Genomic DNA, 115,343 nt, shown 5'->3' with positions numbered 1-115,343 from the left:
CTTTGCCGACTCCCTCACTGGCGTTCAATAGTCCATAGTTGGCTGACTGTTGACTATTGACTCATAACTAATGACTATCTATATTGGTCTTTTTTACTGTAAATAAGGCGATCTTGAACATGAATAGTATCAATTATCGCCACCACTGCTGCATCCAAAGGGCGTTGTTCATTACCAAGGATTTGACGAGCGGCACTGCCACGACTGACCAGTACCCACTCATCTACTCCGGCTCCCACAGTATCTGCTGCTACCTCGTATTGTGGTAAGGTATTTCCTTCTTCATCCACTAATTGCAACATAAGTAGTTTCACACCTCTAAGACTTGGCTCTTTTTGGGTGCTAACTACTGTGCCACGTACTTTGGCAATTTGCATTATATGTTATGGTCTTCTGCCGCCGAAAGGTCGAATTGCATTCACATTTTCCCGGAATTGTTCTACGTCTTCTGTATAACGAATTGGCAGGACGTATTCTAAGTTTTCATGGGGACGCGCAATAATGTGTGTAGACAGCACTTGTCCACCATTGACTCGCTTCACTGATTCCACACCTGCTGCTACAGAAGCTTGCACTTCGGAAACATCACCTCGAACGATTACTGTCACCCGACCACTACCGATTTTTTCGTAACCTACTAAAGTTACACGCGCAGCTTTTACCATCGCGTCAGCAGCTTCTACTACTGCTGGAAAGCCAAGCGTTTCTACCATTCCCACTGCAATTGACATTAGCTCTAATCCCTAATTAAAGTTTCTTAAACAAACAAAAGCGTAGCCCAAGCAAGCAACCCCGTCAGTTACTTTGTATTATCAGCTTTTAAGTGCGAAACTGTTCCACAGCTTCTGTGTAACGAATCGGCAATACGTATTCCAGGTTTTCATGGGGACGCGCAATGATGTGAGTGGAGACCACTTCGCCACCATTTACTCTTCTGGCCGCTTCAATTCCAGCTGCGACTGAGGCTTGCACTTCGGAAACATCACCCCGCACAATTACGGTGACACGAGCGCTACCAATTTTTTCATATCCTACCAAAGTTACACGGGCGGCTTTCACCATCGCATCAGCAGCTTCTACTACTGCTGGAAAGCCCTTAGTCTCAATCATTCCAACTGCAATTGGCATCGCAGAAACTCCTAAAAATTTAATCCAATCAGTACTGTGGTTTGAAAATTTTGACGGGGAAGCTCATCTTGAGCAAAAAGACACTTCCAAAATAAGCATAGGAAAGCTTGGCTCCCCTGGCAATATAAATTAGTATAATAGTTTATAATAAAAAAGTTTTAAAAAACTTAATTCTTCGTTATACCAAGTTTCTGCTCTCTTTAAGTCCACTGATTCCAAGAGCAGGCGCTTATGCTTTATAATTTTTTTATTAGATATACAAAACGCTATTCATAGCCAAGACTAATTCTGTCTGGTGAGGAAGGGAAACCACTGCATCTTTTGCTGTTACTATCTTTCCTCTAATTTGTAGTATGGCAACAAGAATACCTAAAGAGTATATAATTTTTTCAAATATATCTTATAAACTTATCTGCTAAAAAGTAGAAATACAAATTTACAAATGAGCATGATTTAAGAGGAGGATGGCAAATTTGAATATGTAAATTACAGTTTATTGGTTGAACTCTATCAACAGCATTTAACTCACAAATACTAATTGCAAATCCTGTAAAATAATAATTTAACAAAGATTTGAGTTTTTTAAAAAATTTTTAGTCAACAATTGTTTTGCAAAGGGTTAAAAAATCAAGACTGAGTCGTAAGGGTAAATAAATTAAATGAATCAGTTTCTATTTTCAACAAGTTGGTGTGTGCCTTTATATAGCTTGATAGGCGCACTTTTAACTTTGCCCTGGGGGATGGGGATAATTAGAAGAACAGGCCCCAGACCAGCGGCTTATTTAAACTTGTTGACTACTGTTTTGGGCTTTGCTCATAGCTTATTTGTATTTAAAGATGTTTGGGACAGAGAACCAGAAAATATACTGGTTAACTGGTTTCAAGCTGCGGATTTAAATTTATCCTTTGCATTAGAACTTTCGCCTGTGAGCATTGGGGCAACAGTTTTAATCACAGGGTTAAGTTTGTTGGCGCAAATTTACGCCCTAGGTTATCTGGAGAAGGATTGGTCGCTGGCACGTTTTTTTGCGCTACTTGGTTTTTTTGAAGCGGCACTGAGTGGTTTAGCAATTAGTGACTCTTTATTTCTCAGCTATGCCTTGTTAGAAGTCCTAACCCTTTCAACCTACTTGTTAGTAGGCTTCTGGTACGCGCAACCTTTAGTAGTGACGGCGGCGCGGGATGCTTTCTTAACCAAGCGTGTAGGAGACTTGTTATTGCTGATGTCTGTCGTCACGCTGTCTAGTTGGGCAGGCAGTTTGAATTTCTCAGATTTGTATGAGTGGGCGCAAACAGCTAATTTAAGCCCAGTTGCATCAACTTTACTAGGTTTGGGATTAATTGCTGGGCCTGCGGGTAAGTGCGCTCAGTTTCCCTTGCACTTGTGGCTAGATGAAGCAATGGAAGGGCCAAACCCCGCTTCAGTAATGCGAAATTCGCTGGTAGTGGCGGGTGGTGCATATATCTTATACAAACTGCAACCAATTTTGGCTTTATCACCAGTAGCGCTGAATGCGTTAATAGTGATGGGTTCGGTGACAGCGGTGGGTGCAACATTAGTATCGCTGGCACAAATTGATATTAAGCGGGCGCTTTCTCATTCCACTAGTGCATACATGGGACTAGTGTTTTTGGCGGTAGGGATGCAACAAGGGGGTGTAGCCCTGATGTTGCTGTTGACTCATGCGATCGCTAAAGCATTATTATTTATGAGTTCTGGTTCGATTATCTACACTACCAGTACTCAAGATTTAACAGAAATGGGCGGTTTATGGTCGCGGATGCCAGCTACCACCACCGCCTTTGTTGTGGGTGCGGCTGGGATGATTACTTTGCTACCACTGGGCAGTTTTTGGGCAATGCTGTCATGGGCTGATGGTTTGGTAGCAATTAGCCCTTGGGTGATTGGCATTTTAGTCGTAGTTAATGGCTTAACAGCCTTAAACTTGACACGGGTATTCCGATTAATCTTTTGGGGTACACCGCAACAAAAAACTCGCCGTGCGCCCGAAGTTAGCTGGCAGATGGCATTTCCAATGGTGACGCTGACCATACTGACGTTACTATTGCCCCTAATGCTTCAGCAATGGTACTTACTGCCAGGTGGAGAAAGTATTAATTGGTACGTAGTTGGGATATTACTAACTTCTACTGTAGTCGGAGTAGCTATAGGGTCTACCATGTACCTACATAAAGCTTGGTCAAGATCCAGAATTTTGGTGTGGCGATTTTTACAAGACTTGTTGGGCTACGATTTTTACATAGACCGCATCTATCGAGTGACAGTAGTTGGGGCAGTAGCATTGCTGTCTAAGATATCTGCTTGGAGCGATCGCTATCTAGTGGATGGCTTAGTAAACTTAGTTGGTATTTTCACCATTCTCGGTGGACAAAGTTTAAGGTACAGCATTTCCGGCCAATCTCAAGGATATATGTTGACCATCCTCGCAGTCGTCAGCATCTTCGGTTTCTTTATTAGTTGGTCATTAGGACTCCTTAACAATTTGCATTTTTAAAAGTGCTGAGTGCTGAGTGCTGAGTGCTGAGTAAAAAATCTACTCCCCATTTCCTACTCCCTAATTCCCTCCAAACTATGCTGAGTGCATTACTTTTGCTGCTTTTGTTAGGCGCAACTATTATCGGTTTTTGGCCTGGTGTTCTTGATGGAAAACTTGCCCGTGGCATAGCTTTTGTTTGTGCTGGCCTTACCTTCTTGTGGTCAGTTTTTCTAGCAATTCAATTCAACCCAAAAGAGATTAGTCAACAGTTTAGTGAATTTATTCCTTGGGTAGATGCCATAGGTTTAAGTTACAACCTTGGAGTCGATGGTTTATCTTTACCGCTCCTAATATTAAATGGACTATTGACTTGTATTGCCATCTGTAGCAGTGATAGTTCCGTACAACGTCCACGACTTTATTACTCACTTATACTTCTGTTAAGCACTGGCGTAACTGGAGCTTTTCTGGCACAGGATTTACTTTTATTCTTCCTGTTCTACGAACTAGAACTAATTCCCCTCTACCTGTTAATTGCCATTTGGGGTGGTGCGAGAAGAGGTTACGCAGCGACAAAGTTTTTGATTTACACAGCCATATCAGGCATTTTGCTTTTAGCAAGTTTCCTCGGTATGGTTTGGCTGAGTGGTGGTTCTAACTTTGCCTTAGCCAACTTGAATTCTGCATCTTTACCACTAGCTACTCAACTCTTATTGCTGGTAGGAATTTTGGTTGGTTTTGGCATTAAGATACCTCTGGTTCCCTTCCACACTTGGTTGCCTGATGCCCACGTTGAAGCCTCTACACCAATTTCTGTGCTGTTAGCTGGGGTGCTGTTGAAATTAGGGACTTATGGTTTATTGCGGTTTGGCATGAACTTATTACCCGATGCTTGGAGTTATGCAGCACCTTGGTTAGCAACTTGGTCAGTAGTCAGTGTGCTTTATGGTGCATCCTGCGCGATCGCCCAAACAGACATGAAAAAAATGGTAGCCTATAGTTCAATTGGACACATGGGCTATGTACTGTTAGCAGCAGCTGCGTCTACCCCACTCAGTGTATTGGGTGCTGTAATGCAAATGATTAGTCACGGCTTGATTTCTGCCTTGCTGTTTTTGTTGGTCGGGGTAGTATACAAAAAAGCTGGTAGCCGTGATTTAGAAGTTATTCGCGGACTATTAAACCCAGAACGAGGAATGCCAGTTATTGGTAGCTTGATGGTTTTGGGTGTAATGGCCAGCGCAGGTATACCAGGAATGGTAGGGTTTATTTCGGAATTTATCGTTTTCCGGGGTAGTTTTACAGTTTACCCTGTACAAACCTTGCTATCGATGATTGGCACTGGTTTAACTGCGGTTTACTTCTTAATTCTGATGAATCGGGCTTTCTTTGGACGCTTGTCTGCACAAGTAGTTAATTTACCACGAGTGTATTGGAGCGATCGCCTGCCATCTATAGTGTTAGCCTTACTGATTGTGATTTTCGGCATTCAACCTGCTTGGTTATCTCGTTGGACTGAACCAACAGTCACCGCCATGATAAGTGTAGATAAGGTAGTGGCAACAGTCTCTGTAGATAAGGCAAGCAAAAATAATTAAAGTAAAAAGGCAAAAGTAAAAGGTAAAAATCTTGTTACTTTTGCCTTTTTACTTTTGCCCTTTTACCTTTTATTTCCTCATTCCCAATTTTGGAGAACTGGCAATGGTGACTATTAAAAATAAACCTGTCTCACATCCTTTAGCTGAGTATGTAGCAAGATTACAAACAGGTAGTGCATTGCTACCTGATAGCCCAGAAAATGTTTTAGAAGTAGTTGGCATTCTCAAAAGCTATGGTGTGGTTTTAGATGCCTACTCAGACAATCTAATCTACATTGCTGATCATCAATTTTTAGTATTTTTTCCCTTTTTTAAATACTTTAACGACGAATTTTCTTTTGCAAAATTACTGCGTCACTGGTGGCATGATCGCATCAATTATGAATATGCAGAATATTGCATGAAAGCCATGATGTGGCATGGTGGCGGTGGCTTAGATGCTTACTTAGATACACCAGAATTTCAAGAACGAGCAAAAGCAGTTATCACCGCCAAATTTAAAAATAATCCCTTTATTTTAGGTCTAAACCAATTGTTCCCTGATTTTTTAATTGAACAGTTGCGTGTTTCGGCTTACTACAGTGGTTTAGGCCAATTCTGGCGAGTCATGGCTGATATTTTCTTGAGCTTATCAGACCGCTATGACAAAGGCGAAATTCAATCCATTCCTCAAGTTGTAGACCATATTAAAGCAGGCTTGGTAGCAGATGCCTTAAGACCAATTACATATTCGGTCAAAATTCAAGATAAAGTCTATGACATTATCCCAAAAAAGAATGGTTTAACGTTCTTAGCAGATACAGCAGTGCCTTATGTCGAGGCAGTTTTCTTCCGGGGAACTCCGTTTCATGGCACAGTTTCTTACAATGCCCAAGCTTATCAAATTCCCCCAGATCAAGCCCGATTCCAGTATGGTGCATTGTATGCTGATCCTTTACCCATTGGTGGTGCTGGTATTCCGCCTACCTTGCTTATGCAGGATATGCGGCATTATTTACCAGAATATTTGCACGCTGTTTATCGTCGCCGCCTTCGTGGTGAAGATGACTTGCGGGTACAAATCTGTATCAGTTTCCAAAAGTCGATGTTTTGCGTCACCACAGCCGCAATTTTAGGATTGATGCCTCATCCTGTGGATACCCAAGATCCATCTGAGCAAAATGCTAATCGAGTTTATTTAGAAAAGTGGATGGATAGGTTTACAACTTCACGCTTAAATGATGTGAACACTTAAGTTAAAAGTAAACTCATTTCATACTTCACACTTCATACTTCAACCAATACATCTAGTAGTCTCGATTTCCATTGCATCAGAAATAAAACAAACGCCGCCAAACTTATTTAAAGTTTGTCGGACATTTGACTCTACCAAAGGCAATTTTTCGGGGGAAAAAAAGGCAATGATATAAACGTTGTCTAGCATTGTCATGGCTAAATCGTTGGTGATTTTGCCTCTTGTTCCTTTACCTGCTACATCCTTGACTACTGAGTGTCCAGTTACGCCTGCCTTTTCTAAAGACTCTAAAATCTTACCGAGTTCGACATAATTGGCAAAGATTTCTATCCGTTTTACAGGCTGCATTATCTTATCTCCAAAACAGGTTTATGCCGTATAGATATAGGGGTATACCTACAATGATATTGAAAGGAAAGGTCACAGCTAAAGCAGTCGAAACATAGAGACTGGGATTAGCTTCTGGAACAGTTAAGCGCATGGCGGCTGGTACAGCAATGTAGGAAGCACTGGCGCATAGGACTGAGAACAATAGGCTATCTCCTTGTGACATTCCAATTGCTTTGGCAATTAATAAAGCTATGCCAGCGTTGAAAATTGGTACTAGTATCGCAAACAGAATCAAGAAAACCCCTGTTTTTTGCAAATCTTTTATTCTTCTGGCAGCTAACAGTCCCATATCTAATAAAAAGAATGTCAGTATGCCGTAAAACATATCTTGGGTAAAGGGTTTTAAAGTTTGCCAACCATGTTCTCCGGTGAGGACACCCATCAACAGGCTACCGACTAGCAAAAATACAGAACTATTTAAGAAGGCTTCTTGTAATACTTCTGACCAATTGAATTCACGATCGCTTTCGTTTACTGTAAAAACGTTAACTAATATTAAACCCACTACAATTGCTGGTGATTCCATCAGGGCAAGGGCTGCAACCATAAACCCATCAAAACTCATTCCCAGTTGGGTGAGGAAGGAACTTGCAGTGATAAAAGTAACAGCACTAATAGAACCATAAGTAGCTGCGATCGCAGCTGCATTGTAAGTATCTAGCTTGATTCGTAGAATAAAAAATGTGTAAACTGGAACAATACATGCCATTAACATTGCTGCTAAAAGGGTGAGAATAACTGCTTGATTAATCCCACTTTTGACCAGTTCCACCCCACCTTTAAACCCAATCGCAAATAGTAAATATAAAGACAATAATTTAGGTATAGGTGCAGGTATTTCTAAATCTGTTTTAACTAATACCGCTAAAATACCTAAAAAGAAAGCTAACACAGGTGGATTCAAGATGTTAGATACAATCAAGCTGACATCCATATTCCACCGCCCCTCCAAAAATTAGCTAAATACTCATCAATAAGTTTAGGGTAATATCGTACACATCTAAAATTCTTTTAATGATACTCAGCACTTTCCTTGATTAGCGGCGATCGCGTTGCAGTTGCCAAATGGCTTTATCTATGCACCAATCAATAGTGCGGTCTGGGTTTCTTCTACGTTCACAATCAATGAGTCGGTTGGCTGTAGCCACATCACCATGAACTAATTTGAGTAATTTTTGCCATTGCTGGGGATGAATGTTTCTATCGCCAGAAGGACGCGGAATTTGGTATATTCCTGTATTTTTGTGCTTATGTTTATTTATTGAGGTTTTTCTTTGGTGATAGTATCTGGAAGTTTTTTGATGGGTTTGTAGAACCAAGTAAGCTAACCGCAGAATAAACAACATTAGCATGAGCCAAAAAGACACAATTACAAGTTCCATCAAAGTTCCCAGGTAGATGCCTTATCCCACCATGCGAGTATTAGTTTGGTAAAAGCATCCGAAATTCCCGCATTTGTTTTTGAAGCTTTTTTTGTCAACATTTTGCAGAGAAGTTGTTTATTTCCTGTTCCCGCTTCCTAGCAGCTTACTGAAATAATAGTTTTTATTTATATGAGTAATTAATAATTATGAGGCTTTTACCTAAAGTATAAATAAACAAAACTTATTATTTTCCTCATAAATTTAGGGGTTAAAGGCAAAAAAGCAGATGTTTGTGTGATGGCTAATGCCTGACTCAGTTTATACACTTTTTGGACTCACACATATATAATGCAAGCAAGTACTTGCATGAATAATAATTTATTGTCAAAAACAAACCGAATCGTGCAAAGTTGATCAAAGCGGCAACTGAGGTATTTGCAAATGCAAATTTAACTAAAGCTACCATCTATGAATTTACTCATGTTACTGGGGTGAGTGAGGTAACTTTGTTTCGCCCTTTCCAGCGTTTAATCAAATAGGCGCTTGACAGGCAGAAACCTTGGCTGACAAAAATTCCTACACAAACAAGTATTAACAATTCTGTTTATTAGTATCTAACCCCAGCACTCCTATTTTCCAGCCAAGTTGCCAAAGTTTAAGTCTACTAATGAGAAAACGAAAATGTCCCAATCTGAGTTCCCTGATTCACAAGTTCCGGTTGAAACAGAAAAGCCTGTTGTTACCGACTTTAATCAGATTACACAAACAGATTCTTCACCAGAGGCAAAATCGATATCAATACTAAGTAAAAAGCGGCCTTGGCCTGTGATATTGGGCATTGTGCTGTTAATTGCAGGTTTTGGTGTGGGTTGGCGCTGGTGGCAAACTAGCCAAGCCAGTAATCCACCTGCGGCGGGAGCGGCGGCTGGTAAACCGATGGGAATTCCGGTGAAATTAGCCACGGTTGAGAATGCAACTATCCAGGAAAGTTCTGAATTTGTGGGAACTTTAGACGCACCACGTTCAGTCACACTCAAACCAGAAATTGACGGACGAATCACTCAGATTTTATTTCAAGAAGGCGATCGCATTTCCCAAGGGCAAGTAGTAATTCGCCTGCAAAGTGATGATGCCGAAGCACAACTACTCCAAGCCAAAGCTTCACTAGAACAAGCTCAGGCACGTTTAGCAGAACTCAAAGCAGGTACACGTACCGAAGAAATTGCCCAAGCCAGAGCGCAGTTAGCCCAAGCGCAAGCGCGTTTGCGAGATGCTCAAACAGGTGCTAGACCCGAAGAAATGGCTCAAGCCGAAGCCCAAATTGAGGCGGCTAAATCGGATTTAGCGCTGGCAAAATCACGCGCCGAACGCTACGCCAAGCTACAAAAAGAAGGCGCAATTTCCGAAGATCTCATGGAAGGATACCTGAGAGAAGAACGTAGCGCCGCAGCCGCCTTAGTGGTATCCCAAAAACGCCTAGAGCAACTCACTAAAGGTAGACGTTCAGATATTAATGAATTACAAGCAGCAGTTGAACAACAAAGACAAAACTTAAGGCAATTAGAAAACGGCCCCCGTCAAGAAGAAATCGCCCAAGCGCGATCGCAAGTTACGCAAGCAGCAGCTCAAGTCAAAGCCGCTCAAGTGCAATTGCAATATACTAATGTCCGCGCTCCTTTCACAGGTATTGTTGGGGATATTCCTGTCAGAGTCGGAGAATTTGTCAGCAAAGCAGACAACCTCACCACTCTCACCAGAAATGACTCCTTGGAATTGAACATATCTGTACCACTGACTCAAGCCAAACAATTACGTCTTGGCTTACCTGTGCAAATGCTGGATGCCCAAGGTCAATCCACCGCTACAGGTAAAATCAGTTTCATTTCCCCCAATGCCAATTCTAATTCTCAAACAGTTTTGGCTAAAGCCAGCTTTAGTAATGGCAGCAGGCAATTACTGAATCGCCAGTTAGTCCAAACTAAAATCATTTGGGATGAACGCCCCGGAATTTTAGTTCCAGTGACAGCTGTGTCGCGCTTAGGTGGAGAAACATTTGTGTTTGTGGCACAAGCACCAGAAAATCCTAAACCAGGAGCGCCATCCTTAGTCGCTCTGCAAAAACCAGTGAAGTTAGGAGCCATTGAAGGTAGTAATTACCAAGTACTGGAAGGACTGAAAGCCGGAGACAAAATCGTAGTTTCTGGCATTCTCAACCTCACCAACGGCGCACCCATAACTCCCACTCCCTAGAAAAGTCTGAATGATGAAGTCTGAAGTCTGAAATTTCACACTTTATACTTCACACTCCCCACTTCCTCAAAAAGCATGAAGAATGAAAAACAAAATTCCCCACTTCATACTTCATACTTCATACTTCACACTTCCTAATACCTATGTTTGTTGATTTCTTCATCAAGCGGCCAGTCTTTTCTACGGTCTGCGCGATTATTATCCTGCTGGTGGGATTAATTAGTATTCCCACACTACCTGTCGCTCGTTTTCCAGATATTAGTCCTACACAAATCAACGTTACAGCCAACTACAGTGGAGCCAGTGCCGAAGTTGTAGAAAGCGGCATCACTAATATCTTAGAAAGACAAATTAACGGAGTTGAAGGTCTGAGATATATGACCTCCAGCAGCAGCAACGATGGTACAAGCACTATTACAGTTACCTTCGATGCCACACGAGATAAAGATTTGGCTGCTGTTGATGTACAGAATCGTGTTTCCATTGCTGAAGCACAATTACCAGATGTAGTGCAGCGTACAGGAGTTAGGGTAACTAAGCAATCTAGCAATATTCTCTTAGGAATTGGTTTATATACCGAGAATAACGAGTATGACAACACATTCTTGAGTAACTATGCTGATTTGTACATAGCGGATGCGCTCAAAAGAGTCAAAGGCGTAGGTGATGTGCGAATTTTTGGTGAACGCCGCTATGCTATGCGCCTGTGGTTAGATCCAAATCGGTTAGCGACTCGCGGATTAACAACAGAAGATGTAACTACAGCATTGGCACAACAAAACTTACAAGTTGGTGCGGGAAGAATTGGACAAGAACCTGCCCCCAAAGGACAACAGTATCAAATTGATGTGCGTGCTGCCAGCCGACTCACAGAACCAGCAGAATTTGAAGAAATCGTCATTAAAACCGAAGATGATGGGACTTTAGTCAAACTCAAAGATGTTGGTCGAGCGGAATTAGGTGCAGAAAATTACAACACATTTCTAAGGTATCGGGGTAAGGATGCTGTAGGTTTGGGTATCAATCAGGTTCCTGGGAGTAATGCCTTAGATGTGGCTAAGGGAGTTAAAGCCGCAATGGCAGAACTGGCTCCGAGTTTTCCACCTGGAGTAAAATATGAAGTTGCTTTTGACACAACTATGTTTGTGGAAGAGTCTTTAGCAGAAGTTATTAAGACTCTATTTGAAGCAGTAGTGCTGGTTGTGATCGTCATTTTCTTGTTCTTGCAAGACTGGCGAACTACATTGATTCCCGCACTGACGATTCCCCTAGCGTTGGTGGGGACTTTTGCCTTCGTCAAAGCATTTAACTTTTCGATTAATAGTTTGACCTTGTTTGGTTTGACCTTAGCATCAGGGATGGTGGTAGATGATGCGATCGTTGTAGTTGAGCAAATCAGCCGTTTTATTCAAGATAAAGGTATAAATCCAAAACGCGCCGCCAGTGAATCAATGGCGGAATTATTTGGTGCTGTCATTGCTACTTCGCTGGTGTTGATGGCGGTGTTTGTTCCAGTGGCGTTTTTTCCGGGAACCACAGGTGCATTGTATCGGCAATTTGCACTGACGATCGCCTTTTCGATTGCCATTTCCACTTTTTTGGCACTGACTCTCACACCTTCATTATGTGCTTTAATGCTGCGGCAAGGTCAAAAGCCTGGGGGTTGGATTGGTTGGATTTTTGACCAGATTAACAGATTTTTAGAGTGGGTAACGCGGGGATATCAGCGATCGCTTGGGTTCCTCACACGCATTAAAAGCGTAATTATTGGATTATTTATCGTTGCCTTGGGAATGACAGCTTGGTTGTACACAAGTGTACCGACAGCCTTTCTCCCCGACGAAGACCAAGGTTATTTCATCACAATTATCCAAGGGCCACAAGGAGTTTCGCTACAATACACCAGCGATGTCATGGGTAAAGTCGAAAAAGAAATTCTGCAACTTCCCGAAGTGGTGGGAACTTTTGCAGTTGGCGGCTTTGGTTTCAGTGGTAGCACTGCCAACAGTGGGATTATCTTTACCACATTAAAACCTTGGGATGAGCGTGGAAGACCTGATCAGACAGTACAGGCACTCATTGGTAAATTGCAGGGTAAGTTCTTTGCCATTCCCGAAGCGAGAATATTTGCTGTGAATCCTCCGGCGATTCAAGGATTAGGTAACTTTGGTGGTTTTACCTTTCAACTCCAAGACCGCAGAGGTAGTGGAGGTTTAGAAAACCTAGTCCAAACAATGGGTCAATTACTAGGTCGTGCTAATCAAACACCAGGATTACAAGCTGTATTTACCACCTTTGCAGCTAACACACCCCAATTACTTGTAGAAGTAGACCGAAACAAAACCAATGCACTGCAAGTTAATGTAGACGATATCTTCTCCACCCTCCAAACTGCTTTAGGGTCACAATATGTCAACGACTTCAACCTCCAGCAGCGTAACTATCGGGTGTATGTCCAAGCCGATGAACAGTTTCGCTCTAACCCCAAAGATATCGGGCAACTATACGTCCGTTCCCGCAAAAATGAAATGATTCCTTTGAGTAACTTGGTGAAAATTACGCCCACCACAGGAGCGCAAACAATTAACCACTACAATCTCTTTCGCGCCATTGAAATCAATGGTGCAGCAGCACCTGGTTTTAGTTCTGGGGATGCTATCCAGAAAATGGAACAGGTAGCTCAACAAGTGTTACCTCCTGGTTATGGTTATGAATGGTCAGGAACAGCACTAGAAGAATTAGAATCTGGCGGTTTAGCACCAATTATTTTTGGTTTAGGACTGACTTTTGTATTCTTGGTATTAGCTGCTCAATATGAAAATTACATCGACCCTTTAATTATCATGCTGTCAGTGCCTTTAGCAATTTTTGGCGCACTGTTAGCACAATCAATGCGGGGTTTTCCTAACGATGTTTACTGTCAAATTGGTTTGGTAATGTTGATTGGTTTGGCAAGTAAAAATGCGATTTTGATTGTAGAATTTGCCAACCAATTGCGAGAACAAGGACTATCAATTACTAAAGCCGTAATTGAAGCTTCTAAAGAACGATTACGCCCAATTTTGATGACTGCTTTTTCTACTCTGTTGGGGATTTTTCCCTTAGCTGTGGCTACAGGTGCAGGTGCAGGCAGCCGTCAATCTTTGGGGACAGCAGTATTTGGTGGAATGTTAATTGCCACATTCTTGAGTTTGTTTGTTGTACCCGTTTTGTACATTGTGATTAAGTCTTTAACAGAACGGTTGCTCAAGCCACGCCAAGAAGAAACAATGTATTAAATAATTACATTCCCTTTGAACGCACTTATACTATCAGCCTCGGAATTAATTCCGAGGCTGAATGTGGGGTTAATGCAAGATATCAGAAGACAAAAATTGGCAAAACTTAGCTCATAAAATCTACTGTTTCTAAAGATTTTTTCTCTTCTGATGATTGTTTAAATGCGAAGCGTAATAAAGGTGGTGCTAAGAAAGTTGTCAAAATCACCATAATCACGATCGCAGCTTGCAATGGTTTATCAAGGGTACCACTAGCTGCACCGATTCCTGCAAAGACTAACCCAACTTCACCACGAGGAATCATCCCTACACCAACGGCTAACCGATTAATTCCCGCTTGACCAAAAACTGACCAACCTGTCACCACTTTCCCGATAATTGCTACCACAATTAAGAAAGCCGCAATAATTAATCCTTCTCGATTTCCAGGAACTACAGGGTTAAGTACACCTAAATCAACCTTCGCACCAACTGTCACAAAGAAAACTGGCACTAAAATATCAGCAATAGGTTTTACTTGCTCATCCAACTCTTTGCGTTTATCAGTTTCATCCAAAACTAAACCAGCTGCAAATGCACCTAATATCGCTTCTAAATGAATAGCATTGCCTAAAAATGCCATGAAGAAAGCAAAAATGAATGCTGGAATAATTAAGTTGCCTCGTGTTTGTAATTTATTTGCAATGGCAACAAAACTTTGATTGAAATATTTGCCCAGTAGAATGGAACCAATCAGAAATACAGTTGCGCTGACAATCAGATAAATGACATTGAAAACATCAACCTCACCAGTTTTGGCAAGACTTGCAACCACTGCCAACACAATGATTCCTAAAATGTCATCAATGACAGCTGCACCGACAATAATCTGTCCTTCACGAGATTTTAACTGCCCAATTTCTGACAAAACTTTAGAGGTAATTCCAATGCTAGTTGCTGTCAAAGCTGCACCTGCAAAAATTGCTGGAATTACCGGAGCATGAAATAACAAAATCAATCCTGTAGTGCCAGCAGCAAAAGGAACAGCAACCCCAACACAAGCTACAATTGTCGCTTGATAACCAACTTTCTGCAATTCTTTTAAGTCTGATTCCAAACCAATTTCAAACAACAGAATGATTACACCAAGTTCAGCCAGCACAGAAATAACTTCACTCTGGCTTTGAAATATTGATGTGACCGCTTCCGGAGTGAGGTTGTTAATAAATTGCAGAATAGTCATGATGATGGAGTCAGTAGCAACTGCACCGCTATCAGGAAACACCACCAAATGGAGAGCAGAAGCACCAACAACTACGCCACCAACTAATTCTCCTAATACAGGAGGTAAGTCCATCATCCGAGATAATTCTCCACCAATTTTACTAGCCAGATAAATGACTACTAAACTTAGTAATACTCCAGTCAGGACAATAGGAGCATATTCGGCTTCATTGGTTGTGGCTAATAAAGGAGGGAAATTGAACTGGGCAAATGAATTAACTATTGGTTCTGAAAACATCATGTTTTTGTGTGTGTTGCTGATCCATTCTAAAAGAATTCACAATTCGTAATTATTAATGCAATTACGAATTATGAATTAACAAATTAGGAATTACTAATAGGTACTAAGACCAGGAGTATTTGCAGTACTTGCATTAGAGCTAACTAAAGCAATGGCTTGTTGCAGCGCCTCTACACGATCTACAAACATATAATGTTGGGGAACAAATCTGCTAATGCCAAACTTCTCTAAACGTCGTTTAACTTTGCCAGTTGCACCGACAATTAACACCTGACGACCTTGTTCACTAGCATCTTTGATGGCGTTTTCAATGGCTAAAGAAGCCGTTACACCCAACATTGGGACATCGCTCAAATCCATAATCAACACATCAGAGTCAGCCATTGCGGAATGTTCACGAGCGATCGCCTTCGATACACCAAAAATCATCGGCCCACTCAGGTAGAATAACAGAACGCGTCCATTAGCCTGATCAAGCAATCTTTTCTCTTCATCGTTTAAAACAATTGCATCGTCAGTATCAGTAATTGTTTTCACTTCCTGAGCTTGTAATTCCGACAGGCGATCGATAGTTAAAATATTGGCAATGAAAACTCCCACGCCCACAGCGACAATCAAATCAACAAATACGGTTAAGAACAACACACCGTACATGATGAGTGTGCCTTTCAAAGATACCTTATGAGCGCGTTTCAAGAAGCTCCAGTCTAGAATGTCAATCCCTACCTTTAAGGCAATACCAGCCAACACAGCCATCGGGATAGTTTCGGTTAAACCAGCAGCCCACAAAACTACAACTAATAAAATTACCGCACGAGTTAAACCAGATAAAGCTGTACTAGCACCAGTTTGGATATTTACGACAGTTCCCATCGTGGCACCTGCACCAGGTAGCCCACCACACAAACCAGATACTAAGTTACCAATACCTTGACCTATCAATTCTTTATCAGATTTGTGTTCGGTACGAGTCAAACTATCAGCAATTACCGCTGTTAATAGAGTATCAATACAACCCAACATCCCCAACATTGCCCCATCAATAATCATTCTGGTGATTTCGGATGGAGTAAAAGTAGGTAATTGCAATGTTGGCAGTCCGACGGGAATTTCACCAATTCGTCTGATATCAGCATCACCGAAAATAGTCAGAGAAACTATAGTGCCGATAATTAATGCTACAAGTTGTGGAGGAGCAAAGCGCTTGAGTTTGCGTGGCATGAAGAAAATAATTGCCAGCGTCAGCAAGCCTAAAGCGGTTTCAGCAGGATTAATCTTGGTTAGTAACGCAGGCAGGTTTTGTACCATCCCCAGTACGCCACCTTTCGGGCTGGGCTGACCGACAAAAGGAGCAATCTGCAAAATAATCAGAATCACCCCAATCCCAGACATAAAGCCAGAAATCACACTGTAGGGCATGAGGGTAATATATTTACCCAACTTAAATATCCCAAAGAAAATTTGGAATATGCCTGCAAGCATGACTACGGTAAATGCCATTGCCAAACCGTTGTCGGGGTTAGTTGCAGTCATGGAACTGACAATTGCAGTCATAACTACAGTCATTGGCCCGGTTGGCTCAGAAATTAACGTTGGTGTACCACCAAATAAGGCTGCAAAAAAGCCGACACAAACGGCCCCATAAAGTCCAGCTACAGGCCCAGCACCAGAGGCAACACCGAATGCTAATGCTAACGGTAAAGAAACGATCGCAGCAGTTAAACCTCCAAATAAATCGCCTCGTAAGTTCCTAAAATGAATAGTATTAGTGAATGACATCTTGGGTTTTGGTTACAAAAATGCAAAATTTGGGTTGCTGAAAATGTCAGCTACTTGAGATAAATTTCATGTTTTATGAGCATGAAAAATCTGGCAAAGAAAATATTAATTCTTTGCAAAGCAGCAGACTTATAAAGCCTTTCTACATAGATATGCTTTGAGTAAGCGTTATCAATAGACAAGGCTGCGGTCAAAAACAGCTCAAAAAATTGATTAGAAAAACTTACGAAAATAGCAAGTTTTACTGATAAACATTGTTTATGCGGTTAAAAATAGCTTACAGCTTTATTGGTCAATGTTATTCATTGAAAAACTCTATTATTAAATAAATATTAAATTAACTGCATAGATAAACGACTATACCTACTGCATCACTTTGTTTTCAATAATTAATAAGATAGATAAAGTTTATATTAAGAATTATTTTGTATTTTGTCAGCTTAATTTATGAGAACTGACGCACAAAGGTGAGTGGTTGAGATTGAGTGTGAGGGTGTAAGGTTTTGAACATCTACACCCATACACCCTGGCCCAAACCCTTGATTTTTCATCTCACTGTGTAAATCCTGAATATATCTACTGCAACATCAATGCCAGATCGTTCAGATTGGCTGCATTTAACTTATCAATTGTCAAGACTGCTCCACTTAAGATTTTCATAGCCTTTCGTTAACATGTCGTCCATAAATTGAAAATCAAGAATCAATCATCTCAGTCAATTTACGGCATTGTGCTTACGGAGGACAAGTGAGCAACTATTTAAAATTCTATGGAATAAATCAAGCATTTCAATGGCTATGGCAAACTTTGAGACATAAGTTATTCCTACGCCTATCTGTTGTGGTGCTGGTGACTTTTCTCCTCAGTTTAACGGTGCATTCAATAGCTGCTCAACCAATATCAAGTACACCACGTCCTAAAGTGATTTTGATTTCCCTAGATGGCGCAACACCAGATTTTGTTGAAGAATATCTCAAAGAAGGTGTACTAAGTCGAAAACAGGGATTAGGACTGCTGAGGAAACAAGGAGTTTATGCAGAGCGGAACATCACTTGTAGCGCATCTCTAACTGCTGCTTGCCATGTAGCAATTGGTACAGGTTCAACTGCTGCTCGCAATGACATTAACGCTAATACATTCCACTTGGTTGCTAGTCCTTTTACTTCTAATATCAGTGGTTTTGGCGCTCCTATTGGTGGTTATTCGACTATTGGCCTGGCTGCAAGTGTGCAACCGACTGCTGAACCAGTGTGGATTGGACTTCAGCGAAATAGTAAGAAAGTGGTAGCGGCCACCTTCCCCGGCGCAGATGGAGTTGATGTCCGAGTACCTGGTTTAGCAAATAGCCCAATTATTGATCCTGCAAATAGAAGAACTGTATCTTACACAGTTCCTTTTGGAGCTTTTGCTGGGGTAGGTGCAAGCGGTTTTAGTTTAACCGCAGCCAACTTTAGTCCGGCTTCTAACCAAATTGTTAGTCAAATCAACAGTGCAGGCAGAGTGTCTTACAGCCCTGTTCAACAGGCTGCTTTAGACGATCGCTTTACTGTTGGTGGTGTTAGTTATGATATCCAAGTTGCAGCATTAGATACAACCAATGATCGCCGGATCAACTACGACACTTTAGTCTTTTTTGATGCTCAGATTGGCATTCCAACCGGGCCTTTTAGTTTACCAGCAACTGGCCCTGCTTATGTCAGAGCAAGCGATCGCCGCTCTAGCTTATTTTACCTGGAAGGTAGTTCTAATCAAGCAGGCACAGCATTTTACGTCAGCAATCTTGCTCCAGACCTCAGTACCGTAAGAATTGCCCGTTATTCTGCCAATGCAATTCCGCGAAACCCAGCAGTACAAACTAGCATTGATGATATCCTCACCAACGTTGGCTTTTGGTCTCCCCAGGCTGATTTTCGGATTCCAGAACGCCTCAGCCCCGGATTTACAACTTTCCCCGACAGTGAACTAGAAGCTATTTACGAAGACCAAGTTCAACTATTTGTAGACTATCAAACTCGACTGGCATTGAGAGCGATCGACCAAAATCCCGATGCCGATTTAGTCATGGTTTATATTGAACAACCAGATGGCTCAGAACACCAGTTTCTTTTAACTGACCGCCGTCAACCTAGTGACCCAACAAATCCCTCCTCAATTGGCCCAGGACAAGATAGAGCCAAAGTTGCTCGATACAGAACCTACGTACAAAATGGTTATCAGGCTGCTAATAATGCTGTACAGCGCATTATTAACGCAGTGGGTACAAATCGCCAAGGTAGACCCAATAGTAACATCCTAGTTGTTTCAGATCACGGCTTTTCACCCTTCCACACAGCAGTTAACCTGAATAACTACTTAATTAGTAGAGGTTTTGACTTAACGAAAGTCCGCGCTGTAACATCAGGGCCAGCCGCCAATATCTATATCAATCTTCAAGGACGTGAACCCAACGGCGTTGTTAGTCGTGCTGAATATATGACTCTACAACGGCAAATCATCATTGCTTTGCGGGAATTGGTAGACACAAATCCCATATATGTTCGGGGAAGACGACAAAGTATTTTTGAGCGGATATACCCTCGTCCATTACCAGCCGATTTAAATGATCCAAAATTTGGCTTGGGTACAAGCGAATTTGTTGGTCAGGATACTGGTGATGTCTTTGCCATCATGCGTGAGGGATATAACTTTGACGGTACACAAAATCCCGTTGTGACTCGTTTAGGAGATACCGATAACTCCGTTTTTTCTGTGCCTAATTTTTATGGGGCGCATGGCTACGATCCCAACATCCCTAATCTCAGTGCCATTTTTTATGCCGCAGGCCCTGACATCAAGCGTCGTGGTAATATTGGTACAATTCGCAATATCGATATAGCCCCAACTATCAACCGCTTATTAGGTGTTCCTTCTGCACGAACAGTTCAAGGACAAGCTCTCAACATCATAAATTAACCTACTTAAACACTGAGATACTGTTGAGTGTCAACAGTATCTCATGAGTGCTTCAAGGTAGCAGTATTTTGGCAAATTTGGAATGCGGACTGGGAACACTAACTCCAGGTAAGTAGGAGATAGAGGCGATGGTCAGCATATTTGAGGTTCAACTCCCTGGTTATAGTATCAACGACAAAATTTACTCAGGTACGCGGACGCTAGTTTACCGAGGAATCCGGGAGCAAGACCAAAAACCTGTAGTGATTAAGCTGATGCGTTTAGAATACCCTAGCTTTCACGAACTTCTACAATTTCGGAACCAGTATGTTATTGCCAAAAATCTCGACCTACCTGGCGTAATTCAACCCTACAGCCTAGAAACCTACCATAACGGTTACGCTTTAGTTATGGAAGATTTTGGGGGGATATCCCTAAAAGAATGGGGAATACAGCAGAGAAATACCCAATCCATTACAAATTTCTTGCAGGTAGCAATCCTTATTGCAGATATCTTGAGCCAACTACACAGCAATGTCTGCGGCGGACTACGCGTTATTCATAAAGATATTAAACCCGCGAATATTTTAATTAATCCAGAGACAAAACAAGTAAAATTAATCGATTTTAGTATTGCCTCTCTTTTACCGCGAGAAGTTCAAGAAATTCAAAGTTTTAATGTTTTAGAAGGAACTCTTGCTTATTTATCTCCTGAACAAACTGGACGCATGAATCGGGGGGTTGACTATCGCGCAGATTTTTACTCGCTAGGTGTGACTTTTTACGAAATATTGACTGGACAATTACCATTTCAATCAGATGATCCAATGGAATTAGTTCATGCACACCTGGCAAAAAAACTCACACCACCTCATCATCTCAATCCTCATATACCCTTGGTAATTTCGCAAATTATTACCAAACTAATGGCGAAAAATGCAGAAGAACGTTATCAAAGTGCTTTGGGCTTAAAATATGATTTAGAAACTTGTTTGCACAGCTTAAAAAAAATAGGAGAAATCCCAGTTTTTGACATTGCAAAAAGAGATGTACAAGACCATTTTATGGTTCCAGAAAAGCTTTATGGTCGAGAGCAAGAAGTGCAAACTCTAATAGATGCTTTTGAGCGGGTTGCTAATGGGGCATCAGAATTAATGCTAGTAGCAGGATTTTCAGGGATTGGCAAAACCGCAGTTGTGAATGAAGTGCATAAACCAATAGTTAAACAACGTGGTTACTTTATCAAAGGAAAATTTGACCAATTCAATCGCAATATTCCCTTCTCGGCATTTGTGCAAGCTTTTCGCAATTTGATGGGGCAATTGTTAACAGAAACAGATGCAGTCATTCAACAATGGAAAACTAAAATAATCGAAGCATTAGGAGAAAATGCACAGGTAATTATTGAAGTTATTCCTGAATTAGAGTTAATTATTGCTCAGCAACCACCAGTACCAGATTTATCGGGTAGTGCGGCGCAAAATCGCTTTAATTTATTACTACAAAAGTTCATTCAAGTATTTAGTACTAAAGAACACCCACTCGTAATATTTTTAGATGATTTGCAATGGGCTGATTCGGCTTCATTGAAACTCATGGAGTTACTAATCAGTAATGGCAACAATAGTCATTTACTATTAATTGTAGCTTATAGAGATAATGAAGTAACAGCAACCCATCCCTTGATGTTAACTCTAGAGAAAGTTGCTCAAACAACAGCAAATATTAATACCATTACATTACAAAATCTCAGTTATTTACAACTAAATAAGTTAGTGGCTGATACATTGAGTTGCGTTGAAGAGTTGGCATGTTCTCTTTCACAATTAATCTATCAGAAAACCCAAGGGAACCCATTTTTTGCTACACAGTTTTTGAAATCGTTATACCAAGATGGGTTAATTGAGTTTAATTTTTCCGAGGAATGTTGGCAATGTGACATTACCCAAATTAATCAGCAAGCCCTGACTGATGATGTAGTTGAATTTATGGCATTTCAATTGCGCAAGCTGCCGCAATCAACTCAACAAGTTCTCAAACTGGCAGCTTGTATAGGTAATCAATTTGACTTAAAAATCTTGGCAATAGTTTTTGAGCAATCAGAGATAGAAACGGCTGCTTATTTGTGGAATGCTTTGCAAGAAGGATTAATTTTACCTCGAAATGATATTTATAAGTTTTATATTGGTGAGGTAAATCAAGCAGTTAGCCACGAAAATTCTGAGATTGTTGCTTATAAATTCTTGCATGACCGTGTTCAACAAGCTGCCTATTCTTTGATTCCTGAATCTCAAAAAAAATATACGCATTTAAAAATTGGTCAACTACTTTTACAAAACACATCTTCTGAAGCATTGGAAAGCTGTATTTTTGAGATTGTTGGGCAGTTAAATCAAGGAATTGATATTATCACGCAACAATCAGAAAAATACAATTTAGCGCAATTGAATTTGTTGGCTGGGAGAAAAGCTAAAGCTTCTACAGCCTATAAAGCAGCCGTTAAATACTTGACATCAGGTATAGAATTGCTGCCAGAAAGTAGTTGGGATACTCACTACACACTTACATTTGGTTTATATCGAGAGCTTGCCGAGTGTGAATATTTAACTGGCAATTTAAATCAAGCTGAAAAACTGTTTGATTTAGCTTTAGATTATGCTCAGGATAAATTTGCTCAAGCAGATATTTATGCTATTCAGATGTATCTGAAAATGACTCAAGGTGAAAATATCCAAGCTGCTTGTGAAGCTGGATTACAAGGGTTGAGTATTATGGGGATGCAACTACCACTTGCCGTTGAAGAACAACAAGCGGCAATCAAAAGAGAATTAGAAGAGTTAAATACTAAACTGGCAACGGTTCATCCAGCAGATTTATTCAATCTACCTGAGATGACAGACCCTGTTAATAAGTTGTGTATGAGTCTTTTAGCTGACCTTTGGGCAGCTACTTATATGGCAGGACTTCAACACCTTGCTGTGCTGAGTCCTTTACTCATGATTAATTTATCTTTGCAATATGGCAATGCTCAAGCTTCTGGTTTTGCTTACTGTCTTTATGGCATGAATTTAGCAAATCAAGGAAATTATCAAACAGCTTATGAGTTCGGCACATTAGCACTAAAACTCGATCGCCATTTTAACAGCACCAAGTTTATATATAAGACTAACAATATCTTTGCCCACACGATTAATCCTTACAATCGGCATTTGAAAACGAATTTAGTAGTGTCGCAGCAATCGTTCCAAGTCAGTCGCGAAGCCGGAGATGTAGTATTTGGTGTCTGGGCGGTTTCGTTTTTGATTTGGGCAATGTTAGTCAAAGGCGATCGCCTTGCTGATGTGTATGCAGAAACGGAAAAATACCTCAGTTATGTACAGCAAGTAAATGATGTAAATATGCTGTATGCCTTTACATTACAGCGACAGTTCCTCCTGCACTTGCAAGACTCAGCGCAAAAAACAGATTTATTGGGCGATCGCCACAACCAAGAAGTACCATACATCGATGTTTGGCGACAAAAGCAGAATTTTGAACACGGAATTAATTGGTACTGTTTTCTCAAACTCCAACTTGCTTACATTTATGGACATTATGCAGACGGCGTTGCAGCCGCCACAGAAGCCCAGAAAACCTTACCTGCTAACGCTGGGTTTTTCCCAATTATTCAGTACCATTTCTATTATCCCTTGTGTTTAGCAGCACTTTATCCCACTGCCACACCAGAAGAACAACAACAGTATTGGATTCTGCTGCAACAACATCAGCAAATTAACAAACAATGGGCAGATAATTGCCCAGAAAACTTTCAACATCGATATTTGTTGCTATCAGCAGAAATGCTAAAAATTTCTGGTAAGGGTATCGAAGCAATAGATTTATATGATCGCGCCATTGCTTTTGCCAAAGCTAACGAATATCTTCACGAAGAAGCGATCGCTAATGAACTTGCGGCCAAGTTTTACCTAGAATGGAGTAAGGAGAAAGTGGCCGCAGGCTATATGCAGGAAGCTTACTACTGCTATGCCCGATGGGGAGCATTAACTAAAATTAATGATTTAGAAAAAAGTTATCCCCAACTGTTGCAACCAATTCTGCAACAGCGACAACTCAGCCTGAACCCTCTGGAAACGATTGCCAATGTTGGTTTTACGCGGAGTGGTTCATCCAGTGGCACTTCTAGCAGTAGCAGTAACAGTATTTCTGATGCTCTTGATTTTACTTGTATCCTCAAGGCGGCTCAAGCTATCTCCAGTTCTATCGAATTAGAGCAACTGATTGTTACTCTCACCCGCATTATTTTAGAAAACTCTGGAGCCAAAAAAACTGTACTGATTCTGCCGCAAGAAGATACTTGGCAAGTACGAGTAATTACTTATATCAATCACGAAGCTAATTCTGGGTGTGAAATCAAAACTATCTTGGACACACAACTAGTAGACACTTGTGCTGAAATACCCAGACAACTGATTTATTACGTCAAAAATACTCAAGAAACAGTAGTCATTGATAACCTGCAAACTGAGATTTCTGGCTTGATTGGGGAATATATGCACTTTGTCCAACCCAAGAGTGCATTATGTATGCCAATTCTTAATCAAGGACATTTGGCGGGTATTCTTTATCTCGAAAATAAACTGACTCAAGGGGTATTTACTAGCGATCGCTTAGTTATTTTAAATTTACTTTGTACCCAAGCGGCAATTTCTCTAGAAAATGCGCGACTCCACGCCCTGGAACAAGAGAAATCTTATCATCTAGAGCAATCTCAAAAAAAATTGCAACTGATCATTCAAAAAACATCTGTAGTTGTAGTAGAGTGGAATACTTCTTTTGAATTTCAGGCTTGGAATCCAGCAGCAGAAAAAGTGTTTGGCTATCGAGAAGAGGAAATTATAGGTAGACATTTCCGTTGCATTATTCCCGAAGAGTATCATATCTATGTGGATGATGTGGCTGCCCAACTTTTAGCTGAAAGCGGAGGCTCTCATGCAATTAATGAAAACTTGACTAAGGATGGCAGACGGATTATTTGTGAGTGGTTTAATGCTCCGATGTTTAACTCGAATGGTGAGGTTTGTGGCGGAGTTTCGATGGCTTTAGATATTACTGAACGCAAACAAGCAGAAACCGCTTTACAACAAAAATCTCAGGAATTAGAACAAGCACTACAAAACTTACAACAAGCACAGTTAAAAATTGTCCAAAGCGAAAAAATGTCTGCTTTGGGTAATCTGATTGCAGGTGTCGCTCACGAAATTAATAACCCTGTTGGCTTTATTAACGGCAATATTCAACCAGCATACGAAGGTGTTCAAGATTTATTTTATTTGCTTGACCTTTATCAAGCAAAATTTCCCAATCCAGGCGAAGATATTGAACTGGAAATGGAGAATATTGATTTAGAATATCTCCGAGAAGATTTACCAAAATTAATTGCTTCCATGAAACAAGGAGTGCAACGCATTCACGAAATTAGTAATAGCTTGCGGACATTCTCTCGCGCTGATTCGGAAAATAAAGTTCCTTTTAACATTCACGATGGCTTAGATAGCACTATCTTAATTCTCAAACACCGTCTCAAAGCAAATGAAAACCATCCAGCAATTGAAATTATTAAAAATTACGCTGATTTACCACAAATTGAGTGTTTCCCTGGACAGTTAAATCAGGTGTTTATGAATTTACTCGCCAACGCCATTGACGCATTAGAAGATTCTAATATTGGACGTAGCTTTGTAGATATTCAAGCTAAGCCAAATCTCATCACCATTACTACTAAGCTAAGTGATGCTAACAAGCAAGTGAATATTAGTATCAAAGATAATGGTGTAGGAATAACTCCCGAAGTCAAAGATAAAGTTTTTGACCATCTTTATACTACGAAAATGGTGGGTAAAGGTACAGGTTTAGGATTAGCGATCGCCCGTCAAATTATTGTCGAAAAACACGATGGAAATCTCGAAGTTAATTCTGCACCAAACCAAGGCGCAGAGTTTGTAATTACACTTCCAATGTGAACACAAATAGATACAGCAGAATTATTGTATGATGAAACTTTTTTTCGTCGCTTTGTTGCCACCGCCAGACATTCAGGCTTATGCTAACCAAATCAAACAATTCTTTGCTGAAAACTACAACAGTCGCCGCGCCCAAAAATCGCCGCCACACATTACACTGCAACCACCTTTTAGATGGGTAGATGATAATTTGCCATCTTTAGAAATATCTTTGCGGGAGTTTGCTAACCACCAGCAGCCACTACTAGTGACACTCGATGGTTTTAATGCTTTTGCTCCCCGCGTTATCTATATTGATGTGGTGAGAAGTCAAGAACTGTTAACTTTACAAGCAGATTTAATGACGCACATGGAAACCAACTTAGGAATTGTGGATAAAGTTGGTAAAAAGCGTTTGTTTGCGCCGCATATGACAGTGGCATTTCGAGATTTAACAAAGCAGAATTTTAAAGCTGCTTGGCCGGAATTTGCCAATCGTCAGCTGCATTTTGAATTTACCACCGACAAGTTAACGCTATTGCTTCATGATGGTAAGCAATGGAATATTAAATCGGAGTTTATGTTTTTGAGGAGTGATTCATGACTTCTCAACGGCTTGATGAATATAGCAGTCCGTGTGAGAGTTATAGCGAAGTGCTGAGTGCTGAGTGCTGAGTAGGAACTCAGTATTACCAGAGGTTTCAGCGATCAATATAGTCCTAACCTATGCTTCGACTGCTATACAAATAAATCTACTCCTTACTTCCTACTCCTTATCTAATTGAACTCCATAGTTTCCACAAAGGACAAAATATTATCCTTGATGTACTCAGCTTCTTCGGCGATCGCATTTGGTTTTTCGCCATTGAAAAAGCTGCGTTGATTGCTAACTATATATAAAAACTCACCATTAATAAAGGCAAGTAGTCCTCGGTACGCATCCAATCGGGTGGCAGTGCCGTTATTTTCTTGTTGAGACATTGTTGAACCTTTTGGCATATCAACTAACGCGTAGTATGCTCCTGCAAAGGTATCTTCTAAATACTCGCTAAACTTCACTTGCGCATCTGCAACATTAGTAAAAATTGCTTGTGGTACATACTTTTCTACTAATATTTGCTGTAAATATTCTTCTTGTCCTTGAGATTCTAATTCTTCCAACTGTTCTGGCGGGATGGGATAATAATCAATCCGTAGCAAAGTCCCAAAGTCATCAGAAAAACCGACTACTCCTTCTTGTGTTTGAATTCTACCGCCTTGTTCTGGGTCAACGGGAATGGGGACTGTAAAATTTCCTAGGGGTGATTCATAGACATCTTCGGTGTATTCTTCGACAACAGTAATTGTGTCTTCTTCATCGAAGTATTCTTGATTTTCTGCTGCTTGAAAGGCAGCAATTATTTCTTTTTTGATTTCTTCGGCTTCTTCATCTTCCAGTTCTAAGGCTTCTTGTAACTGTTTGAGGAAAGGTTCTTTATTTTTGGGAATAATCAATTCTTCTTCATCTAAAAGTGCGACTACCCCAGCTGCAAAACCATCTAATACGACATCTTCGGTAAGAGATTCATTAGCAGTGTTAAACAACGGACTCAGCCCTTCTGATTCTGCTATACCAATGAGTTTATCGACGATTTCGACAATTTCATCTTCTGAGTATTCTTCAAAAACTTCAAATTGCCACAATATTCCTGCTAAACCTTCAGGATCTACTTCCTCAACGGAAGAATCTGCGATCGCAGTCACCACAGCAATTGCTGCTACAGCTTCCTCAGGATTCAGAGATTCTGCTAATGTCTTTTGTGAGTTAAAAACCTTGTCATAATTAGCCATAATTGTTACACCTTTTGATTGTTACTAGTTTTGTTAAAGGTGGCGATCGCCTAAAATTTCAATTCAATTTCTTCATGTTGAAATTTATTTGTATTCAATACACTTAACTTTCTTCATCCTCCATATGAGACATCCATACAGTAATTTGCTCTTTTCTCTCAAAACTTAGTTTCAAACAGAAATCAGCAAAAATTTGGCGCAAATGTAGAACAGTTCCCTATCAATTATCTTAATTCGTCTTGAGAATACTTGTTTTCCTGAAAATTCCTGGGTTTTAATAGATGAATTTAATAATTCATCTACTGCTAATGATTACCATAAAAAGGCAATTTAGATTTTTTTTTAACAGTTCTATAAATTCTCTCATAATCCTTAAAAAGCCTGTAGAGCAATCAGCATTTGCCGTCCTGATATCGGATGCGGCATCTAGGTTTTATTCCAGAAGTTAAATATTAATAAATACTTAATTTTTTGGCTGCTTTGTATCAACGAATCTTGACAATGTTTTCAATATATATTCTGAAAAATCTCCATAGCCGAACTGCTACAAGCAGAAGTTTTTATCCTCTAGCAAGAGGACTATATCTAACGATAGAAATATAAACTAGCTCTCGATAGATTTTCTTTACCAAGAGCAGGATGGCATAATACCGAAGTGAAAAGAAACACATAGTTAATATTTAGAAATTTTAAAATTTATGGTGCAAACACCTCCGTCTCAATTCTCACCAGAGCAATACAAGGTAGATTCGGCAACGGCAGAAGTAGAAGCTCTTATTCAAACACCACCATCAGATACAGAGATTGACCTAGAATTTCTCTACACCAGAGATATTGAATTTCGCCAAGAAACAATTTACTTTATCGTTGTTGATCGCTTTTATGACGGCGACCCCGAAAATAGTCAAGGTAGTAACTCAGAACTCTACGATCCCACCGGACAAGACTGGGGTAAATACTGGGGTGGCGATTTACAAGGTGTAATCGACAAATTAGACTATCTCAAAAATATGGGAGTTACCGCTATTTGGTTAACTCCCCTGTTTGAGCAAGTAGAAGAATTATTTGTTGGTAATGCAGCCATACATGGTTATTGGACAAAAGACTTTAAACGCATCAATCCCCGCTTTATTGCTAAAGACGAAAACCCTTCTTTAAATGAAACTCAAGAAGCAAAAAATACGACATTTGACCGCTTAATTGCAGAGTTGCACAAGCGGAATATGAAACTGGTACTGGATATTGTTTGTAACCACAGCACCCCTGATACTAGCGGTAGTAAAGGTGAATTGTATGATGATGGCGTAAAAATTGCTGACTTTAATAACGATGTCAATCACTGGTATCACCATTATGGTGAAGTGCAAGACTGGGAAGATGATTGGCAAGTGCAAAACTGTGAATTAGCAGGTTTAGCAACCTTTAATGAAAATAACAGTGAATATCGGGAGTACATCAAAGGTGCTATTAAACAATGGCTAGACCGAGGTGTAGATGCACTGCGGGTAGACACTGTAAAGCATATGCCTATCTGGTTTTGGCAAGAATTCACAGGCGATATGTATAACCATAGACCAGATGTATTCATTTTTGGCGAATGGATTTACAGCCATCCTGGTGACGATCGCTCTGTGGAATTTGCCAACAATTCTGGCATGACTATACTAGACTTTGGGTTGTGCGTGGCAATTCGCGCTGCACTAGCCCAAGGTTCAGAAAATGGATTTCACACCATTCAATACATTTTTGATGAAGACTATCGCTACAACGGTGCGACTGAGTTAATCACCTTCATCGATAACCACGATATGCCGCGCTTTCAATCGCTGAATCCTGATCCGGCGATGTTGAAAGTTGCGATCGCTTTGATTATGACATCTCGTGGTATTCCCTGTATTTATTACGGTACAGAACAGTATCTTCATAACGACACCGATGGCGGTAATGACCCATACAACCGCCCCATGATGGAAAAATGGGACAACGATACAGAAATTTATCGTTACATTCGGTTATTGTCTGGCTTACGACGGCTGAACCCGGCTGTGTCAATGGGTAGTCATTGGCAAAAATATCTCACCCCCGATGTTTACTGCTACGTGCGCCGTTATCGTGATTCTCTGTGCTTTGTTGCCCTCAACCGAGGTGGGGAAGTAACATTGCCAGAAATTGAGACAGAACTACCCGATGGCGAACATACTTGTGTTCTCACACGAAATAAATATGAAGTCAAAGATGGCAAAATTGTCAACCTGCAACTAGAAGAACGGGGAGTAATTGTTATCAGCCACGTTGGCGAAAGAATTAAAGGTCAGACTATTATTCGGGTGCAACTCAATGGCGTACAAACTCAACCAGGTGAAACAATTGTCGTCACAGGAGACTGCCCAGAGTTAGGTAATTGGGATATTAGTAAAGCTTATCCTTTGGAATACATCAATACTAATACTTGGTTTGCCGAGATTCCCTTTAACGAAAGTGCTGGCAAGTTGATTAGTTATAAATATGCCATGTGGCGTGAAGGGCGATCGCCATTACGCGAAAATACTACACCTCGCCGTTGGGTAGTAGCCAAAGAAGGCACAGTCAAATGGCGTGACACTTGGGCCACAGGAAGAGAGTCTTAGAAGAAGCAGAGGAGCAGGGGGCAGGGTGCAAGGGGAGAAATTTATCCTTTCCTTGTCCTGCTAATTTCCTTGGCGAAAAAGACCTACTTCTCACTACTGATTTGGGCAGGAAACAGGTAGCGTTATACATTAATAATGTATCTCTCACACCTGACCAACTCAGGCTTGGTCTTTCACCGCGAAGGGTTTGGAAATGTTTGCTTCCTCAGAGACTCCTATAATTGCAGCAATTGTATTAGTAGCTTTCGGAATTTTGGGTTGGGGCTTTTATCGCGCCAGACCTTTTGGGAAACTGGGAATCTTAGCCTGGTTGCAGTCAGTGGTGTTAATGGCTCCCTGGCTGTTATTCTTTGGTTTGTTTGCTGCCGGCATTTACCTTAACATAGTTGGTATATTATTGCTGGTAGTAGCTTCTGCTGGTTTGTACATCTACCTTGGCAGACAACTGCGGGCGGCTGGGCAAGATGCCATTCTCAAGCAACGAGCAACAGAACGACTTGCAGCTAATTCTACTGCGGAGGAGAATGCTGCACAACCACGAGTCATTGCCGAACTGAAAATTGAAGTAGTATCAATTCCCGAAGCCGACTTAAATGTTATTAAAGGCATTTTTGGCATTGATACATTTTTCGCCACAGAAACGATCGCCTACCAAGAAGGCGCTATCTTTAAAGGTAATCTCCGCGGCGAACCTCAAGAAGTTCATAACCGCCTCAGTGCTACTTTGCGAGAACGTCTTGGTGAGCAATATCGCTTATTCTTGGTAGAAAATACAGACGGTAAACCTGTAGTAATAGTACTTCCAAGCCGCAACGATCCCCGTCCCACAACAGCAGCGCAAAAAGCCTTTGCCGGTATTTTGTTCATCGCTACTCTTGCTACCTGTTTAGAAACTGCGGGATTATTGCTGAATTTTGATTTATTTGCCAACGCAGCACGGTTAACAGAAGCTTTACCCATAGGTCTGGGCATATTGGCAATTTTAATAGCACACGAAATTGGTCATTGGATACTTGCCCGTCGTTATCAAGTCCGTCTTAGCTGGCCTTTCTTTTTACCTGCTGTACAAATCGGTTCCTTTGGTTCAATTACACGTTTTGAGTCTCTTTTACCCAACCGTACTGCATTATTTGATATTAGTTTGGCAGGGCCAGCAGCTGGCGGTCTTGTGTCTTTGATGATGTTGATTGTGGGATTATTACTTTCTCACCCAGGTAGTTTATTCCAATTGCCTAATCAATTCTTCCAAGGCTCGATTTTGGTGGGTAGCTTGGCACGGGTTGTCCTCGGTTCAGCATTACAATCACCTTTAGTTAACGTCCATCCTTTAGTTATTATTGGTTGGTTGGGGTTGGTAATCACCGCCTTAAACTTAATGCCAGCCGGTTCTCTAGATGGTGGACGCATTGTCCAAGCTATTTATGGTCGTAAAACTGCGGGAAGGGCAACAATAGCAACTTTAATTTTGCTGGCGTTAGTTTCTCTCGGTAATACTTTGGCAATGTACTGGGCAATTGTGATTCTGTTTTTACAACGAGATTTAGAACGCCCCAGCTTAAATGAAATCAGCGAACCCGATGATGCTAGAGCTGCTTTAGGTCTTTTGGCTTTGTTCTTAATGATTGCCACTCTTTTACCCTTGACTCCCGGCTTGGCTGGGCGTTTGGGCATTGGGTGATAAGTATGAAGTCTGAAGTCTGAAGAATCTTCAAAAAATTGTAGTGGCGTAACTCAACTAAATGAAATAGTCTACGTCACTACTACCAAAAAAGCTCCGCGTAATTTTGCGTTTACCTCTTCATTCCTCCGCGTTTAAAAACACTTAGCAACCTAAGAAATGTTCTAAAACCTCTCAATTCAAAAACTAAAATTAACACAATAATTATTTTATTTCTGAAAATATTCTCTAAAGTTATTATGATTTGATGTTGGGTTACGGCGTAAATGTAGATTTACCATTTTGCTTTCAATATTTTTCATACACCTTCACCCAACCTACTAATAGTATGAGCTTTCTGAACAGATGACTTAATAATCACTGTCAGCTACACAAATACCTTTACATTTAATACCGTTCGTAGCAGTGCGCTGACAATGAGGACAGAGAATTTTTTCGTCTTCTGTTTCTTGATTTATCTCTATACTATTGCTTACTTGTAATTTATCGTTTTCGATCTGAAGTTTTGTATTCATAAGAATTGAGAATATTTTGCAATTTACAGTAATGCTGACAATATCTCAATTTTATCTTACTAGAACTTACACAAAAACTATCTCAAAATTTCATTCTTCTATGTCTTGCACGTCCTACCGGATACTCCTTTTTAAGAACTCGTAAGAGTAGCAGCTAATGAGTCTATGGAGAGTTATCCTGTTGGCTGCATTGACATCAACTTATTCAAAGCGGGAATTAGAAGGCGTGTCAAGTAAATCATTAGATTTAGAGAGAATGAATAAACTACCATCACCTCCACGTCCAATTCTTAAACTTTCATCTAAATAAGTAATGTCAAGGGTGGCAATTCTGCCAGCAGGATTTTTAGCAGGAATAACCTTAAATGGGTTGAGTTGGGGTGTATTAATGCCGACAATCTTTTTAATTGATAGGTAGCGTTTGTCAAAATAGACATTGATGCGTTTGTTTGGGACAGGTGATAAATCTGCTGTTGCAGGTTCAAAGTTAGCTGTTACTCTCACATATCCCGATAGTAGCCCAAGAGAATGTTTGACTTTAGCTAAGTTAAAAAATCGTTTATTGGTAACATCAATTACTTGGTAGACTTTACCTAGCTTTAAACCCAATGGCAGGGAAGTTAAAGAAAGGATTTCTCTGGCTGTTGAGTATTGCAGTTGCCAAGCTCCTTCTAGTAGAGAAGTGGCATATAAAAGAGGGTTAGGATTCGGATTGAAGCTTTCAAGTTCCGCCGTTAATTGTTCAATTTCTGCGGCGGTATTTTTATCTAGCTGCAAATTGGTAACAGGAGAGCCATCGCTTTTGGTTTGGAGATGATCAAGCAAGGCTTGTAATTTTTCCTTTAATAAAATTCGGTTATTCAAGGGTTATCTTCCTTCACATAGCCTATATTTTTTATTAAGTCCTATATTGCTGCTTTCTGTAAATTAAATTTTTTAAAAGGTTGGCGGAATAAGAGCGATCGCAAGAATGTATGGGTGTATAGGTATAGGTGTACAAGTCTTCAAAACCCTTACACCCTATACCCCTTCGGCGCTGGCTGCTCTTGACAACCTGAGCTACCTTATCTACGGTTTCCAGCCTGCAAGTAAATTTGGGTAATTTACTGGGGTGGGGAACATCTTCTGTAAGCCGGCTTGACGCACTGAAGATGCTTCTTGGCTCAAGTTCCACAGCGTTTCATAGAAAAAGAAAGAGACACCAGCAAAGTTGCGATCGCGTACTTTCTGCACCTGGGTTTGAATTTGGGCGATGGGTACGTTTTTATTTTTCAATCCAGTTATAATTCCTATACTCACAGGAATATGACTGCGTGCAGCTTTCACTTCTGGATACTCTAATTCTTTGATAAATACATTTAAGTCATCTCGATATATCTGCAATACTAATTCTTCCACAAGTCCCATCCGTTCCCATTTTTGCCAGTCGGCTAAAAAGTACTCGTAAGAAAAACGCTGAGGATTAGGTGCAACAGAAACTAAACAGTTCTTTTTCGTGGTTTTAATAGCTGTGAACACCTGCTTCATAAAGTTGGTGATTTTATTCGCCCGCCAACGTACCCATTCTGGATCTTTGGGATTGTTTGAGGGCGCTTTTCCCCGGTGTTCTTTTTTGTAAAGTGCCACTGTATAAGCATCGTAGCCTAATTCGGAAGGCAACCCAAAATGGTCATCAAATTGAATCCCATCAACATCGTAGTTGCGGACAATTTCAACAATTAAATCTTGAATGAATTTCTGTACGTCTGGGTGGAAGGGATTTAACCAAACTCGGTCGTGTATCCCTTCTTTGACAATTTTTGTGCCATTGCTGCGACTGGTTAGCCATTGGGGACGATTTTTGGCTAATAAAGAATCGGCGGGAGCCATAAAGCCAAATTCAAACCAAGGAATTACGGTTAATCCTTTTTTGTGTCCCTCATCAACAATTTCTTTGAGCATATCTCGCCCTTGCAAACCCGGTGTCGAATCGAGCGATCGCCCAATAACTTTGGCGGCTACTTTGCTGGGATATAATGTATATCCCCAATTCCAAACCGCAGGATAAACAGTATTGAAGTTTAATTCATCCAAACCCTGCAAAGCATTCTTGAGACGGTTGCGTTCAAACAACACATCACTATCAATATTTGTTAACCATACTCCTCTTAATTCTGAACGCCCTGGAATATTTTGCGCCGCGATAGGAAATGAAAGCATGACTGTAGCAATCATACTGAGGATAACTATAACGGCAAATAAAGCTTGTTTTCGACTTTGACGAAAATTCCCAGAAAATAACTCAACACACCACTTTACAAAATTTTTCATATTTGGTTACAGACAAAAGAAAACTTGGAAAAATGACTGGAATATCTAGGCAGAAGTTGCTTTGTTATCTGTCACGTCAAATTAATTGCGAAAGACTTCACAACTCAGAATAACTCTGCATCCGCAGTCATTACCATTTTTTCTCTTGCAAAGAGAACATTGTAGTTATAGTTACTCCAAAGTTTATCTATTATCTGTAGATAAATGTTTACTTAGTTACCTAATATTGAATATTTAAGATTATGCTATTTATTACAAAAACTAAAAATCCACCAACTACCAGCACCATACTGATAATATAAGTAACCAATTATTTGGTGATTTCACTATAAAAATTAGCTATTTTTAAGACTAAGTGTAGGTTTTATCATGAATAATAATATAAGTAAATCACAAGACAGTGTAGGCAATCATGCAGCCACAGAGAGGTTAGCAAGAGCGATTAAAGTCGCAGGTGGGGAATTTTCTTTGATATTAGCCTGTTGTGACTCTATTCCTAGACGGCAGCAGATACTGAAGTTCTTAAAAGAATTGTCATCAGTAACCATCCAAGAAATTAAATTATCTTCTACCGATGAAACACTTTATACGACTATCATAAATACTCTCGGTATTTCTCATCCTCAAGCTTTAATGGTAAATGGATTAGAATCAGTGGTAGCAATCAATCAACTGCTGATCAGTACAAATCTGATGCGAGATGAATTTCGTAAAAATCTGCATTTTCCTGTAGTTTTATGGGTCAATAATGAAGTCCTCAGCAAGTTAATTTGGTTAGCACCTGATTTAAAAAACTGGGCGGCTACTACCATTAGGTTTGATATTGCTCACAATCAGTTAATTGAAAATCCAGCACTCAGTGCTTAACAGAATTTCATATATAGGAATCCGGTTTGATTACTGAAAATCCTTGTGTAGGTAGGCAACAGGGAACGGGGAACGGGGAACAGAGAACAGGAAAGTTAGATGTGTACTGATTTTTGAAAAAAATCAAATATGTGTCCTATATTAAATACTTATTTTTCAACCTACAAGGCGATGGTTTGATCAAATTTTAGAGTATGTTTGAAAAGTCTAAAATTCTATTAAAAACCCCTCTCCAAACCTCTCCCCTGCGAGGAGAGAGGCTTTGAAACCCCCCTTCCCTACAAGGGAATGGGGGCTTGGGGGGTTAGGTTTTTAAAATTTTGATGTTACCGACAATACTTTTCAAACAACCTCTTAGATTGTTAAATTTAAAAGGTATCAATTCTGCTCATTTATAAAGGTTTGCCAGAAAAAATCTACTTGGAATAAATCTAAAATCCGAAATCTAAAATCCAAAATTGGCTGACGTAAGAGTGTTATACATAGTTCCGTATGAAATTTTGGTAAAAATTACGGAACAAAGCATCCGTGTACCAGCGTCTCTCTTCATATCTGCTTCCAAAGACAGACACTTGTGTAATCCCAACTGCGTATAATTTTGGGACTGTATATTTTTTTGTCATTAATTACTAGATATTAGTTTTTAATGCCTTAATTAGTCGCTAACAGAGGCATTCTATTTGATGAAAGCTATGCTGAAAAGTTATCATATCACCAATCAAGCTCGAATTTTTACCGCTTTAGTTTTAACTGGCATTTTGTCTGTAGGCAGTGGATTAACTTTAGTTAAAAGTGCCACAGCAAACCCAGCCAACTTATCACCAGCAACCACTAATGAAGTTTATCTAAATAAAGCTAAACCAAATCGCTTACCGCCTTCAGTAGCTAACGCAGTAATAAAAGATTTAGCCCGCAGAGTAGGAATATCTACAAAAGAACTGCAAATCATTGATTATAGTCAAAAGACTTGGCGTAATGGTTGTTTGGAACTACCTCAACCAGATGAATTTTGCACACAAGCATTGGTTCCTGGTTGGCGGGTTGTGGTATCTAATGGCAGGCAAAAGTGGATTTATCACACTAATAATAATGGGCGTTCTTTACGTTTAGCTTCTGGAAATGTTTCCTTAGAGAAGCAACTACCACAAAAAGTTAGAAATGCAGTTTTACAGCAAGCTCAAGAAGTTTCAGGATTGTCAGCACGATCGCTCAGTATTCTAGATTTTAAAACAACTAATTGGGCAGATGGTTGCGATCGCTCCACCCATCCCAATCCTTGCGATCGCATTCTTGTCTCTGGTTGGCAAGTAACTGTAGGCGCAGCAAATCAGCGCTGGGTGTTCTTGTCTGATAACAATGGTTCACGCGTCAGACTGGCTCAAAGCGATAACGCATCTAACACAGTCAAGCCTGTACCCATTCCAGCCAGTGAATTACCTCTACCTTTAGACCAAGGTGTTGTATTTCGCTACATCTCCAGTGGCGGTTTTACTGCTAGAACCTACGAAACAGTCTTACGTAATGATGGAACTGTGATTCGTGTACGCATTGGCGACGCTAATGATTCAGAACGCAGTATCCGCCGTGTTTCTCCCCAACAAGTGCAACAGTTTGAACAATTGCTACAACACACCAGAAGGGAATTTAGAAATATAAGTTATCCAGCACCCAGCGGCGCAGCTGACTTTATTACTTACACCCTGACTAGTCGAGATGGTACAGTGCAGTACAACGATATATCTCAAAATAACTTGCCTGCAAATTTACGACGAGTCGCTAACGCCTGGGAACAGGTTCTAGCGAATAATAAATAGTCTTGAGTGTCGTTCTACTTACTGTATAATCGGGTCAACTTTTTAGCGCTGAATGACAAAATTAATCATAAAAGCGCTACATCCTCACAAGGGCGGCGCTTTGCATTGGACAATAGTTAGGAGATCACATCATCATGAATCCGAATGCTACAGCCGCCCGCTATGATCAAATTGCCCAATGGTGGCAGACAAAGCATCAAGATTCGTTATATGGAATCGCACAATTAGAACGGGCTATTAAATTTACTTCTGCGAGGAATTCAGCTATGGATATAGGCTGTGGAAGTAGCGGACGTTTTATTAGCACCTTAAGCAAGCATGGATTTCAGGTTGAAGGACTTGATATTTCCGCAGAAATGATCAATGTAGCTAAGCAACTACATCCAGAAATTACGTTTTACACCGAAGACATTTGCTGTTGGATTCCTCCCAAACTTTACAGCTTAATTTCTGCTTGGGACAGCATTTTTCATCTGCCTCTAGATATGCAAGAGCCTGTGATGAAAAAGCTATGCGATGCTCTTGAACCAGACGGAGTTCTCCTGTTCACCTGTGGTGGCGGACATACCAGTGGCGAAATTTCGGGGTCATTTCAAGGTCTAGACTTTGACTACAGCACTTTGGGTATAGATGCTTTAATACAGATTCTCACTGAGCGTCACTGCACATGCCGCCATCTTGAATATGACCAATATCCTGAGAATCATGTTTATATAATTGCTCAGAAGATTTGAAGAAGAATCCAGCACTCAGAATTCAAACGCACCGTGAATCTCTTGGCGGTGCGTTATGGACGATAGTCCTAACGCACCCTACTGGACTAACCTCTGTACGTAAGTCATAATCTTAAACTCACATTACATTTACTGTGAGCGATCGCAGCGGTAAACCAAGTTTATTTGTCTACGATTTGCACCAGCAACAGCCAGTGCGGATTTCTTTAACCCCAGGTCATGGGCGGGAGATAATTTGCTTGTACCTTTGGAAGATCAACAACAGCAAATTTCCCAAACACTCTTGATTTCGATTCAGTCCCAGCCTAAAAATTAATCTAACTCTCGCCGTCCTTCCAAGGCTCTGGCCAAGGTTACTTCATCGGCGTATTCTAAATCTCCACCTACAGGTAAGCCAAAGGCAATCCGCGTCACCTTAGTAAAGGGTTTCAGTAATTGACCAATATACAGTGTAGTGGTTTCCCCTTCTACACTTGGACTAATTGCTAAAATCACTTCCTGGGGTTTTTGCTGACTCACCCGCCGCACCAAAGCTTGGAGATTCAACTGTTCTGGGCCAATCCCATCCATTGGTGAAATCACTCCACCTAAAACATGATACTTACCTTTGTATTCGCGGGTTTTTTCCAGCGCAATCACATCACGCGAATCAGCCACCACACAGATAGTTTGATTGTCGCGGTTGGGATTACGGCAGATTTCACAAACCGGCTCCGCAGATAAGTGAAAGCAGACTGAACACAAGCCAATTTGTTTTTTCGCTTCAATCAATGCTTGCGCTAAAGCTTCTACTTCTGTTTCTGGTCGTTTTAAAATGTGCAAAGCCAATCGCTGGGCTGATTTAGGGCCAACTCCTGGTAGGCGTTGCAGCTGTTCAATTAACCGTGCTAAAGGACGTGCGTAAACCGTGGTCTTGTCTCCAGAATGTGTTTTACCTTAACTATGATGACATAGGCTGACAGGGAAGAGAGAACAGGGGTAAAATCACTACTGTTGTTTTGGTATAAGCTTTGTTGCAAGTGCGATCGCTATCTAGTCATCTTGCAAGAGTTAATTATTACTATTTGTATCGGTCTCCTGCCTTTTTGATTCTGACAAGTTTTTCTGCTACTTTGGGTCACACAAAGCGGTATATTCTTGTATAGCAGGATAGAAAGCCATAGCAATTTTCAGAAAGAATGCAACAGAAGGATTTATAGAAGCCAAACAATCAAAGCTATTTGCCATCTAAAATCTAAAATCTAAAATCCAAAATTGTATAAGCAGTGCCAAAAATCGTCGCTATCCTCAACGGTAAAGGAGGAGTCGGCAAAACGACTACCTCAATCAATTTAGCTGCACAATTTGCTAAGCGAAAGAAAGTGCTACTGGTAGATGCAGATATTCAAGGTTCTGCCAGTTGGTGGTTTGGACGCAATGATCAAGGAATGGGATTTGATTTATCTCAAGAGACAGATCCACAACTTTTAGGCCATTTACGCAAAATAAAAGGTTACGATTTAGTAGTGGTGGATACGCCTCCAGCGCTGCACTCTGAAGCATTGGCAACAGTAGTAGCGATCGCAGATTATATACTTTTACCTACACCTCCATCCGCAATGGATTTAGCTGTTCTCATTGACACAGTTAAATCAGCAGTCGTCCCCACAGGAGTTCCCCATCGTGTACTCTTAACTAAAGTCGATGCGCGGAGTATTGGTGAAGCTATGGAAGCGCAAAACACTCTCGTCAAACTAGGAATTCCCGTTTGCAAAGGCTTCATTCGTACTTATAAAGCTCATGAACGAGCTGCATTAGAGGGTGTTGCAATCAATCAATGGCGAGGCAAAAATGCTTGGGAGGCGGAATCAGACTACCGCCGCGTGGCTGATGAACTACAGCGTGATTGGAGAAAATAATGGCTAGAAAACAAAATCTCTCTGACTTAATTCAAGCAGAAGCACAAAAATTAACACCGAATAGTGCAGTAGATGAAGCTGCAATTGAAGTTCCGGCTGTCGCAGTTACCGAACAAACAGCGACTACAGATGAAGAAACATCTGAGTCAACCCCGGCTAAACGTAATACTTCTACCAAAGCAGATTTAGAAGCTACTATTAAAGATTTAAAAACAACTTTAGAAAAAAATCAGGAAACAGAAACAGCGCTGCAAAAGCAAATTAAAGAATTACAATCAGCTTTATCCGAACAGCAAGCATCGGTAGAACGCTTAACAAAAGAGCTTGAAGAAGCGAAAAAAACAGCACTCCACCTGGCAGAAGCTAATTCTAAACTAATAGAAGAAAATAAAGCTTTACAACAACCAAAAGCCAGCATTGTCCCCCAGAAAAAAGAAACTTATAAGCCAGTAGTTGATTACAGAAAATCTCATCGCGCCCCCGAAAAACTACCCGATATGCCCGCAGAAACCAAAGATGATTTTGCATCAAATACTTGGTTATATGACTGAAGTCTGAAGTGTGAAGTGTGAAGTCTGAAATGAAGAAAATCTGGTAATTTACTAGTGGGTGAAGACAAGGGAGATGAGAGAGAAATAACTCTTAACTCAGCACTCAGCGAGAAGTTGCGTGCGGTGAGCCACTTGCGGTGGACGGGTTTCCCGGCATAAGCAAAGTGGCGAATCCGAAGGAGGGTTCCCCCCGTTGAGCAAACTTCGGTGACTCAGCACTTTCAACTCGTAGGCACTCAGCACTCAGCACTTTCAACTCGTAGTAGGATCGTTCAAGTGAATGGGTGAACCTGATGCGGCTATAAGCGATGCCTAACGGCAAACTGCAAAGCGTCTACGCCATCAGACACCCTAAAATTGAAGCAAACGACGAATCCTAAAACAAGCACACTCCATGCGAATCTCTCTTAACTGGCTGCGGGAACTAGTAGAAATCAAACTAAGCCCAGAAGAATTAGCCCATACCCTGACAATGGCTGGGTTTGAGGTAGAAGATATTGAAGACCGCCGCACTTGGGCGAATGGCGTTGTTGTGGGGAGAGTGCTTGAACGTCAACCCCACCCCAACGCTGATAAATTAAGTGTGTGTCAAGTAGATGTCGGTGCGGCTGAGACTTTAAATATTGTCTGCGGTGCATCCAACGTCCGGGCTGATATTTATGTCCCAGTCGCCACTGTTGGCACTTATTTACCTAACATCGATTTAAAAATTAAACCCGCAAAACTTCGCGGTGTCCCATCTCAAGGCATGATTTGTTCTTTAAAAGAACTTGGTTTGCCGAGCGATGTAGATGGAATTCATATTTTTCCTGGAGAAAATCTATCTGTAGGTAGTGATGTCCGCCCGTTACTTGGTTTAGATGATGTCATTTTAGATGTCACTGCCACTGCTAACCGCGCTGATGCTTTAAGTATGGTAGGAATAGCGCGGGAAGTCGCAGCTTTGACTGGTGGTAAGCTAAGTATTCCCGAACCTGGGGAAGTCGCCGTCACTCAAAATGCAGGCAAGTTAGCGTTAAAAATTGCCGATACCCAAGCTTGCCCTGCTTACATTGGTACAGTAATTGAACAGGTAAAAATCGCCCCGTCACCTGAGTGGTTGCAACAACGCTTGCGGGCTGCGGGAGTGCGACCCATTAATAATGTAGTTGATATTACTAACTATGTATTGTTGGAATGGGGACAACCTCTCCATGCTTTTGACAAAGAGCGTTTACAAGCTGTCGCAGGTAATGGCAACTTAACGATTGGTGTACGTTTTGCTTATCAAGGAGAATCACTAAAAACCCTAGATGGGCAAACTCGCACCTTAACAACACAGAATTTATTAATTACTGCTAACGACAAACCTGTGGCTTTAGCGGGAGTCATGGGAGGCGAAGAAACTGAAGTTGATGAGGGTTCACAAAACTTAGTTTTAGAAGCAGCATTGTTTGATTCTGTTGCTATTCGCCGTTCCTCTCGTGCTGTGGGGTTACGTAGTGAAGCTTCCGGGAGATACGAACGAGGTGTAAACCGGGCAGAATTGGAAATTGCTTGTCGCCGCGCTTTAGCTTTAATTAGCGAATTGGCAAACGGTGTCATTATCCATCAAGAAATTGCCGATACTCGCCCAGATCCTGCTACTTGGAGTCGTTCTATTGCCTTGCGTTTAGATAGAGTAAATGAAGTGTTGGGGCCGACTGATTTAGGCGAAGACACAGGAGAATTACATGAAAGCGACGTTGAGCGGATTTTAACTGCTTTGGGATGTCAGCTAACACCATCGGGAGAACGCACGTGGAATGTGGCTGTTCCTCCTTATCGTTACCGCGACTTAGAACGAGAAATTGATTTAATTGAAGAAATTGCTCGTCTCTACGGCTATGATAATTTCTGCGATACCTTACCCCAAAAAGCGGAAGCTGGCTATTTACCAATAGACCAGGAATTAGTGAGAAAATTACGTGCTTCCTTACGGGCAGAAGGTTTGACAGAATTAGTTCAATATTCCCTGGTAAAACCAGGGGACGATCGCCAGATAGTATTAAGCAATCCCTTATTTACAGAATATTCGGCATTACGCACCGATCTAATTTCTGGGTTGATTGATGCTTTTCAATATAACTTAGAACAAGGTAACGGTTCCCTCAACGGCTTTGAAATCGGGCGAATTTTCCAGCATGAAGAAGATGGTTTGCACGAAGCAGATGCGATCGCTGGTATCTTGGGAGGAGACAGAACCCTCGGCAAATGGTCAAAAGGTGGACGCGAACAACCAATGACTTGGTTTGAAGCCAAAGGTATTCTGGAAAGCGTTTTTCAGCAACTAGGCATACAAGTAGAATATCAACCAGATTGTCGTGATGAACGTTTGCATCCCGGACGCACTGCTTCTCTGTGGACAGGTGGAAACCGACTTGGTGTATTTGGTCAACTCCATCCCCAACTGCGCCGCGAAAAAGACTTACCAGATTCCGTTTACTTGTTCCAGTTAGATTTAAATGTGTTGCTGGATGCGTTAGATCAAGATGAAATCCTGATTCCGGCATTCAAATCTTATTCTAATTATCCAGCCAGCGATCGCGATATTGCCTTTTTCGCCCCAGTCAAAGTGTCTGTGGGAGAACTTGAAAAAGCCATTACCAAAGCAGGTAAGGGCTTACTAGAATCTGTCGAAATCTTTGATGAATATCGTGGCGAAAACGTCCCCCAAGGACAGCGGAGTTTAGCATTTCGTCTAGTATATCGGGCAAGCGATCGCACCCTCACCGATGCCGAAGTCGAACCTGTACACAACAAAGTGCGTGAAGCCTTAGTCGAAAAATTCGGTGTTAACTTGAGAAGTTAAAAAAAAGCAACAGTGCAAGAGTGCAGAGGAACACTTATTAATCCTCACTCAGCACTCAGGTAATCTTTGTAGGGTGTGTTGTCGCATAGCGCAACGCACCATCTGAAATTTGTGGTGCGTTAGGACGGAACGTCCATAACGCACCCTACCAAATAAAACTCAGCACAGGTGTGGATTTTACTGAAGCAGACAGGTAATATATTCAATGCGGCATAAATTAGGGAAAAGCTTACAGTTGTCAATCATGCCGTAGTTGTTTGTCGGTTTTAATTAAAGCAAATCCAAAAATTATCATGCCCAAATACGTACTCTGGGGAACTTACTGCGACGACGTTTTAGAAAAACGCGCTCCTTACCGTCAAGCTCATTTAGATGGTTTAGCCAAGCAAAAAGAATCTGGTGTGTTAATTACCATTGGCCCAACCAAAGATGTTACAAAAGTTTTTGGAATTTACGAAGCTGAAGACGAAGCCACAGTACGTCAATTAATTGAAAATGACCCTTATTGGCAACATGGTATTTGGACAGAATACTCCATCAAAGAATGGATTCAAGCTTTTTAAATTAGGGAATTGAAGCATGAGAATTCAGGAGCCAGAACTCTGAATTCAGAATGTCTTCTCCTGTGTTTGAATGAGATTTTTTGCTTTAAATATTTAATTCTTGCTGTCAATGTGTCAGTTTATTTATTGTCTACTAACGCTAGACAACAAGTTTTTAACTGAGTAGAACAGGTGGGAAAACCGAACCATGTAAATAAAAATGAACTAAACTAAAACCCTGTTCACTTCTGCCTTTTGCCTGATTTAAAAGTTAGAATTACTAACTTTTAGTAGATGTAATTATATTTGTATATATGTCATGATCAAAATATGTTGATCAGAGATAATCTGGCCGTTGTCTAGAATCAAAAAGGGTTAGCGATCGCACTTTATTTAGTTGTTCACCAATCGTTTAAATTTTAGAGGTTACTACCCATGCAACACATCCTAAAACGCGCATTTCTACCTAGTTTAATGGCAGCTAGTTTAACTAGTGTCAGTTTAATTCCGGCTCAACCTGCTGCTGCTGATGACCGAGTACTAAATAATGCAGCCATTGGAGCTGGTGCTAGTGTCATAACCGGAGCTATAACTGGTTGTGGTTCGGTATTAAATAATGCTGCCACAGGTGCTGCGGCTGGTGCTGCGGTTAATGGTGCCAACGGTCTGAGAACAAGAAGCGACAGAAGAGTTAACGGACGTAACATCATTCGAGATGCCGGCGTAGGGGCAGGCGCTGGTGTAGTGGCTGGTGCAATTACTGGTGGTTGTAGAAATACCTTGAAAAATGGCCTCAATGGTGCAGCTGCTGGTGCAGCAGTGCATTTGTTAGATAGCAGACCCGCCAAAAATAGAAGAAGATAATTTATGATGGATAATTCGTAATTTTTTTACCAAGTACGAATTATCCATTGTGGATTATGCCAGTTTAAAAAATCTTGATAACCAATAAACAAAGTAGGGGTATACGTCTGTACGCCCCTACTTTGTTTGTGACTGGTAACCGTCATGTCGTGTCCAGTCAAAGCAGGGGAGAGAGTTTTATCTTGCTTGTACAGATGTATCGAACAACAACTGATTAGCTAGATATGATATCAAGGTGTATTCTATCAACTTGCAATCTGCTGTATTTTACACCAGTTTTTTATAGTGCCAAAAAATAAATTTATTGGTTAATAGCTAAACTCAGATTTATCTGATTAAAATAAGATTTCAGTCGATGTCAACAACTTGAGGCTTGAGAACTGAGAATTGATTTTCCGGCGAGATATAAGGTAGGTACAATATTTAAGCTTCCAACTAGCGGGGTGACGCACTAGCAAAATTTGACAGAAACAAAAAAACTATTTTTCTTTGCTGATAACCCTACACCCTTGTATTTTCACATTCCTGTGTTTCTTCAAAGTATCTCAGTAGGTAAAAATCCTTGATTGTAGTGGAATCGTCTTCAATTCATCCAAACATAATTTTGATTTTATCAACATAACCTAAAGACAGATAAGGAAAGTTAAGAGACTAATAAAAAAAATAGTGGACAGTTAAGACATTTAAGACATTTAAGGCATTTAAAAGCATTTAAAACATAAAAATAGCGAAATTATAAGCAATAAGAATCCAAAATTCTAGTGATATAATTCCATTTATCTAATGGCTATCAAAAATATTAATTAGTTATAAAGTTTAATTGGTGTCTTCTTTGGAAGATGCTTACGCTCATATGAAGTACCAAGTTGGTGGCAGTCTCCCTAGTAATGATCCTAGCTATGTTATTCGTAAGGCAGATAAACAACTATATGCCAGCTTAAAAGCAGGTGATTTTTGCTACGTTTTAAATTCCCGTCAAATGGGGAAATCATCTTTATTACATCGCACAAGTTATCATCTGACACAAGAAGGTCATAGTTGCGTTTACTTAGATGTAACTCGCTTAGGCAGTGAAGATACCACAGTTGAACAATGGTACAAAGGAATTATTCTGAGTCTTTTTTATAACTTAAATTTGGCTGAAAAAGTTAATTTTAAACAATGGTGGGAAATGCAAGCAGGTCTTTCCCCAGTAAAAAAATTAAATCAATTTGTAGAAGAAATATTGCTATCTCCAGAACAAAATCAACATATCTTTATTTTTATTGATGAAATTGACAGTTTGTTGAGTTTAAATTTTTCAGTCAATGATTTTTTTGCCTGGATTCGTCAGTGTTATAACCAAAGAGCGCACAATCCGAAATTTCAACGCTTAGGATTTGCCCTATTTGGAGTAGCTAGTCCCTCTGATCTAATTACCGACAAGCGCCGTACACCCTTTAACATTGGTACAGCAATTGAATTAAACGGTTTTAAACTAGATGAAGCGGCACCCTTACTCAAAGGGTTAGAAGGCGTAGTTAGTCAACCGCAAACAGTCTTAGAAAAAATTATTGAATGGACAAGTGGACAACCTTTTCTGACACAAAAACTATGTCAGTTAGTTGTCCAAATTGCTTGGCAAACAACCAACGGAAAAATTGATTTACCTCCAGCCACAGAAGGGTATTGGGTAGAGCAACTGGTACAAAAGCACATTATTCAACATTGGGAATCAAAAGACGAACCCGAACACCTGCGGACAATTCGCGATCGCCTACTTTTTGACGAACAACGTGCAGGACGCTTATTAGGACTTTATCAACAAGTGTTGCAAGCAGAAACAGCAGGCGAATATAGACAGGCTAATCATCCTGTAGTCCTCAACGATAGTCAAGAACAAACAGAATTATTGTTATCTGGTTTAGTCGAAAGACACAACGGTTATCTCAAAATTAAAAATCTAATTTATCGGAGTGTTTTTAATGAGCAATGGGTTTTCAGACAGTTAAATAATCTCCGTCCTTACTCGCAAATATTTAATGCTTGGGTATTATCAGGCTATCAAGATGAATCTCGCTTACTGCGGGGACAGGCTCTCAAAGATGCTCAAGATTGGGCGCAAGGCAAAAGTTTGAGTGATTTAGACTATAAATTTTTTGTTGCTAGTCAAGAATGCGAACGGCGCGAAGTGCAAACAGCCTTAGAAGCAGCCCGCGTTAAAGAAGTAGAAACACGACTAGTACAAGAGAGGAAAACAGCTTTATTGCAAAGATATCTGCTAGTTGCAGTCAGTATTGGGCTATTTGCCTCCACTAGTTTAGGAGTAGGAACATTCCTTTTGTACCGCCAAGCCAAAAAAAGCGGAACTCAAGCCAAAAATAGTGAAATTCGAGCGCTAATTTCTGCTTCTGAGGGAATGTTTGCTTCAAATCGCCGATTGGATGCACTGATACAAGCAATTAAAGCCAAACAAAAACTCCGCAAGCTAGGCACAGCAAACACAAAAATTGCCCGTCAGATAGATGCGGTATTACAGCAAGCAGTGTACGGAGCAGATGAATACAATCGTTTTTCAGGCCATACAGCAGCTGTTCTCGCCGTCGATGTCAGTCCTGACAGTTCTTTGATTGCTTCAGCAAGTACAGATAAAACCATCAAACTTTGGCGAACTGACGGTACAGAAGTAGCAACTCTCAAAGGTCATAAAGCAACAGTGAGAGCCATCGATTTTAGTTCTGATGGTCAGATGTTGGCATCGGCGAGTGAAGATGGCACTGTTAAACTATGGACAAGAGAAGGCACTTTGTTAAAGACACTCAAAGGTCACACTGCTTCAGTCTGGGGAGTCGCCTTTAGTCCTGATAGTCAGACTATTGCTTCTGCCAGTTACGACAGAACAGTCAAACTGTGGAAGCGAGACGGCACCTTGTTGAAAACTTTTTCAGGTGAAAGAGTGGGGTTTTGGGGAGTGGCCTTTAGTCCCGATGGTCAGACTCTGGCGGCTACAAGTATAGATGGGATAGTCAAACTTTGGCAAAAAGACAGTTCAGGCTGGCAAAATGCCAAGCTTCGACAAACTCTCCAAGGTCACACAGGATGGGTGATAGCAGTAGCTTTCAGCCCTGATGGTCAGATTCTAGCTTCAGGGAGTGAAGATAAAACTGTCAAACTTTGGCGACGAGAGCGCAAAGATGGCAGCTATCGTCTTGATAAAACGCTTCAAGGTCATAGTGCGGGGATTTGGGGAGTCGCTTTTAGTCCCGATAGTCAGACTATTGCTTCTGCCAGTCTTGACAAAACAATTAAACTTTGGAACATTGATGGTACAGAATTAAGAACGCTCAAAGGACACACGGCATCAGTTTGGGGAGTAAGTTTTAGCCCTGATGGTAGCTTTATTGCTTCAGCGGGTGCAGAAAACGTTGTTAGACTCTGGCAAAGTGAGAATCCATTTCAAAAGTCAATTATTGCCCATAAATCTGGAATTTGGTCATTAGATATTACCTCTGACAGTTCTACTATTGCTACAGCTGGTCACGAAAATACTGCTAAACTTTGGAGTCGCCAAGGTAAATTGCTGAAAACTTTTACGGAATCTGGAGGTGCAATTTTTGAGGTTTCATTTAGTCGTGATGGGAAGTTAATTGCCCTGCGCACTTACGGAGATACAATTAAAATCCAACAGCGAGACGGAACATTGGTCGCTAGTTACAAAGATCCGCTGGGTAAATTGATGGCAGCAGTATTGAGTCCTGATGGTCAAGCGATCGCCCTCGCAAATGTTGACAGAATTGCTCAGATATGGAAACGCAATCAACCTGCACCGCAACTTCTCAAAGGTCATCAAGCTGAAGTTTGGCAAGTTACATTTAGTCCTGACAGTCAGATACTTGCCACAGTCAGTGGCGATGGTACAGCTAAACTGTGGACGGTTGATGGTAAATTACTCACAACCCTTGTTGGACATTCTGCGTCTGTATGGAGAGCCACCTTTAGTCCTGACGGTAAAATGGTGGCAACTGGCAGTGGTGACAATACAGTTAAGCTGTGGACAATTGAAGGCAAGTTATTGCAAACATTTAAAGGTCACACAGCGGCAATATGGGGAGTTGCTTTTAGTCCAGATGGTAAAATCTTGGCTTCTGGCAGTGTGGATGCTACCATCAAACTTTGGAAATTAGATGGTACAGAAATAACAACTCTCAGAGGACATACCGCAGCAATTCGGAAAATTGCCATCAGCCGCGACGGAACTTTTTTGGCTTCTGGCGGTGATGACAACACACTGATTCTGTGGAATCTGCCGCGCATTCTCAATTTAGATACACTGAAGTATGGTTGCTCTTTGGTGCAGGATTATTTGAAAACTAATACAACAGTAGAAAAGAGCGATCGCTCTTTGTGTGAATAGAAAATATAGCAGGGAACAGGCTTGAAAGCTGCTTATTAGACTTCTTGCATAAATATTTTTGGTGTTGCATAAATTAATCTATGCTTCGACTGCTGTATCACTACAAAAAAAATGCCAAAAATAACGCCTTCAAAAAAGCGAATGAAGGCGTTAATATAAGCTTTTATTAAAAATTTTAAGAAACTTTTTCGAGTTTCTTAGCAGTAAGTTTAGATGACTGTTTACGTTTGAGTGCTGAAGCTGCGCCGATAGTACCAAGGGCAAGAACACCAAGAACAGAGGTTGGTTCAGGGACGCTGACTATACTTGCAGAAAAATTAATGAGTAACTCACTATCTTCCGGGCCAAAATTTTCAAAACCTGGTGTTAATGGTGGCGCAGAAAAAACTTCTAAATAACCTGGGGTTGGCAAGAAACTAGCAAAAAATGGACTAGAATAGTTTCCCCCTGATGTGGAATAACCAAAACCATCACCTGTTAACTGCTGACTATTAAGACTAATTAAATTGTCAACAATAAAAGGTTCGTTTCCTGGTATGGGAGTTCCTGTAAGTTGCAAACCAGTGATTGTTTCACCGTTACGTGTACCACTAATGTTCAAAATTTGGTAAAAACCAAACTCATCAGGGGTGTCATTCGTAGTAAAATTACCACTCGCCTCGATACCAGTACCAGAATAATTCCACCTCCAAGTTAAAGCAGAGGCGGCTTGCACTGTTCCAAACATCAATCCAGATGTGGCTGCAAGGGCTGTAGTAGATAATAGAGCTAGATATTTCATGAATTGCCAACTTGCATCAACACTCAATCGTTTTCAGAATGGAGAGATTGTAAAGCGATTTCTGATGGATGAGATACTCCGTTACCTGCTAGATTAGCTTTTTCTAGTCTGCGCAGCACGATCATACCGCGAGAGCGATTTGAGGAGGAATCTTTATCCACGCAAGCGGCATATAAACGTTGAATTGGGCATGTCCAAAACCGGGTATATCGTTTGGGATTTGTATCGGCAATGGTGACTTCTTGAGTTTTCGGGTCGTAATCCGCTAATAAAGAGAAGTGACCACCTTCTAAACTAGGATTTTCATGAGCAATTCTGGTGTTGAAGTTGAGAATGTGAACATCATTTTCATCACAAACGGCTTTTTCAACTTCACGGATGAATGATTCGAGGGTGATGCTAGGTTTATCAAAATGATCCATCCGAATCGACAGCGGTAAGCCTTTTTTTTCTATGTAGAGTTTACAGGTGTCGTAAGTTTCTGCTAGTGTCATGCCATCATCTAACACTGATGCGATGGGTAGTTGAGTAACATAGAAAATTTCATCAACAGTTGTTAGAAAACCCAATGCGGTAAAAGCATAGGCGATCGCAGTCACGTTACAACAGTAAATTGGTTGTTGAAACTGGTGTAGCTGAATAATTTCCAAATCTTTTTTGGAAATTTGACCTATGTTATCAATATCCATTTATTTTTACTTTATAAATAATCCCCGACTTTAGCGGGGTTTTGCACGCATATATTTTCTGAGAATTTGGGCAAATAGACAAGGACAGATAAGACAGTTAAGCAAAAAAATAAGACAGATAAGACAGTTAAGCAAAATTAAGTGTTAATACTGTATAGCTAAATACGACTTCATTAAAGAAGTTGCTCTGTAGAGACAAGCTATGATGTACACACAAGTTTTTTTATCGACAATGTTAATGTAACGCCTCACATTGTGAATGTCATGCCGCGCATTGTTAATGTAACGCCGCGCATTGCGAATGTTATGCCGCGCATTGTTAATGTAACGCCTCACATTGTGAATGTCATGCTGCGCATTGTGAATGTTATGCCGCGCATTGCGAATGTTATGTGAGTTTGACAAGTGTTTTTTGACCTCTCCCCAACCCCTCTCCGACGCGGAGAGAGACTTTGAAACTTTCATTCCCTCGTAAGTGTTGGCTATGGTGTACACACAAGTGATTTAATTACCTCAAATCTCGTTTTGTAATTTTGTACTTTTGTAGTGTGTCTTATCAAAAACAGTACTGCACCTTCCCAGATTTGCGGTGCGTTAGGATCATCGTCCATAACGCACCCTACTGAACTGACTTCTGAATTCTAAATTCTGCTGTATGTACAAACCTATCGTCAGGGAGAAGTCAGCATTCTCTAGGAATGATAGGAATAGTCTGGTATCTTAGCGATCGCTGTTCAATATTTTACCTTTATGAATCGTTCCGCCTGCCTGATCTTTAATCCAGTTGCGGGTCAAGGCAACCCAGAACAAGAACTGATAGAGATTCGCGCATTATTAGAACCAGAAATTGATTTAGATATTCATTTCACAACAGAAGAAATCGGTGCTGATCAACTAGCTTATGCCGCAGTTGAGCGAGGAGTGAGTGAGATTATTGCTTCTGGAGGTGATGGTACACTTTCAGCAGCGGCGGCGGCTGTGATTAATACAAATATTCCCTTTGGTATTATTTCGCGGGGAACAGCTAATGCATTTGCTACAGCCTTGGGAATTCCTGACACAATTGATGCTGCTTGTCAAACAATTTTACAAGGTGCAACTCGCAATATAGACGTAGCTTATTGTAACGATCGCCCATTAATATTACTAGCAGGTGTGGGCTTTGAAGCAGAAACTGTAGAAAAAGCTAACCGCGAAGCTAAAAATCGTTTTGGAATTATTGCGTACATCTTAGCGGGAATTCAGCAGCTAAGAGAATTACAAAGTTTTGATGTCGAAATTGAGACAGACGACAAAATTATTAAAACCACAGCCGCAGCTGTGACAGTGGCAAACGCTGCACCGCCAACATCTGTTTTGGCACAAGGGCCAGGAGGCATAATTTATGATGATGGATTACTTGATTTAACAATTGTCGCTCCTGTTAATAAAGCAGGAGCGATCGCAGCGACATATCATTTATTTCAAAGCGCTTCTTCTGGTAATGCAGCCGAACGAGATGACATTGGTTATCTCCGCGCCAAACAAGTTAAAATCACCACTGACCCAGAACAAAAAGTTGTCTTGGATGGCGAGATAATTGGAACAACACCAATAGAAGTAAAATGTGTCCCAGCCGGTTTACGGGTGTTTGTACCCACAGTCGAAGAAGTTGAACCTGCGGAAAAATTGGAGGGATTGCCTAATTTAGTGATTGAGTTGAAACATCCAACAGAGGGTGAGGAGGACACGGCGGAGTTAAAGGAGTAGGTTGTTTTGAAGCTTGTTTCTGATCCGGCGATCGCAAAAAAAATTCAGAAGATGAACCAGCGCGTCCGCTGGCAAGATCCGTTAATTAAAAAGCACGGCATTGACCAAACTCAGCTTGTTTTAGAAGATAGTCAATCTGACCATACTGAATTTTCGTTTTTGGTTGTGGGAGACAGCGGTTCAGGTAGACATGCAGGACAAAATCCCCAAAGGCGGGTAGCTGAACTAACATTACCCCACCTCAATGACTGCCGTTTTATGCTGCATACAGGCGATGTCATTTATTTAGTTGGGTCGAGTGAGTATTATCAGCAAAACTTTATTCAGCCTTATAAAGAATATCTTGTAGGTGGTGAGCATCCCAAAAAGATTGCTTACGACAACATGATTTTTCGTGTGCCGATTTTGCCTGTACCGGGAAATCATGATTATTATGATTTGCCGATTGTTTTGAACTTGCTATCAATTACAACATTGCCGATTCGTCGGTTATTGCGATCGCGCCTCGACATGGATGTTGGTTTACATGGTTCAGGAACAGGCAATGCTTATGCCAAAGCTTTTCTCGATTATCTTTGTGCATTTAAATTTCCTGGAGATTTAGACCGACATTTAGACACATATTACACAGCAAAAACAGACACAGGTCGTTGTTTATCCTATCAACCAGGACAGTTTACGCGCTTGCCAAACCGTTATTACAGTTTCTGTTATGGAGGAATTGATTTCTTTGCTTTAGATTCCAATACCTTCAACCACCCGTTACCATTACCAGAAACCGCAGCAGGCGACGCAGAACGCAGAATTTTAGAAAAACGCCGTCAAGAATTTGAACAGGAAAAACAGCAAATCTTAGAACAATCAGCCAAACTGAATCATGATGACCCCAACGAAGCCGAATATTTAGATGACTTATACGTGAAGCTGTCGCAAATTGAAGAACTGGTAGTTGATATTGATAAACAACTAGCGCCGCCACAAGCAACACAAACTGATGTAGAACAGTTGGAATGGCTAAAACAGAAATTAATTGCATCTTGGCATAACTCCCAAGTGCGCGGACGCGTGGTTTATTTTCATCATCCTCCTTACGTGACAGAGGCGACAAAATGGCAACAAGCACAAACACTAGCAATTCGCAGTCGCATCCGTGAGGTATTCGATGCAGTAGGTCAAACACTAGGAGATGCAACTCAAGGCCGTGCTGTCGTAGATTTAGTGTTAAACGGTCATGCTCATTGCTTAGAATATCTGCAAACATACAACACTGGACATGCAGATTCATGTATCAACTGGATTGTGTGTGGCGGAAGTGGGTTTAGTTTGCGACGACAACGAACTGAAGGTGCTGATTTATTAGAAGAAGATAAATTAATTGCGCGATCGCATTTATATGTTGGTCGCAAAGGTCACGGTTCCCAAAAGCGTCGTCCTTACTCATGCTTACGAATTGATGTTACAGGTGAAAGGCAACCTAAATTTATTGTCCGGCCTTTAGTTGCCGAATGGTATCAACGGCAATGGCATAATCATCAATTGCAGTCTTTTGTTATTTAAAATTAATCAACCGCCGATAAATGCAGATGTAGACGCGTAAGCGACTTGCCACAGGCTACGCAGATAAAAGATAGTATATTTTACCTCCTGCCTTTTGCCTTCTATTATAAAACTACGACTTCTGGAAGCAGACTTTACCTCCTAAGAAAGTGACAAATAGAAAATTTGATACTTAGCGTAGGAAGTAGCCAGTTGCTTTAAAAGTAACTGGAATTTAATGAGCATGAGTGAGAAAATACTATGCTTCAAATTGTTGAAAATTCTTTAGGATGGCATTGGCTGAGTGGTGGATTAGCAGCCATAGCCCAGGTACAGGAAGGCTTAACTCCAGAAGAAGTTTCAGTTGTTTTTTCTGGGCCGAAATTTTTAATTTCCTTGGTGGCTGGTGTCTTAATGGCATTTGCCTTTCAACTGTTACTCACTAACTTTGCAGTGGCTTTAAGAATTTCTGGAACGGGAGATGATTCATCTTCTAGTGATGATACTGAAAGTTTAGGAACTACAATTCGCAAAGTAGAAAATAAAGTTGGAATTTGGGCATTAATTAGTGCTACTCTTGCTTTATTTATCGCTTGTTTTTTAGCGGTAAAACTCAGCTTAATTGAAAGTGCATTTTTAGGCGCAATTATTGCTGTAGTCATTTGGTCTGCTTACTTCTCAATTGTAGTTTGGTTTGGTTCTTCAACTGTAGGTTCATTAATTGGTTCAGTTGCTAACACTGCCAATGCTGGACTACAAGCATTAATGGGAACTGCAACTAGTGCAATTGGTGCGAATTTAGCAAAACAACAGATGGTTTCTACGGCAGAAGATATTACAGCCGCAGTTCGCAGAGAATTAACTTCTGGTTTTGATGTTGACAGTATTAAAAATACCCTGCAAAGTTCTTTGGCTAATGTGCCAAGACCACAACTAGATTTCCAAGATATTCGTAAACAATTTGACAAGATTTTCAGTGATATAGATTGGAAATCTATCCCTGATGAGAATTTGGCGCAAAATTTTAATCGTCAAACTTTTGTCGATTTAATTAGCGATCGCACAAATTTCTCTAAAGCTGATGTCAATAAAATTGCTGACCAATTAGAAGCAGCTTGGAAACAAACTTTAGCGCGACGCAATCCGGCACAGCAAGTAATAAACTTGATTACATCGGCAACTCCCGAAGAATTGCAATCAGATGAATTAGGCGATCGCTTGCAGCAATTAGTCACGGTGGGAGGTGGCGGTAACGGCAAGAATGGCGGAATGAAACAAGCCATTCAAACTGGTTTAAGTGCTGCTTTACCAGTAGTTTTAGAAAGAGTAGATGTCTCGAATATAGATGTGAACAAAATTACCAATCAGTTGCAAAAACTGAAAGATAAAGTTCAAGATTTAGATATTGAGAACATTACTCATCAATTGCAAGAAACCATCGAAAAAACTAGCAAAGCTAGAGTTCCAGGATTTAAATCTCATTACCGTCAAGATGTAGAAGCTTACATTCAAAATTCTTTACCTTGGCACTTTAATCGCATCACAATTAAAGATGAATTCCGCGATGTTATTTATGACCCGCAAGCCGATGCGGCAACTATGCACCGGGAATTAGAGAAATTCAATCAAGACGAGTTTGCTAATTTGCTCATTCGCCGCAGCGATATTAGCGAAGCCAGAGTCAAAGAAATTGCTCAACAAATGGAAGAAATTCGTCAAGAAGTTTTAGAAATTTTGCAACAGGCGGAAGTTAAAGATAAAAGTCAAGATTTGCGGAACCGCATCGAAAATTATCTGCGTTCCACAAGTAAAGAAGAACTGAATCGTGAAGCTGTTGAGCGAGATTTTGCTAAATTACTCACAGAATTAACCGCTGATTTTGCAGATTTAAATGAACGCTTGCAAGGATTTGAGCGCGATGTCTTTTTGCAAGTTTTGCAGCAACGTCAAGACTTCAGCGATGAAGAAGCTAATAATTTGCTGAATCAACTCGAAAGTGTGCGGGATTCTGTTTTAAATCAATTAGAAGAACAAACAAGAACCCAAACTGAAAACTTACGACAAAGAGTCGAAGATTATCTGCGCAATACTAATAAGGAAGAATTGAATCCTGAAGGTATTCGCCGCGATTTCAGCACTTTACTTCAAGACCCCCAAGCTGGGTTTAACTTACTGCGTCAGCGTTTATCACAGTTTGATCGTGATACTTTATTCAGTCTGCTTTCTCAGCGTCAAGATTTGAATGAGGATGAAATTAATCAAATTCTCAATCAGCTAGAATCTGTCAAAGATAACATCTTGCAAACTCCGCAAGTAATAGCAGATAAAGCTAGAGAACAGTACGAACAAACCACAAATGCGATCGCCGAATATCTCCGCAATACCAACTTGGAAGAACTCAACCCCGAAGGTATTCGCCAAGATTTGGAAAAATTGCTGGTTGATCCAAAAGAAGGAGTTGTTGCAATTCGCGATCGCTTGTCTCAAGTTGACAGAGAAACTTTAGTCAAACTCGTCAGCCAACGCGGAGATTTAAGCGAAGAACAAGTTCAACGGATCATTGACCAAGTGCAAGAGGCAATTCGAGATATTATCAAAGCGCCGCGTCGCTTGGCAAACCGTACCGTTCAGCGAGTTGTCGATTTTGAAAGAAATCTAGAAGATTACCTACGTCACACCAATAAAGAAGAACTCAACCCAGACAGTATCAAGCGTGATTTACAACTGCTGTTGCGAGAGCCACGCGCTGGAATGAGTAACTTGGGCGATCGCTTATCTCAAGTTGACCGTTCAACAATTGTGGCGTTACTATCTCAACGTGAGGATATTTCTGAAGAAGAAGCTAACCACATTGCTGATCAAATAGAATCTGCTCGTGATGCAGTTGTCAAACAATACAAGCAGATTCAACAAGGATTGCAATCAGCAACTGAACGAGTGACAGGCCGAATTCGCAATTACCTCAACTCCCTGAATCGTCCTGAACTTAATTATGAAGGCATCAGACATGATTTTGCGAAATTGTTTGATGACCCCCAAGCCGGATTTGAAGCATTGCGCGATCGCCTGAGTCAATTTGATCGTGATACCTTAGTTGCAATTCTCAGTTCTCGTGAAGATATTTCTGAGGAAGACGCTAACCGAATTATCAACCAAATTGAAGCCGCCCGCGATAGTGTCCTACAACGCGCCGAACGCATTCAGCAAATCACCAAGGAACGTTTGCACAGCATTCAAGAACAAGCGAAAAAACAAGCCCAAGAAACCAAAAAAACTGTTGCTAACGCCGCTTGGTGGCTATTTGGTACAGCCCTCACCTCTCTGGTTGCAAGTGCTGTTGCTGGTGCTTTAGCCGTAACAAGTGTAACTATCTCTGCTATTGGCTAGTCGGATTAGTTCTTAGTTAATTGCTTGTCATCAGAAGTTTAAAGCCATCACCAAACTTGTCTGGGTGATGGCTTTTTCAATTGCAATTTCAAATTAACGTGAATTCGACCGACCTCTTCCTTCCAGCCTCCCTCTCCTCAAAGGTGCTACCGTGGACACACAAATCTGGGTGAAAGGGTAAAAGGTAGAACTTACGCACTCAGATTGATTGTTGAGAGAGGGTGTAAGGGTGTAAGAGTGTGTAGGTAAGGGTTCATCGATGAAACTCAGAGGTTCATTCACCAGTTGCGAGAAGTACAGAACCAGACAAACAAGCCCAACCCTGTAGCTGTGATTGAGATTAATCTGTATCCTCAATTAATTTGAAACCCCAAGGTTTTAAAGCCGCGATCGCAATTTCTCTATCGACACCTTCATAAACCTCCCATTCATACGGGTGTTCTTTCGGGTGTCCATCACCGACATTACCAGCAACTTTTATTACCGGAAAATTCGCCACGCGATCGCGTTCTAATCTTTTCGGTACTACCAGTCGGACTTTATGGCCAATAAACTTGGTTGTACTTTCCTTCACTACCGATTCACGGATTAAACAGATATCACCAGCAGTTCCCCACGTAGTCTCGTAGATGTAGAGAAAGGATATATAAATTGCTGGTTTGATGGGTCTTTTTATAGGTCGCATTATCTGTAATCCTTACACAAGGCATGAAAAATCATACAACTGTTATCTATCACTAGCTACAGCCATTTTAATTTTAAAACCCTAATCAAAATAAAGTTTATGGCGTTTTCCTAACAACTGTGGAGAAACTTCTTGTAATACAAACTTTGCCTAACCGTCCTAAATCGTTCTTGAGTAACAAGATCCCCGACTTCTTTGAGGAGTCGGGGATTTGAGTCTTTGCTTAAGCCTGAATTATGTGCGATCGCCCATTCTCCCCCACAATTGTGGAAAATAATAGATTAGTCGAGTATCACAATACTCACTTCATTTCCACATTTCTTCTAGGAAAATATGACTCATCCTTTCCTTGAACGCCTCTGTAGTCCAGATTGCCCGGTTATTGTTTTTGACGGGGCGATGGGTACTAACTTACAAACTCAAAACCTCACCGCTGAAGACTTCGGCGGCGCACAATATGAAGGTTGTAACGAATATTTAGTCCACACCAAACCCGAAGCAGTCGCCAAAGTACATCGTGACTTTCTCGCGGCTGGTGCTGATGTGATTGAAACCGATACTTTTGGCAGTACCTCGATTGTATTGGCAGAATATGACTTGGCAGACCAAGCCTATTACCTCAGCAAAACCGCCGCAGAACTAGCCAAGAGTGTCGCTGCTGAATTTTCTACACCAGAAAAACCTCGATTTGTTGCAGGTTCTATCGGCCCGACAACTAAACTCCCCACCTTGGGACACATTGACTTTGACACGATGAAAGCTGCTTTTGCTGAACAAGCGGAAGCATTAATTGACGGTGGCGTAGATTTATTACTGGTTGAGACTTGCCAAGATGTGCTGCAAATTAAAGCTGCACTGAATGGTATTGAAGAAGTCTTTGCCAAAAAAGGCGATCGCATCCCGTTGATGGTATCGGTGACAATGGAAAGTATGGGGACAATGCTGGTAGGTACAGAAATTAGTGCCGTCCTGACAATTTTGGAACCTTATAAAATCGATATTCTCGGTTTGAACTGTGCCACAGGCCCAGACTTGATGAAACCACACATCAAATATTTGGCAGAACATTCGCCGTTTGTGGTTTCTTGTATTCCTAACGCGGGTTTGCCGGAAAATGTTGGCGGACAAGCACACTACCGCTTGACACCGCTAGAATTGCGTATGGCGTTGATGCACTTTGTTGAAGATTTGGGTGTCCAAGTGATAGGGGGTTGCTGTGGGACACGTCCAGAACACATTCAACAATTGGCTGAAATTGCCAAAGACTTGAAGCCAAAAGTGCGACAGCCTAGCTTAGAACCTGCGGCGGCATCAATCTATACTACTCAGCCTTACACCCAAGACAATTCGTTCTTAATTGTCGGTGAACGCCTCAACGCCAGCGGTTCTAAAAAGTGCCGTGATTTACTCAACGCCGAAGACTGGGACGGACTTGTGTCAATGGCGAGGGCGCAAGTTAAAGAAGGCGCACACGTCCTGGATGTGAACGTCGATTATGTGGGACGTGACGGCGTGCGGGATATGCACGAATTAGTTTCGCGCATCGTGAATAATGTCACATTGCCCTTGATGCTTGACTCCACCGAATGGGAAAAGATGGAAGCGGGGTTAAAGGTAGCTGGTGGTAAGTGTTTGCTCAACTCCACCAACTACGAAGACGGCGAACCGCGCTTTTTGAAAGTGCTGGAATTAGCGAAAAAGTATGGTGCGGGTGTAATTATTGGTACTATCGATGAAGATGGCATGGCGCGGACTGCTGAGAAAAAATTTGCGATCGCCCAACGTGCCTACCGTCAAGCTGTAGAATATGGCATCCCTCCCACAGAAATATTCTTTGATACCTTAGCCCTACCAATTTCTACCGGGATTGAAGAAGACCGAGAAAACGGCAAAGCCACCATTGAGTCCATCCGCCGCATTCGCCAAGAATTACCCGGATGTCATGTAATTTTGGGTGTGTCTAATATCTCTTTCGGACTTTCCCCCGCAGCCCGTATCGTCCTCAACTCGATGTTTCTCCACGAAGCAATGGCGGCGGGAATGGACGCAGCAATTGTTAGCGCCAGCAAAATTTTACCACTGGCCAAAATCGAGCCTCAACATCAAGAAGTTTGTCACCAACTCATTTATGATGAACGGAAATTTGAAGGAGATGTCTGCGTTTATGACCCCCTAGGAGAACTGACTACATTATTTGCCGGAGTCAGCGCCAAACGCGACAAAGGTGTTGATGAAACTCTCCCCATTGAAGAAATTCTCAAACGCCACATCATCGACGGTGAACGCATCGGGTTAGAAAAGCACCTAACCAAAGCCTTAGAAACCTACAAACCACTGGAGATTATTAATACTTTCCTACTAGATGGTATGAAAGTAGTCGGTGAATTGTTTGGTTCAGGGCAAATGCAGCTACCCTTCGTGTTGCAGTCTGCCGAAACCATGAAAGCAGCAGTAGCTTACTTAGAACCCTTCATGGAAAAATCCGAAGCGGGTAATAATGCCAAAGGCAAGGTAATTATTGCCACAGTCAAGGGTGATGTCCACGACATTGGGAAAAACTTAGTGGATATCATCTTATCTAACAACGGCTACAAGGTAATTAACCTAGGAATTAAGCAGCCAGTCGAAAACATCATCGAAGCTTACAATCAACACAAAGCTGATTGTATTGCCATGAGTGGTTTGCTGGTGAAGTCCACCGCCTTCATGAAAGAAAACTTAGAAATCTTCAACGAAAAAGGAATTACTGTCCCAGTAATTTTAGGCGGTGCGGCGTTAACTCCCAAGTTTGTTCATGATGATTGCCAAAACACTTACAAAGGTAAAGTGGTTTATGGCAAAGATGCCTTCTCTGACTTGCATTTCATGGATAAATTAATGCCAGCCAAAGCTGCTGGTAATTGGGATGACTTGCAAGGGTTTTTAGATGAAGTAAGTGATGAACCAGAAATTACTCAGCACTCTCCACTCTCCACTCAGCACTCCCCACTCAGCACTCCCCACTCAGCACTCAGCACTGAGATTGATACAAGACGTTCCGAAGCCGTCGCGGTAGATATTGAACGTCCCACACCACCATTCTGGGGAACTAAATTATTACAGCCTACTGATATTCCTCTCGAAGAATTGTTCTGGTATTTAGACTTGCAAGCTTTAATTGCGGGACAATGGCAATTCCGCAAACCCAAGGAACAATCAAAAGAAGAATATCAAGCTTTCTTAAATGAGAAAGTTTACCCAATTCTAGAAAATTGGAAGCAGCGAATTATTGAGGAGAACTTATTACATCCTCAAGTAATTTATGGTTATTTCCCTTGTCAGGCTGAAGGAAATACACTGTACGTTTACGAAACCAACAACCCAGATGCACAAGTAAAAACAAGTTTTGAGTTTCCCAGACAAAAATCTTTACGGCGGCTGTGCATTGCAGATTTCTTTGCACCGAAGGAGTCGGGAATAATAGATGTCTTCCCCATGCAGGCGGTGACTGTGGGGGAAATTGCCACAGAATACGCCCAAAAGCTGTTTGCAGATAATCAATACACCGATTATCTCTACTTTCACGGCTTAGCGGTACAGATGGCGGAGGCCTTAGCTGAGTGGACACACGCCAGAATTCGCCAGGAATTAGGTTTTGCTGCTGAAGAACCTGATAGTATTCGGGATGTTTTAGCACAACGCTATCGTGGCTCACGCTATAGTTTTGGTTATCCAGCTTGTCCTAATATTCAAGACCAGTACAAGCAACTCGACTTGTTAGAGACAGGCAGAATTAACCTTTATATGGATGAAAGTGAACAACTTTATCCAGAACAGTCAACAACAGCGATTATTACCTACCATCCAGTAGCGAAGTACTTCAGCGCGTAAAAGGGAAGAGAATAGTAGGTTGGGTGTAGCGATAGCGAAACCCAACAAAGTCTTGATGGTGTTGGGTTCCATTCCTCCAAGGAACCTACAGCTTAACTAAGGGTGTAAGGGTGTAAGGGTGTAAGGGGAAGAGAATAGTAGATTGGGTGTAGCGATAGCGAAACCCAACAAAGTCTTGATGATGTTGGGTTCCGTTCCTCCACCCAACCTACAACTAAAAATCTCAGATGGTGCTTTGCGCTATGCGACAACACACCCTACAAAACTGCGCCCTGAATGATAAGTCTTTCACCGGATACGATATTACACCTCTACACTCTTTTTCTGATAGGTTGAATCTGGGGTTGTAGTATTTAGTGTGGCGTGCTAAAAGTGTGTACAAGTTGCATTCTGAATAAGAAGTCACAGCAGTGTCTCTTAAATGTTAATGCTGCAACGACGGTACATCAAAATTCAACTGAATGCTCTGTAAGGAAATATGGTCAAACCAATGTCTGAAAAGTTTGAAGAAAGATCACAGCCGGAACAACCAGAAAAATTTTATCCCACACAACACCTAAAAGTCTATCAAACGAGTGATGCGGGACAGCTCTTAATTTGTGAATGTCGTCAGTGTTCGACTCCATTATCTATTGATGTAATTTTTCTCACACCACAAAATTCTAAACCTAAACCAAAAAATAAACCTGATACTCAACAAGATGATCTGATGAAATGTCCTAACTGTGGTCGAGTTCCTATATTTTTGGAGGGCTGTGCTGTACAATCAATAGCCCAATTACCTTCTTCACCTTGGCAATAGTTTTTCTATCCATTGATGAAACTATGATAGGTATTCCTGTCAATTTGACAGGCAATACAAAAACCCCAAGGAGATTACTTAAAATCTCAGAATTTACTATGCAAAAATTATAAATATACTTGAGAACGTAATATTAATAATATTAATATTTATATGGGTATTAGCAAAACCCAATTTGTTTGTAAATATACCTTGAGTAGCAAAATCATCAAGGTAGTTATCCCACGTTTTGTACTGGCTAAAAATTTCTATGATTCCTCAGGAAACTGATGCAAAAGAAGCTACTGCGTCATCAAAAATATGGCGTAGTTGGCGAGAAAATTTAACTTTAGTAGCGATCGCTTTAGTTTTGGCAGTGTTAATCAGAACTTTTGTGGCGGAACCTCGCTACATACCTTCTGAATCAATGGTTCCAACTTTATATGAAGGCGATCGCTTGGTGGTAGAAAAAATTTCTTACCGTTTCCAACCTCCCGCAACCGGGGATATCGTAGTTTTTCAAGCCCCCGCCGAATTACAACGACGCGGCTATCCCAAAGACCAAGCCTTTATTAAACGGGTAATTGGGACACCTGGAGAAATCATTAAAGTTGCTGATGGCAAAGTTTATCTCAACAATCAACCTTTGCAAGAAGACTACATAGCCGAACCACCAAATCAGCCATTCCCACCAGTCAAAGTCCCAGCAGATGAGTTTTTTGTCATGGGAGACAACCGTAACGATAGCAATGACTCGCGTTACTGGGGATTTCTACCTCGACAAAATATCATCGGTCGCGCTGTGTTTCGCTTTTGGCCACTTAACCGCATTGGGTTTATTTAGGACTTGCAGAAAAAGTCCTTGCTGATTTCTCAAAGTTTTGAAAACACTGAGTTTATACTCAGCACTCAGCACTTTGCCAGAATTACGGAAATTTCCGTTCCCGCACCTCTAGCGCGTAATTCTGTACAGCTTGAGTAATTGTCTCCCGCAGGTTGGTGTAAGTTTTGGCAAATGGTGGTTGCTTGGCTGAAAGACCGAGAACATCAGAAGTAACTAACACTTGGCCATCGCAGTAGGAACCAGCACCAATCCCAATTGTGGGAATGCTGAGTTTTTCTGTTATCTGCCTTGCCAAATCTGCGGGGATATGCTCTAACACAATGGAGAATACACCAGCTTGTTCTAAGGCGATCGCTTCATTTAAAATTCTCTCTGCCTGTGCTTCGGTTTTTCCCTGTTGGCGCAAACCCAACTGATGAACTGATTGCGGTGTCAAACCAACATGACCCATCACCGGAATTCCCGCTTGGACTAAACGCGTAATTGTCTCTACCATCGCTGGGTAGCCGCCTTCTAACTTAACAGCTTGCGCCCCAGTTTCCTTCAATATTCTGCCTGCTGAGTGCATTGCTTGAGCAATGCTTTCTTGATAAGTCAAGAATGGTAAATCCACCACAACTAAAGCGCGTTTTACACCCCGACGCACAGCTTTAGCATGAAATAGCATTTCCTCTAGTGTAATGGGGAGTGTGGTTTCATAGCCTAAAACCACTGCCATCGAGTCTCCAACCAAGATTAAGTCTACACCAGCCGCGTCGATGAGTTGGGCGATCGCATAATCCCAAGCGGTTAACGCTGCGATCGCACGTCCCTGTTGTTTCCATTGAATTAATTGCTGGGTAGTAACTGGCATAGAGGTTACAGGTTAAAGGTTACAGGGTATAGGTGATAAGTGACAATTTTCTACTGTAACCTGTCACCTATCACCTGTTCCCTCATTTCACAGCACGACTGAAAGCAAGATGGGGTTTTGCGCCGTTCATTTTGGGCATTAACCAAGCTAAACCTTCACTAGTGCCAATCCATAATTTATTACTGATATCGGGTGCAAGCGCAAGAACTCGACTAGAAGGAAGTCCCGGAACTTGATCTAAAAGTGCGCCTGTATTTGGATTTAATCGTAACAAACCATTGCTTGTTCCTACCCAAACACTACCATCTTGAGCAAAGCGTACCGCTGTGACATTTCGTCCCCGTAATGGCGTTACAGAACGCAATACTTTATCTGTTTTCGGGTCAATCACGAGTAAATTATTGGCCATTCCTGCCCAAATTAACCCTTCTGGACTAATAGCTAAAGTTTGCACTGTTGTACCAGGTAAACCGTCAATTCGCTTCATAACATAAGCATTGGCAGTATTTATCCGCACCAGTCCATCCAAAGTCCCCACCCACAGTTGACCTTCCGCATCCAAAGTCAAAGTATTGGCGCTGACTCCAGGCAAATTTTTCACTGTTGTCATAATTAAGCCTTGGTCGGGACTAATTAAGGCTAAACCGCTATCAGTTCCCACCCACAAGTAGCCACGTTTGTCAACTAACATCGATAACACCCGTTTGGAAGGCAAAAACAAATTCTGCGCCGTAATTTCACTAGTTCTGGGGTCAACTCGCATTAGTCCTTCATAAGTTCCCACCCACAAACGCCCTACTTTGTCTTGTGCTAAAGCACCAATCGCAACATTTGGTAAACTTACACGCGCCAATATCTTACCTGTCTTGGGGTCAATCCGCGATAGCCCTCGCCAATAACCCACCCAGAGATTGCCTTTAAAATCTTTCAGCAAGTTACTTACACGGTAATCTGTTTCTATTGACCTTTCTTCTACAGTCCGCTCATCAGGTAAAGGTTTTACTTGTGGTGGTGGTGCAGAAGCAGGGTAAGAAGGAGTCAATTCAGACGGCTTTATATCTGGAGTTTTAGGTGATGGAGTATCACTATTTGTTTGCGCCTTTGCTGGATTTGTCAACAGTACAAGGCCAATGTTTGGCAAAGTCATTAACCCCAGCAAAATCGAAGTAATCAAAAAACTAGTACGCTTGCGAAACAATACCACGGTGACATTTCCTCAAAAGACAGTAAATTGAGCCATTGCCTAAACTGGCTGGCGGTTAAACTCAGTGTTCCCTTTGTTGGTATTGTTTAAATCGTCTTCAAGAATTTTTCCCAGAAATTACTGAGTAGGAGTCAATGGTCAATAGTCAATGGTCAATAGTTATTCTCCCCTGCACCCCTACACCCTTACTCCCGTCTTTTTCACATTTCTATACAGTTAGAGGAAACATTTGTAAATTACTTTTAACAAAATGTTTAAAACTTTATGTAATAACAAATTTAAATATATAAGTTAAAAATTTTCAAATAATAACTTATGCAATTTATTGATATATTGTGAGACAAGTTACAAATTACGTTGTGTGCAATTTTGTCTTTCGCTCACTACTCGACTAAATCAGCATCCAGCAAATTCTCTCCTAGTCTGTTTTCTACAAATTGGGAACACAGCAAGAGTGCGGATGCGGAAATGTAAGCTAGAAAGCTGATTTCCTGAATTAACCGGATATAAAAGAGAATAATCTCATACTTTCTGCGAAGTGGAGAGTTTTTAGTGAGGCTGAGAAGGTTTAGCGAGTCAAGAGGAATAGATAAAAGAAATTTTTTCATCAAACGAGGGCAAAGTGAAAGCGCTAGGATCTGCGCTCCTAGTCGTAAAGGACACTGGTGAATAAGCTTACTGCTGTAACCAAGTGTTAATTAAAGAAAAACTGCTACTCTTTGGCGAAGACAACCTCTAAAAGCAAATTGTCCCTAATCTTCTCCTCTGCTGATGAGGGTTAAGAGGAACAGTGAGAGGAAGTTGTACAAAACGTGATTTGATAAGTAAAAAGAGTGACATCTTGGAAGGATAGATATGTCTTACGCTCAAACGAAGACTCAGTCAAAAGCTGGGTATCAAGCCGGGGTTAAAGATTACAGACTAACTTATTACACACCCGATTACACACCTAAAGATACAGATATTCTGGCGGCGTTCCGTGTTACACCTCAGCCCGGAGTTCCTTTTGAGGAAGCTGCTGCGGCTGTAGCGGCTGAGTCTTCCACTGGTACTTGGACAACCGTATGGACAGACTTGTTGACCGATCTAGATCGTTACAAAGGTCGTTGCTACGATATCGAACCAGTTCCTGGCGAAGACAATCAATTTATTGCCTACATTGCCTATCCTCTAGATCTATTTGAAGAAGGTTCTGTTACCAATATGTTTACCTCCATTGTAGGTAACGTATTTGGTTTCAAAGCTTTGCGGGCGCTACGTCTAGAAGACTTGCGGATTCCTGTTGCTTACCTCAAGACCTTCCAAGGCCCTCCACACGGTATTCAAGTTGAGCGTGACAAATTAAACAAATACGGTCGTCCTCTGTTGGGATGTACAATCAAACCCAAATTGGGTTTGTCTGCTAAGAACTACGGTCGTGCAGTATACGAGTGCTTGCGCGGCGGTTTGGACTTTACAAAAGACGACGAAAACATCAACTCTGCACCATTCCAAAGATGGCGCGATCGCTTCTTGTTCGTAGCTGATGCTATCCACAAGTCCCAAGCAGAAACAGGCGAAATCAAAGGTCACTACCTAAACGTAACCGCTCCTACCTGCGAAGAAATGTTGAAACGGGCTGAGTACGCTAAAGAACTCGGTATGCCCATCATCATGCATGACTACCTAACCGCAGGTTTCACAGCTAACACCACCTTGGCTCGTTGGTGTCGTGATAACGGTGTTCTATTGCACATCCACCGCGCGATGCACGCAGTAATCGACCGTCAAAAGAATCACGGTATCCACTTCCGTGTATTAGCTAAAGCCCTACGTATGTCTGGTGGTGACCACATCCACACCGGTACCGTTGTAGGTAAACTAGAAGGCGATCGCGGTATTACAATGGGCTTCGTTGACCTGTTGCGCGAAAACTACGTTGAGCAAGACAAGTCTCGCGGTATCTACTTCACCCAAGATTGGGCTTCTATGCCTGGTGTAATGGCAGTTGCTTCTGGTGGTATCCACGTATGGCACATGCCCGCACTAGTTGAAATCTTCGGTGATGACTCCGTATTACAATTCGGTGGTGGTACTCTAGGTCACCCCTGGGGTAACGCTCCTGGTGCAACCGCTAACCGTGTTGCATTGGAAGCTTGTGTCCAAGCTCGTAACGAAGGCCGCAACTTGGCTCGTGAAGGTAACGACGTTATCCGCGAAGCTGCTAAGTGGTCTCCTGAATTAGCTGCTGCTTGCGAACTGTGGAAAGAAATCAAGTTCGAGTTTGACACTGTTGATACCGTCTGATAAAGGCTGAAGGTGCAAGGATGAAGACTGAATGAAAAACACTTCATCCTGCGTACTTTATACTTCATCCTTTAGAAGGGCTGGGTCAAGCATGAATCTCAAGCAAATTGCGAAAGATACAGCCAAAACTCTCCAAAGCTACCTAACTTATCAGGCGCTAAGGACTGTACTGGCACAGCTAGGCGAAACTAATCCACCGTTGGCAGTTTGGCTGCATAACTTTTCCGCTGGAAAAGTCCAGGATGGAGAAGCTTATATAGAACAACTTATCCAAGAAAAGCCAGATTTAGCTTTGCGGATAATGACAGTCAGGGAACATATTGCTGAAGAAGTTGCGGAATTTTTGCCAGAAATGGTTCGCACTGGTATTAAGCAAGCCAACATGGAACAGCGTCGCCAGCATTTAGAACGCATCACGCAGCTGAGTTTAACTAACCCCAGTCCTGAATCAGAACAACAAAGATTTTCCGATCCTGACTGGGATAACTTAGCCAGTTAGGAAATATCCAAGCCGTCACAAAATAGCAAACCGTTATTATTAGCTATGCAAACCCTACCAAAAGAGCGCCGCTACGAAACCCTGTCTTATCTTCCTCCTCTGAGCGATGCTCAAATTGAGAAGCAAGTTCAGTATATTCTCAATCAAGGTTACATTCCTGCGATCGAGTTCAACGAAACTTCTGAACCCACCGAATTTTACTGGACAATGTGGAAGTTGCCTTTGTTCGGCGCTAAAACCACCCGCGAAGTATTAGGCGAAGTTCAAGCTTGCCGTTCTCAATATCCTACCCACTACATCCGTGTTGTAGGTTTCGACAACATCAAGCAGTGCCAAATCCTCAGCTTCATCGTTCACAAACCCAACAGATACTAAAAGCTGATTTGGTTTAAATAATTAAAAAAGAGAGGTAATACTTTTACCTCTCTTTTTTTGGGCTAATCTACCACATTCAGCTATGCTGTTTGTTGTTTGCAATTTCTATAAAAGATAAAAGCAGCACAACTGACAGAAGTAATAGCTACGAATACCGAAAAATACTTCGCTCTACTGCGCCCACTCAAAGTAACTCTAGGGATGATAGTCCAATAACTGTCTGCAATGTCAGTTCCTTGCTTTTCTAACCAAGTTTTTACTTCTCCCTTTCCACCTTCAATCACAAATCCACTCACCGTTATGGTTTCACTTTTTGGATCTGGGTGAACATACTCTTCAATTTCATTCTTCTGTAATGAAATAATTAGATTAACCGGAGTGTTCGACTGAAAATTATCTCTCAATGGTATGTATACTTCAGGTATACGAGTTCCCTTTTGCGTTACTAAAATATTGGGGTCTGGATAGCCTGAAATATTAGCATAGAAACTGTGTTCGGTAATTTTGCCAGAACTTAATTGAGCAATGCTAATTGTACCCATATCTTTACCGAATGATTTCTCTAATGAAATATTCAGTACATAAAACCCGATAATTAAAATAATTATCGGCATGAGTGCCTTTTTTAGAAGTTGATTATTTGTCAAATCATCAATTACATTCCACTTCGCAGAAACTTCTCGATTTAGATTTTGGCTTAGAACTCGATTACGTAAATAAGTTATGAACAATATAACTGGAATATGAAGCAGCATAAAACTTAAAAATTTCCACTGCTTCCCAAACAGACTTATCTGCATTTCTCCCAAAAATTGTATTAGGCCAGTATAGTGAAAGTCCCAATATATTGTTAGTGCAAGATACGCACAATAAGCTAGAGATAAATATTGTAATTTCTGCTTGTTACTCATTTCTCGAATTTTGATTCCTGCTCACTTCTTAACCTAAAAGAAGTTCAACCGAGATCAGTAATCAAACGCAAATAAGGACAGATATATTTCAGTTAAGGTGAATATTAGGTTAGATAGTACGATCGCGTCCACAAATCCTAGATGATTGTAGAGAGCGATCGCAAATCAAAAAATTAATAGTTATACCCACCTACATGAATACTCAAATGCGCTCTAATTCTCCAGATATTTATTCGATTTTGAGTCAGACTCAACGCTTACGAGTTAGCGATGGAGAAATTAAACCCATTTTAGATGGTTGCTCTAATACTTCAAAGTTACTTGTACTTATTTGGTCGCAGCTGGGAGATTTTGATAATTTAGAATACGCCTGGTGGCTGCAAAGAGAAAAAGAACAGATAGAAGCAAGAGGAATCACAATTCGTGCTATCGGAATTGGAGAGCGCAATTCTGGAATTAAGTTTTGCGAATATACTGGGTTTCCTCAAGAATGGTTGTTTGTGGATGCAAAGGCTGAAATTCACAGTCTTTTAGGACTTTATCGCGGTTTGTCTATAGAATTTCCTCTGCTATCAACATCACAAAAAGCTTGGCTGAATTTAATGTTAATGTGTGCGGGGATTGGTAGTCCTGGAACTCTGAAGGAAGTTTTTCGGGGTTATAAAGGTGACAAAAAAGCACCTCAGTTAATTGCTGATGAGGAAGTTGTAAAGGGTATACCTTTACCACCAATAAAAGGCTCTTTTTTCAAAGCGGCTGGAGGAAAAGGCTTTCAACGTCCATTTGAACTAGCAACACTGCGCTTGCGAAACATGACTGAAGTTTTGAGTAACTGGAATATATATGTACCAGATTCATCTTATTTGACACAACGCGGAGGAACTTTTCTATTTGATTCTCAAGGTAAATTAATTTATGAACATCGCGATCGCGGTATTCTGGGTTTTGCGAAAAATATGAGCAATCCCTTATCTTTCTTGTATAAGTAATTGATGAATGCGATCGCATTCCAAGAAACGTTTTTTTCTACTAGCCATTTTACTAGGTTAAATTCTCCCCATTTTTCCGATGCTATCTACAGTTATAAAACGACACGATAGGAGTATCACAAAATATTTGGGAAGAATTTTATGTCTTCATTACTGGCTTTGTCCAACAGTTTAGCCGACACCGTAGAACAAGCTGGAAGTGCTGTAGTTGCTGTTAATGCTGGTAAACGTATTTCCTCCAGTGGTATTCACTGGCGCAACGGAATCATTGTGACTTCTGACGAATCGCTTGGACGTTATGACGACATCACCGTCACTGTTGCTGATGGGTGTACTGTACCAGTTTCACTTCTTGGTCATGATGCTAGTACTGATATAGCTGTCTTCCAACTTGAAAATGCGGAAATTCCAACAGCACAAATTGGTGATACTGCAAAACTCAAGGTCGGTCATTTAGTATTAGGATTAGCCAGAAGTAGCGAAGGTGACTTACGCGCGGCGATGGGGGCTGTGAGTGTAGTAAGTGGTGCTTGGCGGAGTATGAGCGGTGGTAATATTGACCAATTCATCCGTCCAGATATCACACTTTACCCTGGTTTTGCTGGCGGGGCATTGGTAGATGCTGCTGGTTACGTGGTTGGAATGAATACATTAGGACGGCGCGGTACTGCTTTGACTATTCCTGTTAGTACAGTTGAGCGCGTGGTCAATCAATTACTCACGAAAGGACATATTTCTCGTGGTTATTTGGGTGTAGGAATGCAGCCTGTACGCTTGCCTAACAACTTGAAAAATCTTTTGAATTTACCTGCAACAACGGGGGTAATTGTCGTCAACGTGGAACCATCTGGCCCTGCTGACAATGCAGGTATCCTGCTGGGGGATGTGTTGGTAACATTTGATAATATTTCCGTAAGTGATACTGGTGATGTGCTGGCACTGCTAAATCATAGCGATCGCATTGGTAAAACTATCAAATTACAGCTTGTGCGAGGTGGTGCATTAGTTGAATTAGATGTTGTGGTTGGCGAACGTCCTGCTGAGTAAATAATTACCGTTAAATCAAGGCAATTATGATTACACAATTTAATGATGAACTGTCAGCAGTTACCGCTCAACTTCAGCAAATCACAGTCAAAGTTAAAAGCGGTGCGGCGAGTCTAGGTTCTGGTGTTATCTGGCAAGCAGACGGATTGATTATTACGAATGCTCATGTAGCAACCAGTCATCGAGCAACTGTAGAATTAGACGATGGTAGGGTATTTGAGGCGGTGCGATCGCACTTTGACCCCCAGCAAGATTTAGCTGCACTGCAAATTACGGCAACAAATTTAAATACTGCAACTATTGGTAATTCAGATACGCTACGAGTTGGTGAATTAGTTTTGGCTGTGGGTAATCCTTTAGGTGATCATGGTGCAGCCACAATGGGAATTGTTCATAGCCATCATCAACGGGCGGTAATCGCAGATTTACAGCTTTATCCTGGTAATTCTGGCGGATGTTTAGCAGACTGTCTTGGTCGAGTCGTTGGGATTAATTCAATGATTGTCAACAATTTAGCCGTGGCAATTCCCAGCAATACTGTCAATCGCTTTCTGTCTGGTAGTCATCGTCTGCAACTCGGAGTCACACTACAACCTGTAATTTTAGGCCGACGTAATCTAGGTTTACTAGTATTATCCATACTGCCTGGTAGTTTGGCGGAAACTGCTGGTTTACAAATTGGTGATGTGTTAACTGGAGTTTCAGGAAAATTATTCACTCGACCTGATGATTTGGTTAAATATCTGCATCACCAAGAGTCGATATTATTAAATGTTCTGCGGGGTAGAAAGCAATTTTTCGTTGACATAGCCAGGAAAACAACTGTGGAGGCTAGATGATCCAGGTGATGGTAATTGCTGCTTCTCCTGTGGTGCGGGCGGGTTTGTCAACTGTAATTAGCAATCATCCCCAGCTAACTGTCGTGGGAAGTGCATCTGACTTGGATGTATTAGCCAAGGAACTTGAGCAATTACAACCAGATGTTGTGCTGTTAGATTTTAGCAATCATCCTCAATCAATGTGGGCAAAATTACAACTAATGCCAGAGCAGCAAATTTTGCTCATGACTGAGGATATTGACAGTATTGATATGGAAACAGCATGGCGTTCTGGGATTCGTGGGATGTTACCTAGTACTAGCACAGAAGCAGAAATTATTGCGGCTGTAAAAGCGATCGCATCTGGTTTGGTAGTGCTGCACCCAGATTATTTAGAATTGCTGCCTATGCGCGAAAAAATCGTAGTTAACCCCGTGCAAACTTTGACACCAAGAGAAATAGAAGTCTTGGGAATGCTGGGGTCTGGTTTGGGAAATAAAGCGATCGCTAAACGCCTGCACATTTCCGAACACACAGTGAAATTCCACGTTTCATCAATTTTTCAAAAGCTGGCTGTTTCTTCGCGTACCGAGGCGGTAACAGCGGGTGTCAGGCTGGGTTTAATTATGCTGTGACGGCAAATGTAGAGATGTAGCTACGTCTCTACATTTACAAACATATTAAAAATATATTTAGAGTTTTTATCACAAAATATTTAAAACATTATAGTAATTACTGTCAGTAAAAATACTGTTTAATTCTAGGTTAAGAATTAAACATATTTTTCAGTGAGATAAAAATTTAGTAAGGATATATAGTTGTGAAACGCCAGTCGCCAAAATACTATAGGCTACTAATTCTTTTTGTCTGTACAGTGTTTATTGCCTTTGCAGGTCAAGTAGCGATCGCTCAAAATAATTACCGCTGGGGAAATCAACGCAGACAGCCAGTAGAACTAATTGTCGGTGGTGATTTTGTTGTCACCATGAATGATGCACAACCTGTAATTAGGAATGGTGCAGTTGCCATCAAAGACGGCAAAATTGTTGCTGTAGATACGCAAGACAAAATCTTGGCATCTTACAAAGCTGCTAAGAGATTACCAGGCGAAGGGATGGTATTAATGCCTGGTTTAGTCAACGGTCACTCTCATACCGCAATGGTGTTATTTCGCGGTTTAGCGGACGACTTAAGCTTACAAGATTGGCTACAAAATTACATATTTCCCGCAGAAGGACGGTTTGTTAACGAAAACTTCGTCCGCGTTGGTGAGGAACTAGCTTGTTGGGAAATGATTAGTGGTGGCACTACGACATTTGTTGATATGTATTTCAAACCCGATGTTGCCGCCAGAGTAGTTGATAGATGTGGCTTGCGGGCTGTAATTGCACCTTCGTCTATAGATTTTCCTAGCCCTGGTTTTAGCGGTTGGGATGATGCGTTTGCTGCCGCAGTAGATTTTGTCAAACGTTGGAAAGGAAGGAATCCACGAATTATCCCAGCCCTAGCGCCACACGCACCTTACACAGTCTCGCCAGAGCATTTAACACAAGCGATTCAAGCCGCACGTCAATATGATGTACCATTAACAATTCATCTTGCAGAGACACAAACCGAAGTCCAAGACATCCAGCAGCGCTATAATGCCACCCCAGTACAACACTTAGAAAATCTTGGGTTTCTGGAACCGCGAGTATTTGCTGCCCATGTAGTCTGGCCTAACGAAAGTGAAATTGCTTTGATGGCTAAACGTGGTGTTGGCGTTATTCATAATCCTGACTCTAATTTGAAGTTGGCTTCTGGCTTTGCACCAGTTCCAGCAATGGTACAGGCAGGAATTGAAGTTGGTTTAGGTACAGACGGGGCTGCGTCGAACAATGATTTAGATATGTGGGAAGCGATTCGTCTGACTGCCCTTATTCATAAAGGCACAACCCTCAACCCTACAACTTTACCTGCCAAAACAGTGTTACGGATGGCAACCTTGGGAGGCGCAGAAGCCCTCGGCTTGGCGGATAAAATTGGTGCTATTAAAGCGGGACTTCAAGCAGATTTAATTCAAGTTGACCTCACATCTGCACACTTGACTCCGCTTTACGATGTGATTTCCCATCTTGTTTATGCAGCGAAAGCTGACGATGTTGATACTGTGATAGTGGATGGGAAAGTTCTCATGTCTGGGCGTAAGGTATTTACAGTTGACACTGAGCAAATTCGGCGTGAAGCTATCAGGATTGGTGAGCAAATTCAAGCCGAGTTAAGACCAGCGAATTAAATATCTTCTTGAAATATCACCAAACCAAATTCTTTTCCAAGCTGTAATCAAAAATGTAGAGGTGTTGCTATCCAATGTCTCTACATTCATTGAATAAAAATAGAGAATTTACAATCAATTTGTAATGCACACCTTGATACAGAAATGTTATTACAATTAAAACATCAATATTTCCAAACCAATGTCGCGCATTCCTGATTGGTATCTCACGGCTCTTGGTCTATTTTTTGCGTTACTGACGATATTTATATTACATCTTAACTGGAGTCGTCTTGCCAAGTATTACCGCACCGACGAACCACCACCTGCAAACTTCTGGCGGAGGCAACATGGTTATGTGGGTTGGGTTTATTACAAAGGAACTTTGAATGTTGGTGTTAGTCGTCAAGGAATTTATTTGAGTATCTTTCCTTTGTTTAGTTTTGCTCTACCGCCTTTGTTAATTCCTTGGAGTGCTATTAGGAAAATTGAGCCTGTTAATGATTGGTTTGTGCAGCGTTTTCGGTTGTATTTGAGTGTGCCAAAAGTTAAGTTAGTTATTAAAAAAGAGTGTTTGGAACCAGCGAAAGAATATTTAGCTGCACAGGGATTTGAATGGATTTAGAGGTTTAACAGCAGTTTTCTAATCGCTAAAAATTACTAGACCAAATTCTTCGCCAGTTGGTCGAAAACCTATGCCTTGGTATGCTGCTTGAGCAGCATAATTTTCTTGATTGGTAAACAAGATAGCACGTTCGACACCATGCGATCGCGCCTTCAACAACGAGCCAGCTACAACACATTTGGCATAACCTTTACCGCGTAGTTGTGGCGGTGTCCAAACTCCACCAATCTGCACAATATCTGACAAACGAGCGTTGAAGGCGGTGTAAGCTACTAAAGTATTTTCTTTGACCAATATCCAATGTCTAGCGCTATCTTGTCGTGCAGCAATTTCCTGGCGAGAATTAGAGAGTAAATCAGGAGTTTCTGCTTGTCCTAAAGTTTCCACATTATAAGCAGCACACCATTGGCTAAGTAACTCTAACTCTTCTGGATAAGGTACTCTACATTCAACTTCTGTTGATGCTAAAGCTGGCGGTACTTGCAAATCTCGCAACGCCAGGGAAAATAATATCTCGCTTTCATCAAGCTGAGTTGGTCGGTTGACAAGTCCCAAAACTTGCTTTGTAGTTTCGACTTGCGCTGCTGGGCCTGCAATTCCCGAAATTGGGCGGTTGGACTGCGCCACTACTGCTTGCACCACTTCCGCAAGATGTACTGGTGCTTGAACTACCACCATCTCATTCCAATAATGGGCGGCGACTGCAACTATAGTTGAATTTGCGATCGCAGCTATGTATGTTCCCTGAAACCTTGCACCTTGGTCGAGTAGTCCAGCTTCGCGCCAATTGGAGCGCAAAAACATCGAAGTATCTGCATATTGTAATAAGAAGTTTTCGAGCAGTTCTTCATCGCCAGGTTGCAAGGTTCTTAAGGTATGCACTGAAAACTCCGTTATTTCAGATAAATCAGCAAATTCAATCCGGGGATTGTGCGCGAAAGCGTCCACAAAATCAGAGTAATATAAAGTACACCCAAACTCCATTGATACCAAGCAAGGGTAGCAATAATTCCTGGTAAATGTTGGTCACGGAGGCGGATATCATTAAAGCCTAATCGCACTAAATTGTTAAGACTAAAATCATAATAGTTCAACCAATTCCAGCGGCGATCGCTTAACAATGGCATATATCTTTCCCGAAATGTTTGATTTCTGGGAATGACTGGTAAACGTCCAATCAATAATCTTAATTGTCGGAAAGTTCCATCTTCTGCAAAGTAAGAAACATCCATTAAATCATGATAGCGTCCCTGTTGATATAGTCTAATAATTAAAGTTATTGGCAGAGGGATAATAATAATCAACAAACATCCTAATGTTAGCCAAGGCTGTTCGGCATTACGAAAAATAGCTAACAAACTAAAAAATTCTAAACAGCTAAAACCCAACAATATAGAAATAGTTTCATAGGATGTCGGGAGAATTGGTACAGGACGAAGACGACGGTAACGATCCACTAGCCAAAATAGTAAACCAAAGTAAGCGATCGCCACACCACCCACACCAAAGGCTAACCAAAAATTTGTGCCATAACCACTTAATAACAGCAGTACACTTAAAGCTAACCAACTCCAAGCTTGTAATATCCATCCACCCAAAGCCAGAGGTTCACCAAAACTCAGGCGATCGCTCAATTTATTATATGTTTCTAAATCAATATCTGCTAAAGTTAATAACTCAGAATTATTACGAAACATTCTGATAATACGACGATCAATTATTTCTTCTGCTTGCGTTTGAGAAAAACCCAAATTTATTAAACGAGTTAATGTTGCATTATTAATATTTGTTTTTAGCAATCGTTGGCGTAATTCAATTAATCTTAGCCGCTGTTTTGTATATTCCAATTGATTAGCATCGGCAATTTGCTGTTGCTGACGAAAATTTTGTCCCAAATTCCGCAACACATTTTGATTACCTTGTAAATTTGGTACACAAAACATTTTACCAATTTGACCAAGATTACCTAATATTTTGGCTTGGTTAGAGTTAAAACTTAATCCAGGTACATTTAAAAAAGCAGTTTTAGTAAAACTAGCATCACTAAAGTCTGCTAAGTTGAGAATACTAGCGCCGCGCAGATTTACGGATTGGTTAAATTGCACTTCTCGAAAGCTAACAGCTTGTTCAAAAGTTGCTTCTGTCAATAAAAAGAACTGATTAAAATTTGCTTTTGTAAATTGCGCTTGACTAGCAAAGCGAACATCAGAAAAATTAGTATTACCTAGCCATTGCACTTTGTTAAATTTAGCTAACTGTTTAAACACAGCTTGATTAAAGTTAGCAGCTTCAGCGAAAAAACTGCCATGAAAATCAGCTAATTCTTGAAATTGCGCTTGTTTAAAATTAGCTTTATCAAAAAAAATACTACCTTGAAAATTACTCGCTTGCCGGAAATTAGCATTCATAAAACTAACAAGACGGCTAAATCTGGCTTCACTCCAATTTGCAGGTTGTAAGAATGTGGCATTTTGGGCATCTACAGACTGGAGAAAGAAAGTATTGAGAAACTGTACTTGTCCATTAAAGCGAGTATTTACCAGAGTTAACGCACCACGAAAAACATTAATTTCGCCAGAGGTAGTTGCATCGGTTGCCAAAAGTGAGCGACAATCTTTAGCATTAGGTAAAGCGTAGACGTGAAGCGGCTTGTCGTTAGACATCGCTAGTGATTGTAAACAAACTAAACGTAGATTTTCCAATTGTGCTTGTTCTGTAGCGGTGAAAATTGGTGCGATCGCTTGAGCATATAAAGGTGTGCGTAAACCCAAATCACTTCCTATAAAATCCCCTTGAATCACAGAATAACTGAGATCTAAACCCAAAGGTTTCGCACCAGCCTTTTGCAATTCTTTCCGCAACAACTGATAAAAAGCATCACGAAAACTGCCATTTTCTGGACGCAAATCAATCACCATCTCGCGCAAATCTACAGTTAAATTACCTTCACGGAGTATCGGTTTATTTAATCTTTCTTGCAATATTTCCAGAGTTAGGGGTGTGCGTTCTATTTGAGTCTGTGCAGCGACAACAGGTAAAGGTAATAAAAAACTCAAAAATAAAACGCAGAGGAACACAAATATAAGATTCTCAGCGAACCTCCGCGCTTCCCTCAGCGTACCTTGGCGTTGAAAAAATAACTTATTCAATCATTCATCACTAATCAGCAGGACAATTTTACCCGCGATCGCACCAGTTTCAATTAATTCATGGGCTTTTGCTGCATCTTTTAACGGAAACTGATGATTAACCTGAATTTTCAACTTACCTTGTTCCATCCAACTAGCGCACTGTTCTAGAATTTCGGCATGATGTTGTAAACTTTCATCCAGTCCCATTAACATCGGTGTCAGCATTAACTCCAACCCAATGCGGAGATTCCGATTTCTGGCAATTTTCCACACAGTATTCGCATCAGGTTCCAGAATCGTCACAATATCACCATACACCCGCACCGCCGGAAAGGTTTTTTGAAAAGTTTCACCGCCAACAGTATCAAAAGCTAAGTCTACGCCTTCACCACCAGTCCAATCTAACGTTGCTTGTACAAAGTCGGTTTGTTTGTAAAAGATAGGATAATCTGCACCAAGTTGTTGGACAAAATTCGCCTTTTCTTGAGAACTAACCGTCGTGGCGACAGTCGCACCTTTGAGTTTCGCCAGTTGAATTGCTACGTGTCCGACACCACCAGCACCAGCATGAATTAGCACCTTTTCCCCAGGTTCTAATCTTCCACGTTCATATAAAGCTTCCCAGGCTGTAATTAATACCAAAGGTGCTGCGGCTGCTTCCGCAAAAGACACAGACGCAGGTTTACGCGCCACAAATCGCTCATCCACAACCGTATATTCTGCATAATTACCTTGGTGTCCGCCTAAGCCACCGTAGCAAAAATATACTGTGTCACCCGGACGAAACCGCTGTACACCAGCACCCACCGCTTCCACAACACCTGCACCATCACAACCTAAAATAGCAGGCATTTGATTAGGATAAAAAGTGCCTCGTTTGCGAAGTTTCGTATCAATCGGATTAATCCCAGCCGCTACCAAACGAACTAAAAGTTGAGTATTATCCAAAGGAACACTTGGGTTTGGTATTTCCTGTAATTGCAGTACTTCGGGACTACCGGCTGCTGTCATTAAGACTGCTTTCACAACGCTTTCCTCCTGGCTGACACTAGATGCTTGTTCTTTTGCAACTTTACCAGTATTGCTATATGTTGAGGTTGTGGAAGTTTAAATTTGTTTTACTTTGATTAAAAGTATTTAAACGTAATTAGACTTGTGTGTGTTTGGATTACATTTAACAATTGCAGATTGACAGCCACAAGTTAATTATGTCACTTTTGTGATTAAAGAATTTGATTTACAAAATATTGCAACGTGACACGCAATATAAGATTTGATGTTCCCAAAAGAATTGTTCTAAGAGTTAGTTAGCGAGTCACAGACTTTGTAACAGATATAACTACTAATATTTGTGCGATCGCTTTCGTAAAATTACAAAAACTATCCTTCTCTCATCCAATTGAATGACGAGATTTATTCATGACCAATTCTCTAAAGACTACTTAGAAGAACTACTCAAACCATTCGGACAAGTCCAAGCACCAAGCCGAGTTGCAGCAGAAGTACGAGAAATAGATGTATTATTTACACCAATTCCTACACAAACAGCTAACTTAACAACTTTAGGATTATTAGGGAAAATGGCGACAAACCCAGCCATATTTGAACCCTTCCGTAACCCAGCATCCAAAGAAGAAATCACAGATTGTCTATTAAAACTACTAGAAGTAAAAAGTGCAATTCAGCGAGAAGCAAATCGTAACAAAACCACAATCTCAGACTCAGAAATTCCCCATCTATGGATACTCACACCCACCGCATCGCAGACAATAATTTCCGGTTTTGGTGCAACGCTAAAATCAGAGTGGGGAGAAGGAGTTTACTTGTTACCTGAATATTTGCGGACAGCCATAGTCGTTATTCATCAGTTACCATCAACTCCAGAAACACTTTGGCTGAGAATACTAGGACGTGGTAGAGTACAGCAACGAGCAATTGATGAATTGGCAGCACTACCAGCTAATCACCCGTTCCAGAGAGTAACGCTAGAATTACTTTATAGTCTGCAACAAAACTTGAGAATAAATCAGAATATAGAAACAGATGATCGGGAGTTAGTGATGAGATTAGCACCACTGTATCAACAAGACAGAGAACGAGCTAGACAGGAAGGCTTACAACAAGGAGAACAAAAGCTAATTCTGCGCCAGTTAAATCGACGCTTGGGAAACATAGGTTCATCTTTAATCGAGCAAATTCAAAGATTATCTATTGAACAATTAGAATCTCTAGGAGAAGCATTGTTAGATTTTGCCACTGTGGCGGATTTAGAAGTCTGGTTAAGTCAACAACAAGATACAACAAACCAGTGAATTATTTAGTGTTGATAATTTCAATTCAATTTATAAGCGATCGCCCTCCAGAATCAGCAAAGATATCCCAGGGCGATCGCTTTGATAAGTCTAATCTTTGTCTATCATTCCTAAATTAAATAAAAAAAGACACGAAATATCGTGTCTCTACACAAAATTTTCGCTGCTGAGTTGTTTAACCTTCCAGAACTTCTCGCAATAAAGTAGCCAATTTATCAGCACTATCAGGAACCGCGATCGCTTTGGCATTTTCCCTCATTTTGGTTAACTCGGCTGGATTTTGCAACAACTGTAAAACTTGAGTTTGCAATTTTTCGGCTGTTAACTCTGATTGTTTATAAGTAATTGCTGCACCAGCTTTGGTAAACACCTCTGCGTTGTAAGATTGATGATCTTCCGCCGCAAAAGGGTAAGGAATCAAAATTGCTGGTGTGCCACACACCGCTAATTCTGTTAAGCTACCAGCACCAGAACGACTAATTGCTAAAGTAGCACGTCGCAACAGCGCCGCCATATTGTCATAAAACGGTAACTCTATATATTGCGGATGTTTAAAAATACCAGCATCGGGATCGCGATCGCCTGTTAAATGAACGACATAAGCACCAGTATCTAACCAAGCAATCGCCACCTGACGCACTAATTTATTAATTGCAACTGCGCCTTGACTTCCCCCAAAAACCACAATTAACGGCACATTATCGGGAATCGCCAAATCTAGCGGTGGGACTTCCGCCTCTAAAAATTGCGATCGCACTGGTGTACCAACACAAACATTTTTGGCACGAGGTAAATACTTAGCCGCCGCTTCAAACCCCAGCGCCATTGCATTGCACCAAGGGCCAAAAAAGCGAGTTACTTTTCCTGGTAAAGCATTAGATTCGTGAAAAACTACAGGTAAACCCAAAGAACGTGCCGCAATTACCGCAGGCCCCGCAATATAACCACCTGTAGTAAACACGCCTTGAAATTTTCCCTGTTTGAGAATTCGTCGAACTTCTATAATCGAACCAATGAGTTTCACCAAAATGCGAACAGATGCAAGTCCGAACCCTTGCTGGAACCCTTCAACTAAAATAGTATTCAAGGGATACTGTTTGGGAACAAGTTGCGTTTCTAGTCGATTTGGGACACCCAACCATTCAATTTCATAGTCTGGCAGTTTTTCTGCCAGTGCGATCGCTGGAAACAAATGTCCACCAGTCCCACTGGCAGCTATAAGTAATCTTATCGGTGCGTTTGTCATCAAACCTCTACCGTTTAGCGCCTAGCTTAATTAAGATAAAACAATTTCCCGACCTTCATGACTAAAATCAGTAAACTGTTACCAATGACTAACATTATTGCTGTATTCCTCAAACGCCAACTGCAATTCTCTGCTAACGGTTGGCTGTTATTATCTCTGCTGACACTGGGTTTAACTAGCAGTTTACACAATGTGCAAGCTGCACCTCCCCAAAACGCCCCCGCAGAACTGAACAATTTACTCACACAAATTGATACAGCTGCTAGTAAAGGCAACGCCAAAGCGGTACTCCAATTCTATAGTCCTAATTTTACCAATGCAGATGGATTAAACCGCCCCAATCTCGAAAAAGCTTTGGTGACTCTCTGGAAACAATATCCGCAATTACGCTACATCACAAAGCTACAATCTTGGAAATCTGAAGGTAATGCCATCATTGCCGAAACAGTTACTAACATTTCTAGCCCAACATCTACTAACGTTAATAATTTAGCTCTAAACGCTACAATTACTTCTCGCCAACGTATTGCAGGTGGCAAAATTGTCAGTCAAGACATCTTAGCAGAACGCACTCTAATTACTTCTGGAAAACAACCACCCCAACTTGATGTTAAATTACCCCAACAAGTGAAAGTTGGTCAGCAGTATAGTTTTGATGCAATTGTGAAAGAACCTTTAGGAGATGATCTGCTGCTAGGAACAGCTGTAGAAGAACCTGTTAAAGTTGACAAATATCTCAATCCCTCACCTATAAATTTAGAACCACTGAACTCAGGTGGATTGTTTAAAACTGGACGCGCACCCGCAACTCCTGGTAGCCATTGGATTTCTGCCGTGATTGTTCGGGGTGAAGGTATGACAATGGTGACTCAGCGTTTGAAAGTAGTGAAGTGAAGTATGAAGTGTGAAGGGTGAAGTGTGAAGTAGTGTGGTATGCAAATTTAGCTCAAACCTAACCCCCAACCCCTTCCCTACGAGGGAAGGGGAGTAAGACTCAAAGCCTCTCTCCGAAGCGGAGAGGGGTTTGAAGAATAAGTCGCACATTACATCCTTGATTCTGCATCTTGGTCAATAGTTCAGAATTATTGGACAATTGACACTGGACTATTGACTGTTGACTAACAATGATTTCCCTAAAAAATCAAATTGTTTTGATTACTGGCGCAAGTAGTGGAATTGGGACTGCTTGTGCCAAAGTTTTTGCTGGTGCTGGTGCAAAATTGATTTTAGCAGCGCGGCGGCTAGAACGCTTGCAGCAGTTAGCCAATACTCTGAATCAAGAGTTTGGTACAGCAACTCATTTATTACAGCTAGATGTGCGCGATCGCCCTGCGGTAGAATCTAGCATTGCTAACCTACCCCCGGACTGGTCTAATATAGACGTTCTCATCAACAATGCTGGTTTGAGTCGCGGTTTAGATAAATTGCATGAAGGCGACTTTCAAGACTGGGAAGAAATGATTGATACCAATATCAAGGGTTTACTGTACCTCACCCGCTATGTTGTTCCAGGGATGGTGAGTCGCGGTCGCGGTCATGTGGTAAATATTGGTTCCATCGCTGGACATCAAACTTACCCTGGCGGTAATGTTTACTGTGCAACCAAAGCTGCGGTGAAAGCAATTTCGGAAGGTTTGAAACAAGACCTGTTAGGTACTCCAGTACGTATCACTTCTGTTGATCCTGGGATGGTGGAAACAGAATTTAGTGAAGTGCGTTTTCATGGCGATGCTGAACGCGCCAAGCGGGTATATCAAGGCGTGAATCCCTTAACACCTGATGATATCGCGGATGTGGTCTTGTTCTGCACCACGCGATCGCCTCATGTCAATATCAATGAAGTCATACTCATGCCTGTAGATCAAGCCAGCGCTACTCTTGTACATCGCCATAATTAAAGTATTTGCGATTGTTGACTATTAACAGTTCACAGTCAACAATCTGCAAGAATGTGATCACTTGCAACTCATAATCATTTCGACTATGATTTATTTAAGTAAATTAAATAAATCACCCCAGCTATGGAGAGTCTTGTTATCGGTGCATTAGCTAGTTTAGGAGCAGGACTGGCTACAGCCATCGGAGCCTTACCTGTTTTACTACCAATTAATCTGACGCAGCGAGTACAGGGAATCATGCTGGGGTTTGGTGGGGGAGTGATGTTAGCAGCAACATCCTTTTCATTAATTATGCCGGGAACAGAGGCGGCCATATCTCAAGGTTTATCCCAAGCTAATGCTGCATTAATTATTGTGGCTGGGATGTTGCTAGGAGCAGGATTTCTGCAATTAGCGCATCGCTTTTTACCCCACGAACACTTTTTTAAAGGCAAAGAAAATTGTCGTAGCAATAACCTCAAACGAATTTGGTTATTTATTGCGGCAATTACTATTCACAACTTCCCCGAAGGATTAGCTGTTGGAGTAAATTTCGGTAACAATAATATTAGTGATGGCATTCCTGTAGCTTTGGGAATTGGCTTACAAAATATTCCCGAAGGTTTAGTAGTTGCCTTATCTTTAGTTGCTGAGAAATATTCAGCAGGTTATGCTTTGTGGATTTCTTTACTCACAGGTTTAGTCGAACCAATTGGTGGTTTGATTGGTGTAGGAGTGGTGAGTATTGCTAATTTTGTTTTACCTTGGGCAATGGCCTTTGCTGCTGGAGCGATGTTGTTTGTAATTAGTGATGAAATCATCCCTGAATCTCATCGCAAAGGTTTAGAAAAAGAAGGAACATTCGGTGTAATGTTTGGCTTTGTAGTCATGATGTTTTTAGATATTGCATTGGGGTAAAAAAGCAGAGGAATATTAGTTGCTCATTTCTCAGGTTGATTCCTTCACAGTTGCACAGAATTGAGTATGAATTCTGGCTTCTGATTTCTAAATTATCTTCTGATAATCAATCACTATTTTCAACTCAAAAGGAGCGAATTATGAATTTCACTCGCTTTGAACATATTAACCTTGCCTGCAAAGATATTGAAGCCAGTCAGAAATTCTATCAAACTTTATTTCCTGATTGGTATGTCCGTGCTGAAGGTGTGTATAACGGTAGTCGTTGGCTGCATTTTGGCAATGACCAATTTTATCTGACTTTGAATGATTATTCAGAGCAAAATCGAGTTTCTCAACCCTACGAAAGCATAGGTATTAATCATGTTGGCTTTGTCATTAAAGACGGCGAAGCGATGAAAGACTTGCTTGAAAAACAGGGGATTGAATATTACACACTCACAGCACCAGAAACCAAGCACAGAATTTATGTCAATGACCCAGATGGTAATGAAATTGAGTTAGTGGAATATCAACTCGATTATGCACTGAGGTAAGCGATTACCACAGGCGATCGCAATTGTACAAGATTTATGCAGTGCGATCGCCTGCAACTATCCCAATGCAGATTTTTTTATATGCCTATAAGTTCATTTAGCTTGATCTATATGTATACTACGGTTAATACATCGAAAAAACGTACTATATATCATGGTGTCTTTACACTCAAGCTTATCTAACCCACCTGTGAAGAATGCCAAGCAGCATTTTACTAGGCGGTCATTCCTCCCAGACCATCAAAATGTACTTTGGCAGATTGAAAAAGGTTTTGTCCGCACTTTTACTTATTTAGAAGATGGTACAACAGTTGCTCTAGGATTATGGGGGCCTGGAGATATTGTCGGTAAAGCCTTGTCAAAAATGGAACCTTATCAGATGGAGTGCTTAACCAAAGTAGAAGTCAGCATTATACTCATGGAGAATTGGTATCAACCGCAACAGACACTACTAGCACACATCCAACAGGCTGAAGAATTGATGGTAATTCGTAGTTATAAAAAAGTTGATACCATGCTTATCAAACTATTGGCCTGGTTATCAAAAAAATTTGGTTTACAAGTTGAACAGGGACGCTTAATAGATATGCGTTTAACGCACGAAGACTTAGCAGAAATGCTTGGTTCTACTCGCGTCACTATCACCCGAATTTTGGGACAGTTTGAGGAAGAAGGTCTCATTGACCGTCTATCTCTGCATCGAATTGTAGTGAAGGAAGAAGACATTTGGTACTATGAAATTTAATTTCAGCAGCTGTAAAAACCTTATTAGCTGATATTTTTGGGGGATAAAAGCTAACAAATCTCATTTTGGGCAACAGCAGCTTTAATTAAAGCATCAGTAATTACTTGATTTTCTAGTCTTTCTCTATACTTACCTTGCCTGAAAACTCAAAATTAAAAACTCGGTAATAAAGGCTAGAAAAGAGATAAATTATACCTTGTTAGATTGACTCCCCCTAGCATTATTTTTAAGTTTAAAAAGCATATTAAAGATATAAATAGCAAAATTCTTCTAAATTTCAGAGAAAATATTCGTGTAAGATATAAAATCATAAGCTAAGAAACTCGCGCGTACTTTTGCACGTTTTTTGTACAGAAAAGTGTTTCTTTAAAAGCACTCAAAATTAACAAATTGAGGTAAGCATGATATTGTCAAAACGTTATCTGGTGAGCATCTTCTCTGTTGCAGCTTTAGGATTGGCTTCTTTGCCTGCTAACGCCGAGACTAACCAGACAAGCACTCAGACTATCGAGCAAAACGCTGCTAACGTAGGCGATTACAACCAAATTTATCAACGGGCTGATCAAATTAACATCCAAAGAAATAATCAACGCCTGAGAGGTCGGCGTTCTGGTGGACGTGTCAATCAAGACAGTTACCAAGATACTCGTCAATCTGGGGGCAATGTAGGTTATGGCAGCAGTATTAGGCAACGCTCTAGAGTAATTAACACACAAAGAAACTCTGTTCGCCGTGATCAACGTGGTCGGCGTGACAGATATTAATAAGGTGGCGTTGCTGAGTTTAATTAGCTATTGAGTCAGACTCCCAATCTTAATTAAAGATTGGGAGTTACAAGCTAATTATTCAGTTTGTTTTTGTGTTTGTTGTAGTAATTTTAAGTAACATCTTGGCTTCAGCAAGCACAAAATTAGATTGAAAATTTGTAGGCTTTTTGAATTAATTCAGCATCAAAAAGCTTTTTTCCTCCATTTATGGAGAAATTTCATTATGATAGCTAAAAAGTCTTTCCCCTTGGTGGTTTTCTTAGCGCTGATAGCTTTGCCCAGTGCAGCCAGCGCATCCAGAGTTGAAATCCGTACTGATGACGGCACAACAATAGTTGATTCAGAGAATGGCATCAGAATCACTTCTGATGATGACGAAGACAAAAATGATGTAACAGATAGTTACTACACTCAATCAGATTCTTATTCCCGTCGTCGCCTGCGTAGAAATTATCGACAAGCACCCTGTCGTCGCTACACTTCTAACTACACCAAGCGTCAAACAAGTTACTCAGGTAGAAGCGTTGTTCAAACCACTACTTCGACAACTATATGTCGATAGTCATGACTAGATTTTGACTTTGGGAGATAAGCATGAGATCCAAATTTTTATTACTGGGATGGTTATCGGGTACTGCTTTACTACCGATGTCACCTGCTTTTACTGATCCTGCTGCTGCACAGTGTGTGATGACAGATGTTTCCGTTCAAGTTGCTGTACGTGGCTCTAGACGGCCTTCTCGACAAAGCAACAATGTTGATTTGCAAAATCAAGGCCGATGCTCAGGAAACACAATTACACAAGTTGGTACGCAAGTTTACACTGGTAGTGGTCGGGCGAACCAACAACGTACCAGCAGACAACGGATTAATGGTGGTAGAGGTAACGGTACACGGGTCAATGGGCCGACTATTAAAGTTCCTGTTGGGGTGCAGGTGGATGTTTACAACCCAGCTTATGATCCATCTTTCACGAGGCCTCGGAATTTCCGCCGTTGAAATCTATCAGTTGATTGAGGCGCAGGCTTGAACCCGTCAAACAATTTTGGATTTGAGATTTTGGATTAAAAAGATAAATTTGGGGGCTAAATAATTACTAATTCGTAATTTGTAATTAAAAGGTTAAAAGCCCTCCCAAAATCTCAAAACTGGTGGTTTTCAATGATTTTATGTAAGGTATGGCAAAGATGAGCAAGAAAAAATTTATTGTTAGTTTTTTAACGGCGATCGCAACTGTTGGTCTGACTTCTTTTCCGACTCTAGCACAGGTTAACAGTAATCAAGGAGCAAGCCAAACGGCCGCTATTAATGGAGATAACAATACAATCATTCAAATAATCAATCAATCTAATCGTCAACAAAATAATCGAGGAAGAGCCAACCGTCGTCAATCACCTTATCAGCGACGTGAAGCTTACAGAAATCAAGGCTATGGACGACAAGATAATTATCGTCGCGATAACGGTAATCATTACGGTCATGACAAAAAGTATCGCAATAACAATCGTTGGGGTAGATAAAGTATTACAACAGTTTTAAATTGTCCAATCATTCATACAGTTTGTTGACTGTTGACAGTCAACAGTCAACAGTTAACAACCAACAAAATCAGCTTATCTCTCTTGCATCCACAGCGCTAATCCTCCTCCACGACCACGAGCCGCGATCAAATCTTCTGTGACTAAAAAGAAAGCAAAGAATGGCAACTTCGCTATAGGTTGGTTGTCAAAATCTTTTTTTTGTGATTTTGTACCCTGTAAAGGTTGGTTATAAACAACACGATTAAAGAGACTAATTTGGATGTGGGTAAAATCAAATGCCAGTAGATTTTTTTTGCCTAAATATTTGGCTGGGCCTGTGAGTTTTAACAACACAGGCCCTAATTGTACTTGATTACTAATTTCTCCTTTGACTGGAGTTTCATCTGTGGCTGGTGTTGTTTGCCCAAAGGAAATATAAGTTGGCGTAAATTTAGGCCAATAAAAGCCTTTGCCTAAAATTATTCCGCCTCGTTGCCTAACTTTACGTGTTCCGGTAGCAAAGCATAGTCGCCATGTTCCCACAAGAGAATCAAAAGTATAGCTAAGGCGTTGCTGTTTGGCTGTTTTTTCAGCTGCCAATAAAGTATCAACTACTACTTTAGCTGATGGGCGATCGCTATCTTTGCCAGCTTGGGTTAACGTGGCGACAAACTCAGATGCAGCAAGTGATGGTAACTCAGCATTCATGAAAACGTTTGATTTTTTGTTAACTATTGTGATGTGCCTGGTCTGAGTCTATCCCGCCAAGAAGGTTGTGATCCTGAACCGGAACTTGAAGAACTAGAACTGTTGCTAGTTGAAGATGAAGACCGTCGAGACCTGCGGGGTGCGGGAGAGTCTGATTCAACTTGCCTGGATTTTCTTCTAGAACGCGATGGCTCTGCGGCTGAGGCGCTGGAATCATTGTCTAGACTGCGATAGCGCCGTCTTCTGGGTGTTTCGGTATTATCATCTTGCTGCTGGTATCTCCGTCGTCTTCTGGGTGTTTCGGTATTATCATCTTGCTGCTGGTAAGTGCGTCTGCGTCTTCTTGATGAGCCGCTATCATCAGAATCATCCTCAGATGAAAGAGAACGATTCAGTACTTGCTTGGGTTTAATGGGTTGGGCTTTGATTGTGCCTTTGCGACCTTCTAACTTGGGTCTTTCAGGGAATTTTTCTACTGGCATTCCCTCGACAACTTTTTCCATAAATTCATGCCAGGTGTAGGCTGCACTACCACTACTGCCATAGGTGGCGCGGTTATCATCATTACCTAACCAAACTCCTGCCACTACTTGGGGGATATAGCCAATAAACCACAAATCCCTAGCTTGATCAGAGGTTCCAGTCTTGCCAGCTACTGGTCGATTACCGAGTTGGGCAGCTGCACCAGTACCTTCAACGACCACGTTACGCAGCATCCAAGTCATGATGGCGGCACTATCAGCATCGAGCGCTCGCTGTGATTTAAAATCCGCTGACCAGATAACTTTACCTTGACGGTTGAGGATGCGCCGGATGCCATGCGGCTCTACGTGTAATCCTTGAGTAGCAAAACTACCGTAAGCGCTGGTCAATTCTAGAAGGTTGACTTCGTTGGAGCCTAGGGCTAAAGAATAATGGGGATTAAGTTTTGATTTAATGCCCATATTGTGAGCTAGTTTGATGGTTGGCTCAAATCCAACATCAAGTAATACTTTCAAAGCAACTATATTCACAGAGCGAGTCAGAGCATCTCGCATATTGATCATGCCCCGGAATTTTTCGCCGTAGTTTTTGGGTTCGTAGCCATCGACGACAAAGGGGGCATCTAAATAGGAATCGTAAGGGTTTTTCCCTGTAGCGATCGCCGTAGCATAGACAAATCCCTTAAATGTCGAGCCTGGCTGACGCTTGGCTTGGGTGACGCGATTAAATTGGTTTTTGCCAAAGTCTTTACCCCCTACCATTGCTTTAATTTCACCACTGCGGGGGTCAATAGCAACTAAGGCGGCTTGTTTAAAGTTTTCCCAGCGCCCTTGATTTCGTAATACTTTGGTAACTGCGGCTTCGGCCGCTTTTTGCCAAGTCGGGTCTAAGCTGGTTTCTATTGTTAAACCCCCAGCTGCTAGAACATCAGGAGAAACATACTTGGGCAATTCTTGCTGAACATAGCTAGTAAAGTAGGGAGATTCAATTTGTAGCCGTTTGGGCAAGCTACTTTTTACAACTAATGGTTCTTGAGTAGCTGCTTGTCTTTCGGCTTCAGTAATAATTCCATCTTCCCGCATCCGTTGTAATACTAAATTGCGCCGTTGCTTAGCTGCTTCGGGATTTTGTTCTGGAGAATACAAACTTGGTGCAGGAGCCAACCCGGCAATTGTTGCAGCTTCGGCTAAAGTTAGTTGGTCTACTGGTTTACTAAAGTACACCCAAGCGGCATCTGCAACACCATAAGCCCCTGAGCCTAAATATACTAAATTCAGGTAACGCTCTAAAATTTGGTCTTTTGTAAATTCTTCTTCTAGTGTCTGGGCGAGACGGACTTCTTTGAGTTTGCGCCAGATAGTCTTTTCTTGTTTTAGGAAAAGAATCCGTGCTAATTGTTGGGTGATAGTGCTACCGCCTTCGACAACATTTTGCGATCGCAAGTTATTTATCCCTGCTCTCACAATGCCTTGGGGATCGACACCGTTATGTTCTGTAAATCTTCTATCTTCTGAGGCAATAAAAGCTTTTTTTAATTTATCGGGAATTTGTTCTATTTTGAGATATTCTCTGGTAGCTTCTCCTTGTTGCTGGAGGATATTGCCATCAGCCGCTTTAATTGTTAATGTTTGTTCGCGAACAACAGTTTGCAGTTCTGACTTATTTGGCAAAGTTTTATCTATCGAGGCAATGACATATTTAGTTCCAATCACGCCACTACCTACGGTTAGTATTGCCCAAAACCACAATCGACGATAAAATGGCTTTTCCCTACTGGTAAATATGGTAACTATTCCAGATGAAACACTACCCATCTGGCCAAATAGTTGTCTTACCTTTCCCACTTTGGTTGGGGGTAAGCTCTCGTCGGTGGATTCCTCATGTTTATATTGATTCCCAGGCGACAATCGCGGTTCCTCCTTGTCAGAGTCACTCAAACTTTGTTAGTTGTTGCTTGAATCAGGAGGTGAGATTCCCCACGTTAGTTCCTTGCTCCAAGTAATCGCAGATTAACCACCTAAAACACTTTTAAGCGGTTAATTAACTACGTTCGTGTTAGTATATTATCCTATAAATAAATAACTGAATTCATTGCTACATAAAATATTATTGTCATAGTTAATAGTTGAAATTTGTCAAGATTAACTCGGTAATTTTATTTAATTCTTAAAAGAAAAATTGTTAAAAGTATCCGGACATAATGGGGAGCAAAACATTATAAATCAGCCTAATGATAGTGGGCAAGAATTGCTGAGTTCTCAAGGACGCGTGCGGATAGCTGTAGCGCTTGGTAGTAATCTTGGTGAATCTGAGAAAATATTAGAAGCAGCGATCGCGCAATTAAGCGCCACACCAAAAATTCAATTAGAAGCAATATCCAGTTGGTATAGAACTAAAGCAATAGGGCCACCACAACCAGATTACATTAATGGCTGTGCGATATTACAAGTAGAGATCACACCGCAGTTATTACTAGAAACTTTGTTAGCCACAGAACAGCAATTTGGGCGAGTGCGGCAAGAACGCTGGGGGCCGCGATCGCTTGATTTAGATTTATTGTTGTATGATCAAGTAATTCTCGATACACCCAACTTGCAAATCCCCCATCCCCGAATGCGAGAGAGAGCATTTGTTTTAGTTCCCCTCGCCGAGATAGCCCCTGATTGGATCGAGCCAGTTTCCGGATACACGATCAAACAGTTGGTAAAAGATGTAGACTGTTCTGATGTACATTTACTGAAGAGCAATTAAAGTCACCACCCATAAACACACAAAATCCTGATCCCACAAACGGCAACAGTGTTTGTTCGTTGATTTTGAAAAGATAAAACCATAACTATGCCATTAGGTAGAGAATTACCGCAATTATTAAAACAACGCCTATTTCATAAAGGACGCAAATTCGATTTTGAAGTGAATCGCTTGCGCTTACCAAATAAATCAGAAGGAGAATGGGAGTGTATTCGTCACCCAGGCGGGGCGTTGGCTGTACCTGTGACAAATGAAGGAAAACTGGTACTCGTGCGTCAATATCGCTTCGCAGTTCAAGGACGAATATTAGAATTTCCAGCAGGTACTTTAGAAGCCAACGAAGATCCGCAAGCAACCATCAAACGTGAAATTGAAGAAGAAACTGGCTATAGCGCTCAAAAATGGCGCAAACTGGGAGAATTTTTCCTTGCACCAGGCTATTCTGATGAAATTATTTATGCGTATCTCGCCCAAGATTTAGAAAAGCTAGACACCCCACCAAAACAAGACGAAGACGAAGACATTGAAACTGTACTGCTGACTCCAGAAGAACTAGAAACAGCAATTTTGCAAGGTGAACCCGTAGATGCTAAATCAATTTCTAGCTTTTTCCTAGCACGTCCTTTTTTGTAGCTACTAAGAAAAAGTACGCTAACTCTCTAACTTGAATATTAGGGCAAAAGGCGATCGCTGCCAAAGTTTCTCAGGCTAAAGGCGATCGCTTTTTGTTTGGGCTTTATACCAATTCTCGATGAAGATGTACATAATTTTAGGATAAAAACCTCTGCTTACCTCTGCGCTAACCTCCGTTTACCTTTGCGTTAAAAAAATCTAGGATTTGAAGCAGCTTCACAAAAATAGTATAAAAAATAACTTACACAAATTTTGTTTAACAAACTCCAAATCTAGTGTATTCTCGCACATATGGAGGTTGAAGCCCCAAAATAATATCTTCTTTTGCAACGCCCTTGGCTATTAATCTATCGGCAACTACTGTGTCTGTTTGATTACGTTGAATCCAAATTTTTTCTTCTCTAATTTCTAAATGCAGCACACAGTTGTAAATCCGCCGATGTCCATTCCATCCCAAGTCAATTAATAAATAACGATCATTGGTTAAATCAAAGACTGTTTCTGATTCAATATCTCCTCCTAAAGTTTTTCCTTGAGATTCTTCTTTTAATAACTGCTGAATATATTGGCGATATTTGTTTAATTTATCCATTTGACAATTACCTCATTTCTTGAATCATAAATTATTAATTTAATTTGATATTTTTTAATAGAAGCTTTGGGTCAATCTCGATAAAAGAATGAATCATAGGCTTCAATAGGAACAGCTAAATAAAGAAGACGTTCTGGTTCAGTTTCTTCTAAAACTAGACGGTAATTCAAAAATTGTCCCAAAGCTAGATGAAAATCAAAAATAGCTGAATCGCTTAGAAAACTTTTAACTTCTACAGCTATTTTTTGTTCAGACTTTTCTGCTCCTAGAAGTTGCTCTGCTCCTAAATATATGGAAATTTTATCCTCTTCACCATATTCAATCCGTAATGGGTCATGAGTAATTATCCATCCTTCTTTTTCTAAGCCTTGTTTGACAGCGTTATGAAATTTGTCTCTAGCAGACATTCTATTCTTTATCCCGATTTATCCAAATACCTCTCATCCCAGCGGCTTTCGCTCCTTGATAGTCTTCGATAATACTGTCACCAATATGCCATGCTGCCTCTGGTAAACAATCATGTTTTTCTAAAGCAACAGCAAAAATCAGGGGATCAGGTTTAGCAGCACGTACCTGAGTCGAAATAGTCACCGAAGTGAAATAATCACTAATTCCTAGACTTTGCAACACTGAATAAATTCGAGAATCAAAATTAGAGATGATTCCCAGTTCAATACCCAAACGTCGCCAGTTCATTAGAGATGGCAAAACATCAGAATAAATAAACCAAGGTTCAGCCGTGCCGAAGTGAATATAAAGTTCGCTAAAAAAAGCTGAAAAGTCAGAAAATTGCTGGAGAACACCAGCCGTTTCAAAGGTATTTAGAGCAATTAAACGCCACCAATCAAACTCTCGTTGTGGAATATCCGTTGGTTCTGCATCTAAGAATATCGGCGGTGGTGCCGCTTTAAAACATTGGATAAATGCTTTATTTAATCTGGCCGCAGAAACTCCTACGCCAAATTCTTTGGCTATCTGACTATATACTTCGCCTACACTGCCTTTTACGCCAAATATTGTGCCGACAGCATCCAGAAAAATAACTTTCGGTCGTTCCATCAAATTATCTGTGATTATGTATTTTGAATCTAAGAGTTAGATTGACTGAGAAAGTGTCTCTATAATAGGACGGACTAGCCAATTAAAACCAACTTTGAGTTGATGCTCTAAAGTCGGCATCCGATACAGATAAGCCAGACGACGAGCGACATATCCTAAAGAACCATCTAGTTTAATTCCTAAACCAGTTAAAGTAGCATTGTCTGTTCCCAGTGCCATCATTTCCCCTAGTTGCTGATAGCGGAAGGGCAGTAGTGGGCGACCAGTCAGAGAAGCCCAGATATTCCAAGCAGTATAATCAGCTTGTTGAAAAGCAGCTTGGGCTGTAGCAGGAACTTGCTGATCTTCAGCATCACGACAGTCTGCTAAATCTCCCAAGGCAAAAATTTCTGGGTGGTCAAGCACTTGTAAAGTAGATGTGGTCGTGATTTGATGACGCTGGTTTTGCTTGAAAGGTAAATTTCTGACTACAGGTGCTACTTGTGTGCCTACAGTCCAAATTACTAAATCTACAGGAATTGTATCGATCTGATTTTTGTATTCTAGGGAAATAGTATCTGCACCAATAGATTCGACTTTAGTTTCTAAATCAATAAATACACCCCGTGCTTCTAAAGCTTTTTTGGCAGCTTCGCGGTTAAACTCTGGGGAAGTGCGTAAAATTTGATCGCTGATTTCAATTAACCGCAAGCGTCCTTTTTCGCCTAACCTGTCGGCTAATTTACAAGCTAATTCCACACCACTGTAACCAGCCCCAACAATTGCTACACGAACTTTGTCAGCATCAGATTCTTGCAAAATTTGCAGCTTTTGTTCTAAGCGGTAAGCATCGGCGATGGTGCGGAAAGGTAGGGCGTAAGATATAGCACCAGGAACCATATCTAGTGGTGTTTCGCCACCCAAAGCTAGGACTAAGCGGTCGTAGGAAAGTTCTGGGCCGTCTTGTAATTGTACCCGTTGTTGGTCGGTATCAATTCCCGATACAACAGCTTGGTAAAAGCGCACACCTGTACCTTGGAGAAGTTCGGCGAAGGGGGGAGCAATTTCCCAAGTTTGCAGTTCGCCTGTGAGTAATTCGTAGAGTAAAGGGGAAAATAGAAAGCGATCGCTTTGATCTACCAGTACAATTTCGGGTTTTTGCTGAGATTCCCAAGGTAACTGGCTTAAGCGCAACGCAGTGTAGAGACCACCAAAGCCTCCACCAAGGATCACAATTCTTGTAGTTTGTTTAGTCATCATTTGTATAGGACGGTCAATCCCAGCAGGCCATCTACCTCTCAGTGTAATGATTTATTTCGTTCTTTGTTCATCTTCGCTGAAATAGGAATTGCTAGTGCAACTTTGCATGATGATACTCAAATGCTACTCAAAACGGTAGTCTAATGGTGGTAGTTTGATTCACTCCCACACATCATTATGCTGCCTAAACCCAAGAAATATTGGACACCCCAGCACTGGGCGAGTTGGAAGCCCTTTGGCATTGGCGAACAGTACCCAAATAACTACTGGGAAGTCTTTCGGGCAATTTGGCTATCACGAGACAAACTACCTTATGCCTGGAATATCCTCAACCAAGGTGTGTGTGATGGCTGTGCTTTAGGCACAACTGGGATGAAAGATTGGACGCTAGATGGTATCCATCTCTGCAATGTTCGGTTGCGGCTATTGCGGATGAACACCATGCCAGCATTTGATCCGCATCTACTCAAAGATGTATCACAGTTACAAACGCAAAAAAGTTCGCAACTACGCGACTTGGGGCGACTTCCTTACCCGATGATGCGTCAACGTGGCGAAAAAGGTTTCCGTCGGGTTAGCTGGGATGAAGCGTTAGATGTAATTGCCCATCGTATCCGCGCTACCACACCAGATAGACTCAGTTTTTATATTACTAGTCGTGGTACTGTCAACGAAACTTATTACACTACTCAAAAAGCTGTACGGGCAATGGGCAGTAATAATATTGATAATGCCGCCCGTATTTGTCATTCTCCGAGTACCGCCGCCTTGAAAACATCTCTGGGTGCGGGGGCAACCACTTGTTCTTATAAAGACTGGATAGGTACTGATTTATTAGTTTTCATCGGTTCTAATGTTGCTAATAATCAACCTGTCACGGTGAAATATCTTCACTACGCCAAAAAAGCTGGCACGAAAATTGTGGTAATTAATACCTATCGCGAACCAGGAATGGAAAGATATTGGGTTCCTTCAATTGCCGAAAGTGCTTTGTTTGGGACTAAGTTTGCCGAAGATTTCTTTTTGGTCAATGGTGGCGGTGATTTGGCATTTTTGAATGGGACAATCAAACATTTGATTGCCTACAACTGGGTAGACCAGTCATTTATAGATAATTACACCACAGGCTTTGCCGAACTCAAAGCAACTTTAGAACAACAATCTTGGGATGAATTAGAACGACTTTCCGGTGCATCTCGCTATGACATGCACGCCTTTGCCCAAATGGTTGCAGCAGCGAATAAAGCGGTGTTTGTGTGGAGTATGGGCATTACGCAGCATGAGTGTGGTGAAGATAATGTCCGCAGTATCATTAATTTAGCGCTGACTAAAGGTTTTGTCGGGCGAGAAGGCTGTGGTTTGATGCCTATTCGCGGTCATTCTGGGGTGCAAGGCGGCGCAGAGATGGGATGTTACGCGACGGTGTTTCCTGGTGGTAAACCTATCAACGCAGACAATGCTGCTGAGTTAAGTCAAAAATGGGGTTTTGAAGTGCCAAGCACTAGAGGTTTAATTGCCCCAGAAATGATTGATGCTGCTTACGACGGACAGTTAGATGTGTTGTTTTCTGTGGGGGGGAATTTTTTAGAAGTTTTGCCAGAACCAGATTATGTTGAAGGTGCTTTGCAACGCATACCGCTGCGAGTACACATGGATATTGTGCTTTCTAGCCAAATGTTGGTAGAACCCGCAGATACAGTAGTGTTGTTACCTGCTACAACTCGCTATGAAGTGCCGGGAGGAGTCACAGAAACTACGACTGAACGGCGGATAATTTTCAGCCCGGAAATTCCCGGCCCGCGTATTGGTGAGGCGCTTCCAGAGTGGGAGGTGTTTGTGGAATTGGCAAAGCGGGTACGCCCAGATTTGGCAGAGAAGATTGATTTTGAAAATACTGCGGCTATTCGTGCAGAAATTGCCCAAGTTGTACCGTTATACGCCGGGATTCAACATTTACAACAGGCGGGCGACCAATTTCAATATGGTGGTTCTCATTTATGCTTTGGCTGGAATTTCGCAACACCTGATGGTAAGGCACATTTCACAGCTTTATCTCTCACTTCCAAAGAAATACCAGAAGGTTGTTTTTTGGTAGCTACACGTCGAGGCAAGCAGTTTAATAGTATGGTGCAAGAACGCAAAGATGCGATTACTGGGGCGTTACGCGAGGCTGTGTTAATGAATGCGGTTGATGCAGCGAAGTTGAAATTAAAAAATGGAGATCAGGTAATTTTGAAGAATGAATTAGGTGAGTTAATTGGCAGAATTTATATTGCACCTATTCAACGAGGAAATTTACAAGTTCATTGGCCGGAAGGTAATGTACTGCTTGATAAAAGTAAGCGATCGCTCGAAGGAGTCCCAGATTACAATGCTGTCGTAAGGCTGGAAAAACTCAATTAAATCATATCCCAGAATCTCAATATGCTAGGAGCGATCACAGGTGACATCATTGGTTCGATATATGAAGTCAACAATATCAAAACCAAAGCTTTTCCCTTATTCGACAGGCAATGTCGCTTTACAGATGATACTGTGCTAACAGTAGCAGTGGCAGAGATCATTCTCGATGGCGGTGACTTTCTAGACAGCAATCAATACATCGAGCAATTTAAGTCTTATTTCCGCCGTTATCCCTACGCTGGTTATGGTGGTACTTTTAGAAATTGGGCAAACTCTAACAACAATGAGCCATACAATAGTTGGGGTAATGGTTCGGCAATGCGAGTCAGTCCTATAGGATTTGCCTTTAATAATTTAGATACTGTACTGCAAGTAGCTAAACTTTGTGCGGAAGTCACTCATAATCATCCTGAAGGTATCAAAGGCGCTCAAGCCACAGCCACAGCTATCTTTCTGGCGCGTACAGGTTACGATAAACCTGCCATTAAATCGTATCTACAAAATACCTTTGGCTACGATTTAGAAATTACTCTTGACCAAATTAGACCTCAGGGCAAACGCATCTAAATATTGATGCACAGAACGAAAGAAGAGGCTTGGAAGTACAACCGTAAGCCATCAGTAACAATAAGAACTGATCGGTTGAGAAGAGAGTAGGGATACAGAACATAAACTCGGTATGGTATTGTCAAAAAGTATCCTCAAGAAAAAAAGCACGCTACACTGACGTTTGGATGAAGCTCAAGCCCAAAATCACAATAGCTGACCATTTTGCACAGATGTCAGATCCAAGAGTAGACCGCACAAGATTACATAAGCTAATTGATATTTTGACAATTGCGATTTGTGCAGTAATCTGTGGAGCAGATAGTTGGGTGGCAATAGAATTGTATGGCTGCACAAAGTATGAGTGGTTAAAAACATTTTTGGAGTTACCAAACGGAATACCATCACACGATACATTTGCAAGAGTGTTTGCACAATTGAATCCACAGCAATTTCAGTCATGTTTCTTAAACTGGATAAAATCAACTCAGAAGATAACAAATGGTGAAGTTGTAGCAATTGACGGTAAAACTTTATGTGGTTCTTATGATAAAAGTAGTGGTCAGAGTGCGATTCAAATGGTAAGTGCATGGGCAACTACGAATAAATTAGTGTTGGGACAGGTAAAAGTAAACGAAGCATCTAATGAAATTACAGCTATCCCAGAACTACTGAATGTTTTAGAGTTGAATGGTTGTATCGTGACAATTGATGCAATCGGTTGCCAAAAAGAAATTGTGAAGTTAATTACGCAACAAAACGCAGATTATGTAATCACCTTAAAAAAGAATCAGGGTAATCTATATGAGTTAGTAGAAGAACTATTAAGAACAGGAATAAGCACAGGGTTTGAAGGGCTTCACCATAGCACATATAAAACAGAAGAAACGGGGCATGGTCGTGATGAAATCCGCAATTATGTGATGTTATCTGGAATTGAATCTCAGCTTGACCCAGATTCAGTTTGGTCAAACTTAAAAAGTGTTGGGATGGTAGAGTCTGTTCGACAAATAGATGGTAAAACAACAGTGGAGACTCGTTATTATATTAGCAGTCTTGAGAATGATGCGAAAAAATTTGCTAATTGTGTTCGCAGTCATTGGGGCATAGAAAATTCGTTACATTGGGTATTAGATGTAACTTTAAAAGAAGATGACTGCCGGATTAGGAAAGATAATGCTCCACAAAATTTTGCAGTGATGCGGCAGATAGCAGTAAATCTTTTAGGTAAAGAGAAACGTGTGAAGCGGGGAATCAAAAATAAACAGTTTTTGGCAGCAATGGATAATAACTATTTAGAAAGAGTTTTAGCTTTAGCGTAAACTAACTTGTCAATAATTTGGTTAAGATTGTTGCTTATTTTTAAGGGTAAGCTTACTTATTTATAGCTGAATAGTTAGCTAATTTATCTTTAAACAAGAGTTATTTCATTAGCGATAAGCTAATTTACTTGTTAGCAAAAAAATCGATTTGTTCTATTTATATTTTGGTCAAGTTTTGCACTTATGAAAATGATTTTGAAATCCTTATTAGTTTTTGTTAGGAAATAAGGTGCGTTTTCCCTGAATTAGACCTAGTTACAAGTTCGATGTTTCTTGTCAAGGTTCTGTTCCCCAAGCAATTGTAGCTTTTTTAGAATCTAGTGATTACGAAGATGCCATCCGCAATGCAATTTCTTTAGGTGGAGATAGTGACACCATTGCTTGTATTACTGGCGGTATTGCCCAAGCATATTATGGTGGTATACCAAAAGCGATCGCCGAACAAGCACTATCTTATTTAAACGAGCATTTATATACAATTACCGCAAAGTTTATGTTGCAGTACTGTGCCTAGAAATTGTCCATAAATCATTGTTGAGGTTGTTTCAATTTGCATCAGGTATTTACTGATATCAACAATTTTATTTATATTTTAAAGTTATATGATGATTCATTTACATTCAAATTCCATCATTTTATAAAAAAGTAATTCCATGAATATTAGCTCCTATACTTTTTATGTATAGGAGCTAGAATTATAAAGCATTGGACGTTAACTAAATATTTTATTATTCTGATTTAGTTAGTAATACTAAACTGTTTAGCAGTAATTAGTTACATAATTAGTACTAAAAAGCTCTTGGTATTAAAAATTATATAAATGTAATAGTTGTCCAAATAAAAAATTAATGAAAATATTTGCGATTAGACTTAAACCCGATGAAGATTTAAGACAAAGTCTGAAAAACTTTGCCACACAGCAAAATATCCAAGCAGGGTTTATCTTAAGTGGAATCGGTAGCTTAAAACAAGCAACAATTCGCTTTGCTAATCAAGCTCACAGTACAGTTTTGAGAGAAAAATTAGAGATCCTGGCTCTTAATGGAACAATAGCAGCTCACGGCTTACATCTGCATATTGTTATTGCAGATCAACAAGGTAAAACTATTGGTGGACATCTTAATAATGGATGTATTATCTACACAACTGCGGAAATAGTGATTGGTGCTACTGAAGAGTTTCGTTTTGTGAGAAATTTTGATGAGCAGACAGGCTATCAAGAATTAGAGATTGAATTCTCGTCAACGCCCAATTGCAGTTAAAAGGATTAACAAGCGGATAAGTTGCCTTGAACGATTCAATAATCGTTAATCTTGAATATGTTCAAACAAAATTTTGAGATATTTATCTAAATGTTTAGTAGGTGTTTCTTTCCGCCACACAGCAGCTGAGCGGGCGTAATATATGGGATGGTAGAGCGGCATAAACACAACTTGGGGATGAGGCAGGGCTTCTGCCTCCTGGGGCATAACTGCTACTCCTTGCCTTGCAGCAACCAGAGCAATCATTGAGGCATGACTATCGGCAAACAGGTGCAGATTTGGCATGAAGCCAGCACAGCGACAAGTGTCGCGGATGCGATCGTTCCGCCCTGGAAAAGTTTCTTCAGACATTCCAATAAATTTTTCAGATGCCAGTTGGGCGAGATCAATCGAGGATTGATTTGCTAATGGATGCGTATCCGGTATCACAGCATAAATACGCACTTTTTTCACACACTTGACTGTAAACTCTTCGTCTAACTCATCGGGAGGATTGCCCATAAAAGCAATATCGATCACGCCATCTCGCAATGCTCTAACTTGTTCACTGGGCGGCATCTCCTGCAAACGCACCGCGACTTCAGGATAGGCAATTCCAAAGTTGTGTAGTGTTTGACCAAGAAAAGTTTGGAGGATGGTTGGGATATAGCCAATTACCAAAGGCTCATCTGTATCTTTGTAACGAGCCTTAATGGTTTGCACAGCTAGATAGCTACGATTCAAAATATCTTTTGCTGCTTCGAGAAAAAACTTTCCTGCTTCTGTAATTGTCAATCCATCAGATTGTCTCAGAAATAGTAAAACACCAAGTTCATCTTCGAGGTTTTTAATTTGACGGCTTAAGGCAGGCTGGGAAATATATAGGCGGACGGCAGCACGGCTAAAGTTGAGTTCTTCTGCAACAGTCACAAAATATTTAAGATGCCGTAATTCCATTAGCTGCGGTTGGTATACCTAAAAGTTATAGCTATGACAAGTATAAGGTATTGGACTCAAAATTCACTATGTAGATATTATTAGATACACAAACCAACACTTAGTAACATAGTCGGTAATAAAAAATATTTATGTCGAAATAGCACTGTTAGTTGTGTGCTTTTTCCTTTAAGTTAAATAGTGCAAACATTTCCATAAATAAGTTATGTTCTGATTTATCTAGAAAATGATAGGATGAGGGCGTTAAAAGTCGGCTGATATTTTAATTTTAGAAAGCTGCAATTAGATAGAAATTACCATCACAACCAGTTTGATAAATTAATTTTATAAAACAAATCTCAAAATCCTAGAAATCAGCTTTGTTTTGAGTTTATTTATGCCACACTACCATTTGGGCTTGACCAATAAGTATGGACTTCATCGGGGAACTACTAGATACACGCTACAAAATTGTTAAAAAACTAGGTGAAGGCAACTTTGGTGAAACTTATTTAGCTAGGGATCACAAACGTCCTAGCAAACCTTTATGTGTAGTGAAGCGACTGAAGCCAAAGCATACCCATCCCAGAGTTATGGAACTGTTTGAGCAAGAAGCAGTAATTCTCGAAAAGTTGGGAGAACATCCGCAAATTCCGCGTCTTTTGGCTCATTTTGCCGTTGATAATGACTTATATATTATTCAAGACTATGTAGAAGGACACACTCTGAGAAAAGAAATTGTGCCAAGAAAGCCAATGGCAGAAGCTGATGTTAAAAAGTTATTGCATGACATTTTGGAAGTTCTGGTTTTTGTTCATCAAAATAACGTCATTCACCGAGATATCAAACCAGAAAATGTCATGCGGCGTAAACATGATAACAAAATTGTGCTGATAGACTTTGGTTCTGTGAGAGAACTTGGCAGTATCTTAATTGATGTATATAAAATGATTCGCACAAGTGTGGTAGTTGGGACTCCAGGCTACATCCCCACAGAACAAGCCAAGGGTAAACCTCGCTTATGCAGTGACATTTATGCTTTAGGGATGATGGCTATTGAAGCCTTGACGGGTATTTCTCCCCATCTGCTGCAAGAAGATCCCCAGACAGGAAAACTTTTGTGGCGAGATTATGTCAACGTCAGTGATGCTTTTGCCGATGTTCTCGAAAAAATGATATGCGATCGCTACACTTTGCGCTATCCATCAGCAACAGAAGCATTACAAGCACTCACTGCAACTCAAGTTGTATCATTTTCTACTCAACCATTTCTACCCCTAGACCCCAACCCACCAGCAGAACCACAAATTAGTATTGAGTCTTTGGAATTAGATACAGTCATCTTACCCCTAGAACAATTTGAGTTTGAAATCACTTATATTTCTGAGAAAAGATCCTTGGCTTCCAAACCCAATTATGAAGTTAATCGTCGTCCTGGTGCGGCTCAATGCTTTATCGAAGATTTAAATAATGAAATTACCTTAGCAATGGTATCTATTCCTGGTGGACAATTTCTTATGGGTTCTCCAGAGGATGAACCAGAACGCTTTGAGGCCGAGAGTCCACAACATCTTGTCCAAGTCCCACCCTTTTTTATTGGTAAATTTCCTATTACCCAAGCACAATGGCAAGTTATTGCTGCACTTCCTGTAATTAACCGCAACCTTGAGCCTGAACCAGCTAGTATCAAAGGCACAAATCGCCCAGTAGAGCAAGTTTCTTGGGAAGATGCCGTAGAGTTTTGTGCTAGGCTGGCTCAAAAAACTGGGCGAAAATATCGCCTACCAAGTGAAGCTGAGTGGGAATATGCGTGTCGCGCCAAAACTACTACAGCTTTTCATTTTGGCGAAACACTCATACCTAGCTTGGCAAACTATAACAATTCGCTCTACAGCAATGACCAAGGCCAAGGAAATCATTGGCAAACAACTATAGTTGGTAGTTTTCCAGCTAATGCCTTTGGGTTATACGATATGCACGGGTTAGTCTGGGAATGGTGCGGGGATCACTGGCACGAAAATTATCAAGGCGCACCTGTTGATGGTAGTGTGTGGTTGTCTAACCATGATCATAAGTCTCGTGTGATTCGAGGTGGTTCTTGGAAAAACTCGTCTAGATTATGTCGGTCTGCCTATCGGAGTTGGAATCCTCAAAATGGACGAGGTAATCTTCTTGGTTTTCGCGTTGCAGTTTCTTTTAACTAACTTTGTGAACAATTAGACTTGTATCTGTCTGCTTAATTCAGTAATTTCACTAATAATATCAAGCAAAATAGCCTTCAGGTAGAGGTAAAAAAAGTACAATTTTGAAAATAATTTGTAATGTAGTATTAAGCCGATTACTGTTTAACCTCAGAAATTTGGCTCAAATATTTAATAAATTAGCAAAATTACCTGTATTTAAATTAACGCTGAATTTACCAATTAGGGTCGGTTCCTGATACGACCACTTCATTCCCAATATGCATGACAGATTCCGTCAATCTAGGAGAGGTTTTATTTATGACTCAGCCGTCTACCAATAAGCTCAAAAGTAATAGTGCGACTACTGAAATGGAACCACCCCTAGCTACCGCTATTAATTCTCAGCATAATATTGATCGCAATAGGGCAAAGCGCCACAATTCTTTCCGCCGTCCCCAGTCTCTTGTACCTTGGCAACAAGGACAGCAACAATGGAGCTTAAAATCGAAAGTTACTGGTTGGGCGATCGCTCTCAGCATATTACCAGTGTTGGGTATAGGAGCAGCCAGCTACTTTGGCAGTCAGTCGATAACTCAGCAAATTAACCAAGCCAAGTCAACCAACCCTACAGATTTGGCAAAAGCGGAAATTACCCTCAAGCAATACCAAACATCTTTGTTGTGGGGAACAGGCATCATCGCTATCTTATCAGGAGCGATCGCAGCTATCATCTCCCGTCGTCTCACAAAACCAGTGCTTTCGGCTGCGGAAATTTCTACAGTTTTAGTTAATAGATTAAGTCGTCGAGAAGAAATAGCAACTCAAGCTGATGTTGAGGAACAAGATGAATTAGTTGCACTCAAAGCCAACATTAACCAGCTACAACTTCAGTTACCAGTCTTACTCTCGAAACAAGAAACTGAAGCTGAACGTTCTCAAGTCTTAATTAACTTGACTCGCCGGATGCAGGAAGCCCTCTCGGAAGAAGATTTGCTGAGAACAACAGTAGAAGAAGTTCGCAAAGCTTTGAGAATAGACCGTGTAGTCATTTTTCAATTTGACTCTAATTGGAATGGCACGTTTGTAGAAGAATCTGCCGCACCGGGTTTGCCCAAGATATTATGGGCGACTGTATTTGATCCCTGTTTTCAAGAAAAATACATTGAACAGTACCGACAAGGACGTGTCCGCGCCATAAATAACATTTATCAAGCTGACCTGACAGATTGTCACATCGGTTTATTAGAAAGATTTGGAGTCAAAGCAAATTTAGTTGCACCAATTCTCAAAAATAACCAGCTATTTGGCTTGCTTATTGGTCATCAATGTTCTGCACCCCGCTTTTGGCAACAAGCGGAAATCGATTTATTTGCTCAAGTTGCCACGCAACTAGGATTTGCCCTCGACCACACCAGATTAGTTGAACAAATAGACAAAAGAGCTGACCAAGCTCATGTAGTGATTAATATTACTCGCAAAATTCGGGAATCGCTCAACGAAGAAGATGTCCTCAAAACTACCGTTGAAGAAATTCGCAAAGCCATCAGCACAGACCGAGTAATGGTTTATGGTTTTGATGCCGACTGGTATGGTACAGTCATCGCCGAAGCTGTAGTTCCAGGCTTTCCCAAAGCATTACGTGCCAAAATTAAAGACCCTTGCTTTGCTGAAGGTTATGTAGACCAATACAGAGCAGGTCGAGTCCAGGCGACCAATGACATTTACAAAGCAGGTCTGAGTGCTTGTCACATCAGCCAACTTGAACCTTTCGCTGTCAAGGCAAATTTAGTCGCACCAATTCTCAAAGACGACCAGTTATTCGGTTTATTAATTGCCCATCAGTGTTCTGCCCCAAGAGAGTGGCAACAGCCAGAAATTGATTTAGTAACTCAATTAGCAATGCAGGTGGGATTTGCTCTCGACCATGCCAGATTACTCCAACGCATTGATGCTGAAGGAGTACGCACCCAGTTACTTGTAGACATTACTCGCAAAATTCGGGAATCGCTCAACGAAGAAGATGTCCTCAAAACTACCGTTGAAGAAATTCGCAAAGCCATCAGCACAGACCGAGTAATGGTTTATGGTTTTGATACCGACTGGTATGGTACAGTCATCGCCGAAGCTGTAGTTCCAGGCTTTCCCAAAGCATTACGTGCCAAAATTAAAGACCCTTGCTTTGCTGAAGGTTATGTAGACCAATACAGAGCAGGTCGAGTCCAGGCGACCAATGACATTTACAAAGCAGGTCTGAGTGCTTGTCACATCAGCCAACTTGAACCTTTCGCTGTCAAGGCAAATTTAGTCGCACCAATTCTCAAAGACGACCAGTTATTCGGTTTATTAATTGCTCATCAGTGTTCTGCCCCAAGAGAGTGGCAACAAACAGAAATTGATTTATTCGCTCAGTTAGCGATGCAGGTGGGATTTGCCCTTGACCATGCGCGGCTTTTAGAGCAAGTAGAACAATCTTATGAATCTGTGGAATCTGCCTTGGAACAGCAACATCTGCGTCAAAAAGTGTTGCAATCTCAAGTATCAAATGTACTGAAAGATCATGAAACTGTGGTGGCAACTTTTTTCGGTCAAGCAATGAGCCAAATGGATTCTGCCACAGATACTCATCATCAAATTCAAGCATTAGCTAGTGCAACACAGGAAATCTTTCTGCGTGTGCAAGAACTAGAAAACCAAGTCCAACAAATCTACGTGCAAGTAGAAATTGGGCAACAAGGTATGAATGGATTTTTAGAAGAAATTTCAGATGTTGGTACTAAGGTTGTAGAAGCTGTCACCAGGCTGAAACATTTTGAACAGCCATCTCAAACACTGTTATCTAAAGTCAACTTGATTGCACAAGTAGCATCACAAATGAAGCGTCAGGCGATGAAGGTTGTTTTTGAGGCAGTACGGACTGGAGAAGAAGGCCAAGATGTTACCACTACTGAGGAAGTACTTGTTTTGGCGCAGCAGTTGGATGATGAGATTGTAGAAATTAAATCTTTAGTAGGAGAAATTTATTCAGCCAATCACGAATTAACAGCCCTAATGCAGGTAGGAGAGCAACAAGCGATCGCAGGTATTCAACAAGTCGAAGTCACTCAGCAAGCTCTCAATCAAATTACCACTATGAGTAACCAAGTGAATGTGTTGCTAGGAGAATTAATCCAAACTGCTACCAACCAAGTAGCAATTTCTACCACAGCCAGCCAATCTATTCAAGAATTTGCCAGCACGTCGAAACAGACAACTGAACAAGCAGTTAACTTAGCTAAAGATTTAGCTAAATTAACTGCGATCGCTCAAGAATGGACGGAGGATGAAGATTAACAATCAATCTTCTACTCCTCCTTTCAGCTAATCTACAAGCTAGGCGGTAAAATCACGTTGTCGATCGCATGAATCACACCGTTACTGCCTTGAATATCTGGCTGAATGACTTTGCCATCATTCACTACTACCTCATTGCCCTCAACTTTCACAGAAATTGGATCTCCTTGCAAGCTGGTTACTTGACCAGATTTCAAGTCTGAGGACAATACTTTGCCAGGTACTACATGGTAAGTTAATATCTTCACCAGTACTTCTTTATTTTCTGGCTTCAACAAATCGTTTAAAGCATCTTGGGGCAGTTTGGCAAAGGCTGCATCAGTAGGGGCAAAAATGGTGAAAGGCCCTGCACCTTGTAAAGTTTCTATCAACCCAGCAGCTTTTAAGGCTTTGGTCAGTGTTGTAAACGAACTGTTGGATTCTGCCAGGGCAACAACATTCTGGTTTTTGTTGGTTGTGCCGCTGGTTGCAGGTTTAGTAGGTGTTTCACTAGTTGGAACTTCTGTTGCGGGAGGTTGACCCGGTGTTGCTGCTGGTGGCGTGCTGGGAGTAGGTGCAGTTTCGCTAGGCGTAGCCTGATTTTTCCGGTTATAAGGAGGCTCGTCAAAAATGCTTGGTCTAGGATTTAGCCCTCTATTTGTAGGTTTTTGAGCTACTAAATTTCTGTTACGAACGTTGTTTTTATCTGTAGCGATCGCAGGCTCAGTTGGTGTATAACTAGCATTGGACTGAACGCGTTGACTCCGGTTATAGGGAGCTTCGCTGAAAATGCTAGGATTCGGATTTAGTACTTGTTTTGCTTGTGATGGTAAAGTAATCAGGAGACTTATCCCTGCTAACCCTGCCATACCTGCTAAATTAGTCAATAACTTGCTGTAATTCCCCTTCATAAATTTTGTTTGTTTTTATTTGACACAGCTTACATAAAGACTTATACCACTTTGCCACACAAAAAATCTAACCTAGCAAGTAAGATTTTGAATATTACTTTCCTGTTTATTTTGCTATTGAACTATTAGGAAATAAAGCTATTAATAGCATAATCGCTTACAATAGGAGTATAAAAATTATCTGAAGAATTTAACCTGATAAAGGAGTTTTGAAACAGATTCATCTGAGAAAATTTTGGTGGCGATCGCCAGGCAAGATGACATTTCTTTCGTAACTTGTGATGCCAAAATGATTAACTATCCTCATGTCCAAACTATTTGGTAATTCACTCTTTTTAAATCCGAGTATTTAGCCTTTAGTAGTAAAAATGTTTAAGAGAAAATTAAATATTTGACAACTATGAACTTATCCCAAAAAATCTGTGCTTGAAGTCATATTTATGACAGAAAAATTGTTATAGCTCGACAAATTTTCGGAAATTAAAGATAAAATAAAAAAGTTATTTTCCAACTCAGTAATCAAGGATAGAATATGCTAGAATTATACCAATGGGAACTGTCTCAATACTCAGAAAAAGTGCGGCTAATTCTAGATTACAAAGGTTTAGAGTACCGCAAAATCGAAGTTACTCCTGGTATAGGACAGATAGAACTTTTTCGTCTCACTGGTCAAAGACAAGTGCCAGTATTAAAGGATGGTCATAGATATATTGCAGATTCTACAGAAATAGCTAAGTATTTAGACTTAAAATATCCTGAGCGCCCATTAATACCACAAGATCCAAAGCAAAAAGGTTTAACTTTATTAATCGAAGAATGGGCAGATGAATCTATCGGGATTAAAGGTAGAAAAGCACTTTTTGCAGCTATCAGTCAGGATCAAAGCTTTCGTAAATCCTTATTACCCACATCAACACCAGACATCTTCCGCAATTTAGTCGAAGGAGTTCCTAGTGATATTCTGACAGTGTTGGGATTGGGTGTTGGATATAGCCCGGATGTGATTAAATCAGCGATCGCCGATTTAAAGCAAGACCTAGAAGCACTAACTTTATTATTGGCAGATAGTCCTTATCTCACAGGCGATGAACCAACATTAGCAGACTTAGCCGTGGCTGGGTTATCAATATTATTGAAGTTCCCTGAAGGGGCTTATCTAGATTTACCAGCAAGTATTCGAGGTAAAGGCGTGCCAACCCTAGCAGATAACCCTGATTATCAATTATTCTTTGAATGGCGCGATCGCCTCTATGCTCAATTTCGTAAACCATTAATCAGCGCATCTCCATCTGGTACAGCACCAACTACTATTCAAATAGATTAGTGCTGAGTGGAAGAGAGGTCAGAAGTAGTGAAGCGGAGAATAACAAATGACTCTTGACCATTGACCATTGACCATTGACTATTGACTATTGACCCTTGACCATTAACCAATGACAAATGACAAATTGGTAAAACCATTAGGTTCGGTAATCCAAGGCTCACTAACTGGCGGATTAGAAGTAAGACTACACCCAGATATTTCTGTAGAAGATATGCGGGTGGGCAAATTTTTAGTTGTCCAAGGGATGCGATCGCGGTTTTTTTGTATGCTGACAGATGTATCCCTAGGGACAGCTAACGCTCGGATTATTGCTAACCCGCCGAGTTGGGAAGACACATTTCTCCGCGAAGTCTTAGCTGGAAGTGGTACTTATGGAACCATCGCCTTAGCGCCGATGTTGATGTTTACCCCCGAATCTAATGAATCTTTTTCTTCAACTAACGGCAAATCTGTAAATCCTTTTGTCCCATCAAATACGGGTTTGGCTTCATTTCAACCCCAAACCAGTACGACGATGGAATTACTACCAGTCAAAACTATTCCCAGCCACTTTAGCCAGGTTTTCGACGCGAGTGAAGAAGATTTTCGCCGCGTCTTCGGTTGGGAAGATGATCTGCAAAGAAAGAATTTTGCCATTGGTAAACCATTAGATATGGATGTACCTGTGTGCATTGATTTAAATCGGTTTGTCGAACGCAGCAATGGGGTTTTTGGTAAATCTGGTACAGGTAAATCCTTTCTTACTCGCTTGCTTTTGGCTGGTGTGATCCGCAAAAATGCAGCGGTAAACTTAATTTTCGATATGCACTCAGAATACGGTTGGGAAGCCGTAGCCGAAGGTAAAAATGTTAATACAGTAAAAGGTTTAAAACAGTTATTTCCTGGTAAAGTCGAAGTTTATACCCTCGACCCCGAATCTACCAAGCGCCGGGGTGTGCGTGATTCCCAAGAATTGTATCTAAGTTACGAACAAATTGAAGTTGAAGATATTAAATTATGTAGTCGTGATTTAGGTCTGTCAGAAGCCGCGCTAGATAATGCCAACATTCTCTACAGCGAGTTCAACAAAGCTTGGATTGTGCAACTGCTGAACATGACCAATGAAGAAATCGAGATGTTCTGCGAAGAAAAGCGGGGACACAAAGGCTCGATTATGGCCTTGCAGCGGAAACTCTTGCGCCTAGACAGTTTGAAGTATATGCGGGCAGTTTGCCCCCAAAATTACATTAATAAAATCTTACAATCCTTAGAGGCAGGTAAGAATGTAGTGGTAGAATTTGGTTCCCAGTCGAATATGCTCTCTTATATGTTGGTGACAAATATGATCACCAGACGTATTCATGAGCATTATGTCCGCAAGGCTGATAAGTTCTTGCAGAGCAAAAACCCCAACGATCGCCCCACCCCCTTAATGATTACCATTGAAGAAGCGCATCGTTTTCTTGACCCAGCCATTGTCCAAAGTACGATCTTCGGCACGATCGCCAGAGAACTCAGGAAATATTTCGTAACGTTGCTAGTAGTTGATCAACGTCCATCGGGCATAGATAATGAAGTTATGTCCCAGATTGGTACTCGAATCACAGCTTTACTCAACGACGAAAAAGACATTGATGCAATTTTCACGGGTGTATCTGGTGCAGGCGGACTGCGATCTGTACTGGCTAAATTAGACTCCAAGCAACAAGCCTTGATTTTAGGTCATGCCGTTCCTATGCCAGTAGTTGTCCGTACTCGTCCTTACGATGCTACTTTCTACGCCGAAATCGGTGATCCAGCTTGGGAAGAAAAGCCTGACGCAGAAGTATTCGCCGCTGCGGAACTAGCCAAAGCCGACTTGGGATTTTAATTTGTAAATAGTCAAAATTCCATAGTCCATAGCATTTACTATTGACTCTTGACTCATAACCATTGACCAATTCGTAACTTCCCTCCACAATTATGCCCAGAGAGTTCGGTTTTCTCCCTACCGATAGGCAACATAAGAGGGAGTTTTGCCGTCACTATAGATATAGTAAGCACTCTAAGGAAGTTTAAATTTTTTTTGTAATTACACACTTTTGGACTATAATTTTCTCTTTCTCCAGGCTACTTTACTATCCACCTGATTTGTCCTAAGATAAAAGCAAGTAAAACTCATATCGACTTCGGATTTGTTAGTTGCCGATCGCAACTGAAGATAAAGAAGAATTCTTGAAAACAACCCAGTGTGCTTTTGAAAGACATAAAAATTTAGGAAGAGTAAAGGGAACCTATCGAAGGGACTCATCTTCTGGAATCTCAAGTATATGAACTGATTATTTTTAATAGCCGTCATGGACTGTTAAAGCCAGAACGAAGGAGAAAAAATCAGAAAATCAGGGATTACAGAGGAATAAATTTCTGAATAGGCAATCCCCAGGAACCACCTGAGTTCTGTGTTTTATAGATAGCTTTTCCTAATTGCATTTAGTTATTGAAGATTTATTGTGTTTACGGAGTAGAGGACAACGCACCAATGCCTACTGTTAACACCCAAACTGAAAACCTAAACACCAAATTCACGGCTGATATGGTGCGAACCTATCTGCGGGAAATTGGTCGTGTACCACTGCTAACCCGTGAGCAAGAAATTGTCTATGGGAAGCAGGTGCAACAAATGATGACACTAGTCGAAGCGAAAGAAGCTTTGGCGAAGAAATTGCACCGCGAACCGAGTTTACCAGAGTGGGCAAACCACGTTAAACAATCAGAAACCGATGTCAAACAAACGGTAGCTCAAGGTAAACGGGCAAAGCAAAAAATGATTGAGGCGAACTTGCGCTTAGTCGTAGCGATCGCCAAGAAATACCAGAAGCGCAACATGGAATTTCTCGATTTAATCCAAGAAGGAACACTCGGATTAGAAAGAGGTGTAGAGAAATTCGATCCCACACGCGGATATAAATTCTCAACTTACGCTTACTGGTGGATTCGCCAAGCAATTACCCGTGCGATCGCTCAACAAGGCCGCACCATTCGCTTACCAATTCACATCACCGAAAAACTGAACAAAATCAAAAAAGTGCAGCGTGAACTAGCCCAAACCTTGGGTCGTTCTCCTACACCCGCCGAAATCGCCAAAGAACTGGAATTAGAACCAGCCCAAATTCGGGAATATCTGAATATGGCACGTCAACCAGTTTCTTTAGATGTGCGTGTCGGTGATAACCAAGACACCGAACTGCAAGAAATGCTGGAAGATGAAGGCCCATCACCAGAGTACTACACCACCCAGGAATTCTTGCGCCAAGACCTCAACACCTTGTTAGCAGAACTCACACCCCAACAGCGGGAAGTTTTAGCCCTGCGCTTTGGTTTAGAGGATGGTAACGAATTGTCCTTGGCGAAAGTTGGTGAACGATTAAATCTCAGCCGCGAACGTGTTCGTCAACTCGAACATCAAGCCTTGGCTCATCTGCGCCGCCGTCGCGCCAACGTTAAAGAATATGTTGCTAGTTAATAATCTATAACCGTGATGCGCCTCCTGAACTCAGGGGGCGATTTTTTTTTAAGGGAACAGGGAACGGGCAATAGGCAACAGGGAAATCCCCATACTTAAAAGCTAATTTTTCCGAATCTGTAGTCTAGACACACCCTACTGGACTAACCTTTGTTGCGTAAGTCCTATCTACAAGCAAAACCTGCTCTAATGGTTTATAGACAAAACTCCCCTACCAGTGATAGGGTTGTCAGCTGCTCAAGCTAAACACTGTAGTTATCTAGGTAGTTTTGCATGGTACTGGATATCTCTTCTTTGCCTTTGGCATTTCAATTTACTTCTCCAGGCCCCATTTTGGTGAAAATCGGGCCATTAACTATCCGCTGGTACGGCTTATTGATTGCTACGGCGGTGTTAGTTGGTGTCAGCCTGTCTCAGTACCTGGCAAAACGCCGAAATGTGAATCCAGAGTTGCTGAGTGATTTGTCCATTTGGCTGGTGATTGGGGCAATTCCCGCCGCACGACTATATTATGTTTTATTTGAATGGGCAGAATATGCCCAACGTCCAGAAAAGATTATCGCTATTTGGGAAGGCGGTATAGCCATTCACGGCGCAATTATCGGTGGAACAATAGCCGCCTTAATTTTTGCCAAACTCAAGCGCGTTTCTTTTTGGCAACTAGCAGATTTAGTCGCGCCTTCCCTGATTTTAGGACAGGCAATCGGGCGCTGGGGTAATTTCTTTAACTCAGAAGCCTTTGGCGCTCCCACTAATTTACCTTGGAAGCTATATATTCCACCAGAACGCCGCCCTGAAGGGTTAACAAATTTTGAATACTTTCATCCCACCTTTTTATATGAATCGCTGTGGGATTTAATGGTGTTTGCCTTGCTATTAAGTTTATTTTTCCGGGGTCTGTCTGGCAAGCTACGCCTGAAAGTAGGCACTATATTTATGGTTTACTTAACAGCCTACAGCACAGGTCGCTTTTGGATTGAAGGTTTGCGCACTGATAGCTTGATGCTGGGGCCGCTGCGGATAGCCCAAGTTGTGAGTTTAACAGGTATTATTGCTGGCTTGACCGGGTTAGCTTGGCTGTATTTTCGTAAACGCCCTTTACCTGATGTGGTTGCGGCTAGTGATTAACAAGGGTGTAAGGGTGTGAGGGTGTAGTGGAAGAATATTTTACTCAAACCTCAGCACTCAGCACTTTTCACAAATGACCAAAAATAAAAAATGCCCCAGATTTTACTCTAGGGCTTAACCAGGGTGCATCTACCATTCCACTCTTCTATAGTTAGAGGGTGAATCCGGAAAGATACTGAGAAAATGCCAAAAAATTTTTGGGGGAATTTTTAGTTTACGGGTAAATACGTAAAAGTAATATAAGTTTTTTGTATGGAAACTCAGCTAAATTCTATAAAAACAGCAGTTTATATTGTAGGAGCAGGGCCAGGAGATCCAGATTTATTAACGGTTAAGGCGCAAAAACTCCTCTCTGCGGCAGATGTAATTTTATTTGCTGATGCTTTAGTTCCAGAACAAATATTAAATCTTTGCCGAGAGGATGCGGAAATTATTCCAACTGCGGATAAGACT

General features: G+C 41.1%; 88 protein-coding genes and 1 pseudogene (1 of these 89 only partly in view). 59 read left to right on the top strand and 30 right to left on the bottom strand.

Going from position 1 to position 115,343, the window contains the following annotated elements:
• Positions 1-74: 74 nt before the first annotated feature.
• From ccmL to ACMX3D_RS27025, 3 genes are all read right to left on the bottom strand, one after another.
• Entirely contained in the window at positions 75-377 is a 303-nt protein-coding gene (ccmL, locus tag ACMX3D_RS27035) for a beta-carboxysome shell vertex protein CcmL (protein ID WP_482748857.1), read from the bottom strand.
• A gap of 6 nt (positions 378-383) precedes the next feature.
• Positions 384-731: a carbon dioxide-concentrating mechanism protein CcmK gene (locus ACMX3D_RS27030; RefSeq protein WP_015111750.1), complete on the bottom strand. Its 348-nt coding sequence runs from the start codon at positions 729-731 to the stop codon at positions 384-386.
• 88 nt (positions 732-819) lie between these two features.
• Positions 820-1,128: a carbon dioxide-concentrating mechanism protein CcmK gene (locus ACMX3D_RS27025; protein ID WP_010995042.1), complete on the bottom strand. Its 309-nt coding sequence runs from the start codon at positions 1,126-1,128 to the stop codon at positions 820-822.
• Positions 1,129-1,787: 659 nt separating this feature from the next.
• On the opposite strand from ACMX3D_RS27025, the gene ACMX3D_RS27020 reads away from it, so the two are divergent.
• The 3 genes from ACMX3D_RS27020 (at position 1,788) to ACMX3D_RS27010 (ending at position 6,458) form a co-directional block, all read left to right on the top strand.
• On the top strand, positions 1,788-3,644 hold the full coding sequence (locus ACMX3D_RS27020) for an NAD(P)H-quinone oxidoreductase subunit F (protein ID WP_482748856.1): 1,857 nt from the start codon (positions 1,788-1,790) through the stop codon (positions 3,642-3,644).
• Between the two features lie 77 nt (positions 3,645-3,721).
• Positions 3,722-5,224, top strand: coding sequence for an NADH-quinone oxidoreductase subunit M (locus ACMX3D_RS27015; protein ID WP_482748855.1), 1,503 nt, complete (start codon positions 3,722-3,724; stop codon positions 5,222-5,224).
• 103 nt (positions 5,225-5,327) lie between these two features.
• Positions 5,328-6,458 carry a CO2 hydration protein gene (locus ACMX3D_RS27010; protein WP_482748854.1) on the top strand — a complete coding sequence of 377 codons (1,131 nt, stop codon included), beginning with the start codon at positions 5,328-5,330 and terminating at the stop codon, positions 6,456-6,458.
• A 39-nt stretch (positions 6,459-6,497) separates the two neighbouring features.
• Here ACMX3D_RS27010 and ACMX3D_RS27005 read toward each other — a convergent pair whose 3' ends face one another.
• The 3 genes from ACMX3D_RS27005 to ACMX3D_RS26995 form a co-directional block, all read right to left on the bottom strand.
• Complete coding sequence (locus tag ACMX3D_RS27005) at positions 6,498-6,806, bottom strand: P-II family nitrogen regulator (protein WP_482748853.1); 309 nt, start codon at positions 6,804-6,806, stop codon at positions 6,498-6,500.
• A 4-nt stretch (positions 6,807-6,810) separates the two neighbouring features.
• Positions 6,811-7,782: a sodium-dependent bicarbonate transport family permease gene (locus tag ACMX3D_RS27000; protein ID WP_482748852.1), complete on the bottom strand. Its 972-nt coding sequence runs from the start codon at positions 7,780-7,782 to the stop codon at positions 6,811-6,813.
• Between the two features lie 103 nt (positions 7,783-7,885).
• Positions 7,886-8,215 (bottom strand): hypothetical protein, encoded by a 330-nt coding sequence (locus tag ACMX3D_RS26995; RefSeq protein WP_482748851.1) that lies wholly within the window; start codon positions 8,213-8,215, stop codon positions 7,886-7,888.
• 678 nt (positions 8,216-8,893) lie between these two features.
• On the opposite strand from ACMX3D_RS26995, the gene ACMX3D_RS26990 reads away from it, so the two are divergent.
• Together ACMX3D_RS26990 and ACMX3D_RS26985 are read left to right on the top strand one after the other, a co-directional pair.
• A complete protein-coding gene (locus ACMX3D_RS26990) occupies positions 8,894-10,462 on the top strand; it encodes an efflux RND transporter periplasmic adaptor subunit (RefSeq protein WP_482748850.1) in 1,569 nt (522 codons plus the stop codon).
• A gap of 143 nt (positions 10,463-10,605) precedes the next feature.
• Entirely contained in the window at positions 10,606-13,740 is a 3,135-nt protein-coding gene (locus ACMX3D_RS26985) for an efflux RND transporter permease subunit (protein WP_482748849.1), read from the top strand.
• A gap of 106 nt (positions 13,741-13,846) precedes the next feature.
• On the opposite strand, the gene ACMX3D_RS26980 is transcribed toward ACMX3D_RS26985, so the two are convergent.
• Positions 13,847-15,244 carry a cation:proton antiporter gene (locus ACMX3D_RS26980; RefSeq protein WP_482748848.1) on the bottom strand — a complete coding sequence of 466 codons (1,398 nt, stop codon included), beginning with the start codon at positions 15,242-15,244 and terminating at the stop codon, positions 13,847-13,849.
• A 93-nt stretch (positions 15,245-15,337) separates the two neighbouring features.
• A complete protein-coding gene (gene bicA, locus ACMX3D_RS26975) occupies positions 15,338-17,023 on the bottom strand; it encodes a bicarbonate transporter BicA (RefSeq protein WP_482748847.1) in 1,686 nt (561 codons plus the stop codon).
• A gap of 747 nt (positions 17,024-17,770) precedes the next feature.
• Here bicA and ACMX3D_RS26970 point away from each other — a divergent pair.
• From ACMX3D_RS26970 to ACMX3D_RS26960, 3 genes are all read left to right on the top strand, one after another.
• Positions 17,771-19,975 (top strand): alkaline phosphatase family protein, encoded by a 2,205-nt coding sequence (locus tag ACMX3D_RS26970; RefSeq protein ID WP_482748846.1) that lies wholly within the window; start codon positions 17,771-17,773, stop codon positions 19,973-19,975.
• Positions 19,976-20,103: 128 nt separating this feature from the next.
• A complete protein-coding gene (locus ACMX3D_RS26965) occupies positions 20,104-25,974 on the top strand; it encodes an ATP-binding sensor histidine kinase (RefSeq protein ID WP_482748845.1) in 5,871 nt (1,956 codons plus the stop codon).
• A gap of 31 nt (positions 25,975-26,005) precedes the next feature.
• Positions 26,006-26,557, top strand: coding sequence for a 2'-5' RNA ligase family protein (locus tag ACMX3D_RS26960; protein WP_482752437.1), 552 nt, complete (start codon positions 26,006-26,008; stop codon positions 26,555-26,557).
• Positions 26,558-26,730: 173 nt separating this feature from the next.
• On the opposite strand, the gene ACMX3D_RS26955 is transcribed toward ACMX3D_RS26960, so the two are convergent.
• Positions 26,731-27,783 carry a tellurite resistance TerB family protein gene (locus ACMX3D_RS26955; protein WP_482748844.1) on the bottom strand — a complete coding sequence of 351 codons (1,053 nt, stop codon included), beginning with the start codon at positions 27,781-27,783 and terminating at the stop codon, positions 26,731-26,733.
• A gap of 698 nt (positions 27,784-28,481) precedes the next feature.
• Here ACMX3D_RS26955 and ACMX3D_RS26950 point away from each other — a divergent pair.
• Both ACMX3D_RS26950 and ACMX3D_RS26945 read left to right on the top strand, forming a co-directional pair.
• Positions 28,482-30,410, top strand: a complete 1,929-nt coding sequence (locus ACMX3D_RS26950; RefSeq protein WP_482748843.1) for an alpha-amylase family glycosyl hydrolase — start codon at positions 28,482-28,484, stop codon at positions 30,408-30,410.
• Positions 30,411-30,603: 193 nt separating this feature from the next.
• Positions 30,604-32,088, top strand: coding sequence for a site-2 protease family protein (locus ACMX3D_RS26945; RefSeq protein WP_482748842.1), 1,485 nt, complete (start codon positions 30,604-30,606; stop codon positions 32,086-32,088).
• Positions 32,089-32,804: 716 nt separating this feature from the next.
• Here ACMX3D_RS26945 and ACMX3D_RS26940 read toward each other — a convergent pair.
• A complete protein-coding gene (locus ACMX3D_RS26940) occupies positions 32,805-33,467 on the bottom strand; it encodes a PAP/fibrillin family protein (RefSeq protein ID WP_482748841.1) in 663 nt (220 codons plus the stop codon).
• Positions 33,468-33,671: 204 nt separating this feature from the next.
• Positions 33,672-34,913, bottom strand: coding sequence for a glycoside hydrolase family 10-like protein (locus ACMX3D_RS26935; protein WP_482748840.1), 1,242 nt, complete (start codon positions 34,911-34,913; stop codon positions 33,672-33,674).
• A 369-nt stretch (positions 34,914-35,282) separates the two neighbouring features.
• Between ACMX3D_RS26935 and ACMX3D_RS26930 the strand changes: the two genes are divergently transcribed.
• The 3 genes from ACMX3D_RS26930 (at position 35,283) to ACMX3D_RS26920 (ending at position 38,328) form a co-directional block, all read left to right on the top strand.
• Positions 35,283-35,780: a hypothetical protein gene (locus tag ACMX3D_RS26930; RefSeq protein ID WP_482748839.1), complete on the top strand. Its 498-nt coding sequence runs from the start codon at positions 35,283-35,285 to the stop codon at positions 35,778-35,780.
• A gap of 683 nt (positions 35,781-36,463) precedes the next feature.
• Entirely contained in the window at positions 36,464-37,594 is a 1,131-nt protein-coding gene (locus tag ACMX3D_RS26925; protein WP_482748838.1) for a hypothetical protein, read from the top strand.
• A gap of 134 nt (positions 37,595-37,728) precedes the next feature.
• Positions 37,729-38,328, top strand: a complete 600-nt coding sequence (locus ACMX3D_RS26920) for a class I SAM-dependent methyltransferase (protein WP_482748837.1) — start codon at positions 37,729-37,731, stop codon at positions 38,326-38,328.
• A 312-nt stretch (positions 38,329-38,640) separates the two neighbouring features.
• On the opposite strand, the gene recR is transcribed toward ACMX3D_RS26920, so the two are convergent.
• The gene (recR, locus tag ACMX3D_RS26915; protein ID WP_482752436.1) at positions 38,641-39,198 is read right to left on the bottom strand and encodes a recombination mediator RecR; all 558 of its coding nucleotides are present in this window, start codon (positions 39,196-39,198) and stop codon (positions 38,641-38,643) included.
• 395 nt (positions 39,199-39,593) lie between these two features.
• Here recR and ACMX3D_RS26910 point away from each other — a divergent pair, with 395 nt between their 5' ends.
• The 6 genes from ACMX3D_RS26910 to ACMX3D_RS26885 all read left to right on the top strand — a co-directional run bounded on the left by ACMX3D_RS26910 (position 39,594) and on the right by ACMX3D_RS26885 (position 49,406).
• Entirely contained in the window at positions 39,594-40,226 is a 633-nt protein-coding gene (locus ACMX3D_RS26910; protein ID WP_482748836.1) for a ParA family protein, read from the top strand.
• The gene (locus tag ACMX3D_RS26905) at positions 40,226-40,777 is read left to right on the top strand and encodes a hypothetical protein (RefSeq protein WP_482748835.1); all 552 of its coding nucleotides are present in this window, start codon (positions 40,226-40,228) and stop codon (positions 40,775-40,777) included. Before ACMX3D_RS26910 ends, ACMX3D_RS26905 begins: the two co-directional genes overlap by 1 nt.
• A 394-nt stretch (positions 40,778-41,171) precedes the next feature.
• Positions 41,172-43,607, top strand: coding sequence for a phenylalanine--tRNA ligase subunit beta (gene pheT, locus ACMX3D_RS26900; RefSeq protein ID WP_482748834.1), 2,436 nt, complete (start codon positions 41,172-41,174; stop codon positions 43,605-43,607).
• A 293-nt stretch (positions 43,608-43,900) separates the two neighbouring features.
• A complete protein-coding gene (locus tag ACMX3D_RS26895) occupies positions 43,901-44,170 on the top strand; it encodes a YciI family protein (protein WP_482748833.1) in 270 nt (89 codons plus the stop codon).
• Between the two features lie 414 nt (positions 44,171-44,584).
• Positions 44,585-45,013 carry a hypothetical protein gene (locus ACMX3D_RS26890; RefSeq protein WP_482748832.1) on the top strand — a complete coding sequence of 143 codons (429 nt, stop codon included), beginning with the start codon at positions 44,585-44,587 and terminating at the stop codon, positions 45,011-45,013.
• An 823-nt stretch (positions 45,014-45,836) separates the two neighbouring features.
• Positions 45,837-49,406 carry a WD40 domain-containing protein gene (locus ACMX3D_RS26885; RefSeq protein WP_482748831.1) on the top strand — a complete coding sequence of 1,190 codons (3,570 nt, stop codon included), beginning with the start codon at positions 45,837-45,839 and terminating at the stop codon, positions 49,404-49,406.
• A gap of 175 nt (positions 49,407-49,581) precedes the next feature.
• On the opposite strand, the gene ACMX3D_RS26880 is transcribed toward ACMX3D_RS26885, so the two are convergent.
• On the bottom strand, positions 49,582-50,187 hold the full coding sequence (locus ACMX3D_RS26880; RefSeq protein ID WP_482748830.1) for a PEP-CTERM sorting domain-containing protein: 606 nt from the start codon (positions 50,185-50,187) through the stop codon (positions 49,582-49,584).
• A 23-nt stretch (positions 50,188-50,210) separates the two neighbouring features.
• A complete protein-coding gene (locus ACMX3D_RS26875; protein ID WP_482748829.1) occupies positions 50,211-50,876 on the bottom strand; it encodes a phytochelatin synthase family protein in 666 nt (221 codons plus the stop codon).
• 750 nt (positions 50,877-51,626) lie between these two features.
• Between ACMX3D_RS26875 and ACMX3D_RS26870 the strand changes: the two genes are divergently transcribed.
• The 3 genes from ACMX3D_RS26870 to ACMX3D_RS26860 all read left to right on the top strand — a co-directional run bounded on the left by ACMX3D_RS26870 (position 51,627) and on the right by ACMX3D_RS26860 (position 57,548).
• Positions 51,627-52,625: a YegS/Rv2252/BmrU family lipid kinase gene (locus ACMX3D_RS26870; protein ID WP_482748828.1), complete on the top strand. Its 999-nt coding sequence runs from the start codon at positions 51,627-51,629 to the stop codon at positions 52,623-52,625.
• A 6-nt stretch (positions 52,626-52,631) separates the two neighbouring features.
• Complete coding sequence (locus ACMX3D_RS26865; RefSeq protein WP_482748827.1) at positions 52,632-54,182, top strand: metallophosphoesterase family protein; 1,551 nt, start codon at positions 52,632-52,634, stop codon at positions 54,180-54,182.
• Between the two features lie 240 nt (positions 54,183-54,422).
• The gene (locus ACMX3D_RS26860) at positions 54,423-57,548 is read left to right on the top strand and encodes an MFS transporter (protein ID WP_482748826.1); all 3,126 of its coding nucleotides are present in this window, start codon (positions 54,423-54,425) and stop codon (positions 57,546-57,548) included.
• Between the two features lie 340 nt (positions 57,549-57,888).
• On the opposite strand, the gene ACMX3D_RS26855 is transcribed toward ACMX3D_RS26860, so the two are convergent.
• Positions 57,889-58,233: a hypothetical protein gene (locus ACMX3D_RS26855; RefSeq protein WP_482748825.1), complete on the bottom strand. Its 345-nt coding sequence runs from the start codon at positions 58,231-58,233 to the stop codon at positions 57,889-57,891.
• 333 nt (positions 58,234-58,566) lie between these two features.
• On the opposite strand from ACMX3D_RS26855, the gene metH reads away from it, so the two are divergent.
• From metH to lepB, 4 genes are all read left to right on the top strand, one after another.
• The gene (metH, locus tag ACMX3D_RS26850; RefSeq protein WP_482748824.1) at positions 58,567-62,103 is read left to right on the top strand and encodes a methionine synthase; all 3,537 of its coding nucleotides are present in this window, start codon (positions 58,567-58,569) and stop codon (positions 62,101-62,103) included.
• Positions 62,104-62,245: 142 nt separating this feature from the next.
• Positions 62,246-62,383, top strand: coding sequence for a hypothetical protein (locus tag ACMX3D_RS26845; RefSeq protein WP_482748823.1), 138 nt, complete (start codon positions 62,246-62,248; stop codon positions 62,381-62,383).
• A gap of 210 nt (positions 62,384-62,593) precedes the next feature.
• On the top strand, positions 62,594-62,905 hold the full coding sequence (locus ACMX3D_RS26840; protein WP_482748822.1) for a hypothetical protein: 312 nt from the start codon (positions 62,594-62,596) through the stop codon (positions 62,903-62,905).
• Between the two features lie 250 nt (positions 62,906-63,155).
• Positions 63,156-63,728 carry a signal peptidase I gene (gene lepB, locus ACMX3D_RS26835; RefSeq protein ID WP_482748821.1) on the top strand — a complete coding sequence of 191 codons (573 nt, stop codon included), beginning with the start codon at positions 63,156-63,158 and terminating at the stop codon, positions 63,726-63,728.
• Positions 63,729-63,810: 82 nt separating this feature from the next.
• On the opposite strand, the gene panB is transcribed toward lepB, so the two are convergent.
• Together panB and ACMX3D_RS26825 are read right to left on the bottom strand one after the other, a co-directional pair.
• The gene (panB, locus tag ACMX3D_RS26830) at positions 63,811-64,581 is read right to left on the bottom strand and encodes a 3-methyl-2-oxobutanoate hydroxymethyltransferase (RefSeq protein WP_482748820.1); all 771 of its coding nucleotides are present in this window, start codon (positions 64,579-64,581) and stop codon (positions 63,811-63,813) included.
• An 82-nt stretch (positions 64,582-64,663) separates the two neighbouring features.
• Positions 64,664-65,785 (bottom strand): ligand-binding sensor domain-containing protein, encoded by a 1,122-nt coding sequence (locus ACMX3D_RS26825; protein ID WP_482748819.1) that lies wholly within the window; start codon positions 65,783-65,785, stop codon positions 64,664-64,666.
• Positions 65,786-66,640: 855 nt separating this feature from the next.
• On the opposite strand from ACMX3D_RS26825, the gene ACMX3D_RS26820 reads away from it, so the two are divergent.
• From ACMX3D_RS26820 to ACMX3D_RS26810, 3 genes are all read left to right on the top strand, one after another.
• A complete protein-coding gene (locus tag ACMX3D_RS26820; protein WP_482748818.1) occupies positions 66,641-68,071 on the top strand; it encodes a form I ribulose bisphosphate carboxylase large subunit in 1,431 nt (476 codons plus the stop codon).
• A 91-nt stretch (positions 68,072-68,162) separates the two neighbouring features.
• Entirely contained in the window at positions 68,163-68,570 is a 408-nt protein-coding gene (gene rcbX / locus ACMX3D_RS26815) for a RuBisCO chaperone RbcX (protein ID WP_482748817.1), read from the top strand.
• A 45-nt stretch (positions 68,571-68,615) separates the two neighbouring features.
• Positions 68,616-68,945 (top strand): RuBisCO small subunit-like domain-containing protein, encoded by a 330-nt coding sequence (locus tag ACMX3D_RS26810; protein WP_482748816.1) that lies wholly within the window; start codon positions 68,616-68,618, stop codon positions 68,943-68,945.
• A gap of 80 nt (positions 68,946-69,025) precedes the next feature.
• Here the strand turns inward: ACMX3D_RS26810 and ACMX3D_RS26805 are convergent, their stop codons facing one another.
• Positions 69,026-69,856, bottom strand: a complete 831-nt coding sequence (locus ACMX3D_RS26805; RefSeq protein WP_482748815.1) for a hypothetical protein — start codon at positions 69,854-69,856, stop codon at positions 69,026-69,028.
• Positions 69,857-70,050: 194 nt separating this feature from the next.
• Between ACMX3D_RS26805 and ACMX3D_RS26800 the strand changes: the two genes are divergently transcribed.
• The 6 genes from ACMX3D_RS26800 to ACMX3D_RS26775 all read left to right on the top strand — a co-directional run bounded on the left by ACMX3D_RS26800 (position 70,051) and on the right by ACMX3D_RS26775 (position 75,589).
• Complete coding sequence (locus tag ACMX3D_RS26800) at positions 70,051-70,845, top strand: peroxiredoxin-like family protein (protein WP_482748814.1); 795 nt, start codon at positions 70,051-70,053, stop codon at positions 70,843-70,845.
• 141 nt (positions 70,846-70,986) lie between these two features.
• On the top strand, positions 70,987-71,892 hold the full coding sequence (locus tag ACMX3D_RS26795; RefSeq protein ID WP_482748813.1) for a S1C family serine protease: 906 nt from the start codon (positions 70,987-70,989) through the stop codon (positions 71,890-71,892).
• A gap of 26 nt (positions 71,893-71,918) precedes the next feature.
• Positions 71,919-72,731 (top strand): S1C family serine protease, encoded by an 813-nt coding sequence (locus ACMX3D_RS26790; protein ID WP_482748812.1) that lies wholly within the window; start codon positions 71,919-71,921, stop codon positions 72,729-72,731.
• Positions 72,728-73,345, top strand: coding sequence for a response regulator transcription factor (locus ACMX3D_RS26785; protein ID WP_482748811.1), 618 nt, complete (start codon positions 72,728-72,730; stop codon positions 73,343-73,345). The genes ACMX3D_RS26790 and ACMX3D_RS26785 overlap by 4 nt, the downstream gene beginning before the upstream one ends.
• Positions 73,346-73,530: 185 nt before the next feature.
• Positions 73,531-74,985, top strand: a complete 1,455-nt coding sequence (locus ACMX3D_RS26780; protein WP_482748810.1) for an amidohydrolase — start codon at positions 73,531-73,533, stop codon at positions 74,983-74,985.
• Between the two features lie 181 nt (positions 74,986-75,166).
• Positions 75,167-75,589, top strand: coding sequence for a hypothetical protein (locus ACMX3D_RS26775; protein ID WP_482748809.1), 423 nt, complete (start codon positions 75,167-75,169; stop codon positions 75,587-75,589).
• An 18-nt stretch (positions 75,590-75,607) separates the two neighbouring features.
• Here the strand turns inward: ACMX3D_RS26775 and ACMX3D_RS26770 are convergent, their stop codons facing one another.
• The 3 genes from ACMX3D_RS26770 to ACMX3D_RS26760 all read right to left on the bottom strand — a co-directional run bounded on the left by ACMX3D_RS26770 (position 75,608) and on the right by ACMX3D_RS26760 (position 79,746).
• The gene (locus ACMX3D_RS26770; protein ID WP_482748808.1) at positions 75,608-76,471 is read right to left on the bottom strand and encodes a GNAT family N-acetyltransferase; all 864 of its coding nucleotides are present in this window, start codon (positions 76,469-76,471) and stop codon (positions 75,608-75,610) included.
• 11 nt (positions 76,472-76,482) lie between these two features.
• Entirely contained in the window at positions 76,483-78,666 is a 2,184-nt protein-coding gene (locus ACMX3D_RS26765) for a pentapeptide repeat-containing protein (RefSeq protein WP_482752435.1), read from the bottom strand.
• A gap of 72 nt (positions 78,667-78,738) precedes the next feature.
• Positions 78,739-79,746 carry a zinc-dependent alcohol dehydrogenase family protein gene (locus ACMX3D_RS26760; RefSeq protein ID WP_482748807.1) on the bottom strand — a complete coding sequence of 336 codons (1,008 nt, stop codon included), beginning with the start codon at positions 79,744-79,746 and terminating at the stop codon, positions 78,739-78,741.
• 377 nt (positions 79,747-80,123) lie between these two features.
• Between ACMX3D_RS26760 and ACMX3D_RS26755 the strand changes: the two genes are divergently transcribed.
• A complete protein-coding gene (locus tag ACMX3D_RS26755) occupies positions 80,124-81,032 on the top strand; it encodes a DUF4351 domain-containing protein (protein WP_482748806.1) in 909 nt (302 codons plus the stop codon).
• Positions 81,033-81,207: 175 nt separating this feature from the next.
• Here the strand turns inward: ACMX3D_RS26755 and murG are convergent, their stop codons facing one another.
• The gene (gene murG / locus ACMX3D_RS26750) at positions 81,208-82,278 is read right to left on the bottom strand and encodes an undecaprenyldiphospho-muramoylpentapeptide beta-N-acetylglucosaminyltransferase (protein WP_482748805.1); all 1,071 of its coding nucleotides are present in this window, start codon (positions 82,276-82,278) and stop codon (positions 81,208-81,210) included.
• Between the two features lie 84 nt (positions 82,279-82,362).
• On the opposite strand from murG, the gene ACMX3D_RS26745 reads away from it, so the two are divergent.
• From ACMX3D_RS26745 to ACMX3D_RS26705, 9 genes are all read left to right on the top strand, one after another.
• On the top strand, positions 82,363-83,172 hold the full coding sequence (locus ACMX3D_RS26745) for a nuclear transport factor 2 family protein (protein ID WP_482748804.1): 810 nt from the start codon (positions 82,363-82,365) through the stop codon (positions 83,170-83,172).
• 230 nt (positions 83,173-83,402) lie between these two features.
• Positions 83,403-84,176 carry an SDR family oxidoreductase gene (locus tag ACMX3D_RS26740; RefSeq protein WP_482748803.1) on the top strand — a complete coding sequence of 258 codons (774 nt, stop codon included), beginning with the start codon at positions 83,403-83,405 and terminating at the stop codon, positions 84,174-84,176.
• A gap of 123 nt (positions 84,177-84,299) precedes the next feature.
• The gene (locus ACMX3D_RS26735) at positions 84,300-85,073 is read left to right on the top strand and encodes a ZIP family metal transporter (RefSeq protein WP_482748802.1); all 774 of its coding nucleotides are present in this window, start codon (positions 84,300-84,302) and stop codon (positions 85,071-85,073) included.
• 140 nt (positions 85,074-85,213) lie between these two features.
• Positions 85,214-85,609, top strand: coding sequence for a VOC family protein (locus ACMX3D_RS26730; RefSeq protein WP_482748801.1), 396 nt, complete (start codon positions 85,214-85,216; stop codon positions 85,607-85,609).
• A gap of 154 nt (positions 85,610-85,763) precedes the next feature.
• Complete coding sequence (locus ACMX3D_RS26725) at positions 85,764-86,354, top strand: Crp/Fnr family transcriptional regulator (RefSeq protein WP_482748800.1); 591 nt, start codon at positions 85,764-85,766, stop codon at positions 86,352-86,354.
• Between the two features lie 401 nt (positions 86,355-86,755).
• Positions 86,756-87,118, top strand: a complete 363-nt coding sequence (locus ACMX3D_RS26720) for a hypothetical protein (RefSeq protein WP_482748799.1) — start codon at positions 86,756-86,758, stop codon at positions 87,116-87,118.
• Between the two features lie 226 nt (positions 87,119-87,344).
• A complete protein-coding gene (locus tag ACMX3D_RS26715) occupies positions 87,345-87,683 on the top strand; it encodes a hypothetical protein (protein WP_482748798.1) in 339 nt (112 codons plus the stop codon).
• A gap of 32 nt (positions 87,684-87,715) precedes the next feature.
• The gene (locus ACMX3D_RS26710; protein WP_482748797.1) at positions 87,716-88,120 is read left to right on the top strand and encodes a hypothetical protein; all 405 of its coding nucleotides are present in this window, start codon (positions 87,716-87,718) and stop codon (positions 88,118-88,120) included.
• 188 nt (positions 88,121-88,308) lie between these two features.
• Complete coding sequence (locus ACMX3D_RS26705) at positions 88,309-88,641, top strand: hypothetical protein (protein WP_482748796.1); 333 nt, start codon at positions 88,309-88,311, stop codon at positions 88,639-88,641.
• A 93-nt stretch (positions 88,642-88,734) separates the two neighbouring features.
• Here ACMX3D_RS26705 and ACMX3D_RS26700 read toward each other — a convergent pair whose 3' ends face one another.
• On the bottom strand, positions 88,735-89,349 hold the full coding sequence (locus tag ACMX3D_RS26700) for a hypothetical protein (RefSeq protein ID WP_482748795.1): 615 nt from the start codon (positions 89,347-89,349) through the stop codon (positions 88,735-88,737).
• A gap of 23 nt (positions 89,350-89,372) precedes the next feature.
• Positions 89,373-91,739, bottom strand: a complete 2,367-nt coding sequence (locus ACMX3D_RS26695; protein WP_482748794.1) for a transglycosylase domain-containing protein — start codon at positions 91,737-91,739, stop codon at positions 89,373-89,375.
• A 361-nt stretch (positions 91,740-92,100) separates the two neighbouring features.
• Here ACMX3D_RS26695 and folK point away from each other — a divergent pair, with 361 nt between their 5' ends.
• Both folK and ACMX3D_RS26685 read left to right on the top strand, forming a co-directional pair.
• Entirely contained in the window at positions 92,101-92,583 is a 483-nt protein-coding gene (gene folK / locus ACMX3D_RS26690; RefSeq protein ID WP_482752434.1) for a 2-amino-4-hydroxy-6-hydroxymethyldihydropteridine diphosphokinase, read from the top strand.
• Positions 92,584-92,670: 87 nt separating this feature from the next.
• Positions 92,671-93,216 (top strand): NUDIX hydrolase, encoded by a 546-nt coding sequence (locus ACMX3D_RS26685; protein WP_482748793.1) that lies wholly within the window; start codon positions 92,671-92,673, stop codon positions 93,214-93,216.
• Between the two features lie 256 nt (positions 93,217-93,472).
• On the opposite strand, the gene ACMX3D_RS26680 is transcribed toward ACMX3D_RS26685, so the two are convergent.
• From ACMX3D_RS26680 to ACMX3D_RS26665, 4 genes and pseudogenes are all read right to left on the bottom strand, one after another.
• Positions 93,473-93,808: an element excision factor XisI family protein gene (locus ACMX3D_RS26680; protein WP_482748792.1), complete on the bottom strand. Its 336-nt coding sequence runs from the start codon at positions 93,806-93,808 to the stop codon at positions 93,473-93,475.
• A pseudogene (locus tag ACMX3D_RS26675) lies at positions 93,796-94,215 on the bottom strand (XisH family protein). Before ACMX3D_RS26675 ends, ACMX3D_RS26680 begins: the two are co-directional and overlap by 13 nt.
• Position 94,216: 1 nt before the next feature.
• Positions 94,217-94,867, bottom strand: coding sequence for an HAD-IA family hydrolase (locus ACMX3D_RS26670; protein WP_482748791.1), 651 nt, complete (start codon positions 94,865-94,867; stop codon positions 94,217-94,219).
• A 36-nt stretch (positions 94,868-94,903) separates the two neighbouring features.
• The gene (locus tag ACMX3D_RS26665) at positions 94,904-96,103 is read right to left on the bottom strand and encodes an NAD(P)/FAD-dependent oxidoreductase (RefSeq protein ID WP_482748790.1); all 1,200 of its coding nucleotides are present in this window, start codon (positions 96,101-96,103) and stop codon (positions 94,904-94,906) included.
• 180 nt (positions 96,104-96,283) lie between these two features.
• On the opposite strand from ACMX3D_RS26665, the gene ACMX3D_RS26660 reads away from it, so the two are divergent.
• The 5 genes from ACMX3D_RS26660 to ACMX3D_RS26640 all read left to right on the top strand — a co-directional run bounded on the left by ACMX3D_RS26660 (position 96,284) and on the right by ACMX3D_RS26640 (position 101,639).
• A complete protein-coding gene (locus ACMX3D_RS26660; RefSeq protein ID WP_482748789.1) occupies positions 96,284-98,509 on the top strand; it encodes an FdhF/YdeP family oxidoreductase in 2,226 nt (741 codons plus the stop codon).
• Positions 98,510-98,530: 21 nt separating this feature from the next.
• The gene (locus ACMX3D_RS26655; RefSeq protein ID WP_482748788.1) at positions 98,531-99,076 is read left to right on the top strand and encodes an ADP-ribosylglycohydrolase family protein; all 546 of its coding nucleotides are present in this window, start codon (positions 98,531-98,533) and stop codon (positions 99,074-99,076) included.
• Positions 99,077-99,243: 167 nt separating this feature from the next.
• A complete protein-coding gene (locus tag ACMX3D_RS26650; RefSeq protein WP_482748787.1) occupies positions 99,244-100,377 on the top strand; it encodes an ISAs1 family transposase in 1,134 nt (377 codons plus the stop codon).
• 244 nt (positions 100,378-100,621) lie between these two features.
• Positions 100,622-100,891, top strand: a complete 270-nt coding sequence (locus ACMX3D_RS26645; protein ID WP_482752433.1) for an ADP-ribosylglycohydrolase family protein — start codon at positions 100,622-100,624, stop codon at positions 100,889-100,891.
• Positions 100,892-101,225: 334 nt separating this feature from the next.
• Entirely contained in the window at positions 101,226-101,639 is a 414-nt protein-coding gene (locus ACMX3D_RS26640) for a PPC domain-containing DNA-binding protein (RefSeq protein ID WP_482748786.1), read from the top strand.
• A 45-nt stretch (positions 101,640-101,684) separates the two neighbouring features.
• On the opposite strand, the gene ACMX3D_RS26635 is transcribed toward ACMX3D_RS26640, so the two are convergent.
• Complete coding sequence (locus ACMX3D_RS26635) at positions 101,685-102,575, bottom strand: LysR family transcriptional regulator (RefSeq protein WP_482748785.1); 891 nt, start codon at positions 102,573-102,575, stop codon at positions 101,685-101,687.
• A gap of 410 nt (positions 102,576-102,985) precedes the next feature.
• Between ACMX3D_RS26635 and ACMX3D_RS26630 the strand changes: the two genes are divergently transcribed.
• Positions 102,986-104,758 (top strand): SUMF1/EgtB/PvdO family nonheme iron enzyme, encoded by a 1,773-nt coding sequence (locus ACMX3D_RS26630; protein ID WP_482748784.1) that lies wholly within the window; start codon positions 102,986-102,988, stop codon positions 104,756-104,758.
• Between the two features lie 297 nt (positions 104,759-105,055).
• The gene (locus ACMX3D_RS26625; RefSeq protein ID WP_482748783.1) at positions 105,056-108,067 is read left to right on the top strand and encodes a methyl-accepting chemotaxis protein; all 3,012 of its coding nucleotides are present in this window, start codon (positions 105,056-105,058) and stop codon (positions 108,065-108,067) included.
• A gap of 32 nt (positions 108,068-108,099) precedes the next feature.
• On the opposite strand, the gene ACMX3D_RS26620 is transcribed toward ACMX3D_RS26625, so the two are convergent.
• A complete protein-coding gene (locus tag ACMX3D_RS26620; protein ID WP_482748782.1) occupies positions 108,100-108,957 on the bottom strand; it encodes a fasciclin domain-containing protein in 858 nt (285 codons plus the stop codon).
• A gap of 532 nt (positions 108,958-109,489) precedes the next feature.
• Between ACMX3D_RS26620 and ACMX3D_RS26615 the strand changes: the two genes are divergently transcribed.
• The 5 genes from ACMX3D_RS26615 to cobM all read left to right on the top strand — a co-directional run.
• Positions 109,490-110,281, top strand: a complete 792-nt coding sequence (locus ACMX3D_RS26615; protein WP_482748781.1) for a glutathione S-transferase — start codon at positions 109,490-109,492, stop codon at positions 110,279-110,281.
• Between the two features lie 109 nt (positions 110,282-110,390).
• The gene (locus ACMX3D_RS26610) at positions 110,391-112,130 is read left to right on the top strand and encodes a helicase HerA domain-containing protein (RefSeq protein WP_482748780.1); all 1,740 of its coding nucleotides are present in this window, start codon (positions 110,391-110,393) and stop codon (positions 112,128-112,130) included.
• Positions 112,131-112,778: 648 nt separating this feature from the next.
• The gene (locus ACMX3D_RS26605; RefSeq protein ID WP_482748779.1) at positions 112,779-113,762 is read left to right on the top strand and encodes an RNA polymerase sigma factor, RpoD/SigA family; all 984 of its coding nucleotides are present in this window, start codon (positions 112,779-112,781) and stop codon (positions 113,760-113,762) included.
• 273 nt (positions 113,763-114,035) lie between these two features.
• A complete protein-coding gene (gene lgt, locus ACMX3D_RS26600; protein WP_482748778.1) occupies positions 114,036-114,890 on the top strand; it encodes a prolipoprotein diacylglyceryl transferase in 855 nt (284 codons plus the stop codon).
• A 252-nt stretch (positions 114,891-115,142) separates the two neighbouring features.
• Positions 115,143-115,343 carry the 5' end (the start) of a precorrin-4 C(11)-methyltransferase gene (gene cobM, locus ACMX3D_RS26595; RefSeq protein ID WP_482748777.1) on the top strand. It continues 573 nt past the right edge of the window, so only the first 201 of its 774 coding nucleotides appear in the window; the start codon lies at positions 115,143-115,145; its stop codon lies beyond the right edge, outside the window.

Source organism: Anabaena sp. TISTR 8404, assembly GCF_056847745.1.
Note: the sequence above shows the minus strand (reverse complement) of the source record. Positions and strands in the feature narration are given on the sequence as shown.

Excerpts from the sequence above, each read along its gene's own strand:
- ACMX3D_RS26875 (WP_482748829.1), bottom strand. The coding sequence starts at position 50,876 with ATGGATATTGATAACATAGGTCAAATTTCCAAAAAAGATTTGGAAATT.
- ACMX3D_RS27030 (WP_015111750.1), bottom strand. The coding sequence starts at position 731 with ATGTCAATTGCAGTGGGAATGGTAGAAACGCTTGGCTTTCCAGCAGTA.
- ACMX3D_RS26810 (WP_482748816.1), top strand. The coding sequence starts at position 68,616 with ATGCAAACCCTACCAAAAGAGCGCCGCTACGAAACCCTGTCTTATCTT.
- rcbX (WP_482748817.1), top strand. The coding sequence starts at position 68,163 with ATGAATCTCAAGCAAATTGCGAAAGATACAGCCAAAACTCTCCAAAGC.
- ACMX3D_RS26625 (WP_482748783.1), top strand. The coding sequence starts at position 105,056 with ATGACTCAGCCGTCTACCAATAAGCTCAAAAGTAATAGTGCGACTACT.
- ACMX3D_RS26670 (WP_482748791.1), bottom strand. The coding sequence starts at position 94,867 with ATGGAACGACCGAAAGTTATTTTTCTGGATGCTGTCGGCACAATATTT.
- ACMX3D_RS26755 (WP_482748806.1), top strand. The coding sequence starts at position 80,124 with ATGACGAGATTTATTCATGACCAATTCTCTAAAGACTACTTAGAAGAA.
- ACMX3D_RS26870 (WP_482748828.1), top strand. The coding sequence starts at position 51,627 with ATGAATCGTTCCGCCTGCCTGATCTTTAATCCAGTTGCGGGTCAAGGC.
- ACMX3D_RS26820 (WP_482748818.1), top strand. The coding sequence starts at position 66,641 with ATGTCTTACGCTCAAACGAAGACTCAGTCAAAAGCTGGGTATCAAGCC.
- ACMX3D_RS26605 (WP_482748779.1), top strand. The coding sequence starts at position 112,779 with ATGCCTACTGTTAACACCCAAACTGAAAACCTAAACACCAAATTCACG.
- ccmL (WP_482748857.1), bottom strand. The coding sequence starts at position 377 with ATGCAAATTGCCAAAGTACGTGGCACAGTAGTTAGCACCCAAAAAGAG.
- ACMX3D_RS26840 (WP_482748822.1), top strand. The coding sequence starts at position 62,594 with ATGTCTGAAAAGTTTGAAGAAAGATCACAGCCGGAACAACCAGAAAAA.
- ACMX3D_RS27015 (WP_482748855.1), top strand. The coding sequence starts at position 3,722 with ATGCTGAGTGCATTACTTTTGCTGCTTTTGTTAGGCGCAACTATTATC.
- ACMX3D_RS26855 (WP_482748825.1), bottom strand. The coding sequence starts at position 58,233 with ATGCGACCTATAAAAAGACCCATCAAACCAGCAATTTATATATCCTTT.
- ACMX3D_RS26640 (WP_482748786.1), top strand. The coding sequence starts at position 101,226 with ATGAAAATATTTGCGATTAGACTTAAACCCGATGAAGATTTAAGACAA.
- ACMX3D_RS26615 (WP_482748781.1), top strand. The coding sequence starts at position 109,490 with ATGCTAGAATTATACCAATGGGAACTGTCTCAATACTCAGAAAAAGTG.
- ACMX3D_RS26785 (WP_482748811.1), top strand. The coding sequence starts at position 72,728 with ATGATCCAGGTGATGGTAATTGCTGCTTCTCCTGTGGTGCGGGCGGGT.
- lepB (WP_482748821.1), top strand. The coding sequence starts at position 63,156 with ATGATTCCTCAGGAAACTGATGCAAAAGAAGCTACTGCGTCATCAAAA.
- ACMX3D_RS26700 (WP_482748795.1), bottom strand. The coding sequence starts at position 89,349 with ATGAATGCTGAGTTACCATCACTTGCTGCATCTGAGTTTGTCGCCACG.
- metH (WP_482748824.1), top strand. The coding sequence starts at position 58,567 with ATGACTCATCCTTTCCTTGAACGCCTCTGTAGTCCAGATTGCCCGGTT.
- ACMX3D_RS26680 (WP_482748792.1), bottom strand. The coding sequence starts at position 93,808 with ATGGATAAATTAAACAAATATCGCCAATATATTCAGCAGTTATTAAAA.
- ACMX3D_RS26705 (WP_482748796.1), top strand. The coding sequence starts at position 88,309 with ATGAGCAAGAAAAAATTTATTGTTAGTTTTTTAACGGCGATCGCAACT.
- ACMX3D_RS27010 (WP_482748854.1), top strand. The coding sequence starts at position 5,328 with ATGGTGACTATTAAAAATAAACCTGTCTCACATCCTTTAGCTGAGTAT.
- ACMX3D_RS26720 (WP_482748799.1), top strand. The coding sequence starts at position 86,756 with ATGATATTGTCAAAACGTTATCTGGTGAGCATCTTCTCTGTTGCAGCT.
- ACMX3D_RS26775 (WP_482748809.1), top strand. The coding sequence starts at position 75,167 with ATGTCGCGCATTCCTGATTGGTATCTCACGGCTCTTGGTCTATTTTTT.
- ACMX3D_RS26880 (WP_482748830.1), bottom strand. The coding sequence starts at position 50,187 with ATGAAATATCTAGCTCTATTATCTACTACAGCCCTTGCAGCCACATCT.
- ACMX3D_RS26635 (WP_482748785.1), bottom strand. The coding sequence starts at position 102,575 with ATGGAATTACGGCATCTTAAATATTTTGTGACTGTTGCAGAAGAACTC.
- ACMX3D_RS26795 (WP_482748813.1), top strand. The coding sequence starts at position 70,987 with ATGTCTTCATTACTGGCTTTGTCCAACAGTTTAGCCGACACCGTAGAA.
- ACMX3D_RS26730 (WP_482748801.1), top strand. The coding sequence starts at position 85,214 with ATGAATTTCACTCGCTTTGAACATATTAACCTTGCCTGCAAAGATATT.
- ACMX3D_RS27020 (WP_482748856.1), top strand. The coding sequence starts at position 1,788 with ATGAATCAGTTTCTATTTTCAACAAGTTGGTGTGTGCCTTTATATAGC.
- ACMX3D_RS26905 (WP_482748835.1), top strand. The coding sequence starts at position 40,226 with ATGGCTAGAAAACAAAATCTCTCTGACTTAATTCAAGCAGAAGCACAA.
- ACMX3D_RS26685 (WP_482748793.1), top strand. The coding sequence starts at position 92,671 with ATGCCATTAGGTAGAGAATTACCGCAATTATTAAAACAACGCCTATTT.
- pheT (WP_482748834.1), top strand. The coding sequence starts at position 41,172 with ATGCGAATCTCTCTTAACTGGCTGCGGGAACTAGTAGAAATCAAACTA.
- ACMX3D_RS26920 (WP_482748837.1), top strand. The coding sequence starts at position 37,729 with ATGAATCCGAATGCTACAGCCGCCCGCTATGATCAAATTGCCCAATGG.
- ACMX3D_RS26620 (WP_482748782.1), bottom strand. The coding sequence starts at position 108,957 with ATGAAGGGGAATTACAGCAAGTTATTGACTAATTTAGCAGGTATGGCA.
- ACMX3D_RS26925 (WP_482748838.1), top strand. The coding sequence starts at position 36,464 with ATGAAAGCTATGCTGAAAAGTTATCATATCACCAATCAAGCTCGAATT.
- ACMX3D_RS26710 (WP_482748797.1), top strand. The coding sequence starts at position 87,716 with ATGAGATCCAAATTTTTATTACTGGGATGGTTATCGGGTACTGCTTTA.
- ACMX3D_RS26735 (WP_482748802.1), top strand. The coding sequence starts at position 84,300 with ATGGAGAGTCTTGTTATCGGTGCATTAGCTAGTTTAGGAGCAGGACTG.
- ACMX3D_RS26650 (WP_482748787.1), top strand. The coding sequence starts at position 99,244 with ATGAAGCTCAAGCCCAAAATCACAATAGCTGACCATTTTGCACAGATG.
- ACMX3D_RS26955 (WP_482748844.1), bottom strand. The coding sequence starts at position 27,783 with ATGGCTAATTATGACAAGGTTTTTAACTCACAAAAGACATTAGCAGAA.
- ACMX3D_RS26930 (WP_482748839.1), top strand. The coding sequence starts at position 35,283 with ATGAATAATAATATAAGTAAATCACAAGACAGTGTAGGCAATCATGCA.
- ACMX3D_RS26960 (WP_482752437.1), top strand. The coding sequence starts at position 26,006 with ATGAAACTTTTTTTCGTCGCTTTGTTGCCACCGCCAGACATTCAGGCT.
- ACMX3D_RS26610 (WP_482748780.1), top strand. The coding sequence starts at position 110,391 with ATGACAAATGACAAATTGGTAAAACCATTAGGTTCGGTAATCCAAGGC.
- ACMX3D_RS26630 (WP_482748784.1), top strand. The coding sequence starts at position 102,986 with ATGGACTTCATCGGGGAACTACTAGATACACGCTACAAAATTGTTAAA.
- ACMX3D_RS26985 (WP_482748849.1), top strand. The coding sequence starts at position 10,606 with ATGTTTGTTGATTTCTTCATCAAGCGGCCAGTCTTTTCTACGGTCTGC.
- ACMX3D_RS27005 (WP_482748853.1), bottom strand. The coding sequence starts at position 6,806 with ATGCAGCCTGTAAAACGGATAGAAATCTTTGCCAATTATGTCGAACTC.
- lgt (WP_482748778.1), top strand. The coding sequence starts at position 114,036 with ATGGTACTGGATATCTCTTCTTTGCCTTTGGCATTTCAATTTACTTCT.
- ACMX3D_RS26980 (WP_482748848.1), bottom strand. The coding sequence starts at position 15,244 with ATGATGTTTTCAGAACCAATAGTTAATTCATTTGCCCAGTTCAATTTC.
- ACMX3D_RS26860 (WP_482748826.1), top strand. The coding sequence starts at position 54,423 with ATGCTTCAAATTGTTGAAAATTCTTTAGGATGGCATTGGCTGAGTGGT.
- ACMX3D_RS26740 (WP_482748803.1), top strand. The coding sequence starts at position 83,403 with ATGATTTCCCTAAAAAATCAAATTGTTTTGATTACTGGCGCAAGTAGT.
- ACMX3D_RS26965 (WP_482748845.1), top strand. The coding sequence starts at position 20,104 with ATGGTCAGCATATTTGAGGTTCAACTCCCTGGTTATAGTATCAACGAC.
- ACMX3D_RS26655 (WP_482748788.1), top strand. The coding sequence starts at position 98,531 with ATGCTAGGAGCGATCACAGGTGACATCATTGGTTCGATATATGAAGTC.
- ACMX3D_RS26660 (WP_482748789.1), top strand. The coding sequence starts at position 96,284 with ATGCTGCCTAAACCCAAGAAATATTGGACACCCCAGCACTGGGCGAGT.
- ACMX3D_RS26950 (WP_482748843.1), top strand. The coding sequence starts at position 28,482 with ATGGTGCAAACACCTCCGTCTCAATTCTCACCAGAGCAATACAAGGTA.
- ACMX3D_RS27000 (WP_482748852.1), bottom strand. The coding sequence starts at position 7,782 with ATGGATGTCAGCTTGATTGTATCTAACATCTTGAATCCACCTGTGTTA.
- ACMX3D_RS26790 (WP_482748812.1), top strand. The coding sequence starts at position 71,919 with ATGATTACACAATTTAATGATGAACTGTCAGCAGTTACCGCTCAACTT.
- ACMX3D_RS27025 (WP_010995042.1), bottom strand. The coding sequence starts at position 1,128 with ATGCCAATTGCAGTTGGAATGATTGAGACTAAGGGCTTTCCAGCAGTA.
- murG (WP_482748805.1), bottom strand. The coding sequence starts at position 82,278 with ATGACAAACGCACCGATAAGATTACTTATAGCTGCCAGTGGGACTGGT.
- ACMX3D_RS26745 (WP_482748804.1), top strand. The coding sequence starts at position 82,363 with ATGACTAACATTATTGCTGTATTCCTCAAACGCCAACTGCAATTCTCT.
- ACMX3D_RS26990 (WP_482748850.1), top strand. The coding sequence starts at position 8,894 with ATGTCCCAATCTGAGTTCCCTGATTCACAAGTTCCGGTTGAAACAGAA.
- ACMX3D_RS26725 (WP_482748800.1), top strand. The coding sequence starts at position 85,764 with ATGGTGTCTTTACACTCAAGCTTATCTAACCCACCTGTGAAGAATGCC.
- ACMX3D_RS26895 (WP_482748833.1), top strand. The coding sequence starts at position 43,901 with ATGCCCAAATACGTACTCTGGGGAACTTACTGCGACGACGTTTTAGAA.
- ACMX3D_RS26805 (WP_482748815.1), bottom strand. The coding sequence starts at position 69,856 with ATGAGTAACAAGCAGAAATTACAATATTTATCTCTAGCTTATTGTGCG.
- panB (WP_482748820.1), bottom strand. The coding sequence starts at position 64,581 with ATGCCAGTTACTACCCAGCAATTAATTCAATGGAAACAACAGGGACGT.
- ACMX3D_RS26945 (WP_482748842.1), top strand. The coding sequence starts at position 30,604 with ATGTTTGCTTCCTCAGAGACTCCTATAATTGCAGCAATTGTATTAGTA.
- ACMX3D_RS26935 (WP_482748840.1), bottom strand. The coding sequence starts at position 34,913 with ATGAAAAATTTTGTAAAGTGGTGTGTTGAGTTATTTTCTGGGAATTTT.
- ACMX3D_RS26715 (WP_482748798.1), top strand. The coding sequence starts at position 87,345 with ATGATAGCTAAAAAGTCTTTCCCCTTGGTGGTTTTCTTAGCGCTGATA.
- ACMX3D_RS26665 (WP_482748790.1), bottom strand. The coding sequence starts at position 96,103 with ATGACTAAACAAACTACAAGAATTGTGATCCTTGGTGGAGGCTTTGGT.
- ACMX3D_RS26800 (WP_482748814.1), top strand. The coding sequence starts at position 70,051 with ATGAATACTCAAATGCGCTCTAATTCTCCAGATATTTATTCGATTTTG.
- ACMX3D_RS26890 (WP_482748832.1), top strand. The coding sequence starts at position 44,585 with ATGCAACACATCCTAAAACGCGCATTTCTACCTAGTTTAATGGCAGCT.
- bicA (WP_482748847.1), bottom strand. The coding sequence starts at position 17,023 with ATGTCATTCACTAATACTATTCATTTTAGGAACTTACGAGGCGATTTA.